This window comes from Mesorhizobium sp. B4-1-3 (assembly GCF_006439355.1).
GTDB lineage: Bacteria > Pseudomonadota > Alphaproteobacteria > Rhizobiales > Rhizobiaceae > Mesorhizobium.
On the sequence record NZ_VFTG01000008.1, the window covers coordinates 54,043 to 163,225 of the forward strand.

Sequence of the window (109,183 nt, forward strand, 5' to 3'; positions counted from 1 at the left end):
CATGCCGATATCGAGGACGATGAGGTCGGGCGTGCGCTGCTCGACCGCCTGGAGCGCCGCGGCTCCGTTGGCGACGGCGGCTGTCTTCATGCCGGCCTTTTCCAGCGCGAAGCAGATGATCTCGCGGATATGCGGGTCGTCGTCGGCGACGAGGATGTTGTGCGGCATCGATCAATAGCCCGGCGGGTAAGCTTGGGTGACGGCAGGATTAGAGCAATTCCATGGAGAAGTGCGAAATTGTTTTCGGTCGCGAGCTGCAACGACATGAACCGACAAAGGGCGCGGGCATTTTTGCGCCTGCCTGTGCGAGGCCCATGGCAGGGTTGGCAAAGAGCGTCATCGCCGGACCCTCCCCGGCGTGTCCGCCACGTGGCGCGACCTCGGGGCGAAAAGCAGTATACCCGCCCCATGGCATGGCCTTTGCGGCTCGACGAGCCACCAGCCTTCATCGCGGAGCCGGCGCGGCAGGGACCAGCGATGTATATGAGGTGTTCGCATGACAGCCTTCTCGCCGACCGGCGCGGTGAGGGCGCGGCGGATTGGAGGAGGTTTTCCGCAAGGATTTGCAGATTTGGTGCAGGCCAGCCCTTCTCCGCGTTTGCGGGGAGAAGGTCCCGGTGGGGGGATGAGGGGCGGCGCCAACCTCTGCGATTGACGGACCCGCCTTGCCTCACCCGCCATCACCCGGCATAGATCGGCCATGGCTCAAGAACCCTACAGCCCGCGCCGCTCGGTGCTCTACATTCCCGCCTCGAACGACAAGGCGCTCGCCAAGATCGGCTCGCTTACCTGCGACGCCATCATCATCGATCTCGAGGACGCCGTCCTGCCCGCCGACAAGAAAGCCGCGCGCGACAAGGTCGCCGGCATCCTGGCTGCGCGCCCGGAACGGCGCTGCGAGATGGTGGTGCGCATCAACCCTTTGGCCAGCGAATGGGGAACCCACGACCTGTTGGCGGTGGCCAAGGCCGAGCCCGACGGCATTCTCCTGCCCAAGATCGGCACGCCGCGCGACATTCTCGAGGCCGGTGATATCCTCGACGACAATTTCGCGCCGGACAGCGTGAAACTATGGGCGATGGTCGAGACGCCCAGGGCGCTGCTCAACATCGGCGCCATCGCCGAGCTCGGCCGCGACCCGGCGGCACGCCTAAATTGTTTCGTCGCCGGAACGAATGATCTGGTGAAGGCGACCGGCATCCTGGCGGACCGGCGCTATCTGATGCCCTGGCTGATGCAGCTGGTGCTCGCCGCGCGCGCCGGCGGTCTCGACGTCATCGACGGCGTCGCCAACGATTTCCGCGATCTCGATGGCTTCGCCCGCGAATGCGCGGAAGCAGCCGCCATGGGATTCGACGGCAAGTCGCTGATCCATCCCGCCCAGATCGGGCCGGCGAACCGCGCCTTTTCGCCGTCGGCGGAAGCGCTGGCCGGGGCCCGCGCGATCCGGGATGCGTTCGCGCGGCCCGAAAATGCCGGCAAGGGCGTGATCGCGCTGGACGGCAAGATGGTCGAGCGGCTGCATCTGGCGGAAGCCGAGAAACTTCTGGCGAAGGCCGCGATCATCGGCGCATGATGCTTGGGGCTGATGCATGTCGCCCAAAAGTGCGCAGCGGTTTTGGGAAACGACATGCATGGATAGACACCATTCACGATCAGAGACGAAAATGAAACTCTACCGCTTCCTCACCGGCCCGGACGACGCCACCTTCTGCCATAAGGTGACCGCTGAGCTGAACAAGGGCTGGCACCTGTTCGGCTCGCCGACCTATGGCTTTGACCAGCAGACGAAGTCGATGCGCTGCGGCCAGGCCGTAGTGAAGGACGTCGAAGGCCAGGAATACACAGCCGACACCAAGCTCAGCGACTGGTAGGAAAGCGCTTAGAGACTGTTTCGAAATTCGCTCTGGCGAGTCATATGGTGGTGATTTCGAGAACCGGAGCGGAGCGGACTTTTGGGTCCGTGAGCACCGGAAGCGCAGAAAGCGCCACCAGATGGCCGCCGGAGTAGAATTTCCAAGCAGTCTCTCAGCCCGCCGCCGCCTGCTCGGCTGCTTCCTCGATCCGTTCCATGTCGTCGTCCGACAGGCCGAAATGATGGCCGATCTCGTGGATCAGCACATGGGTGACGATGTCGCCCAGTGTCTCCTCGTTCTCGGCCCAATAGTCGAGGATGGCGCGGCGGTAGAGGGTGATGCGGTTCGGCCCCTCGCCGGTCTGCGGGTTCCAGCGCTCGGCGATGCCGCGCCCCTCGAACAGGCCGAGCAGGTCGAAGGGGGTCTCCAGCGACAGGTCGTCCATGATTTCGTCGGTCGGGAAATCGGCGATCTGGATGACGATCTCGCCGGTGAGCTTGCGGAACTCCTCCGGCAGATGGGCATAGGTCTCCAGCGCCAGAAGTTCCATCTCGTCCATCGACGGCGAGAGTTGGTCATGCCAGGTGCGGGTCTTGTAGATGCGGGCCATGAAATGTCCTTTGATCCGGCATATAGGCTTTCGCCTCGATAGAGGCAAATGAGCCGGCTGGCCGCCCGCTTTCAGGGTAAAAAGATGAAGGAATAAATTCCTTCTGACTCCGCTTGACTCTCCCGGGCGCCTCTGGAATCTATAAGAACATAACAGGAACAATTGCTACCGGAAGTGAACGTCATGGCGATGAGCGCCGTGGCGCGGGACACTGTTTTTGCCCTGCGCCGCCAGATCGCGAAGATCGAGGGAACGCTGCCCGAGCGCCTGCAGGCGCCCGCGCCTGGCGCGCCTATCAATGCCGGCGGATCGGACATGACGCTTGTCCGGCGCGGCCTCGCCGTGGCTGCGGCGGACGCCTTCCTGCATACCGGCATCGATCGCCTCGACACCGCCCTTGGCGGCGGCCTGCCCAAGGCGGCCCTCAGCGAGATCCATGGCCTGGAAACCCGCGATGCCGGCGCGGTCGCCGGCTTCGCGCTGTCGCTTGTGAGCCTGATCCTCAAGGAGAAGCAGGGGCTCCCGATCCTCTGGGTCGGCACGGCGGAAATCTTCCACGAGGCTGGCCTTCCCTATGCCAAGGGTCTTCACGCCCTGTTCGGCATCGAGCCGGAGCAATTGCTGTTTTCCGAGGCGCCGAAGCTGCTCGACGCGCTGTGGATCGCCGAGGAGGCCGCCCGCATGACGGCCTTCGCCGCGGTCATTCTCGAGATCCGCGGCAGTCCGCGGCTTCTTGACCTCACCGCCACGCGCCGCCTGCACGCCCGCGCCCGGAATGCCGGCCGGCCGGTTCTGCTTTTGCGCCAGGCCGGCGCGGCCGACCCCACCGCCGCACCGGTGCGCCTCATCGTCTCGGCGGCGCCTTCGACAAGCCGCGAAACGGTCGCCGGGCCGCTCGCCGGCTCGATCGGCCGCCCCGCTTTCAAAGTCGATATCGGCAAGAGCCGCACGGCCCTGCCCGGACAATTCACACTGGAGTGGAACCCAAATGAGCACGCTTTTGCAGAAAGAGCAGAGAATTCTGTCGCTGTGGTTCCCACATCTCAGCGCGGAGCGGATCCTGCGCCAGCGTCTGGGGCGGTCCTGGCGTTCCCGGCCCTCGCAGCACCCGCCACTGGTGATCAGCCATCGCGACAACAACACCCAGCGCATCGCAGCCCTCGACGAGCGGGCTGAGGCGCTCAAGCTGAAGCGCGGCATGGGCATTGCCGATGCGCGCGCCATGCACCCTTCTATCGACGTGGTCGAGGCCGATCCGGAAGCCGACCGCCGCCTGCTCGAAGGCCTTGCCGACTGGTGCGACCGCTACACGCCGCTGGTGGCGATCGACGCCGAGGACGGGCTGTTCCTCGACGTCACCGGCTGCACGCATCTCTTCGGCGGCGAGCGCGCCATGCAGGACGAGATCCTCACCCGCTTCTTCCAGCAGGGTTTCGATGTCCGCGCCGGCCTCGCCTCCACGCCGGGTGCCGCCTGGGCGGCGGCGCGCTTTCATGGCGACCGCATCGTGACCGGCGGCGAGGAGAAGGCGTTGCTTTCGCCGCTGCCGCTCTCGGCGCTGCGCATCGCGCCGGAGACCCGTACCGGCCTGGAAAGTGTCGGCCTGCGCACCGCCGGCGCGGTGATGGCGGCGCCCCGCGCGCCGCTCGCCCGCCGCTTCGGCACCACCTTGCTTCTGCGCCTCGACCAGGCGCTCGGCCGCCTCGACGAGGCCGTGTCGCCGCGCCTTCCCGTCGCGCCGCTCTCGGTCGAGCGCCACCTTGCCGAGCCGGTCATGCTCACCGACGACATCGAGCGGCTGGTGAACCGGCTGGCGATCGCCTTGAAGACCGATCTCGAGCGCCGCGGCGAAGGCGCAAGGACGCTGGCGCTGCTTCTCTTCCGCGTCGACGGCGCCGTCAGCCGCATTGCCGTCGGCACCTCGCGTCCGATGCGCGAGCCGCGGCTGATCCAAAGATTGTTCCACGAGCGGCTGACCGCGTTGGAGCAGACCATCGACGCCGGCTTCGGCTTCGACCTCGTGCGGCTGTCCGTGCTGTCGGTCGCCGCCTTCGACCTGGTTCAAGGCGACCTCGCCGGCGAGGCGGACGATGATGAAGCCGACATCGCGCTGTTCGCCGACCGCGTCCGCGCCCGCCTCGGCGAGGCCGCCGTTCTGAAGCCGGTGGTCGTCGAGAGCCACCTGCCGGAACGCGCCGTCAAGACCGTGCCTTTCGCCGAAGCCCCGCAAAGGCGCGCGCCGGCGGCCGGCCGGGCGACGCCCCGAACGGCGCCGCCGATGACCGTCTATCCGCCGGAACGGCCGGTGCGCCTGTTCCGCTCACCCGAGCCGATCGAGGTCCCGGCGACCGAGATCCCCGAGGGACCGCCGATGAATTTCCGCTGGCGGCGCGCGCTCTACCGCGTCGCCCGCGCCGAAGGGCCGGAACGCATCGCCGCCGAATGGTGGCGGCAATTGCCAGGCGAGGAGGAAGCGCCGACCCGCGACTATTACCGCATCGAGGACAGCGAGGGGCGCCGCTACTGGCTCTACCGCCAGGGTCTCTACGGCAGCGCGCCGCAGGCCGCGACGCCGCGCTGGTTCATGCATGGGGTGTTCGCATGAATGCGCTGACCGCCATCCCCTATGCCGAGTTCGGCATCCAGTCGAACTTCTCCTTCCTGCGCGGCGCCTCCAAGCCGGAGGAGTTGGTGGTCACGGCGAAATTCTACGGTTTTTCGTCGATCGGGCTTGCTGACAGGAACACGGTCGCCGGCGTCGTGCGCGCCTGGCAGCAGGCCAGGGTGGAAAAGATGCCCTATCACCCCGGCTGCCGCCTGGTGTTCGGCGACGGCACGCCTGACATTCTCGCCTATCCCCGTGACCGCCAGGGCTGGGGGCATCTGTGCCGCATGCTGACCCGGGCCAATCTGCGCGACGAGACCGAGAAGGGCGCGACGCTGCTCAGGCTGGACGACCTGCTCGAATGGGGCGATCGCATGTCGCTGGCGATCCTGCCCGAGCTGTCCGGTGGCGCCGAAGGTCATCTGGAATTCATTAGCCGGCTTAAAGGTCGCTTCGGCGCGGCGCTCCGATTGGCCGTGGCGCCGGATTATGGCGGCAACGACCGCTTCCGCATTGAGCAGGCGGCGGCAATGGCCGACCATGCGCGCGTTCCGCTGATGGCGACCAACGACGTGCTCTACCATGCCGCCGAGCGCCGCCCGCTGCAGGACGTGCTCACCGCGATCCGCCTCAACACGCCGGTTTCCGAGGTCGGGCTGGAGCTGACGGCCAATGCCGAGCGCCATCTGAAGCCGCCGCTGGAGATGGCGCGCCTGTTCCGCCGTCACCCTGAAGCGCTGTCGGAGACGCTGCGCTTCGCCGACGAATTGACCTTCTCGCTCAGCGACCTCGAATACAATTATCCGGATGAGCCGACCGAATCCGGCCTCGGGCCGCAGGCCGAGCTCGCGCGTTTGGCCTATGAAGGGGCGGCAAGGCGCTACCCGGCCGGCATACCTTCGCATGTCATCCAACGCATCGAGGAGGAGCTCGCCCTGATCGAGCGCCTGAATTACGCGCGCTATTTCCTGACCGTTTACGACATCGTGAAATTCGCCCGCAGCAAGGACATCCTCTGCCAGGGCCGCGGCTCCGCCGCCAATTCGGTCATCTGCTTCTGCATCGGCATCACCGAAGTCGGCCCCGACCGGATCGATGCGCTGTTCGAGCGCTTCATCTCGGAGGAGCGCAACGAGCCGCCCGATATCGACGTCGATTTCGAGCATGAGCGCCGCGACGAGGTCATCGCCTATATCTACGAGAAGTACAGCGCCAAGCGCACCGCCTTGGCCGCCGCCGTCATCAGCTATCGCGGCCGCTCCGCGCTGCGCGAGGTGGCCAAGGCCATGGGCCTGTCGGAGGATGTCCGCAGCGCGCTGTCCAGCACCATCTGGGGCTGGTCGACCTCCGAGCTCGGCGAAAAGGAAGCCAATGCCGGCGGTCTCGACCGCACCGATCCGCTGTCGCGCCAGGTGCTGGAGCACGCCAACGAGATCATGGGCTTCCCCCGCCACCTCTCCCAGCATGTCGGCGGCTTTGTCATCACCAGGGACCGGCTCGACGAGGTCGTGCCAATCGTCAAGACGGCGATGGAGGAGCGCAAGATGGTCGAGTGGGACAAGGACGACCTCGACGCGGTGAAGATCCTCAAGGTCGACGTGCTGGCGCTCGGCATGCTGACCTGCCTGAAGCGCGCTCTGACCTTGCTCACCGATCATTATCCGCGGGCGCGGGATCCATTTGGACGACCTTACGTGCTCGCGACGCTCCCTGAAGAGGACGAGGACGTCTACGCCATGATCCAAAGGGCCGATACGCTCGGTGTCTTCCAGATCGAGTCGCGCGCGCAGATGTCGATGCTGCCGCGACTTAAGCCCCGTGAATTCTATGACCTCGTCATCGAAGTGGCGATCGTGCGTCCCGGCCCGATCCAGGGCGACATGGTTCATCCTTATCTACGTAGGCGACAGAAGAAGGAGGAAGTTAACTACCCGAGCCTGGAACTCAAAAAGATTCTCGGCAAGACGCTGGGCGTGCCGCTGTTCCAGGAACAGGCGATGAAGATCGCCATCGTCGCCGGCGGCTTTCGGCCGGGCGAGGCGGATGAGCTGCGCCGCGCCATGGCCACCTTCAAGCGTACCGGCACGATCGGCAATTACCGCCAGCGCATGATCGACGGCATGGTCGGCAATGGTTACGAGAGGGAGTTCGCCGAGCGCTGCTTCAAGCAGATCGAGGGTTTCGGCGAATATGGCTTTCCCGAAAGCCACGCCGCCTCCTTCGCGCTGCTGGTCTATGCCTCTTGCTGGTTCAAGACTTTTTACCCGGATGTCTTCTGCGCCGCGATCCTGAATTCTCAGCCGATGGGTTTCTACCAGCCGGCCCAGCTCGTGCGCGACGCGCGCGACCATGGCGTCGAAATCCGCGACGTCGACATCAACCATTCCGTTTGGGACTGCACGCTGGAGCAATCGGTCTTCGATCCGTCCCGCATCCTCGAGCGCCACGCCTCGATGCGCGGCGTGATCCGGACGGCGCATGCCGTGCGGCTCGGCTTCCGCCAGATCAAGGGCCTGTCCGAGGAGCGCATGGAAGCCGTCGTCGCGCAGCGCGGCGACGGCTATCGGTCGGTCAGGGATGTCTGGCTGCGTTCAGGCCTCGATGTCGGCGAGATCGAAAGATTGGCTGAGGCGGACGCGTTCCGCTCGATCGGTCTCGACCGCCGTGCCGCGCTCTGGGAGGTGCGGGCGCTTGACGGCAAGAGCGCCGCCGAGAAACTGCCGCTGTTCGACCAGCCGACGCTTCGCCTGCGCGAGCTGGAGCCGGAAACGAAACTGCCAAAAATGCCGCTCGGCGAACATGTCGTGCATGACTACCGCTCGCTCGGCCTGTCCCTGAAGGAGCATCCCGTCGCCTTCCTGCGCGAGAGGCTGGACCGCGCCGGCGTCACCCCCAATGCCCGCCTGCCCTCGGTGCGCGATGGCCGCCGCGTCTCCGTCGCCGGCCTCGTTCTGGTCCGCCAGCGCCCCGGCAAGGGCAATGCCATCTTCCTCACGCTGGAGGATGAGAAGTCGATCGCCAACGTCATCATCTGGCCGCGCGTCTTCGACCGTTTCCGCCCCATCGTCATGGGCGCGCGCTTCATCCGCGTCACCGGCAAGCTGCAGCATGAATCGGACGTCATCCACATCGTCGCCGACAGGGTCGAGGATTTGACACCCTGGCTGAGCGTGCTGCTGGAATCCTCCAATCGTCCGGTCATCGAGCACAGTCCCGCCGAACGGCCGGTTGGACCAATGCCCGACGCAAGCCGTGGCCTGCCGGTCCATCAGGACGTCGCGACGCTGTCGAGCGCCGCGCGACAGGTCATGCCCAAAGGGCGGAATTTTCAGTAGGACGACACGAGACAGCAGCCAATCTCCTCCCTTGTGGGGGAGATGGCCGGCAGGCCAGAGGGGGCGCGAAGGATCGCCAACCTACGTCGCTGCGCCTATAAGCATAGCCCCCTCACGACGGCCCGCCGAGCCGTGGCGGCTGTGGCGTCAGCATGTCCTCGGCCGAGATCGTGCGCGCCTCCGAAGGCAGCATGATGGGAATGCCGTCGCGTACCGGATAGGCGAGCTTCGCGACGCGCGAGACCAGCTCGCTGCGCTCGGGGTCCCAGGTCAGCGGCCCCTTGGTCAGCGGGCAGGCCAGCAGCTCCAGCAGTTTCGGGTCGACCTCAGCCTTCCGCCCGTCACGTCCGTCCGCCATGAACCCAACCCCGTGTCGGCAAACTATTGTAGACTGGAGCCAAACTCGTCATCCTCGCGCGCCAGCGTCATTTCGGTGATAGCGATCAGCGTCTCGGCGCGCGTCTTCAGGTCCGGCGCTTCCAAGAGCGCCTGTTTCTCGGCCGGTCCATAGGGCGCCATCATCGACAGCGCGTTGACCAGCATGCCGTTTTCGGCGCGGCTGACGCTTTCCCAGTCGGCCTCGAGGTCGTTGGCCTGCAGATAGGCGCGAAACGCCTTGAGCAGCGCCGGCCGGTCGACCTCGGCGGCAGCCTGGTCTTCCTCGAGATCGGCAAGGAACGGCGCGATCCGGCACTGCCGGAACGGCGTTTTTGCCGCGAGCTCCTGGACGATGCGGAACCGGCACACGCCCTGCAGCGAGATCAGGTAGCGGCCGTCGCCCGTCTCGGCGAGCGAGATGATGCGCCCGGCGCAACCGACGCTGCACAGCTCCGGCTCGCCGTCGTCGCGCAACGCGCCGTCGAGGCTCGGCTGGATCATGCCGATCAGCCGCGAGCCGGCCATCGCCTGGTCGATCATCTGCAGGTAGCGCGGCTCGAAGATGTTGAGCGGCATGCGCCCACCGGGCAGAAGCAGCGCTCCGGCCAGCGGGAATACCGGGATTGCCGTCGGCAAATCCTTGGCCAGCCGGTACAGTGCGTTACCGACGCGCACCGCAACCCTCCCAAAGCAACACCTGCAAGCGCAACAAGCTGCAATCTCCTTTGGCCCGGCAAACTCGTCGTTCACACTGGGGCGAACCGCCGGCCTGCCCTTATCTGGCGCTGGCGCTCAGCCGCTCAAGCCCCGACCGCGACAGCCGGCAAAAAACTTTGAAGCCAATTCCACGAACCGGCGGTTTCCGCCCGCAATTGCGCAAAGCTAAAACAATTCCAGGAAAAGTGCGAACCGGTTTTCCGTCCGAAATTGCGCCAGAACAAATACCGAGGCGGTCCGGCGAATCCGTGAAACGCCGAGGCCGCGCTACGAGAACAGCAGCGACGAGAGCTTGCGGCGTGCCGCGAGCGTAGCCTCGTCGGTCATTCCCCAGGCCTCGAACAGCTTTAAGAGCTGCGCCCTGGCCCCGTCGTCGTTCCAGGTCCGGTCAGCCTTGACGATCGCCAGCAGATTGTCGGCGGCGGCATTGCGCTCGCCGCGCGCGTTCTGGATCATCGCCAGGTCGAAGCGCGCCTGGTGGTCGGCCGGGTTGGCGGCGAGCCGGCGCTCGAGCTCGGCCGGATTGCCGAGCGCCGCCGCTTCCGCCGCCAGCGTCATCTTGGCGCGCAGCGCCGCCAGCGCCGGCGCGTCCTTCTTGTCCTCGGGCGCCCGGGCGAGCACCGCTTCGGCGCCGTCCGCGTCGCCGGCATCGAACAGGATCTCGCCCAAGCCGGCGATCGCCTCGAGCGTCTCGGGCGCCTGCTCGAGGATGGCGTCGTAGATGTCGGCCGCGGTCTGCACGTCGCCGGCCGTGCGCGCCTCGGCGGCCGCCGCAAGCGCGTCCGCGATCTGCGGCGCGCCGCCGCCCTTGCCGCCGACCTTCTGGATGAACTGATTGATCTGACTTTCGGGAATAGCGCCCATAAAGCCGTCGACGGGCTGGCCATCCTTAAATGCGATGACCGCGGGGATCGACTGGATGCCGAGCTGGCCGGCGATCGAGGGATGGTCGTCGATGTTCATCTTGACCAGCTTGACCTTGCCGCCGGCGGCCTGCACCGCCTTTTCAAGCTGCGGCGTCAGCTGCTTGCAGGGCCCGCACCACGGCGCCCAGAAATCGACCAGCACCGGCTGGCGCCGCGATTCCTGGATAACGTCGGCGGCGAAAGTCGCGGTGGTCGTGTCCTTGATCAGGTCGGCCGCCGCCGGCGCGTCGCCCAGCGAAACCTTGGGGCGGTCGCCGCCGCCATATTGCACCGTCTGGGCATACTGGCCGCCATTGCCGCCAAACGCGCCGCTATACGGATTGTTGTCGCTCATCGTTTTGCCCTTTCGGTCGCGCGCCCGGGCTTCGGCGCCCGGCGCATCATTGTCGGATTCGGAACCGCCTTCCATGTGGCGATCAAGCCCTGACTTTCAAGATTATGAGACTTTCAGGATAACAGGATCGTGGCCGGTTGCCTCGACGAATCTGATCAGGTCGGCGGCGGCGATCGAGGTCGTCGCCTCATTGGTCAGCGGGTGACCGTTGATGATGTCGTGGCGCAACAACGCCTCGTCGAGAACGACCTTTACCCGCCCTTCCGTGTCGTTGATCAGCCCGAAGACGGTGACCGCGCCGGGGATGACGCCAAGCAGCTCCATCAGCATCTCCGGCTTGCCGAACGACACCCGGCTGGCGGCGCCGATCAGATGGTGGATCTGCTTCAGGTCGACCACGGTCTCCTCGCCGACGGTGACAAGGAAATAATTGTCCTTCTTGTCCTTGAGGAACAGGTTCTTGGTGTGTCCGCCGGGAATCTCGCCGCGCAAGGATTGCGAATCGGCGACGGTGAACAGCGGCGGGTGCCTGACCGTCGAGACGGAAATGCCGAGATCGGCAAGAAATTCGTTGAGCTCGGCTTCGGTCTTCGGCATCGGTCCTCGCGCGGTCAAAAGAGCGGTCATGCCGTTTACGGCCAACAATGCCATCGGGGCAAGGCCGCCTGGGCAATTCCGGGAAAGGCGCAATTCCGGGAAAGGCGGGCGGTGGCTTCGCCGGCGGATTTACGACCTGCCCGGTTCCGCGCCATTCCGATGCTTTCGAGGCGGACGTTGCCGCGGGAGGAAATTCGCTGCAAAAAAGACCGTCATTTCCCTGTTGCAATCGCCGCGCTCTTCGGCCATATAGGCGCGGCTTGCGGCCCGAGGCCGCGCGAGCGGGTGTAGCTCAGGGGTAGAGCACAACCTTGCCAAGGTTGGGGTCGGGCGTTCGAATCGCCTCACCCGCTCCAGTTTCCTTGAGGAAACTGGGCAGTTATGAAATGGGCCGGATCAATCCGGCCTTTTTCATTTCTGCCGGGCAGCACCAAGGGAGCACGGCCCACTATCCGCCCCTAGCGGTCCCCTCGGCGGGCTTTTTTCACTTTCTGTGACGCCTGAGCCACGCCTGAAACCTTCCCGCTTACAACCGGTTCGGCGCGATTCATGGAGTTTCCAATGTGTCGCGTAGGAAGAGACGGCAAGAAAGACCTGGCTGATCTACTGGTTCGGCGGCTGGTTAAGGAGACGGGGATTTCCGAAGAACAAGCCCGAGAGTTCGTCGAGATGATTGGCACTGACTGGGCATCGCTCCTGCGAGAAGCGCGCTTCCTGAACCGAAGGCATTGATCCCACAGAACGCTCCCGTCAAGCCGATGTTCGGCAGCCGGCAGCTTCAAAGCTGAAAAGCGGCAGCAGCTATCGAGTGCAAGGCCTGGCTGAAGCCCGGCACGCCTCGCTCAAGAGTTTTCCGGGAGAAAACCTAATTTGGCCGGTGTCTGCTCTTCGGCCTTCACCGGCCACGCGGTCCAGCAGGCCCGCCAGAGCTAATTTTCAGAACTTGTAAGCGATGCCGATTCTGACCTCGTTCGTCTTGACGTGCTCATGTTCGACAAAGGACGAGTCAGTGTTGGTGGTGGCAGTCGTAACCTTGCCGAAATCCGTGTATCGGTAATCCACCTGAGCGAACCAATTTCTATTAATGGCGTAGGCGACACCAACACCGAGCGTCCAGCCAGCCTTAACCTGGGACTTGGAGTCTGTGGCAGCGCCATCTTCGAACTTGGTGTGTATATCCCCGAGCGCCAGACCGCCGGTTACGTATGGCATCCAGTTGTCGATCGCGTAGCCCAAGCGCCCGCGCAGTGAGCCCTGAGCGTCGACATGGGTGTTGTCATCCGTTCCGAACGGCCAGTCGGGATTGTGGCCGACAATTCCGGAGGCCTCGATGTCGCCTTCGATGCCGCCAACGATATTGCCCCACTGCATGTTATAGCCGGCAAAAACGCCTCCGGTCACGCCGCGGACTTTGAAGCTATCGCTGTAATCCGTTCCGCCTCCGGTTAGCAGTTCATCGTTGATGTGATCGCGTCCCCAGGCATAGCCGACCTGGCCGCCGATATACCCACCACTCCAGTCATAGGTCGAGGCGACCGGGAGTTCGTTCACGACATCAGCCGCCATCGCCGACGTAAGAGATGCGCCCAGTATCGCCGCTGCCAGAATGTACTTCATTACGAATCCCCGCGTTTCGATTTGCGCTAATTTAGCAGGCGAATTCCCTAAAGGATTTAGCTAGAGCGGCGGAGTCTCCAAAGTTTCTGCGAAGTGACACTTTGGCAACATACTACAGATCGGCCAATTGCTGATTGTGCCGGACCATTGGGCCGAGCAGACCGCGTAGCTTTTGCCCTGCCAAGGTTGGCGCCGGGCGTTTCGAATCGCCTCACCCGCTCCAGTTTCCTCACCGAGGATCAAGCAAACGAAAAGCCGCGGGCCTCCGCGGCTTTTTCGCGTTCCAGGCTTGCAAGCGAGCCCCGCCCGCATGCGCCCGAAGCTGCGCCTGGACCGTCGGCGAGAGCCGTTTGCGCCGTTCGCTATGAATTCTGACGAAGGGACCAAGCACATGGCTCAGGCGATATTTCCCTCGGACAGGCACGTCCGCCATCCGCGAAGTATCCGCCGCCCATCAGACTTGGGTCGCATGCCGAAGGGACTGTAGAGCCTCTTTTGCCGGGCGCCAGACAACTATATGTTGTGTGGAAGTGCTGGAATTAAATCCGGCCGGGCAGTCTCGCGGGGCGTGTCCCCGCGGTCGTTGCGTTGGGCATTGCTAGGGCATTCCGGGAAAGTGTGAGCGGTTGAGTTCGGCGCCTTCGCCGTGACCCTCCGTCCGGAATCGCGTCGATGCGCAGAGCTGGGGCAAGACGGTCATGAGGTTCACGGCCCTCCAGGATCCGTGCGGCCAATGGATGGTTTATGACCTGCGGTCCGGCTACCCGGCGCAGATGCCGGACATGGTGCTGCTCGGGCTGACGCAGGAGGAAGCGGAAGAGCTCGCCGGCCAGGCGAATGAGCTTCTCTCGGCGCCGCGCCCGGCCATGCTTTCTGGATATTTCAGCTTTTTACCGATGTTTTGCTGGCCCTTGCCGGAACAATCGACCCTATTCCGGCTTCTATGCGTGTCGCGGATGTGCGCAGCGGTTCCGGGGCGAACACATGATCAAAACCAAGACTCAGGGTGTTTCGGCGGTTGCTCGTGAGACGCTGAAAGGCTCTAGCTGCGCCGAACAAGGAGCGCCGATGAGGTTCGCTGCGATGCAGGATCCGTGTGACGAGTGGCTTGTCTATGACCTGGATCTCGACCTCCCGGCGGAGATGGACGGTCGGGCGCTGATCGGGCTGACGCGCGGCGAAGCCGAGCGGCTTACCGATCAGGCCAATGCGGGATTTGGCGGGCTGGCTGGCAATTCGCCGGTCCCGTTCGCCAGCGTCGCCTGAGGCCGCCGGATCGCGGAACCGCGTTTCAACCGCTGATCACATCGGATAACGTTTGCGTGCCAGTCCATTTCAACGCTGCGCCGGCTTCATATTTCCTTCGTGGGCCGAGAACCGCCGGCGGTGAATGGCCTGCACCGCGACACGACGCGACCGGACGGCCCGTTCGGAAAGCGGCTTTTACCGCTTCCTCCATCACGAGGAGATGTCATCATGCGTTCTTTCGTCCCAAAAATCATCGCGGCCGCCTCGATCTTCGCGGCCATACCGCTTTCGAGCGCCTATGCCGTGCACCGCCACCATAGGGCACAAGTCGACACCATGACCACGGCGTCGGTGCCGGCGGACCCGGAAGTCAGAGCCGCGACGCAGCAGCTGCTGGGCGTGAAACAAGGTATCCGTGACGCCAGGCAGGCCGGAAAGATCTCCGAGGGCCGGGCCCGCGACCTGATGCGGCAGGCGGATGCCATCCGGCCCGCCGGAGGCCGTTCGGCGATCGGGCAGATCAACAGTCTGGATCAGCGGCTTCAGAATGCCACCGGCCAGGGAACCTATATGGGCGACGGCTCGGACGGCGGCTACTATCCGAACGGCTGACGAACATCCTGGTAAGGCGGCTGCCGGTGTGATCGAGCCTTTCCCTGGCCTCAAACCGGTGCTGCTACTTGCACCCAAGGCCCGGAAGCTACAACGCTGGCGCGCCGCCCGGCACGCCAGCGATCTCCGCCATGCGCGATCGGTCACCTTGATGCCCGCGCCTAATGATTATGGGACTGCTGGAACCCGGCCACGTCATATTGCGACACGCTCTTCGGGTTCTTCGAATTCTGCGGCTGCTCGCCTGCGTAATGCGTTCCAGCATTGCCGTCCGGGTTGAAGGCCGAACCCGGAGCGGAGGCGGCGTGGCCCGGCGTGGCGTCCCCTGTCTGAGGCGTGCCGATGGTCTGGTTGGGCTGACCTGTCGTGCCGGTTACGGTGTGGACATTGGCGGCCAAGGCCATGCCGCAGGAGGCTATGAACAAGCTGGCCGCTATCGGCGTGAGGAGATGTTTCATCATGTTCTCCCAAAAGTTGGAATTCAGGAGGGCGCTCGGGTCTTTGGAGCACCCGGCGGACATTCATGAGCGGTTAACGCTCTCGGAACGTCATTCGTCCCGGTTCTCACGAAACGGTGATGGGCAAGCGGGGCCCGCCGGCAAGCCGCCATAGGCCGCGCAACTACGCCAGCCTTGCCCGCGTCGTCCGCGGCGTCGCCAGCAACAGGCTCGTCTCGCTCCCCGTTATGCCGGGGATCAGCCTTATCCGCCGCAGCACCGCGTCGAAATCCGTCAGCGTGGCGGTACCGAGCTCGACTACCAGGTCCCAGCGGCCGTTGGTGGTGTGGATGGTCGAGACCTCGGCGAGGCCGCCCAGCGCCTTGACGACGCGATCGGCGGCGTGGCCCTCGATCTCGATCATCATCACGCCGCGTATCTTCTGGTCGACCGCGTCGGCGCGCAGCACCACCGTGTAGCCGATGATCTCGCCGGATTTTTCCAGCCGCTCCATGCGCGCCCTCACCGTGGCGCGCGAGACGCCGAGATCGACGGCGAGGTCGGAGACGCTGCGCCGCGCATCGTGCCTGAGCAGCGTGACCAGTCTTTCGTCGAGCGCATCCATGATTGCCCATTTCGATCAAAGTGCTTGCCCAGAGTGATAGATCATTCTTCTCGAAATGCCAATTTCGCCTATTCAAACCGCCAGCGGTCGGTGATGCAATCAAGCCAATCAATCACGAGGATACGAAAATCATGCGCTGCAGGATCGTCGGCGCGCCGGTGCAGGACGGCGCGGGCAGGATGGGATGCGAAATGGGGCCGAGCGCACTGCGCACGGCAGGACTGGTTTCGGTGCTGGCCGGGCTCGGCCATGAGGTCGAGGACTGGGGCGCGGTCGAGAAGGCCGTGGCGCGCCCGGTGGCGCATGGCAATCTCGCGCTGAAGGCGCTGCCGGAGATTTCCGCCTGGACGGCGGCGATCGCCGAGACCGCCTACACGGCTGCGAAAGACGCCATGCCGATCTTCCTCGGCGGCGACCATTCGATCTCCGCCGGCACGGTCTCCGGCGTAGCGCGCCGCGCCGCCGAGCGCGGCCGGCCGCTCTTCGTGCTGTGGCTCGACGCGCATCCCGATTTCCACACGCTCGACACCACCACCAGCGGCAATCTGCATGGCGTGCCGCTCGCCTATGCTAGCGGCCAGGCCGGCTTCAGGGGCTATTTCCCGGACTTGGCCGTTGGGGTCGACCCGGCCCGCGTCTGCGCCATCGGCCTGCGCAGCGTCGATCCGGCCGAGCGTCGCGCCCTGACTGAAGCCGGCGTCACCGTGCACGACATGCGCGCCATCGACGAGCACGGCATCGCGCCCCTGCTGCGCGCCTTCCTCGCCCGCGTCGAAAAGGAGAACGGCTTGCTGCATGTCAGCCTCGACGTCGATTTCCTCGACCCCTCGATCGCGCCCGCCGTCGGCACGACCGTGCCGGGCGGCGCCACCTTCCGCGAGGCGCATCTGGTGATGGAGATGTTGTCCGACTCAGGCCTGGTCTCCAGCCTTGATCTGGTCGAATTGAACCCGTTCCTCGACGAGCGTGGCCGCACCGCGACCCTGATGGTCGACCTCGCCGCCAGCCTGATGGGCCGCCGCATCATGGACCGCCCGACCCGCAGCCATTCCGGAAGCCTCTGATCATGACCCAGCCTTCGCGCCTCGCCATCGTCCCCTTCGTCAGCGTCGACCGCATGATGAAGCTGGTGCTCGCCATCGGCGTCGAGCGCTTCCTCACCGAGCTGGCTAGCTGTATCGAGGAGGATTTCCGCCGCTGGGAGCTGTTCGACAAGACGCCGCGCGTCGCATCTCACAGCCATGACGGCGTCATCGAATTGATGCCGACCAGCGACGGCACGATGTACGGCTTCAAATATGTCAACGGCCACCCGAAGAACATGCGCGAGGGCCGCCAGACCGTCACCGCCTTCGGCGTGCTCGCCGATGTCGGCTCCGGCTATCCGATGCTGCTGACCGAAATGACCATCCTGACGGCGCTGCGCACCGCCGCCACCTCCGCCGTCGCCGCCAAATATCTGGCCCCCAAGGGCTCGCGCGCCATGGCCATCATCGGCAACGGCGCCCAGTCCGAGTTCCAGGCGATCGCTTTCAAGGCGCTGCTCGGCATCGACAGGCTGCGGCTCTACGACATCGACCGTTCGGCCTCGGAAAAATGCGCCCGCAACCTCGCCGGCAAGGGCTTCGACATCACCATATGCTCGACCGGCCAGGACGCGGTGGAAGGCGTCGACATCATCACCACGGTGACGGCCGACAAGCAGTACGCCACGATCCTCACCGACAACATGGTCGGCTCCGGCGTCCACATCAACGCCGTCGGCGGCGACTGCCCCGGCAAGACCGAGCTGCACCGCGACATCCTGTTGCGCTCCGACATCTTCGTCGAGTTCCCGCCGCAGACGCGCATCGAGGGCGAGATCCAGCAGCTCGACGCCGATCATCCGGTGACCGAGCTGTGGCGGGTGATGACCGGGCAGGCGCCGGGCCGCAAGGCGCCCGAGCAGATCACGCTGTTCGATTCCGTCGGCTTCGCCACGGAAGATTTTTCCGCGCTGCGCTATGTCCGCGACCAGCTCCAGGCCACCGGCCTCTATGAAGAGCTCGACCTGCTTGCCGACCCTGACGAGCCGCGCGACCTGTTCGGCATGCTGGAGAGGGCGGCCATACAGCCGGCGGCGTGAAGTCTGTCGCAAAGGCAATTTCACACGGCGGGATAATCGCATAGGGCGCTCCCCTCTCCGTCTCGGCTTCGCCGAGCCACCTCTCCCCGCCTTTGGCGGGGCGAGAAACCCAAGCTTGCGAAGGCTGCGCCCTCGCCGATTAGAGCAATTCCAGGAAAAGTGTGAGCGGTTTTCCACCCGGAATTGCGTAGAAACAAAGGGATGGAGCATTTCGCCGTTTCTGTGAAACGGTGAAACGCCCTAGTGTTTCCTCGCCCCCATGAAATGGGGGAGAGGTGTCCGCGAAGCGGACGGAGAGGGGGCAGCGCCGGCGTCGGCACTTGTCAGCACCTACCCCCGCGCAGCGCAGCTTTCCCTCTCCACCAGCACCGGCGCCAGCACCTCGCGCCTTGACGGCGCTGCCGGCTCTCCCAGCCGCTCGAGCAGCAGGCTCACCGCCAGCGTGCCGATCTTTTCCACCGGCTGCGCGATCGTCGTCAGCGGCGGCCAGGTGGTGACGGCATAGGGGATGTCGTCGAAGCCGACCATCGAGATGTCGTCGGGAACCCGTAAGCCGCGCGAGCGCAGCTCCGTCAGCGCGCCCATCGCCATCAGGTCGTTGCAGGCAAACAGCGCCGTGATGTCGGGCGCCTGGACCATGAGCTGCTCCATCGACAGGCGGCCGCCGGCGAAATGATAGTCGGAAACGACGATCGACGAAGCCGGCAACTCAAGGCCTGCCTCGCCAAGCGCCCGCGCGAAGCCGCGCAGGCGGGCGGGGCTGGAGCTGGAATCGCGTGGCCCGCCGATGACGCCGATCTTCTTGTGCCCGAGCCCGGCCAGGTATTTGCCGGCGAGATAGCCGCCATGGTCATGGTCGACCAGCACCGAATCGACATTGACCGACTGGATCTCGCGGTCGAGCAGCACCGCCGGCACGCTGGGCAGCAGACGGGCGAATACACGCGCGTGGTCGGACGAGCCGGCGAAGATCAGCCCGTCGATCTGCTTGGCCATCAGCACCGAGAGATAGCGCTCCTCCTTCTCGGCATTGCCGTCGGAGTTGCACAGGATCACCGTGTAGCCGGAGACGAAGCCGGCATCCTCGATCTGCCGCGCGACGCTGGCGAAAAACGGGTTGGAATTGTCCGGCAGCAGCAGGCCGATGGTCTTGGTCTCGCCGCGCCTGAGACTCCGCGCCACCGAGTTCGGGCTATAGCGCAGCGCCGCGATCGCGGCGCGCACGCGCTCGGCCGTTTCCGGCTCGACATGGCGCGTATGGTTCATCACATGCGAGACGGTGGCGACGGACACCCCCGCGTGGCGTGCGACATCAGCAATCGTCGTCATGGCCTTCAGCCCCTGGTGCCCCTTAGCGGATCCTCCGCAGCAGCCTCTCCCGGTACGCGTCTAGGATGACCGCGAGCACGATGACAAGGCCGATCACGATGGGTTTGAAATTGTCGCCGACGCCGAGCAGCTGCAATCCGGTGGAAAGCACCTGCAGGATGCAGGCGCCGACCAGCGTGCCGATGATCGAGCCCTTGCCGCCGCTGAGGCTGGTGCCGCCGATGATGACGGCGGCGATGGCGTTGAGCTCGTAGCCGACGCCGGCGATCGGGCTGCCGATGTTGAGGCGCAACAGATAGACCATGGCCGCGATGCCGGCGGTGAGCCCGCTGATGGTGAAGGCGGCGACCTTGTAGAAATCCGGATTGTGGCCCGACAGTCGCACCGCCTCGTCATTGGTGCCGACGGCGAAGATCATGCGGCCAAAGACGGTGAAGCGCAGCACGAACCAGCCGGCCGCGATCACCAGCACCGCCACCAGGAAGATCGACGGCAGGAACCCGCCGATGATGAGGTTGCCGAAATCCACGAAACTCTGCGGCAGGCCGGTGATGGTCGAATTGTCGCTGACGACCCGGGCGGCGCCGGCGGCCATGTTGAGCATGCCGAGCGTGACGATGAAGGAGGGGATCTTCCAGCGCGTCGAGATCCAGCCATTGAGGAAGCCGCACGCCGCGCCCGTCGCCATGCAGGCGAGCAGCGCCAGCGTGATGGCAACGGCCGGCGACAGGCTCTCGTTTATCATCACGGTGGCGCCGACCACGGTGCAGAGCGCCAGCACCGAGCCGACCGAAAGGTCGATGCCGCCGGTGAGGATGACGAAGGTCATGCCGGCGGCCAGCACCGTGTTGATGGCGATCTGCACGAAGATCTTCAGCGCGTTGCCGGAGGTGGCGAAATAGGGGGCGGTGGCCGAGAAGAACAGCGTGATCAGCACCAGCGCCAGCAGCACCCCGGCATCGCGCACCAGGAAGCGCAGGAATTTCGCCCGGCCGGGGGAAACAGGCGCCGAAACGATTATCTCGGACGTCTCGCTCATGGTCGCACATACTCCTGATAGGCGAGCGACAGGATACGCTCCTGGTCGAATTCGGCGCGCGGCACCTCGCCGACGATCCTGTTCTTGGAAAAGACGATGATGCGGTGGCACATGCCCATCAGCTCCGGCAGGTCGGACGACACCATGACGATGCCTTTCTGCTGCGCCGCCAGCATCCACAGCAGCTGGTAGATCTCGCGCCGCGCGCCGATATCGACGCCGCGCGTCGGCTCGTCGAGGATCAGCGTCGAGGTGCCGCGGAACAGCCACTTGGCCAGCACCACCTTCTGCTGGTTGCCGCCGGAAAGGTTGCGCACCGCCTGCTCGATCGAGCTTGCCTTGACGCGCAGCTGCCCGACCAGATCGTTGGCTGCCGCGGCCTCGGCCCTGCGGTTGAGCAGACCGTTCTGTGAGACCTTGCCGAGATCCGTGATGGTGATGTTCTTGTCGACGGCCATGTCGAGCAGCAGGCCCTGGCCCTTCCGGTCCTCGGTGAGCAGGCTCAAGCCGTGCCGCACCGCGTCCTTGGGCGCCGCGATCGCCACCGGCTTGCCGTCGATCTCGACGACACCGTCGAGCTTCGGGTCGGCGCCAAACAAGGCGCGCATCGCTTCCGTGCGGCCGCTGCCGACCAGCCCGGCGACGCCGAGGATCTCGCCATGGCGGACAGTGAAGGAGATGTCCGGGGTGGAAGCGTCGCGCTTCAGATTGGCGACGCTGAGCGCGACCTTGCCCGGCACGACCCTGGCATCGAAACCATATTCGTCGGCGATGTCGCGGCCGATCATCATGCGCACCAGATCGGGCACGGCCAGGCCCTCGAGGTTGCGCGTCGCGACCAGCCGGCCATTGCGCAGCACCGTCACCCGGTCGCCGATCTCGAACACCTCGTGCAGCCGGTGCGAGATGTAGATGATGGTGACGCCTTTCGCCTTCAGCCGCTTGATGATGGCAAACAGCCGCTCGATCTCCGGCGGCGTCAGCGTCGCCGTCGGCTCGTCCAGCACCAGGAGCTTCGAATCGTAGCTCAGCGCCTTGGCGATCTCGACCAGCTGCATCTGCGCCACGCCCAGCGCCTCGACGCGGATGCGCGGATCGACATCGAGGCCGACTTCCTTGAGCAGCGCCACGGCGCGGCTGTTGAGCGCCTTGCGGTCGACGATGCCGAAGGCGCGGCGCGGCAGGCTTTCCAGCATCAGGTTCTCGGCGATGCTGAGATAGGGCAGAAGGTTCAGTTCCTGATGCACGATGCGGATGCCGCTCTGCTGCGCGTCATGCGGCGTTTTCGGCTGATAGGGCTGGCCATTGAAGGCGATCCTGCCCGAATCCGGCTGGTAGATGCCGGCGAGCAGCTTGATCAGCGTCGACTTGCCGGCGCCGTTCTCGCCCAGGATGATGTGGGTCTCGCCGCGCGCGATCGAGAGCGACACGTCGCTCAGCGCGACGGCGCCGGGAAAGATCTTTCCGACCCCTTCAAGGGAAAGAATCGCATCCATGGGCAGGCAGGATCCTAAATCGCTCATGTCAGCGGCGACAGCGGCGCTTCGTCACCGCCGCCGGAACTGTCGGCGGCGGTAACGAGCGAGACGAAGCGGATCGCCGGAAGGGAGTGCCGGCGGCTCACTCGCCTCATGCGGTGATCAGCTTGATGTCGGTCTTGACCCAGCCGGAGAACTTCTCGCCGGCAAGCTCGCGCAGGCCGTAGTCGATGCCCATGGCTGCCATCTGCGCGCCATACTGCTCGACGGTGGCGAGCATCTTGCCGCTCTTCAAGAGCGGGCCGACGGCCGGGATGTTGTCGAAGCCGACGACCTTGATCTGGCCCGACTTGCCGGCCGCGTCGATCGCCTTGACGACGCCGAGCGCCATCGAATCGTTCGCCGCCATCACGCCCTGGATGTCGGGATGCTGGGTGAGGAAGTTGGTCATCAGCGTGTTGGCTTCCTCGGTCTCCCAATGCGCGGTCTTGGAATCGAGCAGGTCGAGGCCGTACTCCTTCACCGAATCGTCGAAGCCGAGCTTGCGCTCCTTCGCGTTGTCGGCTTCCGGATTGCCTTCGAGGATGACGACCTTGCCGCCCTTGCCCAGCGCCTTGCCGAGCGCATCGCCGGCGAGCTTGGCGCCGGCGCGGTTGTCCGGGCCGAAGAAGGCGAGGTCGATGCCGGCCTTCTTCTTGGCCTCGGTGTCGAGCGCCACGTCGATGTTGATGACCTTGATGCCGGCCTTCAGCGCCTTGGCGATCGGCGTCACCATGGCCTTCGAATCGGCGGGCGCCACGACGATGATGCTGTAGTTCTGGGTGATGAAGTTCTCGATCGCGTCGACCTGGGCCGCGAAGTCGCGCTCGTCCTTCATGCCGACGGCGGCGAAATCGAACTTGTCCTTGTTCTTCGCTGCATAGTCCTCCGCGCCGGCCTGCATCTGCTTGAAGAACTCGTTTGCCAAGGACTTCATCACCAGCCCGACCTTCGGCTTGTCGGCGGCAAAAACCGGGCCGAGCGGCAAGGCGAGTGCGCCGGCGGCTAGCGCGCTGGTCTTCAGGAACTGGCGGCGCGAGAACGGGCCAAGCCCATGCGTGTTCGAAATCTTTCTCATTAGTCTCCTCCACTTGATCGAGCCGTAATCGGTTACGTAACCGATTACGCGCCAAAGTAGAGCCGGACTTTGCCAAGTGTCAATATCAGCGGGAGCCGCCGGTTGGAGGGTTGGCCGCATGCAGCCGCATCTTCAGCCACTTGGCGGAAAAGTCACTGAACGCCCGCACCCTTGGATTGCCTTTCAGGTCGGGATGGTAGAGCACCCACAGCTCCGAGGCGAGTTCTTTGACCGTTTCGCCCCGCTCGGCACCGCCTATGCGGTATGGACCGGCATCGGCGCCGTCGGCTCGCTCATCGCCGGCATCGTGCTGTTCGGCGAAAGCACGGATGCCGTGCGCATCACCTTCGCGGCGGTGACCATCCTCGGCGTGGTCGGGCTGAAGGTGAGTTCGTGAAGGCCTATCCGGAAAACGCCCGTGCATAGGTCCGGGCGAATTCGGCAAAACTGGTCGGCCTGATACCGAAAACTTCATGCGTCGCAAGATGGACGCGGGACTTCGGGCGCCTGAGCCGCTCTCGCAGCTGCTCGTCGAGCGCATCGACAAAATCGGCAGGGGCGCCGCTGGCGAGCAACGCGCTGCGGCGTTCGTCCCAACTGATCGGGACGTATCTGACAGGCCTTCCTGTCGCGGCCGATATCCGTTCAGCCACTTCGTTCATCGTCAGCGCTTCCGGACCGGTCATGTCCAGGCTCTCGCTCGCGTGGCCTCCCTCCAGCAGCAGCCGGCAGGCGACTTTCGCGATGTCCTCGATGGCCACTGGCGCGAGCTCGATGCCGGCAAAGGGCAGACGCAACTCGCCATCCCGGCTTATGGTCTGGGCCTCCCTGAGATAGACCTGCATGAACTGTGACGGCCGCAGGTGCGTCCACGCCAGACCCGAGCCTTCGAGGTGGTCTTCGATCTCTTCATGCATGCGCGTGAATGGGAATCTGGCTGGATCGAACCCGATCCCGGACTCCGCTCCGGAGAATTTGACGACATGCTGAACACCGGCCCGCCGGCACAGATCGATGAAGCTGCATTGCGTTTCGCGCATGTCCGGTGTCCCCGACGAAATCAGCAGCACCCGCGTGACACCATCGAGCGCTGCCTTGACTTCGTCGCCGCCCCGCATGTCGCCTTCGATCGCGTCGATGCCCGGCAGTTTGTCGAGCCCGGCGGCCGCCGCCTTGCGAGCGCTTCTCACCAGCGCCTTGATCGGCACGTCGTTATGGGCCAGCTCACGAACAATTACCTGACCGCTCAAGCCGGTCGCGCCCGTCACCAATATCATTCGTCTTTCCTTTTCGCGGCCGGCCGAATCCGCCCGGCAAAACCTCTCGTCTTGCCAAGACGCAAAAGCGGATGAAAAGGATTCTCGACTGGCGAGAAATTTACCGGCCGCGGCCCGCGTCGGCCACGGCCAGATCGATCGTCACCGCCACCCCAGCGCCGGCGCGACGTGCTTCAGGATCGACTCGATGACATGGGCGTTGTAGTCGACGCCGAGTTGGTTGGGCACGGTGAGCAGCAGCGTGTCGGCCTCGGCGATCGCCTCGTCCTCCCTGAGCTGTTCCACCAGCCTGTCCGGTTCGGCGGCATAGGTGCGGCCGAAAACGGCGCGCTTTTCCGGCTCGATATAGCCAAAGTGGTCCTCGCCCTCGCTGCCGCCGAAATAGGCGCGGTCCATGTCGTTGACGAGGGCAAAGATGCTGCGGCTGACCGAGACGCGCGGCTCCCTGGCGTGACCGGCTTCCTTCCAGGCGGCGCGGTAGGCTCTTATCTGCTTGGCCTGCTGGACATGCAGCGGCTCGCCGGTCTCGTCGAATTTCAGCGTCGAGCTTTGCAGGTTCATGCCGAGCTTGGCCGCCCATATGGCGGTGGCGTCGGTGGCCGCGCCCCACCAGATGCGCTCGCGCAAGCCCGCCGAGAAGGGTTCGAGCCTGAGCAGCCCGGGCGGGTTGGGGAACATCGCCCGCGGATTGGGCTGGGCGAAGCCTTCGCCGCGCAACAGATCGAGGAATATCTCCGAGTGCCGGCGGGCCATATCGGCGTCGCTCTTGCCTTCTTCCGGCACGTAACCGAAATAGCGCCAGCCATCGATCACCTGCTCGGGCGAGCCGCGGCTGATTCCCAACTGCAGACGCCCGCCGGCGATCAGGTCGGCGGCGCCGGCATCCTCCGCCATGTAGAGCGGGTTCTCGTAGCGCATGTCGATGACGGCGGTGCCGAGCTCGATACGCCGGGTCTTGGCGCCTGCCGCCGCCAGCAACGGAAACGGCGAGGCGAGCTGCCGGGCGAAATGGTGGACGCGAAAATAGGCGCCGTCGGCGCCGAGCTCCTCGGCCGCGACCGCGAGGGCCATCGACTGCAGCAGCGCGTCGGCGCCCGAGCGCGTCCCCGATTGCGGCGAGGGCGACCAATGTCCGAAAGACAGAAATCCGATCTTCTTCATGGCTCCATTCCTGCTGCAGCGGCCCCTCGACCGCTCGAACTCCTTGTTGCTCCAGCAGATAGCCAGGGCAGTGCCGCGATACAACGGACAACGAACGGATACAGACCGTCAATGAGTTGCTCGAAATGTTCTGCCCGCGCGTCGCTTTACGCGGAACGGGACCGGCTCATGCTTGCCATTCTCGCAGCAGCCGGAGCGCTGTATCGTTCTCGCCAACTGATGATTCCGAACTATAGGATGCCTGCATGCATGGCCTAACACCCATACTTTCCACCGTGACGGCCTCTTTCCTGGCCTCCTTCGTCGAGGTGGTCGAAGCCTTCACGATCGTGCTCGCCGTCGGCGTGACGCGAAGCTGGCGCCCGGCGCTGACCGGCGCGGCGCTGGCGCTTGCCGTACTGGCGGCGCTGGTGCTGGCGTTCGGGCCGCTGCTGGCGCTCGTTCCCATCACCGTCCTGCAATTCGTCGTCGGCGTGCTTTTGATCCTGTTCGGCATGCGCTGGCTGAGGAAGGCGATCCTGCGCAGCGTCGGTGTCATCGCGCTGCATGACGAGGAGCAGGCTTTTTCCAAGGAGACGGCCGCGCTGCAGCGGCAGGCCGCCGACCGCCGCGCCGACTATCTGGCGGCGGTCGCGTCGTTCAAGGCGGTGCTGCTCGAAGGCGTCGAAGTGGTGTTCATCGTCATCGCCGTCGGCGCCGCGCATGGCCAGACGGTCTATGCCGGCCTCGGCGCGCTGGCCGCTTTCGTGCTGGTTACGCTGATCGGCCTCGCCGTGCACCGGCCGCTGGCGCGCGTGCCCGAGAATGCGCTGAAATTCGTCGTCGGACTGATGCTGACCAGTTTCGGGGTGTTCTGGACCGGCGAAGGCCTCGGCGCCGAATGGCCGGGCGCCGATCTCGCTCTGCTCGCCATCTTCGCCGTCATTGCCGCCGCATCCTTCGCCATCGTTCGCTGGCTGCGCGGCGCTTACCCGGCACCCGCCGAAGGAGTTGCCCGATGAGCGTGATCCGACTCGTCTTCAAGGAGCTGATCGGCATGTTCGTCGACGACGGCAGCTTGGCGCTGCTGGCGCTGGTCCTGATCGCGGTCGTCACCGCCGCGGTGAAATTGCTGGCGCTGCCGCCGCTCGTCGGCGGCGTCCTGCTTCTCGCCGGCTGCCTGGCAATTCTTCTGGAGAGCACGCGCCGCGCCGCGCGCGGCAAGGCGCGTTGATGAAACCACGCCGCTAAAGGTGTGCTGATCTTCAGGTCAGGCCGAGCCGGAGTCGAAGACGGACGCGAAGCGACCAAACCGGATGGCTTCCGAGAACCGGAGCGGAGCGTACTTAAAGTACGTGAGCACCGGAAGCGCAGGAGGCCATCATTTGCAGGCCGGCCTCACCTGAAGATCAGCGCACCTTAATAGACCGTGAAAAGCGTCGGCAAGTCCCCGCTGAGGCGCAGATACTCGACCGCCTCGATCACCGGAAACAGCGCCAGGAAATAGAGCCCGTCACGGAACGTGTTCCGCAGCGCGCTCGTCGAAAACAGCCACTGCGCCTCGTCGCGGTAAAGCAGCGGATTCGGCCAGAAGGACGGCGTGCGTTCGGCATAAGCGGCGTAAACCGCGCCGAACTTGCCGGCGAGGTATTCGGCCTCCTTGCGCGCGGTGAAGCGGAAGACGAGGAAGCTCGCCAGGCCGAGCATGACGGCCGCCAGCGCCGAACCGAACATCAGCCCGATGCCGGCCGCGCCGACGGTCGAAAAGAAGTAGAGCGGATTCCGGGTCATCGAGAACGGGCCGGAGACGATCAGCTCGTCATTCTTCCTGCCGCCGACGAACAGGATGCTCCACAGCCGGCCAAGGAAGCAGGTCAGCACCATCGCGAACCCGATTGTCTCGACGATTTCGTGCCCGCCCGACCCTTCGGGCAGCGCCGGCTTGCTGAACAGGAGCAGGATGACGGCAAGCACGGCGGCCACCTGCACGACGATCAAGCGCTTGTGCTGGTCGAACGCCTTCGGCGCCGATTTGAGGGATGCGTAGGCCATTCTTTCTCACCGCTCCGGCGCCGACAGGGGCGCCAAGGCTTCTCTAGCCCTTCCACTGCCCGATGACGAGGCCCGGTGGAGGTTTTCGGCCGACCTTACGAATTTGTAAGCGGCCAGACAGGCTGCGGTGAATTCGCCGGTCTAGCCTGACGATCGCCGCACGGAATTTCGAGAGGCGTGAACAGGCGCCGAATATTTGGCCTCAGCATCAGGATAGAGTCATGAATAAATTTGCCCTCGCTTTCGCCTTTGCCACCGCCGCCATCGCAGCCCCGCTGGCTTCGGCGATTGCCGCGCCGACGCCTTGCGAGACGGCGCTGAAGGACCTGCGAGCCGCCGAGGCCAAGGCGACGCCCAACAATACCGACAAGAACAAGGTTTCCGAACTGGAGACGAAGGGCATCGAGCGTTGCAACGCCGACGACGACAAGCGCGCCGATGACTTCTTCGCCCAGGCCATGAAGATTCTCGGCAAGTAAGCGCCGGAGGAACCGGAAATGGATACCGCCATGACCGCGACAATCATTGAACACGACTCCGAGTTGAACCGGGTCCCGGACGTCACCATCGATTTCTGGCTGATCAAGATCATGGCGGTGACCATGGGAGAGACGGCGGCCGATTATCTCGCCGTCAATCTCGGCCTCGGCCTCACCGTCACGTCGCTCATCATGACCGGGGTTCTGATTGTCGCGCTCGCCCTGCAATTCGCGCAGAAGCGCTACGTGCCCTGGGCCTATTGGCTGGCGGTTGTCCTGATCAGCATCGTCGGCACCCTGGTCACCGATAACCTCGTCGACAATTTCGGGGTGCGGCTGGAGACGACGACGGTCGTCTTCGCGGCCGTGCTGGCCCTGACCTTCATGGCCTGGTACGCCAGCGAAAAGACGCTCTCGATCCACACCATCTTCACCACCAGGCGTGAGATCTTCTATTGGCTGGCGATCCTCTTCACCTTCTCGCTCGGCACGGCCGCCGGCGATCTGATGGCCGAGCGGTTCGACCTGGGCTATCTCACCACCGGCCTCATCTTCGGCGGCGTGATTGCGGCGATTACCCTTGCCTGGTTCTTTCTCGGCCTTAATGCCGTCCTCGCCTTCTGGCTCGCCTATATCCTGACCCGGCCGTTCGGCGCCTCCTTCGGCGACCTGCTCTCGCAGCCGGTGGAATATGGCGGCATGGGCTTCGGCACGACTTTCACCAGCCTGACCTTCCTCGGCTGCATCGTGGTCATCGTTCTCTATATGACGCTGAAGAAGCAGATCGACGAGGACGAGCAGGCCCTGCTCGACTAGGACATGGTGGGTCTCGGACAGCGTTGTGCTTGTCGCTAAAACGCTTCTCGCAAAAATGTGTAGCGGTGTTCGCTCCGGCAACGCGTAAAAAACGCATGGTTAGAGCAATTCCAGCAACGGATGGCGCGGGATTTTCCTCCGGGATGGCGTCAAAAGAGGACATAGAGGCCGGCCAAGAAAAAGCCGCAGCCGGCGCTACCATGCCGGTGAGGTTGAGGCGGCAAGGACAGCACAGTGCGATGCGACTTCTGCTTGTTGAAGACGATCCGAGAACCGCCGACTATATCGTCAGGGGACTGACCGAGGCCGGCCATGTCTGCGATTTGCTGCGCGACGGCCATGACGGCCTCTTCGCCGCGACCCGCAACGCCTATGACGTGATCATTGCCGACCGCATGGTGCCCGGCCTCGACGGACTGTCGATGATCAAGGCGGTGCGCGCCGCCGGCATCCGCACGCCGGCCATTTTCCTGACCTCGATCGGCGGCGTCGACGACCGCGTCGAGGGCCTCGAAGCGGGCGGCGACGACTATCTGGTCAAGCCCTTCGCCTTTTCCGAGTTGCTTGCCCGCATAAACGCGCTCGGCCGCCGGCCGGCGGCGCAGGAGCAGAAGACGGCTTTGCGCGTCGCCGATCTCGAGATGGACCTGATCCAGCGCCGCGTGACCCGGCAGGGCCAGCCGATCGACTTGCAGCCGCGCGAATTCAGCCTGCTCGAAGTGCTGATGCGCGGCGAGGGCCGCGTCATCACCCGCACCATGCTCCTGGAGCGCGTCTGGGATTTCCATTTCGACCCCAAGACCAGCGTCGTCGAGACACATATCAGCCGGCTCAGGGCCAAGGTCGACAGGCCCTTCGACGTGCCGCTGATCCACACCGTGCGCAACACCGGTTACAGCCTGCATGTTCCGGCCTAGGCGGCATCCCGGGGCCGGCGCACCGCCGGTCATGGGTTTGCGATGAGCGAGACGCGCTCCAACCTGTTGCGCAGCACGCCCTTCAGGCTGGCGCTGACCTTCGCCTTCCTGTTCCTGCTGGCCTTCATCCTGTCCGGCGCGGTCGTCTATCAATTGATGAGCGCCTCGCTCGCCAGGCAGCTCGATCAGTCGATCAAGGAGACCTATTCGCTCATTGCCGCGACCTATGCCGAGAGCGACGACGAGGACCTCACCACCGCAGTGAGGGACCACGCCCAGTTCAGCCAAGATAAGGACGAGATTTTTTCGCTCACCGATAAGGGCGGCAACCGCCTCGCCGGGGATTTCACCGCCTCCGGCCCGCCGGACGGCTTTTCCATGTTCACCGCCGACTTGCCGGGCGTGCCGCCCGGGACCGAGTATCGCGCCTATTCGGGCAAAGTCGGCGACAACAATCTGACGGTCGCCTTCTCGCTTTCGGAAACCGAAGATCTCGAACGGATCGTGTTGATGAGCTTTGGTTGGGCCACGCTCTTCATCACCGTTCTGGCGGTTGGCGGCGGCGCTGTGCTTGCCTCGCGTGTGCAGCGGCGCCTCGACGGCATCGCCAGCACCATGGACGACGTCTCGCACGGCCGGCTCGACGCGCGCATCCCCCTGATCGGCAGCGGCGACGACATCGACGCCGTCTCCGCCCAGGTGAATGCGGCGCTCGAGCGCCTGTCCGCCTTGGTCGACGGCATGCGCGAGGTGAGCGCCAACATCGCTCACGATCTCAAGACGCCGCTCAACCGGCTGCAGATGATCCTGGAATCCGCCGCCGACAAGACGGTGTCGGGGGAGGACGTCTCGACCGAGCTGATCGACGCCCGCGCCGAAAGCCAGCAGATCAACAGCACGTTCGACGCGCTTTTGCGCATCGCCCAGATCGAGGCCGGCGCACGCAAGGCGCGCTTCGTCGATCTCGATGTCGGGCCGGTGGTCGAGACCATCGGCGAGGTCTATGCCGATGTCGCGGAGGACGACGGCAAATCCCTGTCAACGACGATCGTTCCGGGTACCAAATGGTATGTGCACGGCGACCGCGACCTGCTGATGCAGATGCTGGCAAATCTGGTCGAGAACGCGCTGAGACACTGTCCGCTGGGCACCGCGATCGAGCTTTCGGTGACCGGCGGTGGCGGCCATGTCCTCTTCCATGTCCGCGACAACGGCCCGGGCATTCCCGCCGAGGAGCGCGAAAAAGTGTTCCGCCGGCTCTACCGGCTTGATGCCAGCCGCACCACGCCGGGCAGCGGCTTGGGGCTCAGCCTCGTCAAGGCGGTGGCCGACCTGCATTGCGCCACTATAACGCTCGACGACCGCAATCCCGGTCTCGGCGTGACCGTCAGCCTTCCGGCCGTGCGCCCTTCGGTGGCCTGAGGCGGGACCTTGCCTCCCCTGGGGCGCCTTGCGCATTTGTATAACCCCCGCCAGCCGCTCGAAAACTCCGGCGCCTAGGCTTGTGCTGTTCCCGCCTGATCGGGAGCGCGATTCGACAAGCTCGATCTGCAACCTCAAGACGACGCGCACACCCTAGAATGACGAAGGCTACATCGCAGCTTCGCGCGCCAAACCTCTCTGTCGCCTGGACGACATCTCGACGGTACTGGTGCCTGCTCCATGCGATTGCGCTACTCTGAAGGGGGAACATTTGGCGCTACCGATCCACCCGCGTCGACAGAATGATCGACGACGACGTCCGCTCCACGCCCTCCATCGCCCCGATCCGGTCGAGCAGCGCATCGAGGTCCCGTATCGACGGCGCGTCGACGATGACGATCATGTCGAAATTGCCGCTCACCGAATGCACCGTCCGCACCGGCGGCATCGCCGCGAGGCTGCGCACCACCTTGTCGGCGAGTTTCGGCGTCACGGTGAGCAGCACATGCGCCTTGACCAATCCCTGCTCGTAGTCCGGCGACAGCCTGACCCCATAGCCCGTGATGATGCCCCGCTGCTCCAGCCGCTCGATGCGGCTCTGCACCGTGGTGCGCGACACGCCGAGCTGGCGTGCGAGCTCGGCGGTCGAGGCCCGCGCGTTGGCGCGTAGGAGCGTAAGCAGGGCCTGTTCGGCTTCAGTGATCATTTCGACGAAACCCTTCGGCAAATCGCTCAAACTTCAGCTTCATATTGCCAGATTCCACGCTTCCTTTCGACAGGCAAGCTGCGATGATTCCTGCAGAATTGGCCCAAATCGAAATTGCGGGGAATTGATCATGAAGAACATCGTTGTCGTCGGCGCCGGCAAGATCGGCTCGACCATTGCGGAAATGCTGAGCGCCTCGGGCGACTATCGCGTCACGCTCGTCGACCGCTCCGCCGCCCAGCTCGCCGCCGCCGAACTGCCGGCCGGCGTCGAGACGCAGGAGCTGGACATCGCCGCCGCGGGCGAGCTGGAAAAGGTGCTTGCCGGCAAATTCGCCGTGCTGAGCGCCGCGCCCTTCCACCTCACCACCCGCATCGCCGAGGCGGCCGCCGCCACCGGCGTGCATTATCTCGATCTCACCGAGGACGTGGTCTCGACCCGCCGGGTGAAGGAGCTGGCGCGCGGGGCGAAAAACGCCTTCATCCCGCAATGCGGCCTGGCGCCGGGCTTCATCTCGATCGTCGCCAACGATCTCGCCAGCCGCTTCGACACACTGGAAAGCGTGCGCATGCGCGTCGGCGCGCTGCCGCAATACCCGTCCAACGCGCTGAACTACAACCTGACCTGGAGCACGGACGGCGTCATCAACGAATATTGCGAACCCTGCGAGGCGATCGTCGAGGGTGAGCTGATCGAAGTGCCGCCGCTGGAAGAGCGCGAGGAGTTCTCGCTGGATGGCGTTACCTATGAGGCCTTCAACACCTCGGGCGGCCTCGGCACCTTGGCCGAGACGCTGAAGGGCAAGGTGCGCACGCTGAACTACCGCACCATCCGCTACCCCGGCCACGCCGCGATCATGAAGGCGCTGCTCAACGATCTCGGCCTGCGCCACCGCCGCGACGTGCTGAAGGACATTTTCGAGAGCGCCCTGCCTTCGACGCTGCAGGACGTGGTCATCGTCTTCGTCACCGTCTCGGGTCGCCGCAACGGCCGCCTGCTGCAGGAGACCTACGCCAACAAGATCTATTCGCAGCGCGTCGGCAACCTGGTGCGCAGCGCCATCCAGATCACCACCGCATCGGGCATCTGCGCCGTGCTCGACATGCTGGCCGATGGCAGCCTGCCGGCCAAGGGTTTCGTGCGCCAGGAAGACATCGCGCTGCACGCCTTCCTCGCCAACCGCTTCGGCCGCGCCTACGCCCAGCACGAGATGGTAAGCCGGCTCGCGAGCTGAGCTGGCTAATCTCCCCCCTTGAGGGGGAGATGTCGCCGAAGGCGATAGAGGGGGTCGCCGCGCGTGACGCCTTTCCTCTCCCCATCGATCGGGGTAGAGGTGTCGAGCAAAGCTCGGCGGAGTGGGGTCGCCCGGCGCCGGCCGCTGTTATTTCAGGCTCGCGCAGCGGGAGGCCCGCCGCTCGCTACTACTTGCTTAGGATCAGCGGTTGACCTGAGATAAACCGCATGAGGTTTCCCAAGGTTCGCGAAGCCTTCGCGGTTCTTCCAACCAGGAGGGCCGCGTCGACCTTCGCGTCAGGGACTGCCGACAGCTTGGGAAAAACCCCCGTCCGGCCCACCGTGAAAGAAGGCGTATCTATCGGCTTGCCCCTGAGTACATTGGCGGCGTTGTTGTCGTGCACGACGATGCACCACAAGGCGCCATGGGCGCTCGCCACGACGGTGTTGTAGCGGGCCGACATCTCTTGATGATGGTCGCTGTAGACACCTTTCATCGTTGGCGATCTTGTTTCGACCAGGGCGCCGAATGCCGACGTGACGTAATCGTGCTGGATGTAGCGGCCGGTCGCCACGTCGAAATTCTGTCCCTGTGGGAAGGCGATGTAGAGTGGCTGTTCGCTGACCGCGCCCTTGCCTATCTCCCTACGCGCATAGTGGTCGACTCGCTCCATGAAGCCCGGCGCCAGCGCATCGTCGCTGTCCAGCCGCGCGACACAGACGAACGCGGCGTCCGTGTCGGCTTGGATGAACGCATTGAACCGCTCGTTATGTCCTTCGCCCGGCCTCACAAGGACCGGCCGGACGTCGATGCCGGCGACGCAGTCGCAAACCATCCGAATGTAGTTCTCATGCGTATCGGCGTCGAACGCGACCAGCACGGTAAAGTCTCGCATCGACTGGTTTTCCAATGACGGCGCGCAATAAGTGTCGAACAGCGCCAGACGCTCGACCAGCCAGACGGGATCGAGATTGGCCCGGCCGGTGCCTTTCCATCGGCTTGGCTTGAAGCCGGTCGGCGCATTGTATCGGATCGCAATGTATTTTTTCAGTTCCATGCCGCGCAAAGACACCAGCACGATCCGATATGCAACCTAGACATGCAGCGCATGCCCCAGCGCCTTCAGCGCCGCTTCCTGGAATCCCTCGCCTTGCGTCGGATGCGCGTGGATCGTGCCGGCGATGTCCTCCAGCCGCGCCCCCATCTCCAGCGCCAGGCCGAAAGCCGCCGACAATTCCGACACGCCCCGCCCGACCGCCTGGATGCCCAGTACCAGGTGATTGTCCGCGCGCGCCACCACCCGCACGAAACCGTCCTCGCCCTGCTTGGTCATGGCGCGGCCGTTGGCGGCAAACGGGAACTGGCCGATCTTGGCCTCGCCGGCCAACGCCTTCGCCTCCTCGGGAGACATGCCCGCGGTGACCAGCTCCGGATCGGTGAAGCAGATCGCGGGGATGGCGCGCTTGTCCCAGCTTCTTTTATGGCCGGCGACGATCTCGGCCACCATCTCGCCCTGCGCCATGGCGCGATGCGCCAGCATCGGCTCGCCGGTCACGTCGCCGATCGCAAAAATGCCGCGCATCGAGCTGCGGCACTGGTCGTCGATGCGGATGAATTTGCCCGCCATGTCGAGGTCGATCTGCTCCAACCCCCAGCCTGCGGTTTGCGGCTTGCGGCCGACCGTGACCAGGATCTTGTCCGCGGCGATCTTGGCGTTCTTGCCGTCGGCCGTCTCGACCAGCAGCGCGTCGCCTTTGGTCGACAATCCCCTGGCCTTGGCGCCCGTCATCACCTCGATGCCGAGCTCGCCGAGCCGCTTCAGCACCGGCCTTGTCAGCTCGGCATCATATTGCGCCAGCACCCATGGCAAGGCTTCGACCACGGTGACCTTCGAACCCATCCTGGCGAAAGCCATGCCGAGCTCCAGCCCGATATAGCCGCCACCGACGACCGCGAGCTTCTTCGGCAATTCGCCGAGCGCCAGCGCCTCGGTTGACGAAATGACCGGGCCGCCGAAGGGCAGGAACGGCAATTCGACCGGCTCCGATCCCGTGGCGATCACCACCGTTTCGGCCCGGATCACCTGCGTGCCGGTCTCGGTCTCGACCTCGACCGTTTTGCCGTCCCGGAACGTCGCCCAGCCCTGCACGGTCTTCACCCTGGCCTTCTTCAGCAGTCCGGCCACGCCGATGTTAAGCCGGCTAACTATACCGTCCTTCCAGGCGACAGTACGAGCCAGATCGAGCGTCGGCGCGGCGACCTTGATGCCCAGCGCATCCTTGCCGCCGGCCATATGCGCTATTTTCTCGAACTCCTCCGCGGCATGGATCAGCGCCTTTGAGGGAATGCAGCCGACATTGAGGCAGGTGCCGCCCGGTTTGCCGGCCTCGACGATCACCGTGTCGACGCCGAGTTGTCCGGCGCGGATGGCGCAGACATAGCCGCCCGGCCCGGCGCCGATGACGAGCAGCTTGCAGGAGATTTCTTTCATGATGTGACCCTTCGAGCTAGGGAACGTTGCGCCGCGATCCTTCGCGCCGACATCTCTATTGTTCCGCCCCTCTAATCCACGAAGATCAGCGCCGGCGTTTCCAGCAGCGCCTTGATGCGCTGCACGAAAACCGCGGCGTCCCAGCCGTCGATGACGCGGTGGTCGAAGCTGGACGACAGATTCATCATCTTGCGCGGGACGAACTGCGTGCCGTCCCAGACCGGCCGCACCATGATCTTGTTGACGCCGACGATCGCCACTTCTGGATAGTTGATGACCGGCGTCGTCGCCACGCCGCCCATGGCGCCGAGCGAGGTGATGGTGATGGTCGAGCCGGACAGCTCCTCGCGGTTCGCCGTGCCGGCCTTCGCCGCATCGGCCAGCCGGTTGACCTCGGTGGCGCAGTCCCACAGGTCGCGCGCCTCGGCGTGTTTTACGACCGGCACCACCAGCCCGTTCGACGTCTGCGCGGCGATGCCGATATGGATGCCCTCGTGCTGGTGGATGATGCCGGCATCGTCGTCGAACAGCGCGTTGAGGTTGGGCTGCTCGGCGATCGCCTTGACCATCGCCCGCATCAGGAAGGGCAGCAGCGTCAGCTTCGGGCGATCCGGCCGCTTCTCCTTGTTCAGCGTGGCGCGCAACTCCTCCAATGCCGTGACGTCGATCTCCTCGACATAGGTGATGTGCGGGATGCGCGATTTCGCGAGCGACATCTTTTCCGCGATCTTGCGCCTGAGACCGACGACCTTGATGTCCTCGACGCCATCCTTCCGGGCATGTCCGCTGGCGCGGGCGAGCTGCGGACCGCGCGCGACGAAGGCGTCGATATCCTCATGGCTGATGCGCCCGGCCGGGCCGCTGCCCGGCACCTGACGCAGATCGATGCCGGCTTCCTTCGCGCGCAGGCGGACGGCGGGCGAAGCCAGCGGCTTCTCGCCTTCCGCGCGCGGCGTGCCGGAGACTGAGGTGGGGCGCGCGGCCTTTGGCGCGGCTGCCGGCGAAATCTTGGCCGGCGGGTCGGCTGGCTTGGGTGCGGGCATCGGGGCGCTCGGCTGCGGTTCCGTTTTCGGCCCGGCCGACTGGGCGGGAGCCCCGGCCTTCGGCGCGTCGCTGCGACCGATGTCCGCCTTCACATTGCCTTCGCCGGCCACCTTCAGCCGCACGATCGGCGAGCCGATCGCCACCGTGTCGCCAATCTCCGCGCCGAGCCACAGGATCTCGCCATCGACCGGCGAGGGGATTTCGACGGTCGCTTTGTCGGTCATGACGGCTGCAAGAACCGTGTCCTCGCGCACGAGGTCGCCGACCTTGACATGCCACTCGACAAGCTCGGCCTCGGCGACGCCTTCGCCGACATCGGGAAGCTTAATGACGTGCTCGCCCATTTCAGGCCTCCCCAATCTAAGCTTCCACTGTCTCAATCAGCGCGCGCCCGACCCGCGCCGGGCCGGGGAAATAGTCCCATTCCTGCGCATGCGGATAGGGCGTGTCCCAGCCGGCGACCCGCGCTACCGGCGCTTCCAGGTGGTAGAAGCAGTTCTCCTGCACCAGCGAGACCAGCTCGGCGCCGAAGCCGGAGGTCAGCGTCGCCTCGTGCACGACGACGCAGCGGCCGGTCTTCTTCACGGAGGCGACGATCGCGTCGAGGTCGAGCGGAAGCAGAGTCCTGAGGTCGATCACCTCGGCGTCCACGCCGGTCTCCTCGGCCGCTGCCTGCGCCACATAGACCATCGTGCCATAGGCGAGCACGGTGACGGCCGAACCCGGCCGGCGGATCGCTGCCTTGCCGAGCGGGATCGTGTAATGGCCGTCGGCAACCTCGCCAAGCTCATGCTTCGACCATGGCGTCACCGGCTTGTCGTGATGGCCGTCGAACGGTCCATTATAGAGCCGCTTCGGCTCGAGGAAGATCACCGGATCCGGATCCTCGATCGCCGCGATCAGCAACCCCTTGGCGTCGTGCGGATTGGACGGCACGATCACCTTCAGGCCGGAGACATGGGTGAACAGCGCTTCCGGGCTCTGGCTGTGCGTCTGGCCGCCGAAGATGCCGCCGCCGGTCGGCATGCGCACCACGATCGGGCAGGTGAAGTCGCCATTCGAGCGGTAACGCAGCCGCGCCGCCTCCGATACGATCTGGTCGTAGGCCGGATAAACATAGTCGGCAAACTGCACCTCGACGCAGGGCCGCAGCCCGTAGGCGGCCATGCCGATGGCCGAGCCGACGATGCCGGACTCGCTGATCGGCGCGTCGAAGCAGCGGCTCTTGCCGTATTTGGCCTGCAGGCCTTGCGTGGCGCGGAAGACGCCGCCGAAGAAGCCGACATCCTCGCCATAGACGATGACTTGGTTGTCGCGCCCCATCGAGACGTCGAGCGCGTCGCGGATCGCCTCGATCATGGTCTTTCTGGGCATGATCAGACCCCCGCCTGCTGGCGCTGGCGCCTGAGATGCGGCGGCATCTCGGCATAGACGCCTTCGAACATGTCGCGCGTCGACGGCTTGCCGCCGGCATGCAGCGTGCCGTGGCTTTCGGCCTCCTTCTGCGCCGCGATCACCGTCTCGAGGATCTCGGCCTCCGCCTGGATGTGGCGATCCTCGGACCAGACTTTCTTGTGGATGAGGTGGTTCTTCAGCCGGATGACCGGATCGCCGAGCGGCCAGGCGTCGGATTCGGCTTTCGGCCGGTAGGCCGACGGATCGTCGGACGTCGAATGCGCGCCGACGCGGTAGGTGACATATTCGATCAGCGTCGGCCCGAGATTTCGGCGCGCCCGCTCGACCGCCCATTTCGCCACCGCATGGACGGCGAGATAGTCGTTGCCGTCCACACGCAGCGAAGGAATGCCGAAGCCGAGGCCGCGCGCGGCGAACGTGCCGGAACCGCCGCGCGCGATGCCCTGGAAGGTCGAGATCGCCCACTGGTTGTTGACGACGTTGAGCACGACAGGGGCCTTGTAGGTCGAGGCGAAGACCAGCGCCGCATGAAAATCGGACTCCGCGGTCGAGCCGTCGCCGATCCAGGCTGCGGCGATACGCGAATCGTTGGAGATCGCCGAGGCCATCGCCCAGCCGACCGCCTGGATATACTGGGTCGCCAGATTGCCCGAGATCGAGAAGAAGCCGTGTTCCTTCGAGGAATACATCACCGGCAGCTGCCGTCCCTTCAGCGGATCGGCCTCGTTGGAATAGATCTGGTTCATCATCGAGACCATCGGATAGCCGTCGGCGATCAGCAGACCGGCCTGCCGGTAGGTCGGGAAGTTCATGTCGCCCGGCTGGAGCGCCTTGCGGAAAGCGCAGCTCACCGCCTCTTCGCCGAGATGCTGCATGTAGAACGAGGTCTTGCCCTGGCGCTGCGCCATCTGCATGCGCGCATCGAAGGTCCTGAGCGTCATCATGTGGCGCAGGCCTTGAAGCAGTTCCTCGTCGCTCAGCAGCCCGGCCCACGGCCCGACGGCTTCGCCGGCGCGGTTCAGCACGCGGATGATGGAGAAAGCCATGTCGCGGATGGCGCGCGGATCGACGTCGATCTCGGGACGCGGCACCGAGCCGGCCTTGGGGATGGTCACATTCGAGAAGTCGGGCGTGCCGCCGGGCCGCACCTCGGGCTCGGGCACATGAAACCGCAACATTCCAGCATCGGCCATGAGCTCACATCCTCCAATGTTGCCGGTGCGATCTTTGCACATCCGCGCCGCCGGACCATTGCCAATTCGCCGGGTCCCGGCACGGTCTTCCTCCCCGGCCGCCGGCCTCGACCAGCCGATGCGGCGCGCAGGCTCAAGATGCAGATATGGCGACGAAATTTCTTGTCGATGTTTTTGGCTGGCGCGCAATTTGCGAATGGTTGGCGCGACTTAGGCGCAAGAGGCAGCAAGATTGGCTGTCACAGCCTCCAATTACCGACGCTGGCGCTGCCCCTCACCTGCCTGCCGGCGTCTTCTCCCCGTATAGTGACGGGGAGAGGGGCGCTGTCGCCAACGGCTTCGCCAATAGCCAGCGCTGCAAGAAGGGAGCCTGCACTGCGGCCAGCCCCTTCTCCCCATCACTGTACGGGGAGAAGTGCCCGGCAGGGCAATGAGCGGCAGCGCCGACTTTTCGACATTAGCAGGCGAAGGCTCATGCGATCGTTTTGATGTGAACCGAAATGCTCGCGGTATCCGCCACGTGAACTCAACCCATTCGAAACGCTGGTTCCCCCACCCCGCCCCATGCTAACTCACCCCACATGGCACAGAAGAAAGGATACGAGGTCGATTCGTGGCTGGCGCGGCCCGATCCCGCCATGGGAATCGTCCTGCTTTACGGTCCAGACCGCGGCCTTGTCGCCGAGCGGGCGAAAGCCTTCGCCGCCAAAACCGGCCTGCCGCTGGACGACCCGTTTTCGGTGGTCAAGCTCGACGGCGCCGAAGTCGACCGCGACGAGGGCCGGCTGCTTGACGAGGCGCGCACTGTGCCGATGTTTTCCGACCGGCGGCTGCTTTGGGTGCGCAATGCCAGCGGCCAGAAGGCGCTGGCCGACGACATCAAGACTCTGACGAGTGAACCGGCGAAGGATGCGATCATCCTCATCGAGGCAGGCGACCTGAAGAAAGGCACGGGCCTCAGGGCCATCGTCGAGGCCGCCGGCAACGCGATCGCTCTGCCCTGCTACGCCGACGAGGCCCGCGACCTCGATACGGTGATCGACGACGAATTGCGCAAGGCCGGCATGTCGATGACGCTGGACGCCCGCCAGGCGCTGCGCCGCAATCTCGGCGGCGACCGTCTCGCCTCGCGCGGCGAGATCGAGAAGCTGGTGCTCTATGCGCTCGGCCAGAAGGAAATCGACGTCGACGACGTCAATGCATTGTCGGGGGATGTCTCCGGCGCATCCTTCGACGCCGCGGTCGACGCCATGCTGGACGGCAGGGTCGGCGACTTCGACATCGCCTTCAACCGCCACTGCCAATCCGGCGGCCACCCTTTCCTGGTGCTGTCCTCGGCGATGCGGCAGTTGCAGGCGGTCCAGGTGATGCGCGGCCAGATGGAGAGCGGCGGCCGCAACGCCGCCTCGGTTGTCGCCGGCGCCCGCCCGCCCGTCTTCTTCTCGCGCCGCAAGCTGGTGGAAAAGACCCTGGAGCGCTGGAACGTCGAGGCGCTTGGCCGTGCACTCGGCCGGTTGCAGACCGCGGTGCTGCAGACGCGCAAGCGGCCGGACCTGTCGGAGGCGCTGGCCAGGCAGGCGCTGCTGGGGATCGCGATCGAGAGCGCGCGGCTGGGGCAGCGCGGCTGATCTGCCCCCTTGGAAGATGTCCGGCAGGACAGGGGGTGCTCCTCCCTTCCTCCCCGGGAATCTCGTCGCAAGGGAAGATTTGCAGCTCCCAGTATCCTCGCCGCGCGCCCGCGCAAACAAAAAAGGGCCAGCGTAACGCCAGCCCGTTCGTTGTTTATCACCGATATATCAGTTATATCCAGCGTTCAGCCAAAACCTCAGCAACCGCCAAATACCGTGTTGCGCCAGCCGCCTACCGCTCGTCCTTCAGCCGCCGGCAGAGTTCGTCGAGCTGCTCGAGCGAGCGGTAATCGACGCGCAGCGTGCCGCCCTTGGCCTTGTGCTCGATGCTGACGATCATGCCGAGTGTGTCGGTCATCAGCTTCTCCAGCGCCAGCGTGTCGGGGTCCTTCTCGGGCGCGCCCGGGGCGGACTTCGCCTTGGCCGGCGTCGGTCCGGCGGGCATCTGCGCCAGCGCTTCGGCCTGGCGCACGGAAAGCCCTTCCTTGACGATGCGCTTGGCAAGCCCGGCCGGATCCTCGGCGGTGACCAGCGTGCGGGCATGGCCTGCCGACAGGTCGCCGTCGACCAGCATCGAGTGGATGACGGGGGGCAGCTTCAGCAGACGCAGCGTGTTGGCGACATGGCTGCGGCTCTTGCCGATCACTTGGCCGAGATCGGCCTGGGTGTAGCCATGCTCGTCGATGAGTTGCTGGTAGCCTTGCGCCTCCTCGACCGCATTGAGGTCGGCGCGCTGCACGTTCTCGATGATCGCCAGTTCCAGCGCTGTGCGGTCGTTGACGTCGCGCACGATCAGCGGAATCTCGGTCAGGCCGGCGCGCTGCGCCGCCCGCCAGCGCCGCTCGCCGGCGATGATCTCGTAGCGGCCGGGCTGCGAAGGCGAGGGGCGGGCCACCACCGGCTGCACAACGCCATGCTCGCGGATCGATTGGGCAAGGTCGGTGAGCTCGGCATCGCCGAAATGCCGGCGCGGGTTCTTCGGGTTCGGGCTGACGAATTCGATCGGCACCTTCCCGTCGGCCGTCACCGCAGCGCTGGGCTTTTCCGGCGCCGCCGGACGGTCGATTTCGCCGATCAGCGCCGCCAGGCCACGGCCCAGTCTTTTTCTTGATTGGTCTTCGCTCATTATAGCATCCAGATCGTTTCGGAATCGAATTGGCCGATTAACCAAAGCTGGCGGTTGCCGGCGCTCAGGCGGCGCGCAGCTTGCGCTCGCGGCGGATCACTTCGGAGGCGAGCTGCAGATAGGCCTGGCTGCCCGAGCATTTCAGGTCATAGAGGATCGCCGGCTTGCCGTAAGACGGCGCCTCGGAAACGCGCACATTGCGCGGGATGATCGTGTCATAGACCTTATCGCCCATATGGGTGCGCACATCCTGCACCACCTGGTTGGCGAGATTGTTTCGCCCGTCATACATGGTGAGCACGATGCCTTGGATGGTAAGGTCCGGGTTGATCGTGTAGCGGACCTGCTCCACCGTTTCCAGCAACTGGCTGAGGCCTTCGAGCGCGAAGAACTCGCATTGCAGCGGAACGAGAACGGAATCGGCTGCGGCCATTGAATTCAAAGTCAAAAGATTGAGTGAGGGCGGACAGTCGATCAGCACATAGCCGAACGGCGCCGACCGCTCGGCCGCTGCGCGCAGCGCATTGCGCAGCCTGAGCACGCGGTCGGGCGCCGAGGCGATCTCCATCTCGATGCCGAGCAGGTCGAGCGTCGAGGGCACGATGGACAGGCCCGGCACCGCCGTCGGCACGGCGGCTGCTTCGAGCTCGAGCTCGCCGGTCAGCACGTCGTAGGACGAGACGGTACGGTCCTTGCGGTCGATGCCGAGCCCGGTGCTGGCATTGCCCTGCGGATCGAGGTCGACGATCAGCACGCGCTCGCCGATCGCGGCCAGCGCCGTCGCCAGATTGATGGCTGTCGTCGTCTTGCCGACGCCCCCCTTCTGGTTGGCGACAGTGATGATACGGGGTGCTGTACTCATGGGCCTATGCCAGTAATTCATTGCTGTTTCGCCGGGCGCAAGTCGGTGATTTCCAGGATGACGCCATGTGGGTCGGTCATGCTCGAATGTTCTACCAGATTGAAGGCCCAGCGGTGAGTGCTTTCTTCCACTTCGGCCCGGTAATCCCGGCCTTTATGGAAAAGCGCGCGCGCCCCTTTGCTCAGCCAGGGCGCGGCCAGGTCGAGCAGGTCCGGGAGCGCCGCCAACGCCCGCGCCGTAACGATTTCCGGTGCGGAAACAAGCCCATAGCTACCGTCGATACGCTTGGCCAGAACGCGGGCCGGCAAATCGAACTGGCCGATGACCGACTGCAGGAACGACGCTTTCTTGCGGTTGCTCTCGATAAGATCGATCGATGCGCCGGGACGCTCTCTAAGCAGGAAGCCGAGCACCAATCCGGGAAATCCGCCGCCCGAGCCGAGATCGACCCAGCGGGTCGCAATGGGCGCGAGCGGCGCCAGTTGCGCGCTGTCCAGGATATGCCGGCGCCAGACATCGTCCAGCGTCGATGGCGCCGCCAGATTGATGCTGCGGTTCCATTTCAGGAACAGCTGTTCGAAGGCCTGCAGGCGCTCGAATGTTTCACGTGAAACCGGACCCGCTGCTTTCTGCAGGCCCGCCCATGCATTTGCGCTCACGCCACGGACCTCCGCGCGACAAGCTCGGCATTGCGGACATGCGCGACGATGATAGCCAGCGCCGCCGGCGTCATGCCTTCCATGCGCTGCGCATCGGCGATCGAACGCGGCCGGCGCGTCTTCATCTTCTGCTTCAGCTCGTTGGAGAGGCCCGGCACATCGGAGAAGTCGATCCCCTCCGAGATTAGCCGCGATTCCTCATGCCTGATCTGCGCGACATCGGCTTTCTGGCGGTCGAGGTAAACCGAATATTTCGCCTCCGTTTCGAGCCGGTCGGTGGTCTTGGCGTCAAGCGCGGCAAAGCGCGGCTCGACACGGGCGAGCCAGGCCATGTCGACGCCCGGATGCGCCAAAAGCTCGTAGGCCGAACGGCGCACGCCGTCCCGGTTGATTTCCAGCCCGAGGCGCGCCGCCTCGTTAGGCGTCCAGGTGACCGACTTGGCCAAGGCACGGGCCCCGTCGAGCTTCCGCGCCATGCTGCCAAAACGCTGCAGCCGCTCCGACGACGCGATGCCGAGCTTTTCCGCGAGCGGCGTCAGCCGGTCGTCGGCATTGTCGGCGCGCAGCGAAAGCCGGAACTCGGCGCGCGAGGTGAACATCCGGTACGGTTCGGCGATGCCCCGGCTGGTGAGGTCGTCCACCATCACGCCGATATAGGCCTCGGTGCGGCTGAGCACGACTTCGTCACCGCCGGCTGCCTTGCGCGCCGCGTTGAGCCCGGCGAGCAGGCCTTGCGCGCCCGCCTCTTCATAACCGGTCGTGCCATTGATCTGGCCGGCCAGGAACAGGCCGGCGACGCGCTTCGTCTCCAACGTCGTCTTCAGCTCGCGTGGGTCGACATGGTCATATTCGATGGCGTAGCCCGGCTGCAGCATGGTCGCCTTTTCGAGCCCGGGAATGGTCTTGAGGATCTCGAGCTGCACATCCTCCGGCAGCGAGGTCGAGATGCCGTTCGGATAGACGGTGTGGTCGTCGAGACCTTCCGGCTCAAGGAATATCTGATGGCCTTCGCGGTCGCCGAACTTGACGATCTTGTCTTCGATTGACGGGCAATAGCGCGGCCCGACCCCTTCAATCGAGCCGGAATACATCGCCGAGCGGCCGAGATTGGCACGGATCAGCTCATGCGTCGCCGGCATGGTCCGGGTGATGCCGCAATGGATTTGCGGGTTGGCGATCGCGTCGGTCAGCAGCGAAAACGGCACCGGATCCTCGTCGGCCGCTTGGGCGTCCAGCGAGCTCCAGTCGATGGTGCGGCCGTCGAGGCGAGGGGGCGTTCCGGTCTTCAGGCGGCCGAGCTTGAAACCCGCGCGCCCCATGGTCGCCGACAGGCCGTGGCTTGCCTGCTCGTTCATGCGCCCGGCGACGATCTTCCTTTCGCCGATATGGATCAGACCGCGCAGAAAGGTGCCGGTGGTCAGCACGACGGCGCCGCAGGCCAAGCGGCGGTCGCCTGATATCTGCACGGCCGCCACCCGTCCTTCCACGATTTCAAAGTTGAGAACTTCGCCTTCGATCACGTCGAGATCGTTCTGCTGCCGAATCGCTTCCTGCATGGCCAAGCGATAAAGCTTGCGGTCGGCCTGGGTGCGCGGCCCTCGCACGGCAGGGCCCTTGCGGCGGTTGAGCAGGCGGAACTGTATGCCGGCGGCATCGGCGATGCGGCCCATCAGCCCATCCATGGCGTCGATCTCCCGCACGAGATGGCCCTTGCCGAGACCGCCGATCGCCGGGTTGCAGGACATGACGCCGATCGTGTCGAAACGCAGCGTCACCAGCGCGGTCTTGGCGCCGGCGCGCGCGGCCGCGCTTGCCGCCTCGCATCCAGCATGGCCGCCGCCCACCACCACCACATCATAGTGATCGGTCATTTTCCAAGAATCCGCTTTCAGAGATGGATTGACACATGTCCCCGACGGCGGCCGGTGTCAAGGAGAGGGTGAACTCGTTTCACGTGAAACAATGAACGGTAGCTTTGGCATCCCCAGCGGGACAATGAGAAGCCGGCGGACAGCGCCCTCCTCTGTCCTGCCGGGCATCTCCCCCACCTGGGGGGATTGGCAGCTCCGCCGAAGGCGCCATCTCGGCTGACACAGTTCCAAGCCCCTTTCACAGCGCCGGCGGTGTTTCACGTGAATCATTGCGGGGTAGCGCCCCCAGCCGTGTTTCACGTGAATCACTTCCCAATGCAGAACTGCGAAAAGATGACGTCGAGCAAATCCTCGACATCGACCGCGCCGACGATCCGGCCAAGACGCTCAGCCGCCAGCCGCAGCTCCTCGGCGCGCAGCTCCGGGCTGCGTCTCGACAGCGCCGCCCGCAAGAAACCCGTCGCCTCCCCAAGCAATTCGACATGGCGCAGCCTGGATGGCAGGACATCGCTCGCCTCGCCAACCGCGGCGGCGGCTCGGGACCCGATCTCGGTCAGCAAGAGATCAAGGCCGCTGCCGTCCCTGGAGGAAATCACCAGATCGTAAGCACCGACGCCGATATCGGCGATATCCGACTTGGTTCCGATTCTCAGCAGCGGGACTCCGCTTGGGACATCGCCGACAGAAACCGGGTCGGCCATATCCTCCAGCATCAGGACCAGATCCGCCTCCTTCGCTTTGGCGCGCGCCCGCTCGATCCCGATCGACTCGACCTTGCCTGCAGCCTCACGCAGCCCAGCCGTGTCGACAAGCCGGACCCTCAGCCCCTTGAGGTCCATGACCACCTCGAGCAGATCGCGGGTCGTGCCCGGCTCATCGGTGACGATCGCGGCCTCGCGCTTCGCCAAGGCGTTGAACAGGCTGGATTTCCCGGCATTCGGTGCACCGAGGATCACCACCTCGAAACCATCGCGGATGATCTCCGCGGCCTTAAACCCTTCGATGTGCCGTTCGATTTCGCCGACCATCGCCGACAAGTCCGACCAGACCGCCTCCGAAACGGAACCCGGCACATCCTCTTCATCGGCGAAATCGATCTCCGCCTCAATCATGGCCCGCGCGTGGATCAGCCGCCGGCGCCAGCCTGAGTACAGTTCGCTCTGCGCGCCCTCGGCATTGTGCACCGCAAAGCGGCGCTGCGCCTCTGTTTCGGCATTGACCAAGTCGGCCAGCGCCTCCGTCTCGACCAGATCCAGCCGGCCGTTGAGGAAGGCGCGACGGGTGAATTCCCCCGGTTCGGCGTGCCTGACCCCTTCGAAGCTGGTGATCGTCTCCAGCATCTTGGCCGCGACGGCGCGGCTGCCGTGGACTTGGAACTCGGCGACGTCCTCGCCGGTGAAGCTGCCGGGGCCGGGGAAGAACAGCACCAGCCCATGGTCGATCGTCGACCCATCCGCCGCCCTGAGCGTCCGCAAATTGGTAAACCGATCCTTAATCGGCCCGGCGATCGTTTCGATCACGAATCGAGTCATCGGACCGGACATGCGGATAACCGCGATGCCGGCGGGCAGGCGGCCGCTGGAAAGCGCTGCGATCGAATCCTTCGAAGCCATTGGCGAAATCATTTGCCGGACCTGCCGAACCGCCTAGATTAGAAGATAGAGCATGTCGGCCGCTTCACACCTTTCGGCACCATGCTCCCCAGTTGCCCCATCAAACCCGACTGCCGAGGCCGCCAACGTGACCTTGCCCGCGCGAAACCTGCTTGCCAACGAAGCCAGCCCCTATCTGCGGCAGCACAGCGACAATCCCGTCCATTGGCGCGGCTGGTCGCCGGCCGCCCTTGCCGAAGCCAAGGAGCTGGGCCGGCCGATCCTGCTCTCCATCGGCTACGCCGCCTGCCACTGGTGCCATGTCATGGCCCATGAAAGCTTCGAGAACGACGCCGTGGCGGCCGTCATGAACCGGCTCTACGTGAATATCAAGGTGGATCGCGAGGAGCGGCCGGACATCGACCAGATCTATATGGCCGCGCTCCATGCCATGGGCGAGCAGGGTGGCTGGCCGCTGACCATGTTTCTCACGCCCGACGGCAAGCCCTTCTGGGGCGGCACTTATTTTCCGCGCGAGGCTCGTTATGGCAGGCCGGGTTTCATCCAGGTCCTGGAAGCGGTCGACAAGGCTTGGCGCGAAAAGCAGCAGAGCCTTGCCGAGAGCGCCGACGGGTTGACCGCCCATGTCGAGCAGCGATTGGCCGGTGCAAAAGGCAAGGCGGTGCTCGATCGCGACACGCTCGCCGATCTCGCCGGCCGCATCGACGGCATGATCGACCGTGACCTCGGCGGCTTGAAGGGCGCGCCGAAATTTCCCAACGCGCCCTTCATGCACACGCTTTGGCTGTCCTGGTTGCGCGACGGCCAGGCCGCGCATCGCGACGCCGTGCTCGCCAGCCTCGAAAAAATGCTTGCCGGCGGCATTTACGATCATGTCGGCGGCGGCCTCAGCCGCTATTCGACCGACGCCGAATGGCTGGTGCCGCATTTCGAGAAGATGCTCTACGACAACGCCCAGCTGATCCGCCTGTGCAATTGGGCACATGCAGCCACCGGAAACGACTTGTTCCGGGTCCGAATCGAAGAGACTGTCGCTTGGCTGCTGCGCGAGATGCGGGTCGAAGGCGGCGCCTTCGCCGCCAGCCTCGACGCGGACAGTGATGGCGAGGAGGGGCTTTTCTACACCTGGAGCCGCGAGGAAGTCGAAGCCGCGCTTGGCGGCGATGCCTCGACCTTCTTCGACTATTTCGAGCTCGCCGCGCCACATGGCTGGGAAGGCAAGCCGATCATCCGCCAGACCGAAGCACAGCAAAGCCTCGCCGACTATGCTCGGCTCGCTTCCTTGAAAGCGAAGCTCCTGGCTGTTCGCGAACAACGCGTCAGGCCAGGCCGCGACGGCAAGGCGCTCACCGACTGGAACGGGCTGATGATTGCGGCACTCGCCGAGGCGGGCCGTTCGCTTGAGCGCCCAGATTGGATCGAGGCTGCAGCCAAGGCGTTCGGCCATATCGTCGAGGCCGGTCAAGATGGCCGCCTGCCGCATTCCATGCTCGGCGCGAAAAAACTCTTCCCGGCGCTGTCCAGCGACTATGCCGCCATGACCAACGCGGCGATCGCGCTGTTCGAGGCAACCGGCGATTCGGCCTATTCCGATCGCGCCCGACAGTTGATCGGCGAACTCGACCGCCGGCACCTGGACGGCGACGAGACCGGCTACTGGCTGACGGCGTCGGACAGCGGCGACGTTCCGATCCGCATCCGCGGCGACGTCGATGAAGCAATCCCCTCGGCGACGAGCCAGATTATCGAAGCGCTGGTGCGGCTTTCTTCGCTCACCGGCGATCTCGATCTCTGGGAGAAAGCCTGGACGACCGCCGAGCATGCCATGGGCCGCACGTCCCAGCAGGCCTACGGCCAGGCCGGCATCGTCAACGCCTGTGTCCTGGCGCTTGAGCCCTTGAAGCTCGTCATCATAGACAAGCCAGAGTCCTCAAGCCTTGTTCCGGTTGCGAATCGGAATCCAGATCCGCGCAGGGTCGATATCGTCGTGCCGATCGGTACGGAAGCGAATCGATCTTTGTTGCCAGGCGGCGTTCTGCCGCCGACGGATAAGCTAGGCGCCTGGTTCTGCAGCGGGCAGGTGTGCCTGCCGGCGGTGACGGATGCGGAGGAGTTGGAAAGATTGTTGCGGCGATAGCACCGAGACGGATGAGGGGTGTTCCAGCGGAGTGAGACGCTGGCTTTCCCTGGAGCACCCCTCATCCGTCGCCTTCGGCGACACCTTCCCCAAAGGGGGAAGGTGAGGCGGGCCCATCACGTATTCATCGAATCGAAGAAGTCCGCGTTGGTCTTGGTCTGCTTGAGCTTGTCGATGAGGAACTCGATCGCGTCGGTCGTTCCCATCGGCGCCAGGATGCGGCGCAGCACGAAGATCTTCTGCAGGTCCGCGCGCGGCACAAGCAGGTCTTCCTTGCGGGTGCCGGACTTGAGGATGTCCATCGCCGGGTAGATACGCTTGTCGGCCACCTTGCGGTCAAGCTGGATTTCGCAGTTGCCGGTGCCCTTGAACTCTTCGAAGATGACTTCGTCCATGCGGCTGCCGGTGTCGATCAGCGCGGTGGCGATGATGGTGAGCGAACCGCCTTCCTCGATGTTGCGGGCGGCACCGAAGAAGCGCTTCGGGCGCTGCAGCGCGTTGGCGTCGACACCGCCGGTCAGCACCTTGCCCGATGATGGCACCACGGTGTTATAGGCGCGGCCGAGGCGGGTGATCGAGTCAAGAAGGATGACGACGTCGCGCCCATGTTCGACTAGGCGCTTGGCCTTCTCGATCACCATTTCGGCGACCTGCACGTGGCGCGCCGCCGGCTCATCGAAGGTCGAAGAAATCACCTCGCCCTTCACCGAGCGCTGCATGTCGGTCACTTCTTCCGGACGCTCGTCGATCAGAAGCACGATCAGATAGCATTCCGGATGGTTGGCGGTGATCGAATGGGCGATGTTCTGCATCAGCACCGTCTTGCCGGTGCGCGGCTGCGCGTTGATCAGCGCGCGCTGTCCTTTGCCGATCGGCGCGACAAGGTCGATCACGCGCGGCGAGATATCCTTCGAGGTCGGATTGTCGACCTCCATCTTCAGCCGCTTGGTCGGATAGAGCGGCGTCAGATTGTCGAAGTGGATTTTGTGCCGGATCTTTTCCGGATCGTCGAAATTGATGGTGTTGACCTTGAGCAGCGCGAAATAGCGCTCGCCCTCTTTCGGGCTGCGGATCGGTCCTTCGACGGTGTCGCCGGTCTTGAGCGAAAACCGCCTGATCTGCGACGGCGAGATATAGATGTCGTCGGGACCCGGCAGGTAGTTGGCGTTGGCAGAGCGCAGGAACCCGAAACCATCCTGCAGCACCTCGACGACGCCGTCGCCGATGATCTCGATATCCTGGGCGGCGAGCTTCTTCAGGATCGCGAACATCAGCTCCTGCTTTCGCATGACGCTGGCGTTCTCCACCTCGAGCGATTCGGCATAAGCGATCAGCTCTGGCGGCTTCTTGTTCTTGAACTCTGCGAGTTTCATTTCTTGCATTAGATAGACTCTGGGTAGGCTTTTGGGAGGAAAATCGGCTTGGATGCGACAAATGCCGGGCGCGGCCGAAAGCGAGTGAAAGGGGCGGCGCATGACGGGAAGGAAGACCCGTCTTTTATCGTCGGTCGCCTGAAAGAGCAAGCCGCCTTTTGCGGATCCTGGCGGGTCGGAGGAAGCTAAAGCGCGGTCCCGAACCGGAGGTCAACGTAAGCAAAAACGGAGACCGGTTCCCGGAGAAAACCACGCTCCTGATCTAGAACGGCTTCACGACGACCAGGATGACGATGACGATCATCAACAATGTGGGGATCTCGTTGACGATCCGCCAGTGCCTCGCCGGTTTTTCGTTCTTGTCCCCGGCGAATTTCCTGACTGCGGCGGCGAGATAACCATGCAGGGCCGACAGAACGAGCACCAGCGCGATCTTGGCGTGCAGCCAGCCGCCCTGGAATGCAAAGCCTTTCCAGGCCAGCCAAAGCCCGAACACCCAGGTCACGATCATTGCCGGGTTGATGATTCCCCTGAGCAACCGTCGCTCCATAACCTTGAAGGTCTCGGACTGCACCGAACCTTTCTCCGCATCGACGTGATAGACGAAGAGCCGCGGCAGATAGAGCATGCCGGCCATCCAGGAAATGACCGCGATCACATGGATCGCCTTCGCCCAGGGATAGAAGCCGTCGCCAGCGACGAAATAGAGCAGCGCCGTCAGCGCGATGAGCACGGCAATGCCGATCACCATGCGCTTCATCGCCTGGCCAGTGCTGTTCTCGTTGCTCATCGCTGGCTCCTCACCATTTTCACCATCGCCTCGACATGCGCCACCGGCGTCTCCGGCGTGATGCCGTGACCAAGATTGAAGATCAGCGGCCCACCACTCAAAGTCTTCAAAATGGCATCGACGCCGTCGGCCAGCGCCTTGCCGCCGGCCACCAGGCGCAGCGGATCGAGATTGCCTTGCACCGCGCCGTCGCGCTGCAAGTCCTTCGCCATAGACAAAGGCACGGTCCAGTCGAGGCCGAGGCCGGCAATGCCAGTCTTCTTCCTGTAGTCGCGATAGCGCTCGCCGGCGCCCTTGGGAAAACCGATCACCGGCACATCGGGATGCGCCGCCTTTACCTGCCGCACCATCTCCGCCACCGGCTCGACGCAGAAAGCCTCGAAAGACGGTTCGTCCAGCACGCCCGACCAGGAATCGAAAATCTGCACCGCATCGGCGCCGGCTTCGATCTGGCGGATGAGATAGGCGGCCGAATGGTCGGCCAGCGTCTTCAATAGCCTCGCGAAGGCCTCGGGCTCGCGATAGGCGAAAAGCCGGGCAGGGCCCTGGTCGGGCGTGCCATGCCCGGCGATCATATAGGTCGCCACCGTCCAGGGCGCGCCGCAGAAGCCGAGCAGCGTCGTTTCCTCGGGCAGCTTGGCCCGCAGCCGGCGCACGGTCTCGTAGACCGGTTCGAGATTCACGTGAAACACATCGCCGTTCAACGCCGGGATCTCGGCGGCCGATATCGGCTTGAGGACTGGCCCGCGGCCCTCCTCGAAACGCACGTCCCTTCCCAAGGCATTGGGCACGACAAGAATGTCGGAGAACAGGATCGAAGCGTCGAAGCCGAAGCGTTCGATCGGCTGCAGCGTCACCTCGACGGCGAGATCCGGGTCGTAGCAGAGATCGAGGAAAGATCCGGCCCGCCTCCTTGTCTCCCTATACTCAGGAAGATAGCGGCCCGCCTGGCGCATCATCCAGAGCGGCGGCGGTGAAACCGTCTCGCCCTTGAGGACGTCGAGCACGATCCGTTTCCCAGCCATCCAGCGTCCGCCTCTCTACAGCGCCGCGCGTCCTAAGATGCGCAAAGGACGCTGTAGCACTTTCATCTAGCGCATGATCCTTTCCGAACCTCTGGTTCGGGTCATGTGCGGTCTCTTAAATCAAATATCTATTTTAAAAGAGTCTTCTGATTCTAAGAGTCTGTTGGTTATGATGGTTGCGACCTGTCCAGCCTGCGGCCCGAAAAGGCCAGTCAGCATATTGTCGCGTGCTCGCTTTCGCAATTTGGAGGGCTCTGGGGACGAAGCGGATTCAGGCTTTGGAGTCAAAAGCTTGGGCTTTCCGTCCCGAACCGTGTGCTGTGGATGAAATCGGCCAAGAAAAGTTGATCCCCGGTTTTGTCCCCAGCGCCGCGGCAAAGCCTACAGCGGGTCGAATTGTGGACAAGCGGCCATCTGATACACTCGCTTCTTTACCCAAGGCCTGCCCATCCGGCCTTGTCCACAATTGCCCACAGCCTGGACCCACCCCTTGTGAACAAACCTCAGAGCTTCTTCCATCTGCACCTGATCTCCGACGCCACCGGCGAAACGCTGCTGGCGGCCGGCCGCGCGGCGTCCGCGCAATACAAGGACGCGCGCGCCATCGAGCATATCTATCCGCTGATCCGCACCGAGAAGCAGGTCGCCAAGGTCTTCGAGGACATCGAGGAAGAGCCCGGCATCATCCTCTATACGGTCGTCGACCAGAAGCTCGCCCGCTCGATCGACGAGCGCTGCGCGGCGATGGGCCTGCCTTGCGTCTCGGTGCTGGAGCCGGTGCTCACCGTCTTCCAGTCCTATCTCGGCACGCCGGCCGGCCGCCGTGTCGGCGCCCAGCACGTGCTCGACGCCGAATATTTCCGCCGCATCGATGCGCTGAACTTCACCATGGAGCACGATGACGGCCAGCTGCCGGCAAATATGGACGATGCCGACATCGTGCTGATCGGCATCTCGCGCACCTCGAAGACGCCGACCAGCATCTATCTCGCCAATCGCGGCATCAAGACCGCCAACATCCCGATCGTGCTCGGCGTGCCACTGCCCGAAAGCCTGATCGCCGCCAAGACCCCCTTGGTCGTCGGCCTGGTAGCCACGGCCGAACGGATCTCGCATGTGCGGCAGAACCGCATCCTCGGCAACAGCGCCGCCTTCGTGCCGACCGACTATGTCGACCGCGCCGCCATCAACGAGGAGCTCGCCTATGCGCGCCAGCTCTGTACCAGGCATGGCTGGCCGATGATCGATGTCAGCCGCCGCTCCATCGAGGAAACGGCGGCGGCCATCGTTGCCCTGCGGGGAAAGACGAGATAACGGACACCAAGCCGGATGAAGGTGGACCTGCCACCGCCGCCGAGTAGATCGAAAAGTCACGACGGATCGCATGCCTTGGAGATTGGCAAAAAATTCCATCGCTTCGTCATCCTAGGTCTCCGCTGCGTCGCCCCGCTCCTGCTCCGCCCTAGGGTGACGAAGTTCGTAAGGGCTTCGCCTTCAACGTGCCAACAGCGTGAAGGAACCATGAGGTAGTACAGCATGCCCGAAAAGATCATCCTCGCCTCCGGCAGCCCGTACCGAAAAACCATGCTCGTCAATGCCGGCCTCGATATCGAGGCGGTGCCAGCAAATGTCGATGAGCGCGCGCTCGAGGCTCCGCTGAAGGACAGCGGCGTTTCGCCCGAGGATGTCGCCTCGATCCTGGCCGAGGCCAAGGCGACCGAGGTCAGCGAGCGCCAGCCAGGTTCCCTCGTGCTCGGCTGCGACCAGACGCTGTCGCTGGGCGACGAGATCTTTCACAAGCCGGCCGACATGGAAGGCGCTCGTCGCCACTTGCTCGCGCTCTCGGGCAAGACGCATCAGTTGAACAGTGCGGCCGTGCTTTGCCGGGACGGCGAGGTGCTGTGGCGCTATGTCGGCGTCGCCAGCCTCACCATGCGCAAGCTCGACCCTGCCTTCATCGGCCGGCACTTGGCCCGCGTCGGCGCTAAGGCGCTCTCCAGCGTCGGCGCCTATCAGATCGAGGGTGAAGGCATCCAGCTGTTCGAGAAGATCGAGGGCGACTATTTCACCATCGTCGGCCTGCCGCTGCTGCCGGTGCTGACGGAACTGCGCGACCTCGGAGCCATCGATGGCTGAGAAAAGGGCCTTCGTCACCGGACATCCGATCGCCCATTCGCGCTCGCCGAAGATCCACGGCTATTGGCTCGAGCAATACGGCATCGACGGCAGCTACCAGGCGATCGACGTCGCGCCGGCGGATTTCGCCGCGTTCCTGAAATCTCTCGGAGAGCACGGCTATTGCGGCGGCAACGTCACCATTCCGCACAAGGAAGCCGCTTTCGCCGGCGTCGTCCGCCGCGATCACGCGGCCGATGAAATCGGCGCCGTCAACACGCTGTGGTTCGAGGCTGGCGCTCTCTGGGGCGGCAATACGGACGGCTATGGCTTCGCCGCCAACCTCGACGAGCATGCGCCCGGCTGGGCGATCAACGGGCCGGCCGTGGTTCTGGGCGCCGGCGGCGCCTCCCGCGCGGTCATCCACGCGCTCAAGGAGCGTGGCATCAAGGACATCCGCATCGTCAATCGGACGCTGGCAAGGGCCGAGGAACTCAGCCGCCATTTCGGCGCCGGCGTCTCGGCGCATGGTGCGGGCGCGGTCGGCGAATTGCTTGCCGATGCCGGCCTGCTCATCAACACCACGGCGCTCGGCATGCATGGCGATGCGACGCTTTCCGCCGATCCGGCTGGCTTGCCGGACCACGCCATCGTCACCGACATCGTCTATGTGCCGCTGGAGACGCCTTTGCTCGCCGCCGCCAGGCCACGCGGCCTGAAGACGGTCGACGGGCTCGGCATGCTGCTGCATCAGGCCGTGCCCGGCTTCGAACGCTGGTTTGGCAGGAAACCCGAAGTTACGCCCGAGTTGCGGCGCATGATCATCGCCGACATCGAGGGCCATCGATGATCGTGCTCGGCCTCACCGGATCGATCGGCATGGGCAAGTCGGCCACGGCGAAAATGTTCGCCGAGGCCGGCGTGCCGGTGCATGATTCGGACGAGACGGTGCATCGCCTCTACGCCGGCAAAGCGGCGCCTCTGGTCGAGGCGGCTTTCCCGGGCACGACTGAAGCAGGCGTGGTCGACCGCGTGAAGCTGGCGGGCCAAGTGCTCGGCGATCCGGCCGCGCTGAAGCAGCTCGAGGCGATCATTCATCCGCTGGTGCGCGCCGACGCCGATGCGTTTCTGGCGATGCACCGCGCCGCCGGCGCGCCGCTCGCCGTGCTCGACATCCCGCTTTTGTTCGAAACCGGCGGCCGCAACCGCGTCGACAAGGTCGTGGTCGTCACCGCCTCGCCCGAGATCCAGCGCGAGCGCGTGCTCGCCAGGCCGGGCATGAGCGAGGACAAATTTTTATCGATCCTCGCCAAGCAGGTGCCCGACGCCGAGAAGCGCCGCCGGGCCGATTTCATCATCGACACCGGAAATGGCTTCGAGGCGGCCCGTCAGGCGGTCGGGGCCGTCATCGGCGAATTGACGGGGGATAAGTCCGGCGGCGATCGCTCCTGACGTCCGCTGACAGCAGTCCCCATTGCCATTTTGTTCTGGTTCGTGATTCTGCTCCTTGGAGCGGATTGATTCGCATGCGTGAGATCATCTTCGATACGGAAACCACCGGCCTCGATTTGCGCGAAGACCGCATCATCGAGCTCGGCGGCGTCGAGCTGGTCAACCGTTTCCCGACCGGCCGCACCTTCCACAAATTCATCAATCCGCAAGGTCGGGCCATCCACGCCGAGGCGCAGGCCGTGCACGGCATCAGCGCCGCCGATCTGGTCGGCAAGCCGACCTTCGCCGAAATCGTCGATGAGTGGCTGGCCTTCACCGACGGCGCCAGGCTGATCGCCCACAACGCCACCTTCGACCTCGGCTTCCTCAATCTCGAATACAGCCGGCTCGGCCATCCCTCCATCGATCCGGGCCGTATCATCGACACACTCGCCCTGGCGCGCCGCAAGCATCCGATGGGCCCGAACTCGCTCGACGCGCTCTGCCGGCGCTACGGCATCGACAACACGCGCCGCACCAAACACGGCGCGTTGCTCGACTCCGAATTGCTGGCCGAGGTCTATATCGAGCTCATCGGCGGCAAGCAGGCGGCGCTGGTTCTGGAAGCCGTGGCGGTGCAGATGAACGGCGCCGGCGAGGTGGCCGATATCGACATCTCGATCGGCGCCCGGCCCATCGCCCTGCCGCCGCGGTTGAGCGAAGCGGACCGCGCGGCGCATGCCGGGCTGGTCTCGACGCTGGGTGAAAAGGCGCTGTGGCTCAAAGTGGCGGTGGGTTGAGCAGGCGCTCCTGGCGCCACCCGACGCGATTAGCCGAATCCCGCCGTGACGTCGTCATACTCGGGCTTGACCCGAGTATCCATGCCGTGACCCCGCCCGTAGGGTGCAACGGTGCAGAATTCCGTAACCCTTGCAACGCCTTAGCGTCACGGCATGGATTCTAGGGTCTGCGCGCGTCGCTTCGCTCCTTGCTTCGCCCTAGAATGACGACCAAGCTGTCGTAACGGCACATCCCAAAGGCCGATGGCAACAAAAAAGCCCGGCGCTAAGCCGGGCTCTCGATATGATGTGGCGTCGTTTGCCTCAGCTCACCTGGACCTTGCTCGTCGCGGCCTGGTCCTCGGCAATCCTCTGCTGGAACATTTGCGCGAAGTCGATCGGATCGAGCATCAGCGGCGGGAACCCGCCATTGCGTGTGGCGTCGGCGATGATCTGGCGCGCGAAGGGGAACAGCAGGCGCGGGCATTCGATGAAGAGCAGCGGCAGCATGTGCTCCTGCGGGAAGCCCGAGATGGCGAAGACGCCGCCATAGACCAGCTCGACGTTGAACAGGACTTCCTGGTCGAAGGACGCCTTGGCGTTCAGCGTCAGGTTGACGTCGAACTGCTTGTCCGAAAGCGGGTTGGCGTTGACGTTGACATTGATGGCGATGCCTGGAGCCTTGTCGCGGCCGCGCAGCGAGTTCGGCGCGCCGGGGCTTTCGAAGGACAGGTCCTTCACATATTGCGCAAGCACATTGAGCGAGGGCTGGTTCTGGGTGCCGTTGCCGTTGGCGGCGCCGGTCGCGGCGTCATCGTTGCTGGCCATGAGCCTTAGTCCTTTTGCCTGGGCAGCATTGCTGACCGGATTGAAATCGCGGGTTCGCTACCATGGCCTGCCGGACAAAACAAGTTTTGCCGCCTGTGCCGGGCGACAGGTCCGGGACCAATGCATGTCGCCCAAAAGTGCGCAGCGGTTTGGGAAAACGACACGCATCAAACAAATACTAAAAGCGTGACGTGCGATTCCGCTTCGACGCGACGCGCTTTTAGTCGTTCTTCAGCCGCCTCCATGGCGAATTGTGGTCCGGCCGGTTCGGATAATCGTCGCGCGAATAGTCGCTGTCGTCGAGATCGATGACGGTGTCGCGCCGGCGGGCCGAAAAGCCGCTGCTGAAGCTGGTTGCCATAACGATGCGGTTCTTGAGCAGGCGCCAGGCGAAGTCGCGCACCGGCGGCAGCAAGAGAAGAATGGCAAAGATGTCGGTAATGAAGCCCGGGATGATCAAAAGGATCGCCGCCAGCACGATCATCGCGCCATGCGCGAGCTGGCGGCTTGGGTCGCGTCCGGCATCCATTTCCGTGCGCACCCGCGTCATGACGCCGAAACCCTGGTGCCGAAGCAGCAGGCTGCCGGCGACGCTGGACAGGATGACCAGCCCGACCGTCGCCAGGGCGCCGATTTCGCGGCCGACGATGACGAAGCCTGCGATCTCCAGCAGCGGCAGCAGGAGCAGGAACAGCGGGATGAAGGAAAGGCGCAAAGTTTCGACCGATCGCTTTCTTCTTTTGTGGCGCGAGCGGACGATCGCCGCTGGCCTTGTCGCCTTTAGATAGGTATGGCTGCCTTTGATTTGAATGATAGCGCCTGCCGTTCTATATGCTTTGGGTGTTGTACGCTATGCGACCGCGATTCCCGAGGGGTTTACGCCGGTCCGGCAAGGACAGGGATCGAGTTGGCGGAAAATATGGGTTTCTTCGACTTCGGCACGATTTTCTTTTTGATTGCGGCGGTTGTGATCTTTTTCCAGCTGCGCAACGTGCTCGGACGTCGCACCGGAAACGAGCGCCCGCCCTTCGATCCCTATTCGGCGAGCCGCACGCGCGAGGCCGACGCGGCGCAAAAGCCGGAAAACGTCGTGTCGCTGCCGCGCAAGCGCGCGCCGGGCGAAACCGCGGCCGAGACCTATGCCGCGATCGACGCCTTCGCCAAGCCCGACACCGACCTCAACAGGGGCCTGCGCACGATCAAGGACAACGATCCGTCCTTCGATCCCAAGACCTTCGTCGACGGCGCCAAGATGGCCTATGAGATGATCGTCATGGCCTATGCCGACGGCGACCGTAAGACGCTGAAGAACCTCCTGTCGCGCGAAGTCTATGACGGCTTCGTCGCCGCGATCGGCGAACGCGAGGCGAAGTCGGAGAAGATCCAATCCTCCTTCGTCGGCATCGACAAGGCCGACATCGTCGCCGCCGAGATGAAGGGCTCGGAAGCGCATATCACGCTGCGCGTCGTCTCCGAGCTGATCTCGGCGACCCGCGACAAGGCCGGCGCCGTCATCGACGGCGATCCCGAGACGGTGGCCGAGGTCAAGGATGTCTGGACCTTCGCCCGCGACACCCGCTCGCGCGACCCGAATTGGAAGCTCGTCGCCACCGAAGAAGAAGACTAGATCTGGAGCATGATGCCGAAAAGTGTTGTGCGGTTTTCGGGTGACATCATCCGCCTCTAACCGGCGGGGCTCGGTCGTGCCGCTCTCTCCCTCATTCAGCGAAAAATCTTTTGATGACCTGCCCGGCTGGAGCGGGGATGACCATGCCACCGCCTTCGCCGCGTTTCGCCGCTCGGCTTTCCACGCGCCGGTAAAACCCTACCGCACCGGATCGCTCGGCGTCGATTTCAATGCCTTTGCCGAGGCTTATGCCGAGGCGCGCGCCGTCTCGGCGCCGAGCCGGTTGCAGGCGCGATCCTTCTTCGAACGGCATTTCGTGCCGATGCTGGTGAGGGCCGAAAACGGATCGGGTCTCGTGACCGGCTTCTATGAGCCGGAGGTCGAGGCCTCGCCGGTCAGGACCGAGCGGTTCACCGTGCCGTTGCTGTCCCGTCCCGCCGACCTGATCGATATCGATGACAGCAACCGACCGGCCGGCTTGGATGCCTATCTGGCCTTCGCCCGCCGGACGGATGGTGTTCCGGTCGAATATTTCGACCGTGGCGAAATCGATCGCGGTGCGCTCGCCGGCCAGAACCTCGAAATCGCCTGGCTCGCCGAGAAGGTCGATGCTTTCTTCGTTCATGTGCAAGGCGCGGCGCGCCTGAAGATGACCGACGGCAGGCTCATCCGCGTCACCTATGCCGCGAAATCGGGCCAGCGCTTCACCGGGCCGGGCAAGATCTTGAGCGAGCTCGGCGAAATCCCGCTGGAAAGGGTGACGATGCAGTCGATCCGCGCCTGGTTCAAGGCGCATCCGGAGCGGGTCGACGAGATCCTCTGGCAGAACCGCTCCTACATCTTCTTCCGCGAGGCCGCGGTCGACGATGCGGCGCTTGGGCCTATCGCCGCCGCCAAGGTGCCGCTGACGCCGGGGCGCTCCGTCGCGGTCGACCGCCTGCTTCACACTTTCGGCACGCCCTTCTACATCGACGCGCCGACGCTCACCGCCTTCGATGAAAAACCGTTCCGGCGGCTGATGATCGCGCAGGACACCGGCTCGGCCATCACCGGACCCGCGCGCGGCGACCTCTTCGCCGGCTCCGGCGACGCGGCCGGCGAGATCGCCGGCGTGGTCCGCGACGCGGCCGATTTCTATGCGCTGGTGCCGCGCGCGCTTCTGAATGGAGCGACAAGGTGAGCCGCCGCGACGATCATCTCAGCGACGACGATCGCATCCTGTGGAGCCTGGTGGCGCGCTCGGCCCGGCCGCTGAAAGGCAAGACCGCCGTCGAGATCCCCGACATCGTCGAGCCGAAACCGGAGCCCCCGCGACCTGCCGCCAATGGCGTTCCGGCCGCTGCCGTCAAGCCGAAGACGCCGCATGTCTCGCATTCGCTCGACGACCAGACGCTGCACAAGTTGAAGAAGGGCCGGCTGCCGATCGAAGGCCGCGTCGACCTGCACGGCATGACTCAAGACGAGGCCTATTCGCTGCTGCTCACCTTCCTGAACCGCGCGCATGCCGGCGGCATCCGCTATGTGCTGATCATCACCGGCAAGGGTTCGTCCTCGGGCGGCGACGGCATCCTGCGCCGCGCCGTTCCGGCCTGGCTGTCGACGCCCGCCTTCCGGCACCTCGTCTCCAGCCACGATCACGCCGCGCGGAACCATGGCGGCTCGGGCGCGCTCTACGTGCGGCTGCGGCGGACGCGTCCATGAACAGCCTGGTATGACCCCGTTCGGCGAGAAGCTCAGGGCGTTGCGCGCCGAGCGCGGCGTCAGCCAGAAGGCGATGGCCGAGGCGATCGGCGTCAGCGCCGCCTATCTGTCTGCGCTCGAGCACGGCCGCCGCGGCGCGCCGACCTGGACGCTGATCCAGAAGATCATCGGCTATTTCAACATCATCTGGGACGATGCCGAGGATCTTGCCCGCCTCGCCGAAAGCTCACACCCCAGGGTCAGGATCGACACGTCCGGCCTGTCGCCGGCGGCGACCGAGCTGGCCAACCTCCTGGCCGAAAGCATCGAGAAGCTGGACGAGGCGGAATTGCGGAAAATCACGGCGTTGGTTCGTGCGGCGCTGAAGCGATAACCTGGCGCGCTGACAACAGGTGGCGTTAGCTCGCGAAGAAAAGCAGGGCCAGCTCCGCCTACTGCACCGAGCCGACCAGCACTGCCTGGCCGTCGCGGATCGAGACCCAGCGTCCGGTGTTGTCGATCGCCTGGCGCTTGAGGAAGCGGTAGCCGGTCGCGTCCCAGGCTTTGACCTTGTCGGTCAGATTGTCGAGCACGTAGTCGCCCTTGTCGGTGCGCACAGTCAGCACGGAATGGCCCTCGCCATCGGGCTTGCGCACGACGGTAATCAAAAGGTCGGCCAGCGACATGCCCAGGCGATAGAGCTGGCGCCGCTTTTCCAGCACATAGTCCTCGCAATCGCCATAGCCGTCATCCGGATAGGCCCAGACTTCGTCCTTGCCGTAGTGATCGAGGTCGCTCATCGGCTTGACCGCCGCGTTCACCTTGGCGGTCACGTTGATCAGCCGACGCCACAAGCTGTCCGTCATCTTGGCCGGCTCGAGATCGACCGGATGGATGTTGCATTCGCTCGGATTCAACTTGCAGAAATCGTAATGGCCGATCGGCTGCGACGTTAGGCCGCCCGTGGTCATGGCGCCCGCCGCCCATGCCGGCACCGCCCAATGCGCAGAGATCGCCAGTCCTGCGGCTGCACACAAACGCAGAATCCGCGTCATTGCTGAGGAAGTCATTGCCCCCGCCCTGTTCTTTATTAACGAAACGTTAAGGGGGATTTACAGTCCGTGTCAATTAGAGACGACGGTCCGTTTGACGGCATGGTTACCTGGACGAGCCCGTAGCGGCACTTTCGCAACATAGGCATGGGCGCAACACAGCCGGCCGCCGGGCGGCGGCGGAACGAAGCAGTTTGCGCCGTTCAGCTTTTTGCGGAACGGACCAGCTTCGGCTTGGTCGCCACCCGGTGCTGGCACCCATAGCTGGAAATGAAGTCGGCGATGCGCGGCACGATCTCGGAGCGGAAGCGCGAGCCGTTGAAGACGCCGTAATGGCCGACGGCCGGCTGCATGTAGTGCGCTTTCTTGTCGGCCGGGACGTTGACGCACAAATCATGCGCGGCCTGGGTCTGGCCGAGACCGGAAATATCGTCGTTCTCGCCCTCGATGGTCAGCAGCGCGACGTTGCGGATCGCCCTCGGGTCGACCGGCTCGCCGCGATGCGTCATCTCGCCCTTCGGCAAGGCGCGGCGCACGAACACGGTGTCGACTGTCTGCAGGTAGAACTCCGCCGTCAGATCCATCACCGCCAGATACTCGTCGTAGAAGTCGCGGTGCTTCTCGGCGCTGTCGCCGTCATGCTTCACAAGGTGCATGAAGAAGTCCTTGTGGGCGATGATGTGGCGGTCGAGATTCATGCTCATGAAGCCCGAAAGCTGCAGGAAACCCGGATAAACCTCGCGGCCGAATCCCGGCACCGGCCACGGCGCCTGCATGATGACATTGTCGCGGAACCAGTCGATGCCTTTCTCCTCGGCCAGAAGATTGACCGCGGTCGGGTTGCGCCGGGTGTCGACCGGACCCCCCATCAGCGTCATGGTCGAGGGCACGAAGGGATCGCCGCGCTTCTCCATCACCGCCACCGCCGCCAGCACCGGCACCGACGGCTGGCACACGGCCATCACATGCGTGTCGCGGCCAAGCGCGTGGAACATCTCGATGACGTAGTCGATATAGTCGTCGAGATCGAAGCTGCCTTGCGAGACCGGCACCATGCGAGCGTCGACCCAGTCGGTGATGTGCACGTCGGCATAAGGCAGCATCGCCTCGACCGTGCCGCGCAGCAGCGTCGCGTAATGGCCCGACATCGGCGCCACGATCAGAAGCTTCGGGTCGGGCTTGCGGCCGGCCGGCAGCGCGCGCTCGAAACGGATGAGGTTGCAGAAGGGCTTCGACCAGACCGTTTTTTCCGTGACGGCGACGTTCTTCCAGTCGACCACGGCCTTGTCCAGGCCGAATTGCGGCTTGCCGTAGCGACGTGTGGTGCGCTCGAAGAGTTCAGCGGCCGCGGCCACCGAGCGGCCGAAGGGCGTGTGGGAAATCGGATTGAGCGGGTTGGAGTAGAAGAGTCGCACCGCGTCGGCATAGAGGCGCGCGGGCTGCAGCGCCGCATGGTTCATTTCGTAGAGCTGGTAGAACATCGCGAACCCCGCTGCCGTCCGAAGACCAAAGGGACGACGGACAGCGCCGAGCCTTGAATGTCTCCCGGCGAGGTTAACAACATATTGTTGCGTTGCAACACGTCATTTTGTCTGACGAATGCATTTTGGTCCAAACTGTTGAAAATCGGCCGTTGGAGCCGGAGCCGGCTCAATGTGCGCTGCAGAAATGTGAAGGATATGTGTCCGGCCCTCATGCCGGACACCGCCCACGATCCGGGACCCGCAGGCTTGCCTTGGATCGTGGTGCGAGAGCTAGAGCGTGGTGCCAAAAAAGCGCGAGCCGGCTCGAACGAGCCCCGTGCTCCGTCTTCAATTCACAGCCGGATCAGACGAGCGCCATGCAGACGGCGGTGTGGCCCGAACCGATGAAACCGAGCTGGGAGGCGGCGCCGCGGGACAGATCCAGCATGCGTCCCCTCACGAACGGACCGCGATCGTTGATGCGAACGACGACGCTGCGGCCGTTGTTCTTGTTGGTAACCTTGAGCTTGGTGCCGAAGGGGAGCGAGCGGTGGGCGGCGGTCAGCGCCGAGGGGTTCATGCGTTCCCCCGAGGCGGTTTTGGAATGCAGCGCATACCAGGAAGCGCGGCCGCACTGCGCGGCGGCCGAGGAGGCGGACGAAGCGCCAGCCATCAGGCCAGCCGCGATCGTTACCGCGACGAGCGCGGTCCGGTTGGTTTTCTTCATGCTTTGGGGAAGGCTCCGTTGATCGAATAGCCCCGCCTAAGTGCCGAATGAGGCGGGAAATGCGGCATCGATCTGGCGGTTCCATGGCGGCGTCACACGTTTGGAGTCGCCGCGAAACAGTTTGTCATGATATTTCCGCAGCCGGGGAGGTGTATTGTTCATGAATATCGGACCGGCATCCGGGACGTTCCGGGCAAGATCTGTCCCTTAAGATTGCAGTACAGGGGAACCGGACTATTTCGATTCCTGGCGTCTTTTGTCTGCGCCCTGTCACCGCTCGGGATCGACTTTTAGAGAGGGTCCAGCCGATGCGATTGATCAGGCTTGTGCTGGCGCTGATCGTGTTGGCCGTCGGTGCGCTGTGGGCGCTGCAAGGCCTCGGCCTCGTCAAGGGCAGCTTCATGACCGGCCAGACGCAATGGCTCTATGTCGGCGTCGTCACCATGCTGGCCGGCGTGGTCGGGCTGCGCTGGGCGAACCGCTCGCGCACCTGACCTTGCGATCTGGGATTGGTGATCTGGGATTGAGGCCGCCCATAGCCGCGTTTAGCAGGGCCTAAAGGCATTCCAGGGCTTTCGCGTCGCGCCGTTTCGTTGCCGTATGGATGATGACGCCGTCGGATACCGTTCGAACGAAAATTCTCCAATCAGGCCGTGCAGGCAAAACCATGCTTCAAAGAGCGAGGCAATTGGAACTCTGGTTTCGTGCCTGGCTCGTTTAGTATAGTAATCTTGTCAACATTGGGAGTGAGAGAACGATGCGCAGCCTTCCGAACACCGTTCCGGCCATCGCCGCCGGCGGCCTGCGGCCGAGACCACCGGCGGCGATGGCGGCGCGCTGATCGCTCGACGAAACTTCGGTTAGCAGTCATGGTTGGACGCGCCAATTCCATCATCATTGTCGGCGGCGGCGCCAGCGGCGTCGTGCTGGCCGCGCATCTGCTCAAATCGCCCAATCCCGACCTGCGCGTCACGCTGATCGAGAAGCGGCCGCATTTCGGCCAGGGCATGGCCTATTCGACGCTGCTTTCGGCGCATGTGCTCAACGTCAACGCCTCCGGCATGAGCGCTTACGCCGACGACCCCACCCATTTCGCCCGCTGGGTGCTGGAGCGCGGCCTGGCCAAGCCGGACCAGGGACCGTTCTATGCGCCGCGCAGCCTCTATGCCCGCTATCTGCAGGACGTTCTCGAGGGTCTGGAAGAACGCGAGCGCGAGACCGGCCGTCTCCGGCTGATCCGCGAGGAGAGCCTTTCCATCTCGCCGACCCCGTCGGGCGTCGAGGTGGCCTTGGCCAACGGCACCAGCGTCGTAGCGCATCTCGCCGTTCTGGCCACCGGCCATGACGAGCAGCCCGGTGCCTTCCAGGGCCATGCCATCCGCATGGGGTCGGAGGCCGATACGGCGCTCGATCCTGAGGCCGCCGTCCTGTTGCTCGGCACGGGCTTGAGCATGGTCGACGCGTTTCTCTCGCTGGAACAGCGCGGCCACCGCGGCGAGATCGTCGCGGTGTCGCGGCGCGGCCTGCTGCCGTCGCCGCATCGCAAGGGCAACCCGATCAAGCTCGATATCGCCGACATCCCGCTCGGCACCCAGCTCTCCTACTTCGTCGCCTGGTTCCGCAATCTGATCCGCGAGACCCAGAAGGCCGGCGGCGACTGGCGCGACGTGGTCGATGGCCTGCGGCCCTTCAACCAGACGATCTGGCAGAACTGGCCGTCCTCGGCAAAACGCCGCTTCGTCGAGCACACCAAGGCCTGGTGGGACATCCACCGCCACCGCATGGCGCCGGAGGTCTACGGGCGCGTCACCGAAGCGGTGAGCTCGGGCCGCATCCGTCTCGTCGCCGGGCGTGTGATGGACATAGAACCGAACGATGGCTTCGTCGTGAAAATCCAGGCACGCGGCACGCAGGATATCGAGACCCTGGAGGTCGCCCGCCTCTATGATTGCATGGGCATTGCCCGCGACATTTCGAGGACGTCGAACGGCGTCGTGCGCGCGCTGCTCGAGCGCGGCCTGGCGCGGCCCGATCCGCTGCGCCTCGGTCTCGACGTCACCGCCAAATGCGAGCTGATCGCGGCTGACGGGACAGTGTCGTCGAAGCTGCTCGCCGTCGGCCCGCTGACGCGCGGCACCTTCTTCGAGATCGACGCCATTCCGGATATCCGCGTGCAAAGCGCCAAGCTCGGCAAGCAGCTGCTGGGGTGAATTTCTGCCGAGGTCGGCACTCTACGGCGCCCCCCTCTGCCCTGCCGGCCAGAGGATAGATCGCAGCTGAAATTCCATTCCTCCACTCGCCGCCGGATTGGCACGATCTATCTTCTTTCCCGATGAAAAGGGCTGGAAAAGACAGGGCGCGCGATGCGCGAAACCGGAATGGCTTTCCGCGGCCTGCCGCGCGAGATTGCCAGGATCCGCCTCGAACTGCTTCGATGGAGCATTCAAGATGAGCGAGCAGACAAAAGCGGCGCCGCAGCGCGCGCACACCGACCTGTCGAGACTTCGCCCGCCTTACGCCTCGGTGCTCGACCTGATCGGCCAGACGCCGATCGTCGAGCTGACCAAGTTCGACACCGGCAAATGCCGCCTGTTCATCAAGCTCGAAAGCCAGAATCCCGGCGGCTCGATCAAGGACCGCATCGCGCTCTCGATGATCGCGGCGGCGGAGAAGGACGGCCGACTGAAGCGCGGCGGCACGATCGTCGAGGCGACCGCCGGCAACACCGGCCTCGGCCTCGCCCAGGTCGGCATCCCGAAGGGCTACCGCATCATCCTGGTCGTGCCCGACAAGATGTCGCGCGAGAAGATCCAGCATCTGCGCGCGCTTGGCGCCGAAGTGCGCTTGACGCGATCCGATGTCGGCAAGGGCCATCCCGAATATTACCAGGACATGGCCGAGAAGATCGCCGCCGAGCTGCCCGGCGCCTTCTATGCAAACCAGTTCGCCAACCCGGCCAATCCGCTGGCGCATGAGACGACCACCGGCCCGGAAATCTTTTCGCAGCTCGAAGGCGACGTCGACGCGGTGGTGGTCGGCGTCGGCTCCGGCGGTACGCTCACCGGCCTCGGCCGCTTTTTCGCGAGACATTCGCCCAAGACCGAGATGGTGCTCGCCGATCCGGTCGGCTCGGTGCTGGCGCCGCTGATCAAGACCGGCAAGATGGAAGAGGCCGGCAGCTGGACCGTCGAAGGCATCGGTGAGGATTTCGTGCCGCCCAATGCCGACCTCTCGCTGGTGAAGAAGGCCTATTCGATCACCGACAAGCAAAGCATGCTGGCCGTGCGCGATCTCCTGTCGCGCGAAGGCATCCTCGCCGGCTCGTCCTCGGGCACGCTGTTGTCGGCAGCACTTCGCTATTGCCGCGAGCAGACGGCGTCCAAGCGCGTCGTCACCCTGGTCTGCGACAGCGGCAACAAATATCTGTCGAAGGTCTTCGACGATATCTGGCTGGCCGAGCAGGGCCTTGCCGACCATGAGCAGCATGGCGACCTGCGCGACCTCGTCATGCGCTCGCCGCGCACCGGCGACATCGTGACCGTCGGGCCGGAGGAAAGCCTGCTCAACGCCTATGGCCGCATGCGCCGCTCCGATGTCTCGCAACTGCCGGTGCTGGACGAGGGCAGGCTGGTCGGCATCGTCGACGAGAGCGACATCCTGGCCAAGGTCGACGGCCCCTATGATGGCCGCTGGGACCGCTTCAACGCGCCGGTGCGCACGGCCATGACGTCGAACCTGCACACGCTGCAGGCCAACCAGACGCTCGATGCGCTGCTGCCCGTCTTCGACCGCAACGAGGTCGCCATCGTCTTCGATGGCGAGGAGTTCATCGGCCTGATAACCCGTATCGACCTGATCAACCATCTGAGGCGCCGCGCAAGATGACTTCAAACGGCAAGAACCGCCTGGCCTTTTCCACCCGCACCATCCATGGCGGCCAGAGCCATGACCCGCTGACCGGCGCGGTGATGGTGCCGATCTACGCCACCTCCACCTACGGCCAGCAGTCACCCGGCGTGCACAAGGGTTTTGAGTACGCCCGCAGCCAGAACCCGACGCGCTTTGCCTTCGAACGCGCGGTCGCCGACCTCGAAAGCGGCTCGGCCGCCTTCGCCTTCGCCTCCGGCCTGGCTGCGATCGGCACGGTGCTCGAGCTGCTCGATTCCGGCGCCCATATCGTCGCCACCGACGACATCTATGGCGGCTCGTTCCGCCTGATGGAGCGGGTGCGCAAGCGCTCCGCCGGGCTGCAGGTGAGCTTCGCCGACTTCACTGACCTCGCCGCCGTCGAGGCCGCGATCCGGCCGGAGACCAAACTGCTCTGGGTCGAGACGCCGACCAACCCGCTGCTGCGCATCGTCGATCTCGAAGCGGTCGCCGCCTTGGCCAAACGCAAGGGCCTGCTCACCGTCGCCGACAATACCTTTTGCAGCCCCTATATCCAGCGCCCGCTGGAGCTCGGCATCGACATCGTCGTCCATTCGACGACGAAATATCTCAACGGCCACTCCGACATGGTCGGCGGCGTCGCGGTCGTCGGCGACAACAAGGACCTCGCCGACCGGCTCAAATTCCTGCAGAACGCCATCGGCGCCATCTCCGGCCCGTTCGACAGTTTCCTCGCGCTGCGTGGCATCAAGACCTTAGCGCTGAGGATGGAGCGACACTCGGCCAACGGTCTTAAGATTGCGCAATGGCTTGAAACGCGAAAGGACGTCCGCCGCGTCATCTATCCCGGCCTCGCCAGCCACCCGCAGCATTCCATCGCCGTCCAGCAGATGCACGCCTTCGGCGGCATGATCTCCGTCGACCTCGACCGCGATCTCGCGGGGACAAAACGCTTGCTCGAACGCACCCAGCTCTTCACGCTCGCCGAAAGCCTCGGCGGCGTCGAAAGCCTGATCGAGCACCCGGCGCTGATGACGCACGGCTCCATTCCGGCCGAGAAGCGCGGGGCGATCGGGATATCGGATTCGCTGGTGCGGCTGTCCTGCGGGATCGAGGACGGCGATGATCTGATCGCGGATCTGGAGCAGGCGTTGCAGACCTGAGAACTCGTAGATACCACGTCATCGTGGTAATCCTTCGCGCCCCCTCTGGCCTGCCAGCCCTTGTCCTTCGTCATTCTAGGGCGGAGCAAGGAGCGAAGCGACAGGCGAAGACCCTAGAATCCATGCCGTTACGCCTGAGAGCCGCCACGGTCCAGAACGGTTTACCAGCCAATTCCGCGAAAGAGCTCGAACCATTCCGGATTGGTCTCCTCGATCAGCTCGATCCTCCACCGGCGTGGCCAACGCTTCAATGACGTCTCACGCTGGATGGCATCGGCGATGTCGAAATATTCCTCGTACCAGACGAGACGCTGCACACCGTAGCGGCTGGTGAAACTGGAGCCTTGGCCGGTCTTGTGCTCGGGCATTCGACGAGCAAGATCATTGGTGACGCCGATATAGATCGTGCCGCCTTTCTGGCTTGCGGTCATGTAAACGTAGCCGGTCATCTGGTGATCTTAGCTGGCGCGGTCTTGGACGGCTATTCTGGATCGTTGCATTCTATGGCTAATGTCACGGCATGGATTCTAGGGTCTGCGCGCGTCGCTTCGCTCCTTGCTCCGCCCTAGAATGACGAAGCGCCATTTGCGATCGTTCTGCCCACGCGGAGGCGCGCTGTCCCGCCTACATCCCGGTGTGTGTGCCATTGCACAGCGCGATCCACATTCTAAACTGCCCCCAACCTGCGATCTCCGGGAGGCGCCATGCGCGTGGTCGTGTTGGGTGGCGGCGTGGTCGGCGTTACCACCGCCTATCAGCTGCAGAAGGACGGGCACGAGGTCGTCATCCTCGAGCGGCAGCCTCAGGTCGCCGCCGAGACCAGCTGGGGCAATGCCGGCATGATCGCGCCGGGGCATTCCTTCGTCTGGTCGTCGCCCAAGGCGCCGATGATCCTGCTGAAATCGCTGGTGCTGAAGGACCAGGCGCTGCGCTTCAAACTTTCGGCCGATCCCCGGCTCTACTCTTGGTCATGGCTGTTCCTGATGGAATGCACGGCCGAGAAGGCGAGGCGCAACACGCTGCTCAAGCACCGGCTCGCCGTCTATTCGCAATCGGTGCTGCAAGAAGTCGTCGCCGACGAGGCCATCGACTATGATCGCAACGATCGCGGCATCCTCTATTTCTACCGCAGCCAGCAGGCGCTCGACAAAGGCGTCGAGCATATGAAGCTGCTCGAATCCGACGGCCAGTTGATCAAGGTGCTCGACCGCGACGCCATTGTCGCGCTCGATCCGTCGCTGGCCTCGGCGAAGGAAAAGATCGCCGGCGGCATCCATTGCCCGACCGACGAGACCGGCGACCCGGCGAAGTTTACCCGCGCGCTGGCCGCCAAGGTGATCGAGCGCGGCGGCGAGATCCGCACCGGCACGACCATCACCGGCATAGAGACATCGGGAGACGGCGTCGCGCAGGTGCTGACGGACAAGGGGGCGGTCAAGGGCAACGCCTATGTGCTGGCGCTCGGCTCCTACAGTCCGCTGATTGCGAAGACGATAGGGCTCAGCCTGCCGATCTATCCGATCAAGGGCTATTCGCTGACCATTCCGATCGGCAACCGGCCCCAGCCGCCGACCATCGCCGCGATCGACGAGCACAATCTGGTCGCCGTCTCGCGCTTTGGCGACCGGCTGCGCGTCACCGCCACAGCCGAGTTCGCCGGCTACAACACCAGCCATAAGCCTGCCGATTTCGCCTTCATGAAGGGCGTGACCGAGGAGCTCTATCCCGAAGGCGCCGATTATGATCGCGCCGAGATGTGGGCGGGTCTCAGGCCGATGACGCCCAACAACCTGCCCGAATTCGGCCGGCGGCGCCTCGGCAATCTCTACCTCAACACCGGGCACGGCCATATCGGCTGGACCATGTCGCACGGCTCGGCCCGCATCACCGCCGATCTGATCGCCGGCCGCAAGCCGGCGATTTCCATGGATGGACTTTTGAATTGAGCGCATGATCTCGGCTTCGGATCGACCAGGAAAGGGAATGCCATGTCTGTCAGTGCGGCCGCCACCCGCCCTCAATCGCCAGGACCGGTCGATCCCAAGCCACTCGATCTGGGCGTGCTGCCGTCGGAGATCGACGGCGGCCTCGCCTCACGCGCGGCGATCGGCCTCGCGATCCTCGCCACCGACCAGACGCTGGAGCATGAGTTCCGCGCGCTGATCCGCATTCCGGGCGTCGCCTTCTACGAGGCGCGCCTCTTCAACGACAACGACATCACGCCGGACACTTTGCGCGCCATCGGACCGCGCATCGCGCCGACCGTCGACCTAATCCTGCCCAGCATTCCGCTCGACGTCGTCGGCTTCGGCTGCACCTCGGCCACCATGACTCTCGGCGAGGAGGCCGTCTTCGCCGAGATCAGGAAGGCGCGGCCGGGCGTCGCCTGCACCACGCCGGTCACCGGCGCCTTGGCCGCCTTCAAGGCATTGGGCGTCAAGGGCATCGGCCTGCTCACCCCTTACGCGCCCGAGATCAACCAGGGCCTGGTTCGCTATTTCACTGGCCGTGGCCTCGACATATCGGCCGTCGCCACCTTCGACCGCCGCGACGACCGCGAGGCGGCCCGCATCTCGCTCGCCTCGATCGAGGCGGCGGCCGAGCGCATGGCTGAGGTGCCCGGCGTCGATGCGATCTTCATCTCCTGCACCAGCCTGCGCGTCGCCGAAGCCGTGGCGGAGCTGGAGCGGCGCATCGGCATTCCCGTCACCTCCTCCAACCACGCCATGGCCTGGCACTGCCTGCGCCTTGCCGGCATCGACGACGTCGTGCCGGCGGGTGGGAGGCTGTTTGCGCTGCCTGCTGTTTGATCGGCGGGGCGGGCTTTCAGGCTGTCCGCAGAACTGAAAGCGCATCCAGCATCCAATTGCATAGGGCGATCCCCCGCTCCGTCTCGGCGCTGCGCGCCGGTCCACCCTCTCCCCCATTTCAAGGGGGCGAGAAAACGCCAATCGCCAAGGCCGCGACCCTTCGCAAGCTTGGGTTCCTCGCCCCCACAAAGTGGGGGAGAGGTGGCCGCGAAGCGGACGGAGAGGGGGCAGCGCTGCCCTTTGCGACTAACGCAGATCGTCGCCCGTTAACCGAATCGGAAGGAGATGTTTAACGCTTCGTCTCTATGTCCCCTCCTCGGGGAGGCGCAGACAGAGCGAGCATGATGAACGACGAAAAGCGAAACGAATGGCGCGCGATCTTTTACGTGCAGGCGCGCGTCGCCATCCTGTTTGTGCCGGTTGTGCTCAGCCTTCTCCTCATCGGCATCTTCGCCGGCAATGAGCGCAAATCCGTTCCCGATGCCGTCGATCCGACCGTGACGAGCTCGGTGCGCTAAACCGACTCCTGGCTGCCGGCTCGCACCGTGCCGTCAAACAAATTTCGGGATCGGCCCTTTCTGCGGCGTCGTATCGCCTTCGAGGTCGATGAACACCTCGTCGACGAAGCACCAGCCCCAGCCTTCCGGCGGGTCGTAGCCCTCGATGACCGGATGCTGCGTGGCATGAAAATGCTTTGTCGCGTGGCGGTTGGGCGAGTCGTCGCAGCAGCCGACATGGCCGCAGGTGCGGCAGAGCCTGAGATGTACCCACCAGGAGCCGCTCTTCAGGCATTCCTCGCAGCCCAGCGCGCTCGGCGTGACCTTTTTGATGTCCTTGGTGTGCCTGCATTCATCCATCACGCTCTCCTCGCCGGTTCAGCATTTTGCGCCAGATAGGCATGCAATGCCGCGACCACCTGCGCGCCCTCGCCGACGGCGGCCGCGACACGCTTGGTCGAGCCGCAGCGCACGTCGCCGATGGCGAACACGCCGCCGCGGCTCGTCTCCATCAGGCCATGGCCTGGCGCCACGTCCGGCCCGGTGCGCACGAAACGCTTGGCGTCCAGCGCCACGTTCCAATTCGCCAGCCAGTCTGTGTTCGGATCGGCGCCGATGAACAGGAAGAGGTGGCGGATGGCGCGCGTCGTCTCCTCGCCGGTCACTCGGTTGCGCCAGCGCAGCCCTTCCAGATTGCCTTGGCTGCCCTCCAGCGCCGCGACCTCGGTCTCCGTCAGCACTTCGATGTTCGGCTGCGCCGCGATGCGCTCGACCAGATAGCGCGACATGGTGGCGTCGAGGCCGTCGCGGCGCGCCAGCAGCGTCACCTTCTTCACCTGGCTCGCCAGATAGACGGCCGCCTGTCCGGCCGAGTTGCCGGCGCCGACCAGCGCCGCCTCCTGACCCCGGCAAAGCCTGGCCTCGATCGGCGAGGCCCAGTAATGCACCGAGGTGCCCTCGAACTGCGCGAGGTTCGCGATGTCGAGGCGGCGGTAGCGCGCGCCGCTGGCGATCACCACCGCGCGTGAGCGCACGCTCTCGCCGTCGCCGATGGCAAGCTGGTAGCGGGCGCCGTCGCCGGCATCGTCGAGCAGCCTCGCCTCGTCGGGGATCACCATCTCGACGCCGAATTTCTGCGCCTGGTTATAGGCGCGCGCGCCATCAGCGCCATGCCGGTGATCCCGGTCGGGAATCCGAGATAGTTCTCGATGCGGGCCGAAGCGCCCGCCTGCCCGCCGAAAGCGCGGCAGTCGAGCACGATGGTCGACAGCCCTTCGGAAGCGGCATAGACCGCTGCCGCCAGCCCCGCCGGCCCGGCGCCGACGATCGCCACGTCGTAGACTTTTTCGGCATCGATCGGCCGCAGCAGGCCGGTACAGCGGGCAAGCTCGGTCTCGCCGGGATTATGCATCAGCTTGCCGTTGGGGCAGAGCACGATCGGCAGATGATGCGGGTCGACATGGAACCGCTCGATCAGCGTTTTCGCGCAAGGGTCGGTGTCGGAATCGAGCGCGCGATGGGGAAGCCCGCTGCGGCGCAGAAAGCTTTCGAGCCGCAGCACGTCGCCATTGCCCCGAGGGCCGATGACGACCGGCCCGCTGGCGCCGCTTTCGAGCAGGCCGACCCGGCGCAGGATCAGCGCCCGCATGACGCGCTCGCCGAGATTAGCCTCCTGCACCATTAGGTCGCGCAGCCGCTGCGAGGGGATGACGATCGCCTCGACCGGCCCGTTCGCCTCGGCATTGACCAGCGACGGCCGGTTCGACAACTGCGCCAGCTCGCCGACGAAATTGCCGGGGCCATAGGTGATGATCGGCTCAGGCCGGCCGATCCCGCCGGCCTGGGTGATGTCGACCTTGCCCGACAGGATGAGGATCACGCCTGGCGACACCGTGCCGGCCGTCACGATGTGATCGCCGGCGGCATAGGCTCTGCGCACGCCGAAGCGGCGCATACGCTCGATGTCCGCGTCGGCGAGCACGGGAAACATCTGGTCGCGCCGCGCGGCGATGGTCGGGCTGACGGAAGGGGCCATGGGGCGGACCGTAGCGCCCGGCGCGGCGGGTTTGAAGCGGTTTGTTGGGAGGCTGGCCGGAAGGGGAGGTTGGCTCAAAAAGAAAGCCCGGACGAACCGGGCTTCTTCTTTGCGTCCTGGAACCTCGAAACGTTCCGAACGGGAATTTGGTGCCCAGAAGAGGACTCGAACCTCCACTCCTTGCGGAACACGGACCTGAACCGTGCGCGTCTACCAATTCCGCCATCTGGGCTGGTGGGCGCTCTAGTAAGCGGGCAAACGGTATGTGTCAACGCGCTTTTTTCGTCGGCGCTGGCGCTGGACAGGCAGGGCTCCGGTTCTGGCTTTGAGCCCTGTCGAGTTAATCGCCGAAGCTGGCGCCGCCCCTCATCCGCCTGCCGGCACCTTCTCCCCGTGAACGGGGAGAAGGAAGCTTACCCCTCCAGCACTTCTTTCTTGGCCACAGTGGAATCGGCGTTGAGTTTGTAGATGATCGGCACGCCGGTGCCGAGCTCGAGCTTGACGATCTCCTCGCCGCTCTTGCCGTCCAGCGCCATGATCAGCGCGCGCAGCGAATTGCCGTGCGCGGCGACCAGCACCGTCTCGCCGCGCAGCACATGCGGCTGCACCTCGTGCAGGTAATAGGGCCACACACGCGCGCCGGTGTCCTTGAGGCTTTCGCCGCCGGGCGGCGCGATGTCGTAGGAGCGGCGCCAGATATGCACCTGCTCCTCGCCCCATTTCTTGCGCGCATCGTCCTTGTTGAGGCCGGAGAGGTCGCCATAGTCGCGCTCGTTGAGCGCCTGGTCGCGGATCGTCTTCAGCTCGCTCTGGCCGACCACGTCGAGGATGTGCTGGCAGGTCTTCTGCGCCCGCTTCAGGGCGGAGGTGTAGGCGATGTCGAATTTCAGGCCGCGCGCCTTGAGCTTTTCGCCGGCCGCCAGCGCTTCCGCCGTGCCCTGCTCGGTCAGGTCGACGTCGCGCCAGCCGGTGAACAGGTTCTTCAGGTTCCATTCGCTCTGGCCGTGGCGCACGAGCACGAGAGTTCCCGACATGTCAGCTCCTCTGGGGTTTTGGCAGTTCCAGCGATTTCCCGTCCGGAATTGCGTAAGAAGGAAATACTTCAGGCTTGTGTCAGCTCAGGCCAAGCACATCCCGCATGGAATAGAGGCCCGGCTTCTTGCCGCGGGCCCAAAGCGCGGCCTTCACCGCGCCGCGGGCGAAGATCGCCCGGTCCTCGGCATGGTGGGAGAGCGTGATGCGCTCGCCGGTGCCGGCAAGGATCACGCTGTGGTCGCCGACCACCGAGCCGCCGCGCAGCGTCGCGAAGCCGATTGAGCCCGCCTTGCGCACGCCGGTATGGCCGTCGCGCACCCGCACGCTGTTGTCGGCAAGATCGATGCCGCGCCCCTTGGCCGCCGCCTCGCCGAGCAGCAGCGCCGTGCCGGACGGCGCGTCGACCTTGTGGCGGTGATGCATCTCCAGGATCTCAATGTCGAAATCGTCCGCGCCGAGCGCCTTCGCGGCCTGCTCGACTAGCACCGCCAGAAGGTTGACGCCGAGGCTCATATTGCCGGATTTGACGATCGTGGCATGCCGCGCGGCGGCGGCGATCTTCGCGTCATCGTCGGCCGAGCAGCCGGTGGTGCCGATGACATGAACGATGCGCGCCTGCGCGGCATAGCCGGCGAATTCGACGCTTGCGGCCGGCGCGGTGAAATCGAGCACGCCGTCGGCCTTGGCGAAGGCCGGCAGCGGATCGTCGACGATCGGCACGTTGACGGTGCCGATACCGGCAAGCTCGCCGGCATCCTTGCCGAGATAGGGGGAGTCCGGCCGCTCGATCGCGGCGGCGACGCGCGCGCCGGGCATCGTATGGATGGCGCGGATCAGCGTCTGGCCCATGCGGCCGGCGGCGCCCACCACCACCAGGCCCATATCGCCGGCTTCACTCATGCGCTTCTCCCGATGGTCTTCTTGGCGCGGCTGCGCGGCGCCGGAGTTTGGGCCGAAGTCTGGCTTGCCTTGACGTCGTCGACAAGCCCCAGGCCCTTCTTGCCCTGGATCCGGTGGAAGCGGGCATAGACGCTGTTCGGGTCGGCCATCAGCGTGGCATGCGTGCCTTCCTCGACCAGCCGCCCCTCTTCCAGCACGATGATGTGGTCGGCATTGACCACCGTCGACAGTCGGTGCGCGATGACGATGGTCGTGCGCCCCTCCATCACATGGGTGAGCGCTTCCTGGACGCGCGCCTCCGCCTCGTTGTCGAGCGCCGAGGTCGCCTCGTCGAGCAGGAGGATCGGCGCCTGGCGAACGATGGCGCGCGCGATCGACACGCGCTGGCGCTGGCCGCCAGAAAGGGTCGAGCCGCCTTCGCCGACCGGCGTGTCGTAGCCTTGCGGCTGCTGGCGGATGAACTCGTCGGCGGCGGCGAGTTTCGCCGCCTGCTCGATCTCGGCATCGGTGGCCGAGAGCCGGCCATAGCGGATGTTGTCGCGGATCGTGCCTTCGAAGAGATAGGGCGCCTGCGAGACATAGGCGATCGACTGGCGCAGCGAGCGCTTGGTCACCTTCGAGATGTCCTGGCCGTCGACCTCGATCGAGCCCTTGTCGACGTCGTAGAAGCGCTGCAGCAGCGCCACCAGCGTCGACTTGCCGGCGCCCGAGGCGCCGACGATCGCCGTCACCTTGCCGGCGGCGGCGGTGAAGTTCATATCCCGCAGCACCGGCATGTCGGCGCTGTAGCCGAAGGTCACATTGTTGAAGCGCACCTCGCCCGTGGTGATTTTCGCCTCGACCGCGTCGGGGGCATCCCCCTGCCTCGGCTCGAGGTCGAGCAGCTCGTAGATCATGCGCGCATTGACCAGCGCGCGTTCCATCGTCACCTGCATGCGCGCTAGGCGCCGCGCCGGATCATAGGCCAGGATTAGCGCGGTGATGAAGGAAAACACCGCCCCAGGCGGTTGGCCGAGATACAATGCCCGATAGCCGGAATAAGCGATGACGGCGGTAACGGCGAGACCGGCCAGCATGTCGGAAATCGGCGACAGCCGCTCGGAGACGCGGGCGATCTTGTTGCTGCGCTGCTCGGCCGTATCGGCCATGATGCCGATGCGGCGGGCCAGCTCGTCCTCCATGGTGAAGGCCTTGACGATGGCGATGCCTTGAACTGCCTCCTGCACCGAGCCGCTCAGCCGCGAGTTGATCAGCACCGATTCGCGGTTGATCTTGCGCACCCGGCGGGTGATGTAGACGACGGCCCAGATCAGCGGCGGTCCGATCAGAAGCGAGCTTAGCGACAACACCGGATCCTGGTAGACCATCAGGCAGACTAGGCCGATCAGCGTCACCGCGTCGCGGGTGATCGAAATCAAGGTCAGCGACAGCAGGTCGCGAATGCCGCCGACATTCTCGTCCAGCTGCGCCGCCAGTCGCCCGGAACGCGTGTCGTTGAAGAAATTGACGCCGAGCTTCATCAGTTGGTCGAAACAGCGTTTCTGGTACCGGGCGACGAGATTGTTGCCGATCGTGGCTAACATCACCGCCTGGCCGTAACCGGCAAAGCCGCGCACGAGGAACGCGCCCATGAAGCCGGCGCAAATCCACCAGACGGCGCCGCTGCTCCGTTCGTAGAAGATTTGATTGACCATCGGCGCCATGACCCAGGCCGAGAAGGCGGTCGCGCCCGAAACCAGCAGCGAGCAGACGATGACGACCGCGTAGGACCAGCGATGGTCATAGCCGTTTTCTGCGACGATGCGGCGCAGCACCGCGGTGACCTCGCCCGGTCGGGTCTTGTGCTTGTCTGGATTTTGAAGTGTCAAATCGGAAGCGCTTCGTGGGTTCTCGTCATATGGCCAACCCTCTTAACGCCCCGGCTACGGCTTGCCTATGGCGAAACTTCGTCGCGGCGGCCAATCGCCGTTGCGAACCCGGGCGCGCTCAGGCCCGCCAGTGCCGCCCTGCCGTGTTGACGCCGAACAGCGACGGCGTCCTGGCATAGGCCGCGAGCCCGAGCAGCGCCGCCAGCGGATGGGTGATGACATAGACCGGCATTTCGCGCATCAGCGCGCTGTGCGGCGCCTTGTCCTCGAAGGCAGCCCGGAAATTGCCTTCCTTCAGCGCCGGCAGGATCTTTTGCGCGATGCCGCCGGTGAGGAACACGCCGCCGCGGCCCATGAACACCAGCGCGAGATCGCCGGCGGTGCGGCCGAGGCAGGTGACGAACAGCTCCAGCGCCTCTTCGGCCACCGCGTCGGTTTTGGCGAGCGCGGCGCCGGTGATCTCGGCCGGCGTCGTTAAGGGCGTCGGCTTGCCGTCTGTCCTCGCCACGGCGCGGTAGACGTTGACCAGCCCGCGTCCGCACAGGATCTGCTCGCCGGAGATGCGGCCTTCGAGCTTGCCGATATGCGGGAACACCTCGAAGTCGCGCGGCGTGCGCGGGCCGATATCCATATGCCCGCCCTCGCCCGGCACCGGGATCCAGTGGTTGAGCGCATAGATCAGACCGGCGACGCCGAGGCCCGTGCCGGGGCCGAGCACGACGCGGCTCGCATTGGGCTCCGGCGCGCCGCCGCCGATCTTTTCCATATGCTCTTCGCCGAGCGCCACCACAGCCAGCGCCTGCGCCTCGAAATCATTGAGCACCACGACCTCGCCCAAGCCCAGATTGGCGAGCATCTGCCGCGGCTTCACGACCCAGGGGCAGTTGGTGAGGGGGATCTCGTCGCCGTCGACCGGCCCGGCGATCGCCAGCACCGCCGAATTCGGCTGAATCGACGAGCGGTCGAGCACAGCCGCCTGGATAGCCTCGTCGATGGTCTTGAAGTTGGCCGTCTGGACGATCTGCGGCTCGGTCGCCTCCGAATTGGCGTCGAGCACGATCGAGAAGCGCGCATTGGTGCCGCCAATGTCGCCGATCAGGACCGGAAACCGCAGCCCCTTCTCGTCTTCGCCTGCCATGCTCTTGATCGTCCTCGTTGCGGCGCCACTGCGGCGTTTCAATCGCCCATTTCAATCGATTGACTAGCGCATGACCCCGCAAAGGGGAAGCCCGCTTGCGCCTTAGAGCAATTCCCGGAAAAGCGTGAGCGGTTTTCTATTTGGAATTGCGTCAAAGCAAACAGATGGGCGTTTCGCCGTTTCCGAAACGGTGAAACGCCCTAGTTTCCCGGCCTTGGCCTCGGCAGCGGGATGCCGATCTTGGGCGTCGGCGCGAAGGCGCTTGCCGCCGCCGGGATCGCGGCACTGCCGCTGGAGATCGTTTCCGCCGGCTCGCTCGGCTGCGGTTCGGCGACAGTGACCGCGGTGGCGCCGCTCCCGTGATAGGTCACCGCCTCCAGCGATGGCGCGTCCGGCGCGTTGACCACATCCTGGCATTGCTTCGGCAGGTTGGCCATCGTCATCAGGTCGCGTGCCTTGGGCGCATCCGGGTTCTTGTTGGGCCGCCACGGCTCTTCGGTGAACCACCAGGCCAGCGGCTTGCCGCAGCCGTCGTCGTTCGGCGTCGCTTCCTGCCCCTTGCAGAACGGCGAGCCCGGCTGACAGCCGATGCGCATATGGAAATGATAGTCATGGCCCCAGAACGGCCGGATCTTGCGCAGCCAGGAACGGTCGCCGGTGACGGTGTCGCAGAGTTTCTTCTTGATGCCTGGATTGACCAGGATGCGCTCGACCTCGGGATAGCTCGCCGCGCGCTTCAAAAGCCTTGTATGCGCCGGCGTCCACAGCGCGTCTTTCACCAGATGCGTCTTTTCGTCGACCATCAGCGTGGCGCTCATGGTCTCGCGCTGCGCAATGCTCAGCGGCCGCTTCGGCATCGGCGTCAGCCAGATATCGGCGTCGAGGCCGATCTGGTGCGAGGCATGGCCGGTCATCATCGGTCCGCCGCGCGGCTGCGAGACATCGCCGACCAGAAGCCCCGGCCAGCCATCGGCCACCGCGTCGCGCGACAGCTTTTCGATCAGCGCGATCATCGCCGGATGGCCCCAACGGCGGTTGCGCGACGGACGCATCACCTCCCAGGTCGGACCGTCCATCGGCAGCGCCACGCCGCCGGCGAAGCAGCCTTTCGAGTAGAAGCCGAAGGATTGGGCAGGCGCCACGGCAGGCAGTTTTCGGGCGCCGAACAGCTCCTTCGCGCGGGGTTCGGCCGAAATGGCGGCAGCCGCCAGCCCGGCGAGCGCCACCAGCGCCAGCGCGGCGGTCAGGAACGGCTTGCGGTCAGGCAGCGATCGCAAATTCATCAGGCCGGGTCCCTCTCCAGTCTATCCGTCGCGGCACGGTCAGGCGATCAGGAACGAATCATACCACGCCGCGCGTCCCGTATCGATCTTCAGCGCCTCATCGGGCTGCGCGGCGCTCCGTCCCGCCAGTTGCCCTCGGCCCACATCCGCTCCAGCGCCACCCGGTAGTTGGGAAACCGGAAGCGGTAGCCGGCCGCCTTGATCGCCTGATTCGCGACGCGCTTGTTCTCGCCATAGAAAGACCGCGCCATGGGCGAAAGTTGGGCGGTCTCGAAGGGAATTTCCGGCGGCGGTTCGACGCCCATCAGTCCGGCGGCATAGGCCACGACATCCTGCGGCGGCGCCGGCTCGTCGTCGGTGACGTTGAAGATGCCGCCGATACTTTTTCCCGCCAGGAGCCAAAGCGCGCCGGCAATGTCGTCGCGATGGATGCGGTTGAACACCTGCCCCGGCTTGACCAGCCGCCGCGCCGTGCCGTCCTCGAGATTGGCCAGCGCGTTGCGGCCGGGCCCGTAGATGCCGGACAGACGCAGGATCGCCACAGGTTTGCCGATCTCGCGGCCAAGCTCCAGCCACTCCTGTTCGGCCGCCACGCGCATCGTCGAACGCTTCGACACCGGCCGGCAGTCGCTGGTCTCGTCCACCCAGGCGCCGCCATGGTCGCCATAGACGCCGACAGTGGAGAGATAGCCGATCCATTGCAGCGCCGGCATGTTTGCCCGGATCGTTGCTCCGGCGCCGTTGAGCACCGGATCGCCGGCTTCGTCGGGAGCCACCGAGACGATGAGATGCGTGGTCTGCCGAAGCGCGTCGCCGAGCTCGGGCGACAGCGAGCCGTCGAACTGCAGCGGTTCGATGCCGGCCGATCGCAGCGCCTCGAACTTCTCCGGCGCCCGGGTCGTGCCAAGGATCGGTGCGTGGTGCCCGTTGGCCCGCGCGAAAGCCTTTGCCGAATAGCCGGCGCCAAAGATGAAGAAGCGTCTTTCGCTCATCGATGAACCCTTCAATCGGCCTGCGCCGGATTTGCCAGCGCTGCCAGCCATTCCTCGCGGACCGTCGCATCCGTTTCGGACTTCGAAGCTGAGGCGGCGAGGCCGCCAAATTCGCGGTCGGAGAGCAGTCGCGACAGGGCCCAGATTGCCGCACCCCGCACCAGCGGCGAGGCGTCGCCCAGCAGACCGCGCGCGATCGGCGTCAGCGAAGCGTCGCCCGAATTGCCGGCGGCGATCAGCACGTTGCGAACAAAGCGGTCGCGACCGATGCGCTTGACCGGCGAGCCCGAGAAGAAAGCGCGGAACGCCGCATCGTCGAGGGCGAGCAGCTCCGAAAGCTTTGGCTCGCGCAGATCGGCGCGCGCGGCAAGCTTCGCCTCCGAAGCCGCGCTGGCGAACTTGTTCCACGGACAGGCGGCCAGGCAATCGTCGCAGCCATAGATGCGGTTGCCGATCGCCTTGCGGAATTCGCGCGGGATCGGGCCCTTGTTCTCGATGGTCAGGTAGGAGATGCAGCGCCGCGCATCGAGCCGGTAGGGCGCGGGAAACGCGTCGGTCGGGCATATGTCGAGGCAGGCGCGGCAGGAGCCGCAATGGTCGATCTCGGCCTCGTCGGGTTCCAGCTCGGCCGTGGTGAAGATCGTGCCGAGGAACAGCCATGAGCCATGCGCGCGGCTGACCAGGTTGGTGTGCTTGCCCTGCCAACCGAGGCCCGCGGCTTCCGCCAGCGGTTTTTCCATCACGGGTGCTGTATCGACGAACACCTTCACGTCGCCGCCGGCCTTGGCCACGATCTTGCCGGCGATCTCCTTCAGCCGGCCCTTCATCACGTCGTGATAGTCGCGGTTCTGCGCATAGACCGAGATCGCGCCGCGGTCGGGCTTTGCCAGGATATCGCGCGGGTCGCGGTCAGGGCCGTAATTCATCGCCAGCACGATGATCGAGCGCACCTCCGGCCACAGCGTTGAGGGCTCGGCGCGCCGCTGAACCGTCTCGGCGATCCACTCCATCGAGCCGTGGAATCCGTCGGCGACGAATTCGGCGAGCCTTGCCGGCGCCAGCGGGATCGCGTCCGGCCGGGTCACGGCGACCGCCTCGAAGCCGGCGCGGCGCGCCTCCGCCTCGATCAGCGCGCGCAGTTTTTCAGAAGTCGAGATCCGCATAATGCGATACCGGCGACAGGCCGCGCACCCGGTCGGAGAGCAGCGGCCGGAACGACGGCCGCGATTTCACCCGCGTGTACCATTCGCGCGCGGCGCCATGTTCGCGCCAGTCGATCTCGCCGAGATAATCGAGCACCGAAAGCGTCGCCGCCGCCGCGAGGTCCGCATAGGTCACCTTGTTGCCGGCGAGCCAATGGCGCGTGCCGGCAAGCCAGTTGGTGTATTTCATGTGCTGGCGGATGTTGGCGCGCGCGGCGCGGATCGCGGCCGAATCGGGCGAGCCGCCGCCCGCGGTTTCAGGCATCACCGGCTTTAGCACGCGCTCGCGCACCAGATGGCGGGTCACCTCGCTTTCGGCCTTCGCCAGATACCAGTCGGTCAGCCGGCGGATCTCGGCGCGCTGCATCGGGTCCTCGGCGAACAGCCGTTTGTCGCGCTTCAAGACGCCCCGCGTCTCGTCGAGATATTCGGCGATCACCATGGCGCCGACGATCGGCACGTCGCCTTCGGCGAGCAGGATCGGCAGCGTGCCGGCCGGGTTCAGCGCCAGGAACTCCTTGCGCCTGGTCCACGGCTTTTCCTCGATCAGCGCCAGCTCCTCGCCATACTCGCCAAAGGCGAGGCGGACGAACCGGCAGGTGGCGAACATGGGATGATGGAAAAGCGTCAGCATGGTTCCGCGATGATAGGGCGCACTGGCGAATCGTTAGCGGCGCCGGTAAGTCTTGGCCGCCCGATTCCAGGGACTGTCATGGTGTTGCGACCTATAGGGACACTTCCGCCCCGTGACAAGCAAACCTTCCCTTAGCCGTCATCCAAAAGCAGAGGTTGCCATGGAAAGCCAGACCATCGTCGAAGCGCTGCTGCTTGGGCTGTTGGAGGGCCTGACCGAGTTCATCCCGGTGTCCTCGACCGGCCACATCCTGCTTGCCGGCCATTTCCTCGGCTTCCATTCCACCGGCAAGGCCTTCGAGATCCTGATCCAGCTCGGCGCCATCCTGGCCATTTTGAGTGTTTATTTCGGCAAGCTCTGGCGGATGCTGGTCAAGCTGCCCAGCGACCCGCAGACCCGGCATTTCGTCATCGGCATCCTCATCGCCTTCCTGCCGGCCGCGGTCATCGGCGCGCTGGCACATGATTTCATCAAGACCATCCTGTTCGAATCGCCCAGGCTGATCTGCATCATGCTGATCATTGGCGGCGTGGTGCTGCTCATCGTCGACCGCATCAATTTCAAGCCGCGCTTCCACCAGGTCGAGCGGTTCCCGTTGAGCGTTTATCTCAAGATCGGCCTGTTCCAGTGCCTGTCGCTGATCCCCGGAACCTCGCGCTCCGGCTCGACCATCGTCGGCGCGCTGCTGATGGGCGTCGACAAGCGCGCGGCGGCCGAATTCTCCTTCTTCCTCGCCATGCCGACCATGGTCGGCGCCTTCGCCTTCGACCTTTTCAAGAACCGCAACGTGCTGACCTCGGCCGATTTGCCGATCATTGCCGTCGGCTTCATCGCCGCCTTCGTCACCGCGCTCATCGTCGTGCGCTTCCTGCTCGATTACGTCTCGAAGAACGGCTACGCGCTGTTCGGCTGGTGGCGGCTGGTGGTTGGAGGGCTCGGCCTGGTGGCGCTGATGGTCTGGGGGTGAGGCTTACCCTCCCCTCGTGGGAGGATCGATCCGCAAAGCGGATCGGGGTGGGGGCCTCGCCAAACCCCGCCCCGGCTCACCAGCGACGCTTCGCGTCACTTGCTCGCCGACCCTCCCCAAAAGGGGGAGGGTAAAGCCCGCTCAATTCCTCCCGTAAAACGCGTTCTCGACATGCACCGGCCAGCGCCAAGGCAACACCGCCACCATGTCGAAACGCATCGATAGCCTGCCATAATCCGGCTGGCGCGACAGCCACAAATCCGCGGCGCCCTCGATGCGGCGCTCCGATTCACGGCCGATCGCTTCCATCGCCTCGATCACCGTGCGCCGCGCCTTGACCTCGACGAACAGCACGAGGTCGCCGCGCCGGGCGATCAAGTCGATCTCCCCGAGCCTGGTGCGATGGCGGCGCGCAAGAATGCGGTAGCCCTTCAGCATCAGCGCCAGCGCCGCCAGCCACTCGCCGCGATGGCCGCGCCGATAGGCTTTGCGTCGATGGCCGGCCGTGCGTTCAGCCACCGTCGCCTTCCCTGAGTTCTAACAAGCGCCTGTAAAGCGCCTGCTTCTGCCCACCGGTCATTTTCGCGGCTTCCGCCGCCGCCTTCGATGCCGGCATTTCAGCCGCCAGCGACAAGAGCAGACGGTCGATGTCGGCCGGCTGCTCCCCCGCCGCTTCCGGCGGGCCGACGCAGATGACGATCTCGCCCTTCGGTGTGTCTGCCGCCGCATAATGGTCGGCCAGCTCGGCCAGCGTTCCGGTGCGCATCTCCTCGAAGGCCTTGGTCAGCTCGCGGCCGATCGCTGCCTTCCGGCCGCCGCCCAGCGCCTCGACCATGGCGGCAAGCGTCTCGGCCAGCCGGCGCGGCGATTCGAAGAAGATCAGCGTCGCCGGCACCGCCTTGAACGTTTCGAGCTTGGCCAACCGCTGCCCGGTCTTCACGGGCAGGAACCCGGCGAACAGGAAGGCGTCGGAAGGCAGGCCCGACGCGGTCAGCGCGGCGAGCGCGGCCGAGGGCCCGGGGATCGGCACGACGCGTATGCCATGATCCAGCGCCTCGCCGACCAGCCGGTAGCCGGGATCGGAGACCAGCGGCGTGCCGGCGTCCGAGATCAGCGCCACGCTCTGTCCGGCCGCCAGCGCCTCGATCAGCTTCGGCCCGGCCTCTTGCGCATTGTGCTCGTGATAGGCGGTGGTGCGGCGGCGTATGCCGTAGCGTTCGAGCAGCACGCGCGAGACGCGTGTGTCCTCGCAGGCGACGATATCCGCAGCCGCCAGCGTCTCCAGCGCGCGCAGCGTGATGTCGGCCAGATTGCCGATCGGCGTCGCCACCAGATAGAGCGCCGGCTGAAGCTGCCGCGCCGCGATCTCGGTCTGCCCGATCAGATAGCTGCGTTTGTCGCCGGTCAACGAAAGCTCCATTCCGATCAATTCCAGGACAGTGCAGCGGTTTTCCATCTGGAATTGCGCCGGCAATAAAGCCTGTTTGGCACGGCTCATGTCCTGTTGCAAAACGTGACCCCGGTGCAAGGAAACCGCCATGCCTTCGCCATAGTGCGGAACCAAACCCTTGAAGGCGGATTTTACCCCTGATTCCCCGGAAGGAGCCAGGATGGACAATCTGACGATACAGGACGCTTTCACGCCTTACTATTCAGGCCGCAAGCGCTTTGCCGAGGGCAGGGAAATTTCGGTCGATAGCAAAGACAAGGAAGCGAGAAAGCCGCTTCCGCATGATGCGGCGGCAGAGGCTTGGACAGAAACCGAAAGCACGACGGAGCACTGACCGGACGATGCCCAATCGCTTCGACATTTTCATCAGCCGTCTCGAAGCCAAGAACGCCCGCGAGGGCATCCCCCCACATCCGATCGCCGTCCAGCAAGGCGCCCGCCGCGACAAGGCGGACGGCAAGCCGGCGCGCACCGAGGCGCACGGCGAAAAAAGCCGCGCCAAGCACCGCCAGAAGCACGACGCTTAGGCCTCAGCCCAGGTATCGCGGCACCTTCGCCTCCAGCAGCCGCACCAGATCCGGGTCCATGAATTCATAGTCGTCCGGGATATCGAGGCAGATCACCCTGGCCCGCTTCAGGCTGGCCTTGAATTTCTGCTGCAACTTGGCGCGATGCGGCTTCTCCATGACGAAGATGAGGTCTGCCCAGGCGACGAGTTCATGCGTCAGCGGGTTGTCGGCATCGTGGTTGGTGCCGGCCGAGGCGACCTCGATGTCGCGGCGCTTGGAAACACCTGCTCGGCGGTCGGGCTGCGCAGGCGATTCTGGCTGCAGACGAAGAGGACGTTCTTCAACGCGCCAGATCCGCCACCACCGCATCCAGCACGATCATGCCGGCGGTCGTGGCGCGCAGCCGGGCGTTGCCGACCGGCGCCACCAGCCCTTCCTCCTGCAGCACCGAAAGCCGCGCGCTCGACAGGCCGCGCCCCGAGAGCGCCTCGTAGCGCTGCAGGTCGATGCCTTCGGCGAGCCTCAAGCCCATCAGCAGGAATTCGTCGGCTTCTTCCGCGCGGGTCAAAATCTCGCCGCCGGTGACGCCGTGCCCCTTGGCTTCGACCAGGTTGAGCCAGGTCTCCGGCATCCTTTCCGCTATCGTCACCGTGCGGCGGCCGTTCTCGACGAAGCGGCCATGCGCGCCTGGCCCGACGCCGACATATTCACCATAGCGCCAATAGGTCAGATTGTGCCGGCTTTCGGCGCCCGGCCGGGCGTGGTTGGAAATCTCATAGGCCGGCAGGCCATGCGCCGCCGTAATCTCCTGCGTCAGCGCGTAGAGATCGGCGGCATGGTCGTTGTCGGGCAGCGTGAATTTGCGCGCAGCGTAAAGCGCGTGGAAGGGCGTGCCCTCCTCGATGGTGAGCTGGTAGAGCGACAGGTGGTCGACGGCATAGCCGATTGCCTGCTCCAGCTCGGCGCCCCAGGCCTCCGGCGTCTGGCCAGGCCGCGCATAGATCAGGTCGAAGGAGAGCCGCGGAAAAATCTCGCGTGCGAGCCCGATGGCGTGCAGCGCCTCCTCGACATTGTGCAGCCGGCCGAGGAAGCGCAGGTCCTTGTCGTTCAGCGCCTGCACGCCGAGCGAGACGCGGTTGACCCCCACGGCGCGATAGCCGCGGAAACGCTCGGCCTCAACCGAGGACGGATTGGCCTCCAGCGTCACCTCGATGCCGGCCGGCACCGTCCAGTTCTTCGCCACCGCATCCAGCACCGCGCCGACGGTTTCCGGCTTCATCAGCGACGGCGTGCCGCCGCCGAGGAAAATGCTGGTCACCTCGCGCGGCCCGGTGCGGTCGCGCATGGTTGCCAGCTCCCTCTCGAAGGCGCGGGCAAAACGCTCCTGGTCGACCGGCTGGTGGCGGACATGGCTGTTGAAGTCGCAGTAAGGGCACTTGGCCGCGCAGAACGGCCAGTGGATATAGACGCCGAAGCCGGGGCTGCGGTCGAGCGGTATCGTCACCGCGCTCATGCCGATCCCAGTTTGGCCAAGTCCAGGCGTGCCTGGGCAAATTTCTGGAAGGCACGGGCGCGGTGCGAAAGCCCTGTCGCCTGGCCGGGCTTCCAGCCATGCTTTTCTTCCGCGCTCATTTCTCCGAAGGTCTTGTCGAAGCCGTTGGGTAGGAACACCGGGTCGTAGCCGAAGCCGAGCGTGCCGCGCGGCGGCCACACCAGCCTGCCTTCGGCCTCGCCGCGATAATATTCGGCCTCGCCATCCGGGAAGGCGAGACAGATGACGGCGACGAAGCGGCCGGTGCGCTGCGAAGGCTCGGTCGCGCCGGCTTCCTGCAGCGCTGTTTCCGTCTTCTGCATGGCCATGCCGAAATCCCGGCTGCCGTCCGGCTTCTCCGCCCAGTTGGCGGTATAGACGCCGGGCGCGCCGCCGAGCGCGTCGACGCAGAGCCCGGAATCGTCCGACAGCGCCGGCAGGCCGGTCGCCTTGGCCGCGGCGTATGCCTTGATATAGGCATTTTCCTCGAAGGTCGTGCCGGTCTCGTCCGGTTCCGGCAGGCCGTAGTCCTTGGCCGATTTCGCCTCGAAGCCGAACGGCGCCATCAGGTCGGCGAATTCGCGCAACTTGCCTGCGTTGTGGCTGGCGACGACGATCTTCTTTTCCCCAAGGGAATGAAAAGAATGCATCAGAAACCCCAGATCCTTGGCTCGGCGAATTCGATCGAATTACCGGACGGGTCGCGGATATAGATCGAGTGCCCGCCTTGCGGCCATTCGAAATCGCTTTCGATGGCGATGTCGTTCGCGGCGAGATGCTTGCGCCACTTGGCGATCTCATCGGCGGTTGCGGCAAAGCAGAGATGCCCCTCGCCGGCGGTGCCGTGCGGCGGCACTTTCAGGCGAGCGTCCGGCGCCGGCGGGATTTTCGTCGCCTCCGCGTTGAAGAGAAGCAGCACACCATTGCCGCAGCGGAAGAAGACGTGGCGCCCTTCAACCTTGCCCAGTGGCTCGAGGCCGATGATGTCGCGGTAGAAGGCTTCGGCGGCGTGTAGGTCTGTGACGTAGAGGGCGGATTCGAGAATTGCGGAGGGTATCACGAGGCCCCCCTCTCTGCCCTGCCGGGCATCTCTCCCTCTGAGGGGAAGATTGGCAGCCTCGGCGAAGGCGCCATTCTTGCAGCGCTGGCGATTGGCGAAAGCGGTCGCGACATCTGATCTCCCCCCTTGAGGGGGGAGATGGCCGGCAGGCCAGAGAGGGGGGCCTAGGCTCGGCATTGGAAACCCTACGCCACCGCCATCTGCTGCAGGCTCACCAGTCGCTGTATGCCCTTCTTCGCCAGGCCCATCAGCGCTGCGAACTGCTCTTCGGAAAACGGCTCGCCCTCGGCCGTGCCCTGGATCTCGACGATGCCGCCCTTGCCGGTCATGACGAAATTGGCGTCGGTGCCGGCCGAGGAATCCTCGAGGTAGTCGAGGTCGATGACCGGCTGGCCGTCATGGATGCCGCAGGAGATCGCCGCGACATGGTCCTTCAGCACCTTGGCGACACTGACCATCTGGCGCGCTTCCATCCAGCGCAGGCAATCATAGAGCGCCACCCAGCCGCCGGTGATCGAGGCGGTGCGGGTGCCGCCATCGGCCTGGATGACGTCGCAGTCGACGGTGATCTGCTGTTCGCCCAGCGCCTGCATGTCGACCACGGCGCGCAACGAGCGGCCGATCAGCCGCTGGATTTCCAGCGTGCGGCCGCCCTGCTTGCCGGCCGAAGCCTCGCGCCGCATGCGCTCGCCGGTCGAGCGCGGCAGCATGCCGTATTCGGCCGTCACCCAGCCCTTGCCGGAATTGCGCATCCAGGCCGGTACCTTTTCCTCCAGGCTCGCCGTGCACAAGACATGCGTGTCGCCGAACTTCACCAGGCAGGAGCCTTCGGCATGCTTGGAGACGCCGCGCTCGAAGGAGATGGCGCGCATTTCGTCGGCTTGGCGTTTGGAGGGGCGCATCGAGGCTCTTTCTGTTCTTTCCCGGATCGTCGGCGGCTTGTAGACGCATGCGCGGCATGGCGCAAAGGAAAACGGGCCGGGGTGACCGCAAACGCGGCACCGCGACCGCAAAAGCGGCACCGGGTTGCGCCGCTGTGGCTTAGGTCTATATCTTTTCGGCAGGAGGTTTCTCGCCGGAATGAACAAACCAGTCGATCCGACATCGCAGTCGCCCGGGCTTCAGTCGCCCGTACTTCAGTCACTCGACATGCGCTCGCGCGATATTTTCCGGCGGATCGTCGATTCCTACCTGCGCGACGGCGAGCCGGTCGGCTCGCGCAGCCTGTCGCGCATCCTGCCGTCCTCGCTGTCGCCGGCCACCATCCGCAACGTGATGAGCGATCTCGAGCATCTGGGGCTGATCTATGCGCCGCATGTTTCCGCCGGGCGGCTGCCGACCCAGACCGGCCTGCGTTTCTTCGTCGACGCCTTCATGGAGCTCGGCGACCTTTCCGACGACGAACGCCGCACCATCGAAGCGCAGGTGCGCGCCTCCGGCTCGGGCGCGACGCTGGAGCATATGCTGACCGAGGCCAGCCAGATGCTGTCCGGCATGTCACGCGGCGCCGGCCTCGTGCTTGCCTCCAAGAACGAGGTGGCGCTGAAGCACATCGAATTCATCCAGCTCGAGCCCACCAAGGCTTTAGCCGTGCTGGTGTCGCAGAACGGCGACGTCGAGAACCGCGTCATCGACCTGCCGGCCGACATCACCGTCTCGCAATTGCACGAGGCGTCCAACTTCCTCAACGCCCATATCCGCGGCCGCACCCTCGCCGAGGCGCGCACCGAGATCGCCCGCATCAAGGACGAGACCCGTGCCGCCCTCGACACGCTCTCGCAGGATCTGGTCGAGAAGGGGCTGGCGGTCTGGGCCGGCGCCGAAAGCGGCCTGCCGGCGCGCCTCATCGTGCGCGGCCGCGCCAACCTGCTCGAAAACGTCACCGCCCAGGCCGATCTCGAATTGCTGCGCCATCTGTTCGAGGACCTCGAAACGCAGGACGGGCTTCTGCAGCTGCTCGACCTCGCCGAGCAAGGGCCGGGCGTGCGCATCTTCATCGGCTCGGAGAACAAGCTGTTTTCGCTGTCCGGTTCGTCGCTGGTCGTCGCCCCCTATCGCGACAAGGACGCCCGCGTCGTCGGCGCGCTCGGGGTCATCGGGCCGACCAGGCTGAACTATGCTCGTATCGTGCCGATGGTCGACTACACCGCGCAGCTGATTTCGCGCATGCTTCGTTAGGTGTATCGATATTCAGCCGGCCTGCAAATGGCGGTTTCCTGCGCTTCCGGTGCTCACGTGCGAAAAGTACGCTCCGCTCCGGTTCTCGGAACCAACCGTTTTCGGCCCGGCCTGACCTGAATCTCGATACACCTAAAGTCGCTGCGGAGGAGAAAAAATGGCGTTGGAAGCAATCAAGGCCCAGATCGACCTCCTGCTTCAGGAAATGATCAATCAGCCCGGGGACGAGCACGAGATCCAGGAGCAGCTGCGCGAGAAATTGCGGGAACTCCGCGCCATGGGCCTGCCGTTGCCGGCGGACCTCGTCGAGCTGGAAAAGCGCCTCGATGACGATCTGGACGCCGAGGAGGCCTGAGCCGGCTCGCCTGACAAATCCGCGCGCGCAAGCTTCTCTTTTCGAGCGCTTGCCCAATATCTCCTGTCTCTGGCGCCTGATCGAGTGAGACGCGTCAGCAGACGACGGAGGACAGCATGATGCGGATTATCGGCCTTGCGGGCTTCGCGCTGGTTTTTGCTACGGGCGCCTTGGCCCAGCAGGCCGATCAACCTCTGCTTCGCGGCGAAAAGGCCTTCGGCGACTGGAAGGCCGATCGCCCGGGCGTGCGCCGGCTGCTGAAACCTGAGGATTTGCCGAAGCCCGATATGGCGCAGTCCGCTTCGAACGGCGGCGGCGTCACCGATCGCCCGGAGGATGCCAAGCCGAAGCTCCCGCCCGGCTTTTCCGCCGAGTTGGTCGCTTCCGACATCGACAGCCCGCGCGTCGTGCGCGTGGCCCCGAATGGCGACCTCTTCGTCGCCGACAGTCGGGCAAACCAGGTCCGCGTCTATCGCCTGGCGGAAGGCAGCGCCAAGCCCGCGCAGAAGTCGATCTTCGCCAACGGTTTGACCCGGCCCTATGGCATCGCCTTCTATCCGCCGGGCGACAAGCCGCAATGGGTCTATGTCGCCAACAGCAACAGCGTGGTCCGCTTCCCCTATCGGGACGGCGACCTGGAAGCGTCGGGCAAGCCGGAAACCATCGTCGCCAAGGTCCCCGCCAGCCACCACTGGACGCGCGACATCGCCTTCTCGCCCGACGGCAAGACGCTCTATCTGTCGGTCGGCTCCGGCTCCAACATCGCCGAGGACATGGGGACGAAGCCGAAGGGCGGGGTCGAGGTGTGGGCGAAATCGCAGCCGCTCGGCGAGGCCTGGGGCGCGGAACAGGGCCGCGCCGACGTGCTCGCCTTCGATCCTGACGGCAACAACCGCAGGACGGTCGCCACCGGCTTGCGCAACTGCTCCGGCATGGCAGTGCAGCCGGCGACAGGGGCGCTCTGGTGCGTCGTCAACGAGCGCGACGAGCTTGGCGACAACACCCCCTTCGAATATGCGACCGCGGTGAAGGAAGGCGCATTCTACGGCTGGCCCTGGTATTACATCGGCGACAATGAGGACCCGCGCCACAAGGGCGCGCGCCCCGACCTCGCCGGCAAGGTCACGGTCCCGGACGTGCTGATGCAGGCGCATTCGGCGCCGCTCAACATCGCCTTCTATGAAGGCGGCAATTTCCCGGCCGACTACAAGGGCGACGCCTTCGTCGCGCTGCATGGCTCGTGGAACCGCAATGTCCGCACCGGCTACAAGGTGGTGCGGCTGCGGTTCAAGGACGGCAAGCCGACCGGCGAATATGAGGACTTCGCCACCGGCTTCGTCATGTCGGACGACGAGGTCTGGGGCCGGCCGGTCGGCGTGGCCGTGGCGAAGGACGGCGCGCTGATCCTGACCGAGGACGGCAACGGCACGATCTGGCGGATTACGTATGCTGGGTAGCTCCCGGTCGCGCTGTAATGGGCTCACCCCCACCCGGATTGCCATCCGAATTGCGAACGGCAATTCGGGGCAATCCGACCTCTCCCCGAGGGGAGAGGAGCAGGCAAGCGCCGGCGCCTACCTCTTCTCCCCTTGGGGAAAAGGTGGCCGCGCAGCGGACGAATGAGGGGCTGGCGCAAACGAATCCGGATCTAAGCGAATCCACTCCCGTTCCGTTTCGTGCAACAGACGCGTCCTGATTCTAGGCCAAAAACCATGACACTCACCGGATTCCTCGCCTACAGCGTCGCGCTCGGCGTCGCCGCCGCCATTCCAGGCCCCGGCGTCACGGCGCTGGTCGCCCGCGCGCTCGGCTCCGGCTTCCGTTCCTCGCTCGCCATGTCGTTCGGCCTGATGCTCGGTGACCTCATCTATCTCACCGCCGTGGTGCTCGGGCTCGCCTTCGTCGCCCAGACCTTCGGCATGGTCTTCCTCGCCGTCAAATGGGCCGGCGTCGCCTATTTCGCCTTCCTTGCCTGGCGCTTCTGGACCAGCGGCATCACGCCCGAAACCGTGGAGGCGCGGAAGGCCAAGGGCGGGCTGGTGTCGAGCTTCATCGCCGGGCTGACGGTGACGCTCGGCAATCCGAAGACGATGATCTTCTATCTCGCCATCACGCCGACCATCGTCGATCTGAAGACGATCACGTTCGCCGACTACGCCATCCTTGCGGTGCTCACCGTCGCGGTGCTGTTCGTGGTGCTGGTGCCCTACCTGGCACTGGCGGCCAAGGCGCGGTGGTTCCTGAAATCGCCGCGCGCGCTGAAGGCGCTGAACCGCACTGCAGCCGGCTTCATGATGGGGGCGGCGGCCGCCATCGCGGCGAGGCAGTAGGCTCCAATCTCAACCCGTCCCGGATTCAGCCAAACCATTCCTGAAACTGCCGGCAGCGGGAAATGCATTTCCGGTCGCGGGCGGTTTTGAGCAACCGCCCCACTCGGATATTTTCCAGCCTCGGCCTATCTTGCGCGGCTGAAAGCCTTATTCTGTCAGCCTGTACCATTGCCCTGGGAGCGAAACCAATGAACAAGCCCGTCACCTCCGCGCGCGTGCCCGGCCGCGGCCGCGTCTTCAATTCGATCACGGAGACGATTGGCGACACGCCGCTGGTCAGGCTGGACAAGTTCGCCAGGGAGAAGGGCATCGTCGCCAACCTTCTGGCCAAGCTCGAATTTTTCAACCCCATCGCCTCGGTCAAGGACCGTATCGGCGTCGCCATGATCGAGGCGCTGGAGGAAGCCGGCAAGATTTCGCCCGGCAAGACCACGCTGATCGAGCCGACCTCCGGCAACACCGGCATCGCGCTCGCCTTCGCCGCCGCCGCCAAGGGCTACAAGCTGATCCTGACCATGCCGGAGACGATGTCGGTCGAGCGCCGCAAGATGCTGGCGCTGCTCGGCGCCGAGCTGGTGCTGACCGAGGGCCCGAAAGGCATGAAGGGCGCCATCGCCAAGGCCGACGAGCTCGCCGCCACGCTGCCCAACGCCATCATCCCGCAGCAGTTCGAGAACCCGGCCAATCCCGAAATCCACCGCCGCACCACGGCCGAGGAGATCTGGAACGACACCAATGGCGAGGTCGATATCTTCGTTTCCGCCATCGGCACCGGCGGCACCATCACCGGCGTCGGCCAGGTGCTGAAGAAGCGGAAGCCCTCGCTGCTCGTCGTGGCAGTCGAGCCGGAGGCATCGCCGGTTCTGTCGGGCGGCCAGCCCGGCCCGCACAAGATCCAGGGCATTGGCGCCGGCTTCGCGCCGAAAATCCTCGACACGTCCATCTATGACGAGATCGTCAGGGTGTCGAACGAGGATTCGGTCGCCAATGCGCGCCTGGTCGCCCGCCTCGAAGGCGTGCCGGTCGGCATCTCGTCGGGCGCGGCGTTGCAGGCCGCAATCGTCGTCGGCTCGCGGCCGGAGAACAAGGACAAGAACCTGGTCGTCGTCATCCCCTCCTTCGCTGAGCGCTATCTCTCGACCATTCTGTTCGACGGGCTGGGCGCCTAGGCGCATACTTCGGAGAGTGGCTTCAACGGCCTTCACGGTCGTCATCCACGGGCGGAGCAAGGAGCGTAGCGACGCGCGCAGACCCGAGGATCCATTCCGTGACTTCCGAACGCTGCCGCGGTGGAGAATTCTGCTCCGCTGCGTTCTACGATCAAGATCGCGGCATGGATTGCAGGGTCTCCGCGACGCCGCTTCGCGGCTGCTCCGCCCTGGAATGACGAAGGCGCGGAGGCTTCGGCCAATCCCCAGTGCTTGTGCCGATCTCGCGGAAAGGATGGTGAAATCTGTTCGCCGGTAAACGGCGACCTTTCAAAATCCCGTCGATTCCAGCAGTTGCTCTAATTCCCGACGAGCTTCGCCTTCTCGCCCTGCAGGAAACGCCGCAGCGCCGGGTCGCGCTCGAGGCCGATCGCCCGGTCGTAGGACTGGGCCGCCTGCTTCGTGTTGCCGAGCCTGGCCAACAGCCCGGCGCGGGCGGCCCAATAGGGCTGGTAGTCCTGCAGCCTTCTGTCCTCGCCCAGCACATAAAGCGCCGCCAGTCCGGCCGGAGCGCCCTCGGTTTCGGCGATCGCCACCGCGCGGTTGATCGCCACCACGGGCGATCCGGCCACGGCCTGCAGCGCGTCGTAAAGCTGGCGGATCGCCGCCCAATCCGTGCCGCAGCCGCGCCGGCGCGCCGTATGGGCCGACTGCACGGCGGCCTCGAGCTGGTAGCGGCCGATGATGCCTCTTTGCGCGGCGCGCACCAGCAAGGCTTCCGCCTCGTCGATCAGGCCGCTGTCCCAGAGCGCGATATCCTGCTCGGCCAAGGGCACGAAATCCCCTTGCGCGCCGCGCCTCGCCGAACGTCGCGCCTCGGCGAACAGCATCAGCGCCAGCAGCCCCAGCGCTTCCGGCTCGTCCGGCATCAGCGAGGCGACCAGCCGTCCAAGCCAGATGCCTTCGGTGGCGAGATTGCGCCGCCGGCTGTCGGTGCCGGTCGGGTCCGACCAGCCTTCGGCGAAGGTGGCGTAGATCGCCTCCAGCACCGCGCCCAGCCGCTCGCCCAGCTCCGCCTGCTCCGGCACGCGGAAGGGAATCCCGGTCTCGCGGATACGCGCCTTGGCCCGCACCAGCCGCTGGCTCATCGTCGCCGGCGAGACCAGGAAGGCCGAGGCGATCGTCGCGGCGTCGAAACCGAGGATCGTCTGCAGGATCAGCGGGGCGCGCACGCTGGTGTCGATCGCCGGATGGGCGCAGGCGAACATCAGCCGCAACCGGTCGTCCGGCAGCTCCTCGCCTTTCATGCGCGCCTCCATTTCTTCGGCGATCAGCTTCAGGTGATCGCGCGCCGCCTCGCCGGTGAGCCGCCGCCGCACCGCGTCCACGTCGCGCCGGCGCGCCACCGACAGCAGCCAGGCTTCCGGTTGCTCCGGGACGCCGGTTCGGGGCCAGCGTTCGAGCGCGGCGGCGAAGGCGTCGGCCAGCGCGTCCTCGGCGCCGGCGACGTCACGCGTACGCGCCGCGAGCCACGCGACCAGCTTGCCGTAGCTGCGCCGGGCGGCCGCTTCCGCCGCCGCCCGCGCGATCCCCGAGCGATCATCCATCGCGGGTCACTCCGCGGCTGCGACGTACTCGGCCATTTCCCAGATCGGCCGCACCTCGACCGTGCCGGTGGAGGACGCGGGGCAGCGCGCACCCCATTCGATGGCCGTGTCGATGTCGGCCGCCTCGATCATGTAGAAGCCCGCCAGTTGCTCCTTGGTGTCGGCATAGGGGCCGTCGAGCACATTGGTCTTGCCACTGGCCAGCCGCACCGAGGTGGCCGCCTGGGTCGGGCGCAGCCGCTCGCCGGCGATATAAGCGCCGGATTTCTTGAGCGCCTCGGTATAGGCGCCGTAGGCCGCGAGGGTCTGTTGGGTCTGCTCCCTCGGAGCGTTCGCCATCGCGGCTTCGTCATTGTAGATCAAAAGCATGTATCGCATGGTCTTCTCCCGTTTTCTGAAGGCCGCATCGTCGCGTGCCGGCCTATGTCGTGCGGCGTCGGCCGATTTCGACAGGCGTCCGAAAAATCTTTCGTCCCCAAAGCAATCGAGCGCAAGCCGGCGCTTTCGCAGCCGCTCAACCGTTCGTCTAATAGATGCAATTGCGGGTTGGCATTTGGTGCTGCGGGACGGCTGGTGGGTCTATGCGCCGTGGATAGGACCCCAGCCGCGCCTGGTGCTCGCGGCGTCCGGCGCCACGGGGGAAGGCTGGACGCTGTGCACGGTCACGGGCTGTCGGGAGCTGGGCGGGACGGCCGGCGAACCCACCGTGCTCGAACCGTGCTCCGGCACGAGCCAGCCACGATAGCGCACGATCAGCCCGACCACAGGGTGCGATATCTCGACATGGAAGCGGAAGCGGCCGTCCTCGACGGTTTCATAGGCGTTCGAGCGCGGCGGGCAAAGCCACATCGGCAGCGGCAGGCCGAGAAAGCTCCAGCGGCGCAGCACGAGCCGAAGCCGGTTGCCGTCGACGACCAGCGCCATGGCGAAGGTGAGCGGGCCGAAGCGTTCGCAAAGCAGCCGCTCCGATCGGCCGCGTCCGGCGAACTGTCGGCTCGAAAAACCATGCGCGCCGAATGTGCGGATCCAGGTCTCGCCTCGCCCGTCGGCAACGAAACGTACCTTGACGGGGACATCGGCCGCGCCAGGCGGGAAGCCGGCCGTGCGCGCCGCAAGCCGGCTAAGCATGCTGCTGCCGCGTTCGACGCTGGCGCGTCCGTCCGCCATTGCCGTTCCCTCATGCATGGCGCGGATTTCGGCCGGAAGGCTTTGCCACGCATCGCCGAGCAGATCCGGATAGAGCGCCTTCCCCTTGGCGGTGTCGTCCCTGAAGCCGGTGTGGATCGTCGTGCCGCCGAACAGCGCCTCATAGTCCTCCAACTCGACATCGCGCGTCGCCGCTCGCGCGCCGGGTGAGGGCATGCGGCCGTCGAGTGCCTTGCGGATGATCGCTTCGACCGCCATGGCGGGGATCAGCGGCCCGTCGTCGCCCTCGGCCAACAGGTGCCAGGACCGCCTGATCGGCCTGCCCCCCGCATCCGCGCCCTCGACCGCGACGAACATGCCGCCGCGATGCTCGCCCCATGACAGTCGGTTGGTCGCCCAATGCATCAGCGGCGCCAGCGGTGACAACGACCGCGCGAGGCCGGCGCGGACCAGCCAGGCCAGGCCGATCAGCGCCCGGTGCAGCAGCTCGGGCACCGGGCCGGCGCCCATCCAGATCGTGCTCGCTTCCGGCCACAGCGCCTGCAGGGCGCGCAAATCCGGCACGTCGACCAGCGAGAACAGCGTGTTTCTCACCGGCACGCGCCCAGGCGGCGCGATCGTGTGGCGTATCTGCTCGGTGAGCGGGTAACCTTCGGCAGGCTTGCCGTCCCGCACCAGCCGCACCGGCCGGCCGGCATAGCTCGCAATGGCGCGGATGACGTTCTCGCCGACGCCGGCGAAGGGCGATGGCGCGATGCCACCGCGAATGCTCTCCACACGCGCCATGCCGGCCGAGAGGCGCCGAACCACCGCTGCCGTCAGCACCGGGAAGCTCGACACGCCGGAGAGCACGACGACGCCGGCCGCCCTGGCCGCCGCATCGAAGGCCGAAACCCCGGCGACGAAGTCCGAGCCGTCGGCAAGGTCGAGATAATGGATGCGTTGGGCGACACAGGCTTCGACCAGCCGGTAACGCCCCTCGCCATAAGCCTGGAACGGGCCGCTGGCGTCGACGACGATATCGGGCCGCAGGACACTGAGTTGCGGGCCGAGGTCGCCGTCGCGGTCGAACGTCGCCGGCACGAGGCGGGCCTTGGTCGGGGCTCGCTCCTTGCGGCAGGCCTCGGCCCTTGCCAGCGACCGGCCGGCGATGATGAGCTCGAGCCGAGGCTCATTCTCCAGCAATTGGACGATGCGTCCGCCGAAGGTGCCGTAGCCGCCGACGATGAGAAGCTTCATGCTCCGCCCCCAGTCTTGCCGGAACCGCCGTCAGCCGACCAGCCGCTCCCGCAACTTGGCCGAAGGTATCTCGCAACTTTGCTTCCGGCAGAACAGCGCGTAGCGGTTTCTGGCGACGCGGTCGTAGAGCCAGTCGCGCAGCGGCCTTGGCAGGATGAGCAGCGCCTTCGTCGCGCGCCATGGCCAGCCGAGCGCGGCCATGACGGCGACGAAACTGTCGAGCTTCGTGAAAGCGGCGCCATCGATGATGGCGAGGTTGCTGTCGTAATCGTCGGTCGGCAGGCCATGCTCGCGAAACAGCGCCTCGCCGAGCGGCGATTGCGCGGTGGCGAAGCGGAAGCGTTTTTCCCGGTCCAGCCTGAGGATGAGCCGGACGAAGCCCGAGCAGAACATGCAGACGCCGTCGAAGACGATCAGCGGCTGGCTTGCGTCATAGGCCTGGGTTGGAGAGGCGGGACGGTTCGGTTCGGGCAGGTCGGTCATGGCGGCCCCGGCTGCTTGTGACCCCAAACACTAAGCTAGGAGACACACTAAGCCAGCCGGCGGCGGCGTCAAAGTCGCGGCGTTGTCGCACGCCAGTTGGCGGCGAGCACCAGGCGCTCGGCGCGATAGGTGGTGGCGCGCTGATCGGCGGCCGGCCGGCAGATGCGGCTGTGGTGGGCGCGTAGGCGGGTCATGATCAGTTCGCGCTGACGCCCAGCGAGTTGCCGCGGCGCGCGCAGGCCGGGCCCGGGCCGCGCATGTAATAACGCTCCGGCCGATAGGTCGGCGCGACGAATTCGCGAATAGCGGCGGCGTAGCCGGCGATGTGGTTCCAGAAGTTCATTTTACTTAGTCCCTGTCCCGCTTTCGGATGTCCCTTCCGAATTGTTCGAGAGCATAGCGTCGAGGCGTGAATAGTCGGTGAACGTGATGTTAATTTCTGGTCCGAAAGTCGTTGCATCGTGGCCGGATTGCGGCTGATTCGCGGTCTTTCGGTGCCTTTCGTCGCCTTTCCGCCCGGTGTGACTTTTGCATCACATATGTTTCGTTCTGATGTCGCCTGGGCGCGCTTCTGTTTCACCTTCGTCCGGCAACAGGAAATTTCCTTCGCCGCCGAGCCGGACAGGAACCTGTCACGGAAGCCGACGTTGACCCCGCAAGGCTGGGGCGAACCTGGCCGTGTTGACGGCTGTCCGCCGCGCAACTTCCCGACAATGCGAAACATGGAAAGGCAACCGCCATGGGCTTCTTTTCGAAGGACATCAAGACGCTGGACGATCTCTTCATCCACACGCTGCGCGACATCTATTACGCCGAGAAACAGATCGAGAAATCGCTGCCGAAGATGATCGACAAGGCGACCGATCCGCAATTGAAAGCCGGCTTCGAGAAGCATCTTACGCAGACCAAAGGTCATATCGAGCGGGTCGAGCAGGTGTTCGAACTGCATGGCGTCAAGGCCAAGACCGTCGACTGCCCGGCCATCGACGGCATTCTCGCGGAGGCCGACGAGGTGAGCGGGGATGTCGACGACAAGGAGGTCCTGGACGCGGCCCTGATCGCTTCCGCGCAGGCGGTCGAGCATTATGAGATAACGCGCTACGGCACGCTGATCGCCTGGGCCAAGCAGCTCGGTCGCAGCGACTGCGCCAACGTGCTGGCCAAGAACCTCAAGGAGGAAGAGGCGACCGACCGCAAGCTCACCGAGATCGCCGAAAGCAAGGTGAATTTGCAGGCGGCCGAATAGCCGTGCCCATCTGAGGCTGGCGCCTCTGGCGTCGGCCTTCCTGTCCGGGAACCGAAGCGGCGCTCGGGCCGTTTCGGTTTGTCCGATGCTGCAAGGAGTTCGTCATGGCGCCGCGCCCCGCCTGGAGCGGTTATCTCAAGCTTTCACTGGTCACCTGCGCCATCGAACTGAGCAACGTCGTCACCCACGCCGAAAAAGTGTCCTTCCACATCCTCAACCGCAAGACCGGCAACAGGGTCCGGCGTGTCTATGTCGACCAGAAAAGCGGCAAGCCGCTGGAAGAGGATGAGGAGGTCAGGGGCTTCGAGGTCGGCAAGGACGAATTCATCCGCATCGAGGACGAGGATATCGAAGCGGTCCAGATCGAGTCCTCGCACACGCTCGATCTCGATGGTTTCGTGGACAAGACTTCGATCGACCAGGTTTTTCTCGACACGCCCTACTACGTCTCGCCGGCCGACAAGGTGTCGGAGGAGGCTTTCGCCGTCATTCGCGATGCCCTGGCCGAGAAGAAAATGGCCGGCCTCGCCCGCATCGTGCTCTATCAGCGCGAGCGCCCGGCGGTGATCGAGCCGTTCGGCAAAGGCATGCTGCTGACGACGCTGCGCTACGGCGATACGGTGCGCAACGCGTCCGACATCTTCGCCGATATCCAGTCCGTGAAGCTGGACGGGGAGATGGTCGAGCTTGCCGAGCATATCATCGACAAAAAGAAGGCGAAGTTCGATCCGGCCAAGTTCAGGGACAGGTACGAGGAATCGCTGCTCGAGCTGGTCCGCTCCAAGAAGGGGGGCAGAAAGGCGCCAAAGGCCAAGGCATCGCCGAAACCGTCCAATGTCGTCAATCTGTTCGACGCGCTGAAGAAGAGCCTCAACGCGGATGATAGCAAAGCCGGCAAGGCGTCGTCCAAGGCGCCGGCCAAACGGGCGAAGGCCAAGGCCGCCCCGAAGCGCAAGTCCGCATAGGGAGCCCAAGCTGATGGCCAGCCTTGAACAATATCACGCCAAACGCGATTTCAAGAAAACCGCCGAGCCGGCCGGCAAGGTGACCCGCGGCAAGCAGGCCGGCGGCATCTTCGTCGTCCAGAAACACGCGGCGACGCGGCTTCATTACGATTTCCGCCTGGAGCATGACGGCGTGCTGTGGAGCTGGGCAGTGACACGCGGCCCGAGCCTGGACCCGCATGAGAAGCGGCTTGCCGTGCATGTCGAGGATCATCCGATCGACTACGCTTCCTTCGAAGGCACCATTCCGAAGGGCCAATATGGCGGCGGCGCGGTCCTGGTCTGGGACGAAGGCACATGGACGCCGGATGGCGATCCGGCCAAGGGCATGAAGAAGGGCCATATCGACTTCGAACTGCAAGGACACAAGCTCAACGGCCGCTGGCATCTGGTCAGGCTGAAGCCCCGCCCCGGCGAGAAGCGCGACAACTGGCTGCTGATCAAATCCGACGACGCCGCCGCCCGGCCCGGCGAGGACATTCTGGTGGAGGAGCCTCGTTCGGTTAAATCCGGTCTGACCATCGAGGAAGTCGGTGAGGGCAAGGCCGCCAAGGGGCAGAAACCGAAAGTCTGGCAGTCCAACAAGCCTGCCAAAGCCAAGGCCGGGCAGGCCAGGCGCCTTGAATTCATCGAGCCGCAATTGGCGACGTTGGAGAAGGAGGCACCCGGCGGCGATGACTGGCTGCACGAAGTAAAATTCGACGGCTACCGCATGCAGGCGCAGATCGAAGGCAGCGAGGTCAGGCTGCTCACGCGCGCCGGCCTCGACTGGACCGGTAAATTCGAGGGGCCGGTTACCGCCGCGCTGGCTAGGCTGAAATGCCGCGACGCCATCATCGATGGCGAAATCGTTGTGCTGGCAGACAGCGGCGTGTCGTCCTTCCCGTTGCTGCAGGCGGATCTGTCGGCGCGCCGCGCCGACCGTTTCATCTATTATGTCTTCGATCTGATGCGGCTCGACGGCGAGGATTTGCGCCGCGAGCCGCTGGTCGAGCGCAAGCAGGCGCTGGCCGAGCTGCTCGGCGACCAGCCCGAGGATTCGGCGCTGCGCTTCAGCGACCATTTCCACGAGCCCGGCACGGTAATGCTGCAGCATGTCTGCCGCATGGGCCTGGAAGGCGTGGTGTCGAAGCGTGCCGACGCGCCCTATCGCAGCGGGCGCGGCCTTACATGGATCAAGTCGAAATGCACGCTGAGGCAGGAGTTCGTCATCGGCGGCTACCTGCCTTCCGACAAGACGGGCCGCGGCCTGCGCTCTCTGCTGGTCGGCTTCAATGAAGGCGGCAAGCTGCATTACGCCGGGCGTGTCGGCACCGGTTTTTCCGGCAAGGTGATGACGGATCTGAAAAAGAAGCTCGATGGTCTCGAGACGAAGACCTCGCCCTTCTCGGCCGCGGTGCCCAAGGGCAAGGGCCTCACCTTCGTCAAGCCGGAACTTGTCGGCGAGGTGGAGTTCCGCAGCTGGACATCCGACCGTATAATCCGCCACGCCTCCTTCCAGGGGCTTCGCGAAGACAAGCCGGCGGAGGAAGTCGTGCAGGAAAAGCCGAAAAAGGCCGGGAGCGAAGCAAAGCCGGGCGTAAAACCCGCCAAGACCTCGGCCGGGCAGGCGAAAACGTCGATAAAACTCTCGCATCCCGACAAGCTGCTATGGCCCGACGAGAAGGTTTCGAAACAGGACCTGCTCGATCACTACGCGCTGGTCTGGCCGCGCATGGAGCCGTTCGTCGTCAACCGGCCGCTGAGCCTGGTGCGCGCGCCGGACGGCATCCGCGGCCAGCGCTTCTTCCAGAAACACGCCTCGCCCGGCATGAGCGACAAGATCGCCCGCATGAAAGATCCAACCGATGGCGAGGAGATCCTCTACATCAAGGATTTCGACGGGCTGGCGGCGCTCGTCCAGTACGGCGTGGTCGAGGTCCATATCTGGGGCTCGACCATCGATCAGCTGGAAAAGCCGGACCAGATCATCTTCGACCTCGATCCGGACGAAGGCGTCGATGTCGGCAAAGTGCGCGAGGCGGCGCTCGACATCCGCGGGCAACTCGACGAATTGTCGCTGCCCAACCTGGTCAAGACTTCAGGCGGCAAGGGCTATCACGTGCTGGTGCCGCTGAAACCCTCGGCGGAGTGGGACGAGGTCAAGGATTTCGCACATGATTTCGCCCGCGCTCTGGAGCAGGCCGCGCCCGACCGCTACACGGCGACGCTGTCGAAGAAGGCGCGTACCGGCAAGATCTTCGTCGATTATCTGCGCAACGGCCGCGGCGCGACCACGGTGGCGCCCTATTCCTCGCGCGCCAAGAAGGGCGCGACGATATCGATGCCGGTGACCTGGCCGGAGATCGAGAAGGGGCTGGCTCCGAATGCCTTCCCGCTTGGCGACGAGACGACGCTGGCGCAGCTGAAGAAGGCAGATCCCTGGAAGGAGTTCTTCAAGCTGGGGAAGGCACTGAAAAGGGGGTGAATCTTTTCGACGTCGGCAGGGCAGAGCGGGGTGCCTCGCGCTGACGTTGCAGGCGTATCGTTTGCGGCGCAGCTCTGGAGCAATTCCAGGAAAAGTGTGAGCGGGTTTCCGTCCGGAATTGCGTAAAAACAAAGAGATAGAGCGGTTCGCCGTTTCCGTGAAACGGTGAAACGCTCTAAGCCAGAAACATCCGCTCGAACGCCTGCCTCCCCATTGGCGAGAACACCACGGCGCGGCTGTTCTTCTCGCGCCGCGCCCATTTCTCGGCGATGATCTTGTCGAGGATCGCGGCGCCCAGCGTGCCGGCCAGATGCGAGCGCCGCACGCTCCAGTCGAGGCAGGCGCGGCATACCGGCCGCCGCGCCTGGGCTTGGGTCTCGATGCCGAGCGCGGAAAAATGCGAGGCGCCGGCTGGCGAGAGCCGGATTTCATTGTCCTCGCGCAGCAAAAGCTTCCTGTCGAACAGCCGGTCGAGCATCGCCACTGCCTGCTCGCCGGCGAGGTGATCGTAGCAGACCCGCGCCACGCGCATGGCCGCATCGCGCGGTCCGGGCCGTACCCGCTTCGGGCCGACCGCCTCGGCGACGCCGATGATCGCCTCGATCATGCCGGCCACCTGCGCGCTGGCAAGCCCGTAATAGCGGTGGCGGCCCTGGCTCGCCAAGGTGAGCAGCCCGCCCTCCATCAGCTTCGACAGATGCGAGGAAGCCGTGGGCAGCGACACGCCGGCTTCCAGCGCCAGTTCCGACGCGGTCAGCGCCGTGCCGCCCATCAGCGCGTTCAGCATGTTGGCGCGGGCCGGGTCGCCGACCAGGCTGGCAATGCGGGCGATATCGGGTCCTTCACGCATGGTCCTCATCGAAGCATTCTCGTCAGGGAAACATTATTCTGCGGCCATCTTCAAGCAGCCCGGGCAAACACTCCTGACAAGGAAAATGCCTAGCACAGAGGCGTAAGCGATGTTTCGATCGCGGTCGAAGCATCGATGTGCAGAAGCCAACCGACGAGGAGACCCGACATGACCATCACCTGCTTCATCCGCTACGAGATCGACCCGTTCGGCAAGGCGGCCTTCGAGCAATATGCGCGCGCCTGGGGCCAGGCCATTCCGCGCTGCGGCGCCGACCTGATCGGCTACTATGGGCCGCATGAAGGCTCGGCCACCACGGCTTACGCCGCCTACAACATCGAAAGCCTCGCGGCCTACGAGGCCTATCGCGCGCGGCTTGCCGAAGACGCGGTCGGCAAGGCAAATTACGAATTCGCCAGGCGCGAGAAATTCATCCTGAAGGAAGATCGCGTCTTCCTGAAGCTGGTGTCAGGGCCGCATGGCCCGAGGCAGGTCTTTCGCACCGACGTAATGATCAAGGAAGGGATCGAGGCATGATCGCTGTCATCTTCGAGGTCGAGCCGGCGGAAGGGAAGCGAGATGCCTATCTCGGCATCGCCGCCGACCTTAAGCCGCTGCTCGAGAGCATCGACGGCTTCATCTCGGTCGAGCGCTTCCAGAGCCTGACCGATCCGAAGCGCGTGCTGTCGCTGTCCTTCTGGCGCGACGAGGAAGCGGTGGAGGCCTGGCGCAACACCGGGGAGCACCGGCAGGCCCAGAAGGCCGGTCGCGGCGGAATCTTTGCCGGCTACCGTCTGCGCATCGCCCACGTGGTGCGCGACTACGGCATGGACGAAAGGGCAGAGGCGCCGGCGGATAGCAGGGTCTTGAATGGGTGAAGCGCGCCTTCCCCTTCTCCCGCAAGGGAGGAGGAGAAGAGCTATGCGTTCCCGATCAGCACGCCCGCGCCGAACACCAGCGCGCCGCCCAGCACCACCTGGAAGGCGGCGCGCCAGAATGGGGTCTGCATGTAGCGGTTCTGGATGAAGGCGATCGCCCAGAGCTCGAAGAACACCACGACCGCCGCAACGATCGTTGCCGTCCAGAAATAGGGAATGAGATAGGGCAGCGCGTGGCCGAGGCCGCCAAGGGTCGTCATGATGCCGACGGTGAGGCCGCGCTTGATCGGCGAACCGCGCCCCGAGAGCTTGCCGTCGTCGGAGGCGACTTCGGTGAAGCCCATCGAAATGCCGGCGCCGATCGAGGCGGCGAGGCCGACGAGGAAAGTCTGGAATGTCGCATGCGTCGCGAAGGCGGCGGCGAAGATCGGCGCCAGTGTCGACACCGAGCCATCCATCAATCCGGCCAGCCCGGGCTGCACATAGGTGAGGATGAACTGGCGCTGCTCGGCACTCGCCTCCTCAACCTTGACCGTGCCCGGCACATGCTCCTGCTCCAGCTCATGCGCGGAGCTCTCATGGCCCTGCTCGGCCACGGCGAGGTCGTCGAGCAGCTTTCGCGTCGAGGCGTCGGTGGTGCGCTTGGCCGCCTCGACATAGAAGCGATAAGCCTGCCGCTCCATTTCCTCGGCCTGCCGGCGCACATGCTCGATGCCGAGCGGCTTCACCAGCCAGTCGGGCTTGCGCTCGAAATAGCCTTTGACGTGTTCGCGCCGGATCAGCGGGATGCGTTCGCCGAAGCGCTTGCGATAAAGCTCGATCAGCGAATCACGGTGGCCGTCTTCCTCCTCGGCCATCGCCTCGAACACCTTCGCCGATTGCGGAAAGTCCTGCGCCAGACCATCGGCATAGGCGCGGTAGATGCGCCCGTCATCCTCCTCGGAGGAGATCGCCAGCGCCAGGATCTCCTGCTCCGACAGCGAATCGAAGGAACGGCGGCCGAAGCCGAAAACACGGGAAAGCATGATGAAACCACTCTTGTTTAGAATGATTCTAAACTAGGATCTTGCCTGCCGGGCGTCAATCGCCGGTCCGTCGACGCACTCGCGAGCGCGCTTCGGCCCGCCCTTCATTATTGCCGAATGTTCGCCTATATGGATGGCAGCAGCCGAAATGAAGGAACCAACCGAATGACGGACAAGAAGCCGCCGCATGCATTCGATGCGAAGCCCGTTCTCGACCTCATCGCCAGCATCGAGGCCGACCTGCAGCGCCTCAAGGGCCTGGTCGAGCAGCAGATCGAGAAATTCGATCCCGCCAATCCGCACAACAAGACGCCCGACGGCAAGCTCACCGAGGAAGGCGTCGAGTGCTGCTACCGCATGTTCGACGAGGGCAAGTCTCGCTACACCGTCGCCCAGCAGATGAAGATCTCCTTCGCCGCCGCCACCCACCGCTTTAACAATTGGCGCAAGCTGGGCGGCAGCAAACGGACCAAGACGCTCTTGGGATGAAGGGGTTCGCGTGGTGAGGTGTCGATCGGGCACTCGCGCAAGATGTTGAATTGCCCAAGGCGGGTAAAAGCGACAGCAGGCTCTGCTGATTCCCTGGTGCAACCAATCCCCGGTGTTTGCGCCGATTTCACGGAAATGACTGGCAACCGCCCAGCCCGGCATTCAGCCTTATTGCTCTTCCGTCGTCGTCATGCCCTCGAATTCCGGAAGCCAGCGCAGGGCCGACCGGTGCCATTTCTGGTGCCTCGGGACCAGGTCCTGACGCTGCCGGGCGGTCCCCACCCTGATGCCATAGACCTTCGGGCCGTCGCCGACCGACGTCGCGTAAAGATGCGAGCCGCAGTCGGCGCAGAAAGCCTGGGCGCGCCTGGCGCCGCTTGCCACGACCTTGATGTAGGTTTTCGGCGCGCCCTTGGTGATCCTGTAGTCGCTTTCCGGCGCCGGAACGGTGACGCGAAAGGCCGTGCCGGTCAGCTGCTGGCAGTCCGTGCAGTGGCAGATCGAGGTCTTCTCGGGATCGACCTCCGCCTCATAGGTGATCGCGCCGCAATGGCATCCGCCGTCGATCTTCATCGCCTAGCTCCTTACAAAGTTCGGTGCTTCAACCTAGCTCTCGTCCGAGGCCTCGGCCATGGCCTTGCGCCGCTGCTCCCATGTGCCAGTGGCTTGCGGCTTGACGAACAGCCTCGATATTTGCGGCATTTCCTTCTTGAGCCTCGCTTCCAGGCGCTCGACGCAGGCTTCGATCTCGGGCGCGGTGAGGTCATCCTCGAATTCGATGCTCAAGCCCGCGACGATCTCCTCGGGGCCGATATGGACGCTCAATATGCCGTTCGCCCGCTGCACCGCTGGATCATCCTCGGCGATCTCCAACACCTGGCGCTGCACGTCCGGGGCGGCGGGCTCGCCCAGGAGCAGCCCCTTGCTCTCGCGCGCCAGGAAAATCGCGGTGGCGCCAAGGATGATTGAAATGCCGATCGAGCCGACGCCGTCAAGCTCGGGAATTTCGAGCAGTTCGGCGGACAGGATACCCGCGAAGGCGACGATGAGACCGAGCAGCGCGGCGCTGTCCTCGAACAGCACCGTGTAGACGCTGGGGTCCTTGCTGCGGCGCACCGCCTGGAACCAACCCTGCCGGCCCTTCTGTTGCCGAAACTCTTTCAGCGCCACCAGCCATGAGCTGCCCTCGAAAAGGAAGGAGAGGCCGAGCACGATGTAGTTGACCTTGACGCTGACGACCGGTTCGGGCGCCATGATGTGGATGACGCCCTCGTAGAAGGACACGCCTGCGCCGAGCGCGAACACCAGAAGCGCGACGATGAAGCTCCAGAAATAGAGCTCGCGCCCGTGGCCGAGCGGATGCGTGCGGTCGGGCGGCCGCGCCGCGCGGTGCATGCCGTAGAGGAGCAGCGCGCCGTTGCCGGTGTCGACCAGCGAATGCACGCCTTCCGACAGCATGGCGGACGAACCGGTGAAGGCTGCCGCCGCGAATTTGGTGAGCGCGATCGCCAAATTGCCGGCAAGCGCGGCGTAGATCACCCGTCTCGATCCGCTATGTCCTGCCATCGGTCTCCGACCTGCCCGCGCCTCGAGCTTAACGGCCCGACCGGCGAAGCTCTACAGACAATGCGCCAGCCGGTGCGAGGTTTCGAGCCGGCGTGGTGCCCGGAAAATCGGTTGACAGCCGGCCGGCCGGCTTCGCAAAGCAGCACAGCCTCTTGCAGTCCGGCATTTCTCTTGTTTCACTTGGACCGCCCACAAACCGGAGGAGCGAATCATGGCAAAAGGTGCGATGAAGGCGGGCAAGGAACCCCGCAA

At 64.9% G+C, this 109,183-nt stretch carries 112 protein-coding genes, 2 tRNA genes and 2 pseudogenes (2 of these 116 running past the window's edge); 52 read left to right on the forward strand and 64 right to left on the reverse strand.

What is annotated here, in order from left to right; all coding sequences use genetic code 11:
* Positions 1-168, reverse strand: partial view of a response regulator transcription factor gene (locus FJW06_RS12960; RefSeq protein WP_140752212.1) — the 5' portion only. Its footprint begins 531 nt before the window's first position; only the first 168 of its 699 coding nucleotides appear in the window; its start codon is at positions 166-168; its stop codon lies off the left edge, out of view.
* A 532-nt stretch (positions 169-700) separates the two neighbouring features.
* Between FJW06_RS12960 and FJW06_RS12965 the strand changes: the two genes are divergently transcribed.
* Positions 701-1,576, forward strand: a complete 876-nt coding sequence (locus FJW06_RS12965) for a CoA ester lyase (protein WP_140752214.1) — start codon at positions 701-703, stop codon at positions 1,574-1,576.
* 91 nt (positions 1,577-1,667) lie between these two features.
* Positions 1,668-1,874: a DUF1737 domain-containing protein gene (locus tag FJW06_RS12970; RefSeq protein ID WP_140752216.1), complete on the forward strand. Its 207-nt coding sequence runs from the start codon at positions 1,668-1,670 to the stop codon at positions 1,872-1,874.
* A 154-nt stretch (positions 1,875-2,028) separates the two neighbouring features.
* Here the strand turns inward: FJW06_RS12970 and FJW06_RS12975 are convergent, their stop codons facing one another.
* Positions 2,029-2,466 carry a metallopeptidase family protein gene (locus FJW06_RS12975; RefSeq protein WP_140752218.1) on the reverse strand — a complete coding sequence of 146 codons (438 nt, stop codon included), beginning with the start codon at positions 2,464-2,466 and terminating at the stop codon, positions 2,029-2,031.
* A gap of 183 nt (positions 2,467-2,649) precedes the next feature.
* Here FJW06_RS12975 and FJW06_RS30500 point away from each other — a divergent pair, with 183 nt between their 5' ends.
* From FJW06_RS30500 to FJW06_RS12990, 3 genes are read left to right on the forward strand one after another with little or no spacing between them, the layout of a single operon-like run.
* Complete coding sequence (locus FJW06_RS30500; protein ID WP_140752220.1) at positions 2,650-3,642, forward strand: hypothetical protein; 993 nt, start codon at positions 2,650-2,652, stop codon at positions 3,640-3,642.
* Complete coding sequence (locus FJW06_RS12985) at positions 3,584-5,071, forward strand: DUF6504 family protein (protein ID WP_140752222.1); 1,488 nt, start codon at positions 3,584-3,586, stop codon at positions 5,069-5,071. Before FJW06_RS30500 ends, FJW06_RS12985 begins: the two co-directional genes overlap by 59 nt.
* Positions 5,068-8,406, forward strand: a complete 3,339-nt coding sequence (locus FJW06_RS12990) for an error-prone DNA polymerase (RefSeq protein ID WP_140752224.1) — start codon at positions 5,068-5,070, stop codon at positions 8,404-8,406. The genes FJW06_RS12985 and FJW06_RS12990 overlap by 4 nt, the downstream gene beginning before the upstream one ends.
* Before the next feature lie 112 nt (positions 8,407-8,518).
* Here the strand turns inward: FJW06_RS12990 and FJW06_RS12995 are convergent, their stop codons facing one another.
* The 4 genes from FJW06_RS12995 to FJW06_RS13010 all read right to left on the reverse strand — a co-directional run bounded on the left by FJW06_RS12995 (position 8,519) and on the right by FJW06_RS13010 (position 11,358).
* Positions 8,519-8,764, reverse strand: coding sequence for a Trm112 family protein (locus tag FJW06_RS12995; RefSeq protein WP_140752226.1), 246 nt, complete (start codon positions 8,762-8,764; stop codon positions 8,519-8,521).
* A 23-nt stretch (positions 8,765-8,787) separates the two neighbouring features.
* On the reverse strand, positions 8,788-9,459 hold the full coding sequence (locus tag FJW06_RS13000; RefSeq protein ID WP_140752228.1) for an LON peptidase substrate-binding domain-containing protein: 672 nt from the start codon (positions 9,457-9,459) through the stop codon (positions 8,788-8,790).
* Between the two features lie 309 nt (positions 9,460-9,768).
* The gene (gene trxA / locus FJW06_RS13005) at positions 9,769-10,761 is read right to left on the reverse strand and encodes a thioredoxin (RefSeq protein WP_140752498.1); all 993 of its coding nucleotides are present in this window, start codon (positions 10,759-10,761) and stop codon (positions 9,769-9,771) included.
* A 102-nt stretch (positions 10,762-10,863) separates the two neighbouring features.
* Positions 10,864-11,358 carry a prolyl-tRNA synthetase associated domain-containing protein gene (locus FJW06_RS13010; protein ID WP_140752230.1) on the reverse strand — a complete coding sequence of 165 codons (495 nt, stop codon included), beginning with the start codon at positions 11,356-11,358 and terminating at the stop codon, positions 10,864-10,866.
* Between the two features lie 281 nt (positions 11,359-11,639).
* Between FJW06_RS13010 and FJW06_RS13015 the strand changes: the two genes are divergently transcribed.
* Positions 11,640-11,714, forward strand: a tRNA-Gly gene (locus tag FJW06_RS13015).
* Between the two features lie 580 nt (positions 11,715-12,294).
* Here the strand turns inward: FJW06_RS13015 and FJW06_RS13025 are convergent.
* Complete coding sequence (locus tag FJW06_RS13025) at positions 12,295-12,975, reverse strand: outer membrane protein (protein WP_140752234.1); 681 nt, start codon at positions 12,973-12,975, stop codon at positions 12,295-12,297.
* 737 nt (positions 12,976-13,712) lie between these two features.
* On the opposite strand from FJW06_RS13025, the gene FJW06_RS13030 reads away from it, so the two are divergent.
* The 3 genes from FJW06_RS13030 (at position 13,713) to FJW06_RS13040 (ending at position 14,835) form a co-directional block, all read left to right on the forward strand.
* Positions 13,713-14,003 (forward strand): hypothetical protein, encoded by a 291-nt coding sequence (locus FJW06_RS13030; protein WP_140752236.1) that lies wholly within the window; start codon positions 13,713-13,715, stop codon positions 14,001-14,003.
* 40 nt (positions 14,004-14,043) lie between these two features.
* The gene (locus FJW06_RS13035; RefSeq protein ID WP_140752238.1) at positions 14,044-14,241 is read left to right on the forward strand and encodes a hypothetical protein; all 198 of its coding nucleotides are present in this window, start codon (positions 14,044-14,046) and stop codon (positions 14,239-14,241) included.
* A 210-nt stretch (positions 14,242-14,451) separates the two neighbouring features.
* Positions 14,452-14,835, forward strand: a complete 384-nt coding sequence (locus FJW06_RS13040; protein ID WP_140752240.1) for a hypothetical protein — start codon at positions 14,452-14,454, stop codon at positions 14,833-14,835.
* Positions 14,836-14,996: 161 nt separating this feature from the next.
* Here FJW06_RS13040 and FJW06_RS13045 read toward each other — a convergent pair whose 3' ends face one another.
* Both FJW06_RS13045 and FJW06_RS13050 read right to left on the reverse strand, forming a co-directional pair.
* The gene (locus FJW06_RS13045) at positions 14,997-15,293 is read right to left on the reverse strand and encodes an adenylate cyclase (protein ID WP_246674603.1); all 297 of its coding nucleotides are present in this window, start codon (positions 15,291-15,293) and stop codon (positions 14,997-14,999) included.
* Between the two features lie 163 nt (positions 15,294-15,456).
* Positions 15,457-15,897 (reverse strand): Lrp/AsnC family transcriptional regulator, encoded by a 441-nt coding sequence (locus FJW06_RS13050; RefSeq protein ID WP_041000507.1) that lies wholly within the window; start codon positions 15,895-15,897, stop codon positions 15,457-15,459.
* Positions 15,898-16,028: 131 nt separating this feature from the next.
* Here FJW06_RS13050 and rocF point away from each other — a divergent pair, with 131 nt between their 5' ends.
* Complete coding sequence (gene rocF / locus FJW06_RS13055; RefSeq protein ID WP_140752244.1) at positions 16,029-16,961, forward strand: arginase; 933 nt, start codon at positions 16,029-16,031, stop codon at positions 16,959-16,961.
* 2 nt (positions 16,962-16,963) lie between these two features.
* Positions 16,964-18,022, forward strand: coding sequence for an ornithine cyclodeaminase (locus FJW06_RS13060; protein WP_140752246.1), 1,059 nt, complete (start codon positions 16,964-16,966; stop codon positions 18,020-18,022).
* Between the two features lie 330 nt (positions 18,023-18,352).
* Here FJW06_RS13060 and FJW06_RS13065 read toward each other — a convergent pair whose 3' ends face one another.
* The 4 genes from FJW06_RS13065 to FJW06_RS13080 form a co-directional block, all read right to left on the reverse strand.
* Positions 18,353-19,351, reverse strand: a complete 999-nt coding sequence (locus FJW06_RS13065; RefSeq protein ID WP_140752248.1) for a substrate-binding domain-containing protein — start codon at positions 19,349-19,351, stop codon at positions 18,353-18,355.
* A gap of 22 nt (positions 19,352-19,373) precedes the next feature.
* Positions 19,374-20,390: an ABC transporter permease gene (locus FJW06_RS13070; protein WP_140752250.1), complete on the reverse strand. Its 1,017-nt coding sequence runs from the start codon at positions 20,388-20,390 to the stop codon at positions 19,374-19,376.
* The gene (locus FJW06_RS13075; protein ID WP_140752252.1) at positions 20,387-21,886 is read right to left on the reverse strand and encodes a sugar ABC transporter ATP-binding protein; all 1,500 of its coding nucleotides are present in this window, start codon (positions 21,884-21,886) and stop codon (positions 20,387-20,389) included. Before FJW06_RS13075 ends, FJW06_RS13070 begins: the two co-directional genes overlap by 4 nt.
* A 133-nt stretch (positions 21,887-22,019) precedes the next feature.
* A complete protein-coding gene (locus FJW06_RS13080; RefSeq protein WP_140752254.1) occupies positions 22,020-22,985 on the reverse strand; it encodes a sugar ABC transporter substrate-binding protein in 966 nt (321 codons plus the stop codon).
* 118 nt (positions 22,986-23,103) lie between these two features.
* Between FJW06_RS13080 and FJW06_RS13085 the strand changes: the two genes are divergently transcribed.
* Positions 23,104-23,382, forward strand: a complete 279-nt coding sequence (locus FJW06_RS13085; RefSeq protein WP_140752256.1) for an SMR family transporter — start codon at positions 23,104-23,106, stop codon at positions 23,380-23,382.
* 4 nt (positions 23,383-23,386) lie between these two features.
* On the opposite strand, the gene FJW06_RS13090 is transcribed toward FJW06_RS13085, so the two are convergent.
* Both FJW06_RS13090 and FJW06_RS13095 read right to left on the reverse strand, forming a co-directional pair.
* Positions 23,387-24,262 (reverse strand): SDR family oxidoreductase, encoded by an 876-nt coding sequence (locus tag FJW06_RS13090; RefSeq protein WP_140752258.1) that lies wholly within the window; start codon positions 24,260-24,262, stop codon positions 23,387-23,389.
* A 141-nt stretch (positions 24,263-24,403) separates the two neighbouring features.
* On the reverse strand, positions 24,404-25,423 hold the full coding sequence (locus FJW06_RS13095; protein WP_140752260.1) for an LLM class flavin-dependent oxidoreductase: 1,020 nt from the start codon (positions 25,421-25,423) through the stop codon (positions 24,404-24,406).
* Between the two features lie 245 nt (positions 25,424-25,668).
* On the opposite strand from FJW06_RS13095, the gene FJW06_RS13100 reads away from it, so the two are divergent.
* On the forward strand, positions 25,669-26,424 hold the full coding sequence (locus FJW06_RS13100) for a COG4280 domain-containing protein (protein ID WP_140752262.1): 756 nt from the start codon (positions 25,669-25,671) through the stop codon (positions 26,422-26,424).
* The gene (locus FJW06_RS13105; protein WP_140752264.1) at positions 26,421-26,636 is read left to right on the forward strand and encodes a hypothetical protein; all 216 of its coding nucleotides are present in this window, start codon (positions 26,421-26,423) and stop codon (positions 26,634-26,636) included. The genes FJW06_RS13100 and FJW06_RS13105 overlap by 4 nt, the downstream gene beginning before the upstream one ends.
* Positions 26,637-26,821: 185 nt before the next feature.
* Here the strand turns inward: FJW06_RS13105 and FJW06_RS13110 are convergent, their stop codons facing one another.
* Positions 26,822-27,454, reverse strand: a complete 633-nt coding sequence (locus tag FJW06_RS13110) for an isoprenylcysteine carboxylmethyltransferase family protein (protein ID WP_140752266.1) — start codon at positions 27,452-27,454, stop codon at positions 26,822-26,824.
* Positions 27,455-27,675: 221 nt separating this feature from the next.
* On the opposite strand from FJW06_RS13110, the gene FJW06_RS13115 reads away from it, so the two are divergent.
* The 4 genes from FJW06_RS13115 to FJW06_RS13130 all read left to right on the forward strand — a co-directional run bounded on the left by FJW06_RS13115 (position 27,676) and on the right by FJW06_RS13130 (position 31,088).
* Positions 27,676-27,933: a hypothetical protein gene (locus FJW06_RS13115; RefSeq protein ID WP_140752268.1), complete on the forward strand. Its 258-nt coding sequence runs from the start codon at positions 27,676-27,678 to the stop codon at positions 27,931-27,933.
* A gap of 30 nt (positions 27,934-27,963) precedes the next feature.
* Complete coding sequence (locus tag FJW06_RS13120) at positions 27,964-28,749, forward strand: hypothetical protein (protein WP_140752270.1); 786 nt, start codon at positions 27,964-27,966, stop codon at positions 28,747-28,749.
* Between the two features lie 239 nt (positions 28,750-28,988).
* Positions 28,989-29,666: a winged helix-turn-helix domain-containing protein gene (locus tag FJW06_RS13125; RefSeq protein ID WP_140752272.1), complete on the forward strand. Its 678-nt coding sequence runs from the start codon at positions 28,989-28,991 to the stop codon at positions 29,664-29,666.
* Positions 29,667-29,708: 42 nt separating this feature from the next.
* Entirely contained in the window at positions 29,709-31,088 is a 1,380-nt protein-coding gene (locus tag FJW06_RS13130) for a HAMP domain-containing sensor histidine kinase (protein WP_140752274.1), read from the forward strand.
* A 277-nt stretch (positions 31,089-31,365) separates the two neighbouring features.
* Here the strand turns inward: FJW06_RS13130 and FJW06_RS13135 are convergent, their stop codons facing one another.
* On the reverse strand, positions 31,366-31,794 hold the full coding sequence (locus FJW06_RS13135; protein WP_140752500.1) for an Lrp/AsnC family transcriptional regulator: 429 nt from the start codon (positions 31,792-31,794) through the stop codon (positions 31,366-31,368).
* Here FJW06_RS13135 and FJW06_RS13140 point away from each other — a divergent pair.
* Positions 31,679-33,028, forward strand: a complete 1,350-nt coding sequence (locus FJW06_RS13140; RefSeq protein WP_281404880.1) for a saccharopine dehydrogenase family protein — start codon at positions 31,679-31,681, stop codon at positions 33,026-33,028. The genes FJW06_RS13135 and FJW06_RS13140 overlap by 116 nt on opposite strands.
* Before the next feature lie 187 nt (positions 33,029-33,215).
* Here FJW06_RS13140 and FJW06_RS13145 read toward each other — a convergent pair whose 3' ends face one another.
* The 5 genes from FJW06_RS13145 to FJW06_RS13165 all read right to left on the reverse strand — a co-directional run bounded on the left by FJW06_RS13145 (position 33,216) and on the right by FJW06_RS13165 (position 39,172).
* Complete coding sequence (locus FJW06_RS13145) at positions 33,216-34,100, reverse strand: glycosyltransferase (RefSeq protein ID WP_140752278.1); 885 nt, start codon at positions 34,098-34,100, stop codon at positions 33,216-33,218.
* Between the two features lie 21 nt (positions 34,101-34,121).
* Positions 34,122-35,519: a dihydrolipoyl dehydrogenase gene (gene lpdA / locus FJW06_RS13150; RefSeq protein WP_140752280.1), complete on the reverse strand. Its 1,398-nt coding sequence runs from the start codon at positions 35,517-35,519 to the stop codon at positions 34,122-34,124.
* A 71-nt stretch (positions 35,520-35,590) separates the two neighbouring features.
* The gene (locus FJW06_RS13155) at positions 35,591-36,907 is read right to left on the reverse strand and encodes a dihydrolipoamide acetyltransferase family protein (protein ID WP_140752282.1); all 1,317 of its coding nucleotides are present in this window, start codon (positions 36,905-36,907) and stop codon (positions 35,591-35,593) included.
* A 16-nt stretch (positions 36,908-36,923) separates the two neighbouring features.
* Positions 36,924-37,937: an alpha-ketoacid dehydrogenase subunit beta gene (locus tag FJW06_RS13160; RefSeq protein ID WP_140752284.1), complete on the reverse strand. Its 1,014-nt coding sequence runs from the start codon at positions 37,935-37,937 to the stop codon at positions 36,924-36,926.
* 2 nt (positions 37,938-37,939) lie between these two features.
* On the reverse strand, positions 37,940-39,172 hold the full coding sequence (locus FJW06_RS13165; RefSeq protein ID WP_140752286.1) for a 3-methyl-2-oxobutanoate dehydrogenase (2-methylpropanoyl-transferring) subunit alpha: 1,233 nt from the start codon (positions 39,170-39,172) through the stop codon (positions 37,940-37,942).
* A 581-nt stretch (positions 39,173-39,753) separates the two neighbouring features.
* Here FJW06_RS13165 and holA point away from each other — a divergent pair.
* Positions 39,754-40,800, forward strand: a complete 1,047-nt coding sequence (gene holA / locus FJW06_RS13175; protein ID WP_140752288.1) for a DNA polymerase III subunit delta — start codon at positions 39,754-39,756, stop codon at positions 40,798-40,800.
* Positions 40,801-41,032: 232 nt separating this feature from the next.
* On the opposite strand, the gene FJW06_RS13180 is transcribed toward holA, so the two are convergent.
* The 5 genes from FJW06_RS13180 to mnmE form a co-directional block, all read right to left on the reverse strand.
* Positions 41,033-41,926, reverse strand: coding sequence for a ParB/RepB/Spo0J family partition protein (locus FJW06_RS13180; RefSeq protein ID WP_140752290.1), 894 nt, complete (start codon positions 41,924-41,926; stop codon positions 41,033-41,035).
* Between the two features lie 64 nt (positions 41,927-41,990).
* Positions 41,991-42,788, reverse strand: coding sequence for a ParA family protein (locus tag FJW06_RS13185; protein ID WP_140752292.1), 798 nt, complete (start codon positions 42,786-42,788; stop codon positions 41,991-41,993).
* Positions 42,789-42,805: 17 nt separating this feature from the next.
* Positions 42,806-43,447: a 16S rRNA (guanine(527)-N(7))-methyltransferase RsmG gene (gene rsmG, locus FJW06_RS13190; protein ID WP_140752294.1), complete on the reverse strand. Its 642-nt coding sequence runs from the start codon at positions 43,445-43,447 to the stop codon at positions 42,806-42,808.
* Positions 43,444-45,318 carry a tRNA uridine-5-carboxymethylaminomethyl(34) synthesis enzyme MnmG gene (gene mnmG, locus FJW06_RS13195; RefSeq protein WP_140752296.1) on the reverse strand — a complete coding sequence of 625 codons (1,875 nt, stop codon included), beginning with the start codon at positions 45,316-45,318 and terminating at the stop codon, positions 43,444-43,446. Before mnmG ends, rsmG begins: the two co-directional genes overlap by 4 nt.
* Positions 45,319-45,623: 305 nt before the next feature.
* Positions 45,624-46,931, reverse strand: coding sequence for a tRNA uridine-5-carboxymethylaminomethyl(34) synthesis GTPase MnmE (gene mnmE / locus FJW06_RS13200; protein WP_140752298.1), 1,308 nt, complete (start codon positions 46,929-46,931; stop codon positions 45,624-45,626).
* Positions 46,932-47,058: 127 nt separating this feature from the next.
* On the opposite strand from mnmE, the gene FJW06_RS13205 reads away from it, so the two are divergent.
* Positions 47,059-49,068 (forward strand): thioredoxin domain-containing protein, encoded by a 2,010-nt coding sequence (locus FJW06_RS13205; RefSeq protein ID WP_140752300.1) that lies wholly within the window; start codon positions 47,059-47,061, stop codon positions 49,066-49,068.
* A 116-nt stretch (positions 49,069-49,184) separates the two neighbouring features.
* On the opposite strand, the gene rho is transcribed toward FJW06_RS13205, so the two are convergent.
* The 3 genes from rho to hemE all read right to left on the reverse strand — a co-directional run bounded on the left by rho (position 49,185) and on the right by hemE (position 52,256).
* Positions 49,185-50,450 (reverse strand): transcription termination factor Rho, encoded by a 1,266-nt coding sequence (rho, locus tag FJW06_RS13210; RefSeq protein WP_127230347.1) that lies wholly within the window; start codon positions 50,448-50,450, stop codon positions 49,185-49,187.
* A 253-nt stretch (positions 50,451-50,703) separates the two neighbouring features.
* Complete coding sequence (gene hemJ, locus FJW06_RS13215) at positions 50,704-51,231, reverse strand: protoporphyrinogen oxidase HemJ (protein WP_140752302.1); 528 nt, start codon at positions 51,229-51,231, stop codon at positions 50,704-50,706.
* The gene (gene hemE, locus FJW06_RS13220) at positions 51,228-52,256 is read right to left on the reverse strand and encodes a uroporphyrinogen decarboxylase (RefSeq protein WP_140752304.1); all 1,029 of its coding nucleotides are present in this window, start codon (positions 52,254-52,256) and stop codon (positions 51,228-51,230) included. The genes hemJ and hemE overlap by 4 nt, the downstream gene beginning before the upstream one ends.
* A gap of 492 nt (positions 52,257-52,748) precedes the next feature.
* Here hemE and FJW06_RS13225 point away from each other — a divergent pair, with 492 nt between their 5' ends.
* The 5 genes from FJW06_RS13225 to dnaQ all read left to right on the forward strand — a co-directional run bounded on the left by FJW06_RS13225 (position 52,749) and on the right by dnaQ (position 56,602).
* The gene (locus FJW06_RS13225; protein ID WP_140752306.1) at positions 52,749-53,570 is read left to right on the forward strand and encodes a pyruvate, water dikinase regulatory protein; all 822 of its coding nucleotides are present in this window, start codon (positions 52,749-52,751) and stop codon (positions 53,568-53,570) included.
* A gap of 222 nt (positions 53,571-53,792) precedes the next feature.
* A complete protein-coding gene (locus FJW06_RS13230) occupies positions 53,793-54,392 on the forward strand; it encodes a Maf-like protein (RefSeq protein ID WP_140752308.1) in 600 nt (199 codons plus the stop codon).
* Positions 54,385-55,221: a shikimate dehydrogenase gene (locus tag FJW06_RS13235; protein WP_140752310.1), complete on the forward strand. Its 837-nt coding sequence runs from the start codon at positions 54,385-54,387 to the stop codon at positions 55,219-55,221. The genes FJW06_RS13230 and FJW06_RS13235 overlap by 8 nt, the downstream gene beginning before the upstream one ends.
* Positions 55,218-55,823, forward strand: a complete 606-nt coding sequence (gene coaE / locus FJW06_RS13240) for a dephospho-CoA kinase (protein ID WP_140752312.1) — start codon at positions 55,218-55,220, stop codon at positions 55,821-55,823. Before FJW06_RS13235 ends, coaE begins: the two co-directional genes overlap by 4 nt.
* A 74-nt stretch (positions 55,824-55,897) precedes the next feature.
* Positions 55,898-56,602 carry a DNA polymerase III subunit epsilon gene (dnaQ, locus tag FJW06_RS13245; RefSeq protein ID WP_140752314.1) on the forward strand — a complete coding sequence of 235 codons (705 nt, stop codon included), beginning with the start codon at positions 55,898-55,900 and terminating at the stop codon, positions 56,600-56,602.
* A gap of 303 nt (positions 56,603-56,905) precedes the next feature.
* On the opposite strand, the gene secB is transcribed toward dnaQ, so the two are convergent.
* Both secB and FJW06_RS13255 read right to left on the reverse strand, forming a co-directional pair.
* Complete coding sequence (gene secB, locus FJW06_RS13250; protein ID WP_140752316.1) at positions 56,906-57,409, reverse strand: protein-export chaperone SecB; 504 nt, start codon at positions 57,407-57,409, stop codon at positions 56,906-56,908.
* 220 nt (positions 57,410-57,629) lie between these two features.
* Positions 57,630-58,124: an FxsA family protein gene (locus tag FJW06_RS13255; protein WP_140752318.1), complete on the reverse strand. Its 495-nt coding sequence runs from the start codon at positions 58,122-58,124 to the stop codon at positions 57,630-57,632.
* A gap of 204 nt (positions 58,125-58,328) precedes the next feature.
* Here FJW06_RS13255 and FJW06_RS13260 point away from each other — a divergent pair, with 204 nt between their 5' ends.
* From FJW06_RS13260 to FJW06_RS13275, 4 genes are all read left to right on the forward strand, one after another.
* On the forward strand, positions 58,329-59,036 hold the full coding sequence (locus FJW06_RS13260) for a Tim44/TimA family putative adaptor protein (RefSeq protein WP_140752320.1): 708 nt from the start codon (positions 58,329-58,331) through the stop codon (positions 59,034-59,036).
* Between the two features lie 76 nt (positions 59,037-59,112).
* Complete coding sequence (locus FJW06_RS13265; RefSeq protein WP_140752322.1) at positions 59,113-60,216, forward strand: murein transglycosylase A; 1,104 nt, start codon at positions 59,113-59,115, stop codon at positions 60,214-60,216.
* Positions 60,213-60,737, forward strand: coding sequence for a Smr/MutS family protein (locus FJW06_RS13270; protein ID WP_140752324.1), 525 nt, complete (start codon positions 60,213-60,215; stop codon positions 60,735-60,737). The genes FJW06_RS13265 and FJW06_RS13270 overlap by 4 nt, the downstream gene beginning before the upstream one ends.
* Before the next feature lie 10 nt (positions 60,738-60,747).
* On the forward strand, positions 60,748-61,110 hold the full coding sequence (locus FJW06_RS13275) for a helix-turn-helix transcriptional regulator (RefSeq protein WP_140752326.1): 363 nt from the start codon (positions 60,748-60,750) through the stop codon (positions 61,108-61,110).
* Positions 61,111-61,168: 58 nt separating this feature from the next.
* On the opposite strand, the gene FJW06_RS13280 is transcribed toward FJW06_RS13275, so the two are convergent.
* From FJW06_RS13280 to FJW06_RS13290, 3 genes are all read right to left on the reverse strand, one after another.
* Positions 61,169-61,786: a transglutaminase-like cysteine peptidase gene (locus FJW06_RS13280; protein ID WP_140752328.1), complete on the reverse strand. Its 618-nt coding sequence runs from the start codon at positions 61,784-61,786 to the stop codon at positions 61,169-61,171.
* 185 nt (positions 61,787-61,971) lie between these two features.
* Positions 61,972-63,249 (reverse strand): polyhydroxyalkanoate depolymerase, encoded by a 1,278-nt coding sequence (locus FJW06_RS13285; RefSeq protein ID WP_140752330.1) that lies wholly within the window; start codon positions 63,247-63,249, stop codon positions 61,972-61,974.
* 346 nt (positions 63,250-63,595) lie between these two features.
* Positions 63,596-63,958 (reverse strand): septal ring lytic transglycosylase RlpA family protein, encoded by a 363-nt coding sequence (locus FJW06_RS13290; RefSeq protein WP_140752332.1) that lies wholly within the window; start codon positions 63,956-63,958, stop codon positions 63,596-63,598.
* 308 nt (positions 63,959-64,266) lie between these two features.
* Between FJW06_RS13290 and FJW06_RS13295 the strand changes: the two genes are divergently transcribed.
* The 4 genes from FJW06_RS13295 (at position 64,267) to FJW06_RS13310 (ending at position 69,009) form a co-directional block, all read left to right on the forward strand.
* Entirely contained in the window at positions 64,267-64,452 is a 186-nt protein-coding gene (locus FJW06_RS13295; protein WP_140752334.1) for a hypothetical protein, read from the forward strand.
* Positions 64,453-64,827: 375 nt separating this feature from the next.
* On the forward strand, positions 64,828-66,168 hold the full coding sequence (locus tag FJW06_RS13300; RefSeq protein ID WP_140752336.1) for an FAD/NAD(P)-binding protein: 1,341 nt from the start codon (positions 64,828-64,830) through the stop codon (positions 66,166-66,168).
* A gap of 238 nt (positions 66,169-66,406) precedes the next feature.
* Entirely contained in the window at positions 66,407-67,843 is a 1,437-nt protein-coding gene (locus FJW06_RS13305; protein ID WP_140752338.1) for a pyridoxal-phosphate dependent enzyme, read from the forward strand.
* Positions 67,840-69,009 carry a cystathionine gamma-synthase gene (locus tag FJW06_RS13310; RefSeq protein ID WP_140752340.1) on the forward strand — a complete coding sequence of 390 codons (1,170 nt, stop codon included), beginning with the start codon at positions 67,840-67,842 and terminating at the stop codon, positions 69,007-69,009. Before FJW06_RS13305 ends, FJW06_RS13310 begins: the two co-directional genes overlap by 4 nt.
* A gap of 161 nt (positions 69,010-69,170) precedes the next feature.
* Here FJW06_RS13310 and FJW06_RS13315 read toward each other — a convergent pair whose 3' ends face one another.
* Complete coding sequence (locus FJW06_RS13315) at positions 69,171-69,458, reverse strand: GIY-YIG nuclease family protein (protein WP_140752342.1); 288 nt, start codon at positions 69,456-69,458, stop codon at positions 69,171-69,173.
* 255 nt (positions 69,459-69,713) lie between these two features.
* Here FJW06_RS13315 and FJW06_RS13320 point away from each other — a divergent pair, with 255 nt between their 5' ends.
* From FJW06_RS13320 to FJW06_RS13330, 3 genes are all read left to right on the forward strand, one after another.
* On the forward strand, positions 69,714-70,955 hold the full coding sequence (locus FJW06_RS13320) for a D-amino acid dehydrogenase (protein WP_140752344.1): 1,242 nt from the start codon (positions 69,714-69,716) through the stop codon (positions 70,953-70,955).
* A 42-nt stretch (positions 70,956-70,997) separates the two neighbouring features.
* Positions 70,998-71,819 carry an aspartate/glutamate racemase family protein gene (locus FJW06_RS13325; RefSeq protein ID WP_140752346.1) on the forward strand — a complete coding sequence of 274 codons (822 nt, stop codon included), beginning with the start codon at positions 70,998-71,000 and terminating at the stop codon, positions 71,817-71,819.
* 341 nt (positions 71,820-72,160) lie between these two features.
* Complete coding sequence (locus FJW06_RS13330; protein ID WP_140752350.1) at positions 72,161-72,337, forward strand: hypothetical protein; 177 nt, start codon at positions 72,161-72,163, stop codon at positions 72,335-72,337.
* A gap of 33 nt (positions 72,338-72,370) precedes the next feature.
* Here the strand turns inward: FJW06_RS13330 and FJW06_RS13335 are convergent, their stop codons facing one another.
* From FJW06_RS13335 to FJW06_RS13385, 11 genes and pseudogenes are all read right to left on the reverse strand, one after another.
* Complete coding sequence (locus FJW06_RS13335) at positions 72,371-72,676, reverse strand: UBP-type zinc finger domain-containing protein (protein WP_140752352.1); 306 nt, start codon at positions 72,674-72,676, stop codon at positions 72,371-72,373.
* A pseudogene (locus FJW06_RS13340) lies at positions 72,676-74,351 on the reverse strand (FAD-dependent oxidoreductase). The gene FJW06_RS13335 and the pseudogene FJW06_RS13340 overlap by 1 nt, the downstream one beginning before the upstream one ends.
* 147 nt (positions 74,352-74,498) lie before the next feature.
* Positions 74,499-74,583: transfer RNA gene (locus FJW06_RS13345), tRNA-Leu, on the reverse strand.
* 181 nt (positions 74,584-74,764) lie between these two features.
* Positions 74,765-75,385: a 2,3-bisphosphoglycerate-dependent phosphoglycerate mutase gene (locus tag FJW06_RS13350; RefSeq protein ID WP_140752354.1), complete on the reverse strand. Its 621-nt coding sequence runs from the start codon at positions 75,383-75,385 to the stop codon at positions 74,765-74,767.
* Between the two features lie 79 nt (positions 75,386-75,464).
* Complete coding sequence (gene dapB / locus FJW06_RS13355; protein ID WP_140752356.1) at positions 75,465-76,286, reverse strand: 4-hydroxy-tetrahydrodipicolinate reductase; 822 nt, start codon at positions 76,284-76,286, stop codon at positions 75,465-75,467.
* The gene (locus FJW06_RS13360; RefSeq protein ID WP_140752358.1) at positions 76,283-78,154 is read right to left on the reverse strand and encodes an ABC transporter ATP-binding protein; all 1,872 of its coding nucleotides are present in this window, start codon (positions 78,152-78,154) and stop codon (positions 76,283-76,285) included. The genes dapB and FJW06_RS13360 overlap by 4 nt, the downstream gene beginning before the upstream one ends.
* 118 nt (positions 78,155-78,272) lie before the next feature.
* Positions 78,273-79,292 carry a glucokinase gene (locus FJW06_RS13365; protein ID WP_140752360.1) on the reverse strand — a complete coding sequence of 340 codons (1,020 nt, stop codon included), beginning with the start codon at positions 79,290-79,292 and terminating at the stop codon, positions 78,273-78,275.
* A 200-nt stretch (positions 79,293-79,492) separates the two neighbouring features.
* Positions 79,493-80,575: a penicillin-insensitive murein endopeptidase gene (mepA, locus tag FJW06_RS13370; RefSeq protein ID WP_140752362.1), complete on the reverse strand. Its 1,083-nt coding sequence runs from the start codon at positions 80,573-80,575 to the stop codon at positions 79,493-79,495.
* A gap of 89 nt (positions 80,576-80,664) precedes the next feature.
* The gene (locus FJW06_RS13375) at positions 80,665-81,567 is read right to left on the reverse strand and encodes an SDR family oxidoreductase (RefSeq protein ID WP_140752364.1); all 903 of its coding nucleotides are present in this window, start codon (positions 81,565-81,567) and stop codon (positions 80,665-80,667) included.
* A gap of 11 nt (positions 81,568-81,578) precedes the next feature.
* Positions 81,579-82,730, reverse strand: coding sequence for a tRNA epoxyqueuosine(34) reductase QueG (queG, locus tag FJW06_RS13380; RefSeq protein WP_140752366.1), 1,152 nt, complete (start codon positions 82,728-82,730; stop codon positions 81,579-81,581).
* Positions 82,711-83,403 (reverse strand): glutathione S-transferase family protein, encoded by a 693-nt coding sequence (locus FJW06_RS13385; protein WP_040986376.1) that lies wholly within the window; start codon positions 83,401-83,403, stop codon positions 82,711-82,713. The genes queG and FJW06_RS13385 overlap by 20 nt, the downstream gene beginning before the upstream one ends.
* A gap of 160 nt (positions 83,404-83,563) precedes the next feature.
* Between FJW06_RS13385 and FJW06_RS13390 the strand changes: the two genes are divergently transcribed.
* Entirely contained in the window at positions 83,564-84,370 is an 807-nt protein-coding gene (locus FJW06_RS13390; protein ID WP_140752368.1) for an undecaprenyl-diphosphate phosphatase, read from the forward strand.
* Positions 84,371-84,511: 141 nt separating this feature from the next.
* Here the strand turns inward: FJW06_RS13390 and FJW06_RS13395 are convergent, their stop codons facing one another.
* Positions 84,512-84,889 (reverse strand): YraN family protein, encoded by a 378-nt coding sequence (locus tag FJW06_RS13395; protein ID WP_140752370.1) that lies wholly within the window; start codon positions 84,887-84,889, stop codon positions 84,512-84,514.
* Positions 84,882-85,778, reverse strand: a complete 897-nt coding sequence (gene rsmI / locus FJW06_RS13400) for a 16S rRNA (cytidine(1402)-2'-O)-methyltransferase (RefSeq protein ID WP_246674604.1) — start codon at positions 85,776-85,778, stop codon at positions 84,882-84,884. The genes FJW06_RS13395 and rsmI overlap by 8 nt, the downstream gene beginning before the upstream one ends.
* Before the next feature lie 202 nt (positions 85,779-85,980).
* Here rsmI and FJW06_RS30110 point away from each other — a divergent pair, with 202 nt between their 5' ends.
* Both FJW06_RS30110 and FJW06_RS13405 read left to right on the forward strand, forming a co-directional pair.
* A complete protein-coding gene (locus FJW06_RS30110; RefSeq protein WP_181178279.1) occupies positions 85,981-86,154 on the forward strand; it encodes a hypothetical protein in 174 nt (57 codons plus the stop codon).
* A gap of 7 nt (positions 86,155-86,161) precedes the next feature.
* Positions 86,162-86,347 (forward strand): hypothetical protein, encoded by a 186-nt coding sequence (locus tag FJW06_RS13405; RefSeq protein ID WP_140752374.1) that lies wholly within the window; start codon positions 86,162-86,164, stop codon positions 86,345-86,347.
* A gap of 3 nt (positions 86,348-86,350) precedes the next feature.
* Here FJW06_RS13405 and FJW06_RS13410 read toward each other — a convergent pair.
* The 5 genes and pseudogenes from FJW06_RS13410 to rph all read right to left on the reverse strand — a co-directional run bounded on the left by FJW06_RS13410 (position 86,351) and on the right by rph (position 89,822).
* Positions 86,351-86,673 (reverse strand): annotated as a pseudogene (locus FJW06_RS13410) (low molecular weight protein tyrosine phosphatase family protein).
* Positions 86,670-87,842 (reverse strand): radical SAM family heme chaperone HemW, encoded by a 1,173-nt coding sequence (gene hemW / locus FJW06_RS13415; protein ID WP_181178281.1) that lies wholly within the window; start codon positions 87,840-87,842, stop codon positions 86,670-86,672. The pseudogene FJW06_RS13410 and the gene hemW overlap by 4 nt, the downstream one beginning before the upstream one ends.
* Complete coding sequence (gene rdgB / locus FJW06_RS13420; protein WP_140752376.1) at positions 87,839-88,510, reverse strand: RdgB/HAM1 family non-canonical purine NTP pyrophosphatase; 672 nt, start codon at positions 88,508-88,510, stop codon at positions 87,839-87,841. The genes hemW and rdgB overlap by 4 nt, the downstream gene beginning before the upstream one ends.
* On the reverse strand, positions 88,510-88,920 hold the full coding sequence (locus FJW06_RS13425; RefSeq protein ID WP_140752378.1) for a VOC family protein: 411 nt from the start codon (positions 88,918-88,920) through the stop codon (positions 88,510-88,512). Before FJW06_RS13425 ends, rdgB begins: the two co-directional genes overlap by 1 nt.
* Positions 88,921-89,105: 185 nt before the next feature.
* Positions 89,106-89,822, reverse strand: coding sequence for a ribonuclease PH (gene rph, locus FJW06_RS13430; RefSeq protein WP_140752380.1), 717 nt, complete (start codon positions 89,820-89,822; stop codon positions 89,106-89,108).
* A 178-nt stretch (positions 89,823-90,000) separates the two neighbouring features.
* Between rph and hrcA the strand changes: the two genes are divergently transcribed.
* The 5 genes from hrcA to cysK all read left to right on the forward strand — a co-directional run bounded on the left by hrcA (position 90,001) and on the right by cysK (position 94,952).
* Complete coding sequence (hrcA, locus tag FJW06_RS13435) at positions 90,001-91,098, forward strand: heat-inducible transcriptional repressor HrcA (RefSeq protein WP_140752382.1); 1,098 nt, start codon at positions 90,001-90,003, stop codon at positions 91,096-91,098.
* A gap of 157 nt (positions 91,099-91,255) precedes the next feature.
* The gene (locus FJW06_RS13440; protein ID WP_041010061.1) at positions 91,256-91,453 is read left to right on the forward strand and encodes a hypothetical protein; all 198 of its coding nucleotides are present in this window, start codon (positions 91,256-91,258) and stop codon (positions 91,451-91,453) included.
* Positions 91,454-91,569: 116 nt separating this feature from the next.
* Positions 91,570-92,910, forward strand: coding sequence for a sorbosone dehydrogenase family protein (locus FJW06_RS13445; RefSeq protein WP_140752384.1), 1,341 nt, complete (start codon positions 91,570-91,572; stop codon positions 92,908-92,910).
* A 255-nt stretch (positions 92,911-93,165) separates the two neighbouring features.
* On the forward strand, positions 93,166-93,783 hold the full coding sequence (locus FJW06_RS13450; RefSeq protein WP_140752386.1) for a LysE family translocator: 618 nt from the start codon (positions 93,166-93,168) through the stop codon (positions 93,781-93,783).
* A gap of 188 nt (positions 93,784-93,971) precedes the next feature.
* Positions 93,972-94,952 (forward strand): cysteine synthase A, encoded by a 981-nt coding sequence (cysK, locus tag FJW06_RS13455; RefSeq protein WP_140752388.1) that lies wholly within the window; start codon positions 93,972-93,974, stop codon positions 94,950-94,952.
* Between the two features lie 338 nt (positions 94,953-95,290).
* On the opposite strand, the gene FJW06_RS13460 is transcribed toward cysK, so the two are convergent.
* The 6 genes from FJW06_RS13460 to FJW06_RS13480 all read right to left on the reverse strand — a co-directional run bounded on the left by FJW06_RS13460 (position 95,291) and on the right by FJW06_RS13480 (position 99,749).
* Positions 95,291-96,538 carry an RNA polymerase sigma factor gene (locus FJW06_RS13460; RefSeq protein ID WP_140752390.1) on the reverse strand — a complete coding sequence of 416 codons (1,248 nt, stop codon included), beginning with the start codon at positions 96,536-96,538 and terminating at the stop codon, positions 95,291-95,293.
* Between the two features lie 6 nt (positions 96,539-96,544).
* On the reverse strand, positions 96,545-96,916 hold the full coding sequence (locus tag FJW06_RS13465; protein WP_140752392.1) for a YciI family protein: 372 nt from the start codon (positions 96,914-96,916) through the stop codon (positions 96,545-96,547).
* A 201-nt stretch (positions 96,917-97,117) separates the two neighbouring features.
* Complete coding sequence (locus FJW06_RS13470; protein WP_140752394.1) at positions 97,118-98,923, reverse strand: SDR family oxidoreductase; 1,806 nt, start codon at positions 98,921-98,923, stop codon at positions 97,118-97,120.
* Positions 98,924-98,953: 30 nt separating this feature from the next.
* Positions 98,954-99,406 carry a thiol-disulfide oxidoreductase DCC family protein gene (locus FJW06_RS13475; protein ID WP_140752396.1) on the reverse strand — a complete coding sequence of 151 codons (453 nt, stop codon included), beginning with the start codon at positions 99,404-99,406 and terminating at the stop codon, positions 98,954-98,956.
* A 68-nt stretch (positions 99,407-99,474) separates the two neighbouring features.
* Positions 99,475-99,600 carry a hypothetical protein gene (locus FJW06_RS30800; RefSeq protein ID WP_263649576.1) on the reverse strand — a complete coding sequence of 42 codons (126 nt, stop codon included), beginning with the start codon at positions 99,598-99,600 and terminating at the stop codon, positions 99,475-99,477.
* Positions 99,601-99,602: 2 nt separating this feature from the next.
* Positions 99,603-99,749, reverse strand: a complete 147-nt coding sequence (locus FJW06_RS13480) for a hypothetical protein (RefSeq protein WP_108702809.1) — start codon at positions 99,747-99,749, stop codon at positions 99,603-99,605.
* 396 nt (positions 99,750-100,145) lie between these two features.
* Between FJW06_RS13480 and FJW06_RS13485 the strand changes: the two genes are divergently transcribed.
* The 3 genes from FJW06_RS13485 to ligD all read left to right on the forward strand — a co-directional run bounded on the left by FJW06_RS13485 (position 100,146) and on the right by ligD (position 104,123).
* Positions 100,146-100,652, forward strand: coding sequence for a ferritin-like domain-containing protein (locus FJW06_RS13485; RefSeq protein WP_140752398.1), 507 nt, complete (start codon positions 100,146-100,148; stop codon positions 100,650-100,652).
* Between the two features lie 104 nt (positions 100,653-100,756).
* Positions 100,757-101,617 (forward strand): Ku protein, encoded by an 861-nt coding sequence (locus tag FJW06_RS13490; RefSeq protein WP_140752400.1) that lies wholly within the window; start codon positions 100,757-100,759, stop codon positions 101,615-101,617.
* A gap of 13 nt (positions 101,618-101,630) precedes the next feature.
* Positions 101,631-104,123: a DNA ligase D gene (gene ligD, locus FJW06_RS13495; protein ID WP_140752402.1), complete on the forward strand. Its 2,493-nt coding sequence runs from the start codon at positions 101,631-101,633 to the stop codon at positions 104,121-104,123.
* A 175-nt stretch (positions 104,124-104,298) separates the two neighbouring features.
* Here ligD and FJW06_RS13500 read toward each other — a convergent pair whose 3' ends face one another.
* A complete protein-coding gene (locus FJW06_RS13500) occupies positions 104,299-104,973 on the reverse strand; it encodes a winged helix-turn-helix domain-containing protein (RefSeq protein WP_140752404.1) in 675 nt (224 codons plus the stop codon).
* Between the two features lie 168 nt (positions 104,974-105,141).
* On the opposite strand from FJW06_RS13500, the gene FJW06_RS13505 reads away from it, so the two are divergent.
* Both FJW06_RS13505 and FJW06_RS13510 read left to right on the forward strand, forming a co-directional pair.
* Entirely contained in the window at positions 105,142-105,510 is a 369-nt protein-coding gene (locus FJW06_RS13505) for an NIPSNAP family protein (protein ID WP_140752406.1), read from the forward strand.
* Positions 105,507-105,851, forward strand: coding sequence for an antibiotic biosynthesis monooxygenase (locus FJW06_RS13510; RefSeq protein WP_140752408.1), 345 nt, complete (start codon positions 105,507-105,509; stop codon positions 105,849-105,851). The genes FJW06_RS13505 and FJW06_RS13510 overlap by 4 nt, the downstream gene beginning before the upstream one ends.
* A gap of 41 nt (positions 105,852-105,892) precedes the next feature.
* Here FJW06_RS13510 and mbfA read toward each other — a convergent pair whose 3' ends face one another.
* Complete coding sequence (mbfA, locus tag FJW06_RS13515; protein WP_140752410.1) at positions 105,893-106,876, reverse strand: iron exporter MbfA; 984 nt, start codon at positions 106,874-106,876, stop codon at positions 105,893-105,895.
* 165 nt (positions 106,877-107,041) lie between these two features.
* Between mbfA and FJW06_RS13520 the strand changes: the two genes are divergently transcribed.
* The gene (locus FJW06_RS13520; RefSeq protein WP_040999331.1) at positions 107,042-107,365 is read left to right on the forward strand and encodes a hypothetical protein; all 324 of its coding nucleotides are present in this window, start codon (positions 107,042-107,044) and stop codon (positions 107,363-107,365) included.
* A 168-nt stretch (positions 107,366-107,533) separates the two neighbouring features.
* Here FJW06_RS13520 and FJW06_RS13525 read toward each other — a convergent pair whose 3' ends face one another.
* Both FJW06_RS13525 and FJW06_RS13530 read right to left on the reverse strand, forming a co-directional pair.
* Positions 107,534-107,938: a GFA family protein gene (locus FJW06_RS13525; RefSeq protein WP_140752412.1), complete on the reverse strand. Its 405-nt coding sequence runs from the start codon at positions 107,936-107,938 to the stop codon at positions 107,534-107,536.
* A gap of 33 nt (positions 107,939-107,971) precedes the next feature.
* The gene (locus FJW06_RS13530) at positions 107,972-108,931 is read right to left on the reverse strand and encodes a cation diffusion facilitator family transporter (RefSeq protein ID WP_140752414.1); all 960 of its coding nucleotides are present in this window, start codon (positions 108,929-108,931) and stop codon (positions 107,972-107,974) included.
* 211 nt (positions 108,932-109,142) lie between these two features.
* Between FJW06_RS13530 and FJW06_RS30805 the strand changes: the two genes are divergently transcribed.
* A protein-coding gene (locus FJW06_RS30805; RefSeq protein ID WP_140752416.1) for a hypothetical protein crosses the window boundary here: on the forward strand, positions 109,143-109,183 show its beginning. Its footprint extends 85 nt past the window's final position; the window shows 41 of its 126 coding nt (coding positions 1-41); its start codon is at positions 109,143-109,145; its stop codon lies beyond the right edge, outside the window.

Excerpts from the sequence above, each read along its gene's own strand:
- ligD (WP_140752402.1), top strand. The coding sequence starts at position 101,631 with ATGGCCAGCCTTGAACAATATCACGCCAAACGCGATTTCAAGAAAACC.
- FJW06_RS12995 (WP_140752226.1), bottom strand. The coding sequence starts at position 8,764 with ATGGCGGACGGACGTGACGGGCGGAAGGCTGAGGTCGACCCGAAACTG.
- FJW06_RS13050 (WP_041000507.1), bottom strand. The coding sequence starts at position 15,897 with ATGGATGCGCTCGACGAAAGACTGGTCACGCTGCTCAGGCACGATGCG.
- FJW06_RS13445 (WP_140752384.1), top strand. The coding sequence starts at position 91,570 with ATGATGCGGATTATCGGCCTTGCGGGCTTCGCGCTGGTTTTTGCTACG.
- FJW06_RS13365 (WP_140752360.1), bottom strand. The coding sequence starts at position 79,292 with ATGGCAGGCGAAGACGAGAAGGGGCTGCGGTTTCCGGTCCTGATCGGC.
- FJW06_RS13140 (WP_281404880.1), top strand. The coding sequence starts at position 31,679 with ATGCGGCTCTGCACCGTGGTGCGCGACACGCCGAGCTGGCGTGCGAGC.
- FJW06_RS13185 (WP_140752292.1), bottom strand. The coding sequence starts at position 42,788 with ATGAGTACAGCACCCCGTATCATCACTGTCGCCAACCAGAAGGGGGGC.
- FJW06_RS13300 (WP_140752336.1), top strand. The coding sequence starts at position 64,828 with ATGGTTGGACGCGCCAATTCCATCATCATTGTCGGCGGCGGCGCCAGC.
- hrcA (WP_140752382.1), top strand. The coding sequence starts at position 90,001 with ATGAACAAACCAGTCGATCCGACATCGCAGTCGCCCGGGCTTCAGTCG.
- FJW06_RS13530 (WP_140752414.1), bottom strand. The coding sequence starts at position 108,931 with ATGGCAGGACATAGCGGATCGAGACGGGTGATCTACGCCGCGCTTGCC.
- mbfA (WP_140752410.1), bottom strand. The coding sequence starts at position 106,876 with ATGCTTTCCCGTGTTTTCGGCTTCGGCCGCCGTTCCTTCGATTCGCTG.
- FJW06_RS13090 (WP_140752258.1), bottom strand. The coding sequence starts at position 24,262 with ATGATATTGGTGACGGGCGCGACCGGCTTGAGCGGTCAGGTAATTGTT.
- FJW06_RS13065 (WP_140752248.1), bottom strand. The coding sequence starts at position 19,351 with ATGACGACGATTGCTGATGTCGCACGCCACGCGGGGGTGTCCGTCGCC.
- queG (WP_140752366.1), bottom strand. The coding sequence starts at position 82,730 with ATGCGGATCTCGACTTCTGAAAAACTGCGCGCGCTGATCGAGGCGGAG.
- FJW06_RS13500 (WP_140752404.1), bottom strand. The coding sequence starts at position 104,973 with ATGCGTGAAGGACCCGATATCGCCCGCATTGCCAGCCTGGTCGGCGAC.
- FJW06_RS13310 (WP_140752340.1), top strand. The coding sequence starts at position 67,840 with ATGACTTCAAACGGCAAGAACCGCCTGGCCTTTTCCACCCGCACCATC.
- FJW06_RS12990 (WP_140752224.1), top strand. The coding sequence starts at position 5,068 with ATGAATGCGCTGACCGCCATCCCCTATGCCGAGTTCGGCATCCAGTCG.
- FJW06_RS13390 (WP_140752368.1), top strand. The coding sequence starts at position 83,564 with ATGGAAAGCCAGACCATCGTCGAAGCGCTGCTGCTTGGGCTGTTGGAG.
- FJW06_RS13315 (WP_140752342.1), bottom strand. The coding sequence starts at position 69,458 with ATGACCGGCTACGTTTACATGACCGCAAGCCAGAAAGGCGGCACGATC.
- hemW (WP_181178281.1), bottom strand. The coding sequence starts at position 87,842 with ATGAGCGCGGTGACGATACCGCTCGACCGCAGCCCCGGCTTCGGCGTC.
- rho (WP_127230347.1), bottom strand. The coding sequence starts at position 50,450 with ATGCAAGAAATGAAACTCGCAGAGTTCAAGAACAAGAAGCCGCCAGAG.
- FJW06_RS13120 (WP_140752270.1), top strand. The coding sequence starts at position 27,964 with ATGACCGCGACAATCATTGAACACGACTCCGAGTTGAACCGGGTCCCG.
- FJW06_RS13095 (WP_140752260.1), bottom strand. The coding sequence starts at position 25,423 with ATGAAGAAGATCGGATTTCTGTCTTTCGGACATTGGTCGCCCTCGCCG.
- hemE (WP_140752304.1), bottom strand. The coding sequence starts at position 52,256 with ATGGCTGGGAAACGGATCGTGCTCGACGTCCTCAAGGGCGAGACGGTT.
- FJW06_RS13035 (WP_140752238.1), top strand. The coding sequence starts at position 14,044 with ATGAGGTTCGCTGCGATGCAGGATCCGTGTGACGAGTGGCTTGTCTAT.
- FJW06_RS13060 (WP_140752246.1), top strand. The coding sequence starts at position 16,964 with ATGACCCAGCCTTCGCGCCTCGCCATCGTCCCCTTCGTCAGCGTCGAC.
- FJW06_RS30800 (WP_263649576.1), bottom strand. The coding sequence starts at position 99,600 with ATGACCCGCCTACGCGCCCACCACAGCCGCATCTGCCGGCCGGCCGCC.
- rdgB (WP_140752376.1), bottom strand. The coding sequence starts at position 88,510 with ATGCATTCTTTTCATTCCCTTGGGGAAAAGAAGATCGTCGTCGCCAGC.
- FJW06_RS13115 (WP_140752268.1), top strand. The coding sequence starts at position 27,676 with ATGAATAAATTTGCCCTCGCTTTCGCCTTTGCCACCGCCGCCATCGCA.
- FJW06_RS13235 (WP_140752310.1), top strand. The coding sequence starts at position 54,385 with ATGGCTGAGAAAAGGGCCTTCGTCACCGGACATCCGATCGCCCATTCG.
- rph (WP_140752380.1), bottom strand. The coding sequence starts at position 89,822 with ATGCGCCCCTCCAAACGCCAAGCCGACGAAATGCGCGCCATCTCCTTC.
- FJW06_RS13465 (WP_140752392.1), bottom strand. The coding sequence starts at position 96,916 with ATGCGATACATGCTTTTGATCTACAATGACGAAGCCGCGATGGCGAAC.
- FJW06_RS13405 (WP_140752374.1), top strand. The coding sequence starts at position 86,162 with ATGCCCAATCGCTTCGACATTTTCATCAGCCGTCTCGAAGCCAAGAAC.
- FJW06_RS13285 (WP_140752330.1), bottom strand. The coding sequence starts at position 63,249 with ATGTTCTACCAGCTCTACGAAATGAACCATGCGGCGCTGCAGCCCGCG.
- FJW06_RS13165 (WP_140752286.1), bottom strand. The coding sequence starts at position 39,172 with ATGGCCGATGCTGGAATGTTGCGGTTTCATGTGCCCGAGCCCGAGGTG.
- FJW06_RS13125 (WP_140752272.1), top strand. The coding sequence starts at position 28,989 with ATGCGACTTCTGCTTGTTGAAGACGATCCGAGAACCGCCGACTATATC.
- coaE (WP_140752312.1), top strand. The coding sequence starts at position 55,218 with ATGATCGTGCTCGGCCTCACCGGATCGATCGGCATGGGCAAGTCGGCC.
- FJW06_RS12965 (WP_140752214.1), top strand. The coding sequence starts at position 701 with ATGGCTCAAGAACCCTACAGCCCGCGCCGCTCGGTGCTCTACATTCCC.
- FJW06_RS13305 (WP_140752338.1), top strand. The coding sequence starts at position 66,407 with ATGAGCGAGCAGACAAAAGCGGCGCCGCAGCGCGCGCACACCGACCTG.
- FJW06_RS30500 (WP_140752220.1), top strand. The coding sequence starts at position 2,650 with ATGGCGATGAGCGCCGTGGCGCGGGACACTGTTTTTGCCCTGCGCCGC.
- dapB (WP_140752356.1), bottom strand. The coding sequence starts at position 76,286 with ATGAGTGAAGCCGGCGATATGGGCCTGGTGGTGGTGGGCGCCGCCGGC.
- FJW06_RS13070 (WP_140752250.1), bottom strand. The coding sequence starts at position 20,390 with ATGAGCGAGACGTCCGAGATAATCGTTTCGGCGCCTGTTTCCCCCGGC.
- lpdA (WP_140752280.1), bottom strand. The coding sequence starts at position 35,519 with ATGAAAGAAATCTCCTGCAAGCTGCTCGTCATCGGCGCCGGGCCGGGC.
- FJW06_RS13320 (WP_140752344.1), top strand. The coding sequence starts at position 69,714 with ATGCGCGTGGTCGTGTTGGGTGGCGGCGTGGTCGGCGTTACCACCGCC.
- FJW06_RS13130 (WP_140752274.1), top strand. The coding sequence starts at position 29,709 with ATGAGCGAGACGCGCTCCAACCTGTTGCGCAGCACGCCCTTCAGGCTG.
- FJW06_RS13490 (WP_140752400.1), top strand. The coding sequence starts at position 100,757 with ATGGCGCCGCGCCCCGCCTGGAGCGGTTATCTCAAGCTTTCACTGGTC.
- hemJ (WP_140752302.1), bottom strand. The coding sequence starts at position 51,231 with ATGAGCAACGAGAACAGCACTGGCCAGGCGATGAAGCGCATGGTGATC.
- FJW06_RS13325 (WP_140752346.1), top strand. The coding sequence starts at position 70,998 with ATGTCTGTCAGTGCGGCCGCCACCCGCCCTCAATCGCCAGGACCGGTC.
- FJW06_RS13475 (WP_140752396.1), bottom strand. The coding sequence starts at position 99,406 with ATGACCGACCTGCCCGAACCGAACCGTCCCGCCTCTCCAACCCAGGCC.
- FJW06_RS13260 (WP_140752320.1), top strand. The coding sequence starts at position 58,329 with ATGGGTTTCTTCGACTTCGGCACGATTTTCTTTTTGATTGCGGCGGTT.
- dnaQ (WP_140752314.1), top strand. The coding sequence starts at position 55,898 with ATGCGTGAGATCATCTTCGATACGGAAACCACCGGCCTCGATTTGCGC.
- FJW06_RS13375 (WP_140752364.1), bottom strand. The coding sequence starts at position 81,567 with ATGAGCGAAAGACGCTTCTTCATCTTTGGCGCCGGCTATTCGGCAAAG.
- FJW06_RS13480 (WP_108702809.1), bottom strand. The coding sequence starts at position 99,749 with ATGAACTTCTGGAACCACATCGCCGGCTACGCCGCCGCTATTCGCGAA.
- rocF (WP_140752244.1), top strand. The coding sequence starts at position 16,029 with ATGCGCTGCAGGATCGTCGGCGCGCCGGTGCAGGACGGCGCGGGCAGG.
- FJW06_RS13460 (WP_140752390.1), bottom strand. The coding sequence starts at position 96,538 with ATGGATGATCGCTCGGGGATCGCGCGGGCGGCGGCGGAAGCGGCCGCC.
- FJW06_RS13510 (WP_140752408.1), top strand. The coding sequence starts at position 105,507 with ATGATCGCTGTCATCTTCGAGGTCGAGCCGGCGGAAGGGAAGCGAGAT.
- FJW06_RS13450 (WP_140752386.1), top strand. The coding sequence starts at position 93,166 with ATGACACTCACCGGATTCCTCGCCTACAGCGTCGCGCTCGGCGTCGCC.
- FJW06_RS13290 (WP_140752332.1), bottom strand. The coding sequence starts at position 63,958 with ATGAAGAAAACCAACCGGACCGCGCTCGTCGCGGTAACGATCGCGGCT.
- FJW06_RS13520 (WP_040999331.1), top strand. The coding sequence starts at position 107,042 with ATGACGGACAAGAAGCCGCCGCATGCATTCGATGCGAAGCCCGTTCTC.
- FJW06_RS13075 (WP_140752252.1), bottom strand. The coding sequence starts at position 21,886 with ATGGATGCGATTCTTTCCCTTGAAGGGGTCGGAAAGATCTTTCCCGGC.
- FJW06_RS13230 (WP_140752308.1), top strand. The coding sequence starts at position 53,793 with ATGCCCGAAAAGATCATCCTCGCCTCCGGCAGCCCGTACCGAAAAACC.
- FJW06_RS13280 (WP_140752328.1), bottom strand. The coding sequence starts at position 61,786 with ATGACTTCCTCAGCAATGACGCGGATTCTGCGTTTGTGTGCAGCCGCA.
- FJW06_RS13485 (WP_140752398.1), top strand. The coding sequence starts at position 100,146 with ATGGGCTTCTTTTCGAAGGACATCAAGACGCTGGACGATCTCTTCATC.
- FJW06_RS13295 (WP_140752334.1), top strand. The coding sequence starts at position 64,267 with ATGCGATTGATCAGGCTTGTGCTGGCGCTGATCGTGTTGGCCGTCGGT.
- FJW06_RS13010 (WP_140752230.1), bottom strand. The coding sequence starts at position 11,358 with ATGCCGAAGACCGAAGCCGAGCTCAACGAATTTCTTGCCGATCTCGGC.
- FJW06_RS13110 (WP_140752266.1), bottom strand. The coding sequence starts at position 27,454 with ATGGCCTACGCATCCCTCAAATCGGCGCCGAAGGCGTTCGACCAGCAC.
- FJW06_RS12970 (WP_140752216.1), top strand. The coding sequence starts at position 1,668 with ATGAAACTCTACCGCTTCCTCACCGGCCCGGACGACGCCACCTTCTGC.
- FJW06_RS13135 (WP_140752500.1), bottom strand. The coding sequence starts at position 31,794 with ATGATCACTGAAGCCGAACAGGCCCTGCTTACGCTCCTACGCGCCAAC.
- FJW06_RS13080 (WP_140752254.1), bottom strand. The coding sequence starts at position 22,985 with ATGAGAAAGATTTCGAACACGCATGGGCTTGGCCCGTTCTCGCGCCGC.
- cysK (WP_140752388.1), top strand. The coding sequence starts at position 93,972 with ATGAACAAGCCCGTCACCTCCGCGCGCGTGCCCGGCCGCGGCCGCGTC.
- mnmE (WP_140752298.1), bottom strand. The coding sequence starts at position 46,931 with ATGGCTTCGAAGGATTCGATCGCAGCGCTTTCCAGCGGCCGCCTGCCC.
- FJW06_RS13335 (WP_140752352.1), bottom strand. The coding sequence starts at position 72,676 with ATGGATGAATGCAGGCACACCAAGGACATCAAAAAGGTCACGCCGAGC.
- FJW06_RS13100 (WP_140752262.1), top strand. The coding sequence starts at position 25,669 with ATGCATGGCCTAACACCCATACTTTCCACCGTGACGGCCTCTTTCCTG.
- FJW06_RS13160 (WP_140752284.1), bottom strand. The coding sequence starts at position 37,937 with ATGCCCAGAAAGACCATGATCGAGGCGATCCGCGACGCGCTCGACGTC.
- trxA (WP_140752498.1), bottom strand. The coding sequence starts at position 10,761 with ATGAGCGACAACAATCCGTATAGCGGCGCGTTTGGCGGCAATGGCGGC.
- FJW06_RS13155 (WP_140752282.1), bottom strand. The coding sequence starts at position 36,907 with ATGGGCGAGCACGTCATTAAGCTTCCCGATGTCGGCGAAGGCGTCGCC.
- FJW06_RS13350 (WP_140752354.1), bottom strand. The coding sequence starts at position 75,385 with ATGTCGGGAACTCTCGTGCTCGTGCGCCACGGCCAGAGCGAATGGAAC.
- mnmG (WP_140752296.1), bottom strand. The coding sequence starts at position 45,318 with ATGACCGATCACTATGATGTGGTGGTGGTGGGCGGCGGCCATGCTGGA.
- FJW06_RS13180 (WP_140752290.1), bottom strand. The coding sequence starts at position 41,926 with ATGAGCGAAGACCAATCAAGAAAAAGACTGGGCCGTGGCCTGGCGGCG.
- FJW06_RS13440 (WP_041010061.1), top strand. The coding sequence starts at position 91,256 with ATGGCGTTGGAAGCAATCAAGGCCCAGATCGACCTCCTGCTTCAGGAA.
- FJW06_RS13330 (WP_140752350.1), top strand. The coding sequence starts at position 72,161 with ATGATGAACGACGAAAAGCGAAACGAATGGCGCGCGATCTTTTACGTG.
- FJW06_RS30110 (WP_181178279.1), top strand. The coding sequence starts at position 85,981 with ATGGACAATCTGACGATACAGGACGCTTTCACGCCTTACTATTCAGGC.
- FJW06_RS13105 (WP_140752264.1), top strand. The coding sequence starts at position 26,421 with ATGAGCGTGATCCGACTCGTCTTCAAGGAGCTGATCGGCATGTTCGTC.
- FJW06_RS12975 (WP_140752218.1), bottom strand. The coding sequence starts at position 2,466 with ATGGCCCGCATCTACAAGACCCGCACCTGGCATGACCAACTCTCGCCG.
- FJW06_RS13505 (WP_140752406.1), top strand. The coding sequence starts at position 105,142 with ATGACCATCACCTGCTTCATCCGCTACGAGATCGACCCGTTCGGCAAG.
- secB (WP_140752316.1), bottom strand. The coding sequence starts at position 57,409 with ATGGCCAGCAACGATGACGCCGCGACCGGCGCCGCCAACGGCAACGGC.
- FJW06_RS13385 (WP_040986376.1), bottom strand. The coding sequence starts at position 83,403 with ATGCTGACGCTTTTCCATCATCCCATGTTCGCCACCTGCCGGTTCGTC.
- FJW06_RS13030 (WP_140752236.1), top strand. The coding sequence starts at position 13,713 with ATGGTTTATGACCTGCGGTCCGGCTACCCGGCGCAGATGCCGGACATG.
- FJW06_RS13085 (WP_140752256.1), top strand. The coding sequence starts at position 23,104 with ATGCAGCCGCATCTTCAGCCACTTGGCGGAAAAGTCACTGAACGCCCG.
- holA (WP_140752288.1), top strand. The coding sequence starts at position 39,754 with ATGGCACAGAAGAAAGGATACGAGGTCGATTCGTGGCTGGCGCGGCCC.
- mepA (WP_140752362.1), bottom strand. The coding sequence starts at position 80,575 with ATGAATTTGCGATCGCTGCCTGACCGCAAGCCGTTCCTGACCGCCGCG.
- FJW06_RS13040 (WP_140752240.1), top strand. The coding sequence starts at position 14,452 with ATGCGTTCTTTCGTCCCAAAAATCATCGCGGCCGCCTCGATCTTCGCG.
- FJW06_RS13045 (WP_246674603.1), bottom strand. The coding sequence starts at position 15,293 with ATGAAACATCTCCTCACGCCGATAGCGGCCAGCTTGTTCATAGCCTCC.
- FJW06_RS13470 (WP_140752394.1), bottom strand. The coding sequence starts at position 98,923 with ATGAAGCTTCTCATCGTCGGCGGCTACGGCACCTTCGGCGGACGCATC.
- FJW06_RS13525 (WP_140752412.1), bottom strand. The coding sequence starts at position 107,938 with ATGAAGATCGACGGCGGATGCCATTGCGGCGCGATCACCTATGAGGCG.
- FJW06_RS13275 (WP_140752326.1), top strand. The coding sequence starts at position 60,748 with ATGACCCCGTTCGGCGAGAAGCTCAGGGCGTTGCGCGCCGAGCGCGGC.
- FJW06_RS13025 (WP_140752234.1), bottom strand. The coding sequence starts at position 12,975 with ATGAAGTACATTCTGGCAGCGGCGATACTGGGCGCATCTCTTACGTCG.